We start from the raw sequence: 115,343 nt of genomic DNA on the forward strand, positions 1-115,343 counted from the left end.
GAGTGAAATAGAACCTGAAACCGTGTGCCTACAAGTAGTCAAAGCACATTTATGTGTGATGGCGTGCCTTTTGTAGAATGAACCGGCGAGTTACGATCCCGTGCAAGGTTAAGTTGAAGAGACGGAGCCGCAGCGAAAGCGAGTCTGAATAGGGCGAAATAGTACGTGGTCGTAGACCCGAAACCAGGTGATCTACCCATGTCCAGGGTGAAGTTCAGGTAACACTGAATGGAGGCCCGAACCCACGCACGTTGAAAAGTGCGGGGATGAGGTGTGGGTAGCGGAGAAATTCCAATCGAACTTGGAGATAGCTGGTTCTCTCCGAAATAGCTTTAGGGCTAGCCTCGAGTATAGAGTCTTGGAGGTAGAGCACTGATTGGACTAGGGGCCCTCATCGGGTTACCGAATTCAGTCAAACTCCGAATGCCAAAGACTTGATTCTCGGGAGTCAGACTGCGAGTGATAAGATCCGTAGTCAAGAGGGAAACAGCCCAGACCACCAGCTAAGGTCCCAAAGTATACGTTAAGTGGAAAAGGATGTGGAGTTGCTTAGACAACCAGGATGTTGGCTTAGAAGCAGCCACCATTTAAAGAGTGCGTAATAGCTCACTGGTCGAGTGACTCTGCGCCGAAAATGTACCGGGGCTAAACGTATCACCGAAGCTGTGGATTGTTCTTACGAACAATGGTAGGAGAGCGTTCTAAGTGCCGTGAAGTCAGACCGTGAGGACTGGTGGAGCGCTTAGAAGTGAGAATGCCGGTATGAGTAGCGAAAGATGGGTGAGAATCCCATCCACCGAATGCCTAAGGTTTCCTGAGGAAGGCTCGTCCGCTCAGGGTTAGTCGGGACCTAAGCCGAGGCTGAAAAGCGTAGGCGATGGACAACAGGTTGATATTCCTGTACCACCTCTTTACCGTTTGAGCGATGGAGGGACGCAGGAGGATAGGGTAAGCGCACTGTTGGATATGTGCGTCCAAGCAGTTAGACTGGTAAGTAGGCAAATCCGCTTACCGTAAGGTTGAGCTGTGATGGCGAGGGAAATATAGTACCGAAGTTCCTGATTCCACACTGCCAAGAAAAGCTTCTAGCGAGGTAAATGGTGCCCGTACCGCAAACCGACACAGGTAGGCGAGGAGAGAATCCTAAGGTGATCGAGAGAACTCTCGTTAAGGAACTCGGCAAAATGACCCCGTAACTTCGGGAGAAGGGGTGCTTTTTAGGGTGAATGCCCTGAAGAGCCGCAGTGAATAGGCCCAGGCGACTGTTTAGCAAAAACACAGGTCTCTGCGAAGCCGCAAGGCGAAGTATAGGGGCTGACACCTGCCCGGTGCTGGAAGGTTAAGAGGAGGGGTTAGCGCAAGCGAAGCTCTGAATCGAAGCCCCAGTAAACGGCGGCCGTAACTATAACGGTCCTAAGGTAGCGAAATTCCTTGTCAGGTAAGTTCTGACCCGCACGAAAGGTGTAACGATCTGGGCACTGTCTCAACGAGAGACTCGGTGAAATTATAGTACCTGTGAAGATGCAGGTTACCCGCGACAGGACGGAAAGACCCCGTGGAGCTTTACTGCAGCCTGATATTGAATTTTGGTACAGCTTGTACAGGATAGGTAGGAGCCTTGGAAGCCGGAGCGCCAGCTTCGGTGGAGGCATCGGTGGGATACTACCCTGGCTGTATTGAAATTCTAACCCGAAGGCCTTATCGGCCTTGGAGACAGTGTCAGGTGGGCAGTTTGACTGGGGCGGTCGCCTCCTAAAAAGTAACGGAGGCGCCCAAAGGTTCCCTCAGAATGGTTGGAAATCATTCGTAGAGTGTAAAGGCACAAGGGAGCTTGACTGCGAGACCTACAAGTCGAGCAGGGACGAAAGTCGGGCTTAGTGATCCGGTGGTTCCGCATGGAAGGGCCATCGCTCAACGGATAAAAGCTACCCCGGGGATAACAGGCTTATCTCCCCCAAGAGTCCACATCGACGGGGAGGTTTGGCACCTCGATGTCGGCTCATCGCATCCTGGGGCTGTAGTCGGTCCCAAGGGTTGGGCTGTTCGCCCATTAAAGCGGTACGCGAGCTGGGTTCAGAACGTCGTGAGACAGTTCGGTCCCTATCCGTCGTGGGCGTAGGAAATTTGAGAGGAGCTGTCCTTAGTACGAGAGGACCGGGATGGACACACCGCTGGTGTACCAGTTGTTCTGCCAAGGGCATAGCTGGGTAGCTATGTGTGGAAGGGATAAGTGCTGAAAGCATCTAAGCATGAAGCCCCCCTCAAGATGAGATTTCCCATAGTGTTAAACTAGTAAGATCCCTCGAAGATGACGAGGTTGATAGGTCAGAGGTGGAAGCATGGTGACATGTGCAGCTGACTGATACTAATCGATCGAGGACTTAACCAAAATACTTCGAAGATGAATGCACGTACGTTATCTAGTTTTGAAGGAATGAATCCTTCAACATAGTCTAGTGGCGATAGCGAAGAGGTCACACCCGTTCCCATACCGAACACGGAAGTTAAGTTCTTCAGCGCCAATGGTAGTTGGGACTTTGTCCCTGTGAGAGTAGGACGTCGCTAGGCAATTAAGAGATCAACCGTTATGGTTGGTCTTTTTGTTTTTCAAAAAACCGAAAGGTTTTATGGTGATAAAGGCGCTTTTGACGGGAATAAGAATAAAAAAATAGAATAGGTCGGGTTTCGAGGAGCAAAGAGTTCAAGGAAGCAAGGGAGCGACAACCGGAATGTACTATGTACATGAGGATTGGAGTCGAGTGCAGCTGACGCAGAAATCTGCCGCTCATCGGAAGCCGACCACCGAACACGGAAGTTAAGCTCTTGCGCCAATGGTAGTTGGGACTTTGTCCCTGTGAGAGTAGGACGTCGCTAGGCAATTAAGAGATCAACCGTTATGGTTGGTCTTTTTTTGTTTTTTCAAAACCGAAAGGTTTTGTGGTGTAAAAGAAGGTTTTTACGGGAATAAGACAATAAAATAGAATAGGTCGGGTTTCGAGGAGCAAAGAGTTCAAGGAAGCAAGGGAGCGACAACCGGAATGTACTATGTACATGAGGATTGGAGTCGAGTGCAGCTGACGCAGAAATCTGCCGCTCATAGGAAGCCGACCACTGAACACGGAAGTTAAGCTCTTGCGCCGATGGTAGTTGGGACTTTGTCCCTGTGAGAGTAGGACGTCGCTAGGCAATTAAAAGATCAACCGTTATGGTTGGTCTTTTTTGTTTTTTCAAAACCGTAAGGTTTTGTGGTGTAAAAGAAGGTTTTTACGGGGAAAAGACAATAAAATAGAGTAGGTCGGATTTCGAGGAGCAAAGAGTTCAAGGAAGCGACAACCGGAATGTACTTTGTACATGAGGATTGGAGTCGAGTGCAGCTGACGTAGAAATCTGCCGCTCATAGGAAGCCGACCACCGAACACGGAAGTTAAGCTCTTGCGCCGATGGTAGTTGGGCCTTTGTCCCTGTGAGAGTAGGACGTCGCTTGCGATTGAGAGACCAACCGTTATAGTTGGTCTTTTCTTATTTTAAAAAATAAAATGTTATGTCGTAGTTTATTTTATCTTTCATATCTTACTAAAACTTTTCTACGTAAAATAGCTTTTTAATCAAGATATTAAGAGTGGATGATACGTTCATTCACCTTGGAACAATGGACCCTTCCCTTTGAGTCTATTTTGTTTCAGGTTTATTTTTCGTTTGCTTTTTAGAGTCTTGTTTGTTTTTAATATGCCCCTTCGCATCCACTTTTGAATCCTTTAACATGATTTTTCACCTCCAAATTATAAAAGTCACCTTTAGATGCTGTTATGTTTCCACTTCAGAAAACCTTTATACGTAGCTTCTTTATTGAACGACTGTATAAAAACAATTTGTCTTCAAAAAATAAGGGAACAAATTTATTAGGTGGTGTTCATTTTGGCTGATAAGAAAAAGAAAGGTTGTCTTGGCTGTTTCGGGTTACTCATTCTTATTATCATTATTGGTTCTTGCGCTGCCATATTAGGTGGGGATGAGGAAGATCAAGCTCCTCCGGCACCACAAGAGGAGCAAAATAGTACGGATGATACGGTAGTAGAAAAAGAAGAACCAGTGGAGGAAAATAAAAAAGAAGTTCCGGAAAAAGAAGAGCAGCCTAGTAAAGAACAGACAGCTGAAAAAGAAAAAGTACCTGAAGATTTAAGTGGCTTTGTTGAATACGCAGTTAAGAAGGAAGCAGGCGAAACATCGAATCACGATGAAGAAAAGCTAAAAAGTCGAGTGCAAAAAGTCTCTGTTGATGGAGATGTTGTGTGGGTACAGGCTGTAGCTGACGATAACTTTACAAAAAATACAATTCGCAAAAGTATACAACGAGATAGTACCGATATCCTACAAAAGATTTATACAAGCAGGGATGACGTATCTGAATTTACACTTGATTGGGTGTTTCCATTACAAGATGCGTATGGAAATGCGAAGATTGGACCGATTGTAACAATTATCCTATCGAAGTCCACCGCAGATAAAATAAATTGGGAAAACTTTACCTCTTCCAACCTTCCAAAAGTTGCAGATACCTATATCGAATACCCAGCAATAAAAGATTAATATAGAGTTATTTGAGGATTAGGCTTAGTTAAAGGAGTAAAAGGTATCTTAGCAATGAAAAAGGGACACTGGCTTTTCAGTGTCCCTTTTCACAAAAAATGGTGGGACGATGGACCTGTCCCTCTGACTCACCTATACTCCTGGGAACCAGCCAGGGGTGTGGATGATTGCATTCCATAGTGGATCTGGAATGACTAATTCTTTTTGTTTGGTTTTGTCTATTTTTGTTATGATGTCTTTTTCTTTATCTTCTGCTACTTTTTGTACCCAATCTGGGTCAATGATTAATTCTCTACCTAATGCAAGTAAAGGTACTCCTGTATTAAAGGCTTTTCGAGCTTCATCTGCTGAATAAATAGACCCGACTCCAATCAAAGGAACCCGATTATTAATCGTTTCTAGCAAGTATTCGATACGAGGTTTGTCTGTGTCATCAACACCTCTTCTTGCTGTTGAGAAAAATTCACTTATTGACACATGTAAATAAGTTAAGCCTTTATTCGCTAGTGTATCAACTAGTTTAAGTGTATCACCCATTGTAATTCCCGGTGTTTCAGGTTCTTCTGGTGAAAAACGATAGCCAACTATAAACTCTGGAGTTGCATGTTCTTTTACGACTCTTTGCACTTCATCCACAATTGCGAGGGGGAAGGTCATACGTTTTTCTAAATTGCCTCCATATCGGTCTTCACGACGATTTGAATGAGGAGAGAAGAACTGTTGAATGAGATAGCCGTTAGCTCCATGTATTTCAACTCCATCATAGCCTGCTTCAATTGCACGACGAGTTGTATCTCCGAATGCCTTAATAATATCTTCAACTTCGCCCTCAGTTAATGGTCTTGGTTTTACATCAGGTTCCTCGGTTGATGCTCCGCCACTAACTGCAGGTACATCACTTGCGCTCACAATTTCTCCATTTGGAACTAATTCAGGAGGGCACATTCTTCCGCCATGAAAAATTTGTAAGATCGCTTTTGCACCTTGTTCTTTAATCGCGTTGGCTAATCGAGTTAAACTCGGAATCATCTCATCTTTATCACCAGCAAATTCACCATGGAATCCTTTTCCATTTGGTGTAACATATGTACAAGCCGTGATTACCATACTAACACCACTTGAGCGGCGTGCGTAGTAATTCACTTCTGCATCTGAAACAGTTCCATCTGGGTTAGATGAAAAGTTAGTCATTGGTGCCATGACCAGCCTGTTTTTTAATTCAACTCCATTAGGGAGAGTGTAAGTTGATAGCATAAATTTATTGTCTACATTCATTGTTGAAGCCTCCTTAACAGTTGATTGTTATGAAAAAAACAGTACCATTATATACTTAGCTAATCAGTGGTACTTTATTAGCGTGCAAAAATAATGATACATTCTAAAAGAAACAGTTTAAAGTTTTCTGCTTATATGGGAGAGGGAGAGATAATCGATGGATGGAATTGGTACCACCATGTTAAGTGGTTATATGAAAAAACGAGCTGGTCATATAGATGCCAACTCGTTTTTTGAAATGCCCCTGCCAAGGAATTTTATTTTACCATATGTAGGGGTCACTTTTAAAAGTAAATGCTACTTAAATATTGGTCAAACGCTTGGTTTCATCTTGCTGTGAATCTGTTTTACCAAGTTGAACTTGTCTGGTCATATAAAAATTTTTCTCCAACATTTTGATTAGGCAATTAAAATGCCTATTTCATTATTTACCATTTTTATAAAAGGAAATGGAATGATGTGATTTAGAGAGGTAGATTAGATAGAAATAGTGGGACGCGGGACCTGTCCCTCTGTCCCAAGTTGTGGTAAGATGGACAAGCTAAATTGTACGAAGTAAGGGAGATGATGATTGAATGATGCAGGAGTTTATTGAAGTTATTAATGGACGGGAGAACAATTTGAAAAATGTTCATGTTCAGATTCCGAAGGGGAAAATTACGATTTTTACCGGGGTTTCTGGTTCTGGGAAGTCATCGATTGTATTTGATACGATAGCACAGGAGGCAGGTCGTCAGCTAAATGAGACTTTTAGTAGTTTTGCCCGTCAGTTTCTGCCGAAATACGGCCGGCCTGAGGCGGATGAAATTAATAACCTTTCCACTGCAATTATAGTTGACCAGAAACGTCTTGGTGGTAATGCAAGATCAACTCTTGGGACGGTTACTGACATTCATCCTTTGTTACGACTTCTTTTTTCACGGTTTGCACAACCAAGCATTGGCTGGAGTAATGCATATTCCTTTAATGATCCACTTGGGATGTGCCCACATTGTGAGGGGATTGGTAGAACGATTACATTAAACCTCGAAGCTGCGTTAGATAAAGAAAAGTCCTTAAATGAAGGAGCGATTTTACTTCCGGGGTTTGGTCCAGGGACATGGCAATGGAAAGCATATGCTGAGTCTGGATTCTTCGACAACGATAAGAAAATAAAGGATTATACCAAGGAAGAGTTTGAAAAGCTCGTTTATGCCGGTGAGGAAAAAATCGTCGTTAATTATATGAATGGTGAGATTAACACAACGTATGAGGGCTTGGCCGTTAAATTTATGAGACAAAATGTGAATCGAGATAAAGATACATCGAAAGCTGCTGAGAAAAAGCTGAAAGAATTTACGACAACTGGCAAATGCCCTAGCTGCCAAGGGACACGGTACAATGAGAAGGTCTTGTCTTCAACTTTCAAAGGTTATTCCATTTATGACCTGACATCCATGCAACTCGATGAATTAATGGATGTTCTTCAAAGCTTTGATGTACCAAGTGTGAAACCAATTGTAGACGGGGTTGCAGAACGTGTTAAAAATCTTTGCGACATTGGACTAAGTTATTTGACCTTAACAAGGGAAACACCTACTCTATCTGGTGGAGAGTCTCAGCGTGTAAAAATGGTGAAATATTTGTCCAGTAACCTAACTGGATTAATGTACATATTTGATGAACCAAGTACAGGACTACATCCACGTGATGTCTACCGATTAAATGAATTACTAGTAAAGTTAAGAGATAAGGGAAATACGGTTTTAGTTGTGGAGCATGACCCTGATGTTATTCAAATTGCAGACCATATCATCGATGTTGGTCCAAATGCAGGTACTGGTGGAGGACATATCATGTATAGTGGAAGTTATCAGGGGTTATTATCTTCTGATACACTTACTGCTCAGTTTTTAAACAAGAAAATGGAAATTAAAACAAATCCCAGACCTGTTAATGAGTTTTTGGAAAGTAAAAAAAGTAGCCTCCACAATTTGAAAAATGTGAGCATTCGCGTGCCAATCGGAGTTTTTACTGTTGTTACGGGGGTAGCGGGTTCTGGTAAAAGTACGCTTGTAAACGAGGTTTTTGCAAAGGATTTTCCAGATTCCATTCGTATAGACCAAAGCCAGGTTCATGGTAACATACGATCCAATCCGGCAACCTTCTCCGGTATTATGAATTCGATTCGAAAAGCATTTTCAGAAGCGAACAATGTGGAGAGTGGATTATTCAGCTATAATTCAAAAGGTGCTTGTGAAACATGTGGTGGAACAGGAACGGTAGAGCTTAACTTATCCTTCATGGATAAAATGGAAATGGAATGCAGTGAATGTCACGGAGATCGTTACAAACAGGAGGTCCTTCAATACCTGTACAAAGGAAAAAATATTGTAGAGGTTATGGATATGTCTGTAGCAGAAGCTGTGGAGTTTTTTGAAGCCAAAGATATCAAGCGCCAATTGACAAGTATGGCGACTGTTGGACTTGGATATTTGTCTTTAGGCCAACCACTAAACACATTATCTGGTGGAGAGAGTCAACGACTGAAGCTCGCAAAAGAGATAAATAAAAAGGGGAATATCTATATTTTAGATGAACCGACAACCGGACTGCATCTGTCCGATGTTTCCAATATTCTAGCGATTATCGAAAAATTAGTTGAAAAGGGTAATACAGTTATTGTCATAGAACATAACCTAGACGTCATACGAAATAGTGATTGGATTATTGATTTAGGTCCAGATGGAGGTACAGGTGGTGGAGAAATTTTATATGAAGGGCCACCTGGAGGACTAAAAAATTGTGAACGATCAATAACAGCTAAGTATATTTAAAGAAAAGAAGAGGTGCCTAAACCCTGTATACTTAAGGGTTCATGTGCCTTTTTTAAATGAATAACGAAAGGACGCATCAGTAGCCAAGGTGGATAATGATCCTGTTTCTATACAATTAGATTGAATAAAAGTAAGTTGCACTCATACTCATTTAATGAGGTGATGTTATGGATTATAATAATTTTAAATCAATTAAAGATTATGGCTTCGAAGGTTATATTCCGGTTACTGAATTGATGCAAAATCACTCTATCGTTCCACATAATAAAGGGGTTTATATGGTGCTTTATACCCCTGATGATTCACCAGAGTTTTTAACAGAAGGTACGGGTGGTTATTTTAAAGGGAAAGATCCGAATGTTCCAGTAGAAAAATTAAATGAAAGTTGGATAAAGAATACGAAAGTAATCTATATCGGGAAAGCCGGTGGTGGAAAAAGCTCTGCAACTTTGAATTCAAGAATAAAACAGTTGTTAAAATTTGGTAGTGGGAAAAATGCAAGCCACTACGGTGGTAGGGTTATTTGGCAAATAGAGGATATTAATCATTTGATTGTTTGTTGGAAGGAACTAACCGTTGAGGATCCTAATGATGTAAAAAATCAACTGATTAAGGGTTTTAAAAAAATACATAGAAAGAGGCCATTCGCCAATATGGTTGATTAATCTTAATTTCGTGAGTAATGTTCATTAATATATGGAGTAGTTTAAAAAAAAGGAACCGGGAGGATTATTGTTAATCCTCTCCTTTTTTTGTATCGGTTTTAACAGGAGTGGTAAAAAGTGGATGGAAAAATGAAACTAAATCGAGTTTTATTCGTATATAAGGTATAAGAAAAAACGATCCTTTGCCAAATTAAGATTTCATTAGGCGGTGGTGTATTGAAAAATCTTGTAGACGATATAAAAACAAATTTAAGGAAGCTAAGGAGTAACATAAGTAAAGAACAAGCAAAAAAACTTGATTTAAATAAATGTGAAAGAGTGGTTGAAAAGCTGGATTCTTTATCGACGAATTGTGAGGAATGTCGAGAACATCTAGTTGATTTAAAGAAACATTTTATGGGGTTAGAAGCAAAAATAGATAGTATTGAGCAAGAATGTAAACAGCATAAACAAGTCATTCAAGGAATTGTTTCACATCTTCAGAAGAAGCATAAGTTGGTATCAGAAGGATTTTATCTATCATTATATATGTCCATTGGTATGAGTTTAGGTGTAGTGTTTGGATTAACAATAATTGACAACTTTGCGTTAGGTATATCGTTTGGTATGAGCATGGGTATTGCCATTGGTGCTGGTTTGGATGCAGATGCTAAGAAAAAAGGTAACACAATATAGTCGATCGAACACTTACAAATGTGAGTGTTTTTTGTTTGCATTAGGTGAGGATTGCTTAAAAAAGAATTTGAACTTCCTTAAATGTTACTGGAAAATTTTATGATATACTAGTTTGGTAGAGGAGGCAGTGTAATGAAAAATAAACAGCGTTTACAAATTGTAATAATTATCATAGCATTATTCTCGTTGGTTGCATGTAGTAATTCAACGGATGAGGCAAATGCTAAACCAGAAAATGAAGAATCAGAAACTAGCACCGATCTAAAAACAGAGGAAAAACCGGCTACCGATGAGGAGCCAGGTGAAATAGTTAAATCTGAGAGTCCTGAACATACTCAGATTAAAAACAAAGATGTGACATCTAAAGAACCATCAACGAATGAAAATGAAGAGTCATCGAAGTCTAGTGACAACAAAGAAATAAACCAAGGTATGAAGGATACATATCTCAAAGAATTAAATGAAATGGAAGAAGCAGATAGAAACCCCGAAGATACAACAACAATGGCAGAATTAGAAGAACAAGAGGCGGCAAGGTATAAAAAGTGGGATCAGAAATTGAACGAAATTTATGGTGTATTGAATGAACAGCTTGATTCTGAACAGATGGATCAATTACGAGAAGAACAGCGGAATTGGATTAAATATAGAGATGAAACTGCAAAAGAATCATCACTGAAATATAAAGGTGGCTCGACGGAAACCTTAGAATATGTTGCTACCAAAGCAAGTCTAACTAGGGAAAGATGCTACGCGTTGGTTGCAAAGTATATGAAATGATTGTTTTAATTGCAGGAAGCTCTGAGTAGGACAATCACTCAAGCGGGACAATGGACATGAATAGTTGCCTTTTCATAGCCACTATGATTAACTAGTATCTAGTAACTTAATAATCTAACAATTCGACTAGGGGAGCATTTTTGTGCTGAGAGATAGAAGAAATATCGACCCTTTGAACCTGATCTAGGTAACACTAGCGTAGGGAAGTGGAGTTGGCACGTTATGTTTAGACTGAACGATTTTATATTGCCTAACCCATTCCTAGCAAACTAGTGATGGGTTTTTGTTTTTTTATCTCCCCAAGGTCAAATGGAGAGAGGGGACAAGAAAGTGAGTAGTCTTTTTACAGATCGTTTATGGAATCGAGTGGAGCCTATCTGGAATTCGTATTTGGAGCATCCATTTGTGAAAGGGATTGGCGAGGGTTGGTTGGATAAGGATAAGTTTAAGCATTATATGAAGCAGGATTATGTGTACCTGATTGAATATTGCCGTCTATTTGCATTAGGGAGTGCAAAAGCTCCAGATTTAAAAACGATGTCCATATTTGCAAACCTTTTGCATGGGACATTAGAGATGGAAATGGATCTTCACCGCCAATATGCCGCAAAATTTGGAATATCAGCTGAAGAGCTTGAGGCAACAAAGCCTTCATCAACTACAACTTCTTACACAAGTTACATGTTGAATGTGGCGCAGCTCGGTGGTGTAGATAATGTTGTCGCAGCAGTCCTTGCTTGTGCTTGGAGCTATAACTTTATTGGAAAAGAGCTCGTAATATGGCATGGAGCTGTTGAACATGAATTTTATGGTGAATGGGTGAAAATGTATTCATCCGATGAGTTTACTGCCTTGGCGGAAGATTGTAAGACGCTAATCAATGAAATCGCAAGCGAAAAACCGGAACGAGATTTAGCTGTACTTGAAGAAATCGTCGTCAAAACCAGTTTGTTTGAGTATATGTTCTGGGATATGGCTGAAAACCTTGAGGAGTGGCCAATTAAACTGTAAGGACATGGGGACAGAGGGACAAAGAACCTCTGTCCCCCTATATTATCGACCTTTACTGTTGGAGTTATAGTCAGTTTTTAACCATGCAATTGGGCTCATATTTACCTTGTTTGCACCTGCATATTTTGTAAGTGTTGGAACAACGCTGTCTAAAGGAACCACGGTATACGTATAAGGGAGTTTCTCGTCATAGTTATATTCAAAGGTAAATGGATCAGTAGGTGGATTCATTTTACTCATATTTTCACTTCCAACAATATGAGAAGACCATGCCCAATTTCCGATTGTTGATTTGTCATACCATATAAATCCTGTTGTAAACAGATTTTCACCATTATTGTCCCAGCTGCTTCCTGTATACGTGCCATATTGGTTGGTAATTTTTGAGTTTACAATTAAGTTTCTATTATAAGCTGCTTGGAATAACTCAGCCCATTGGGCGTCCATATTTTTAGTATCTAATCCCTGAATCTCTGCACCAATGATTGGCTCGTTAATGTCATTGAATACAGATGTATCTGCTGCAATCGAGGCTCCATTTCTAGCATTTAGTGCCCGTGAAAGTGTATCTGTTCCGAATTCAGCAATTGCCGAGACATTCTCTAAAATCGCTTGATGAGAGGAATTGTCCAAATACAAGTTGTACGCATGACCAGAACCTTGGCGTATCATAGGAATTCTCTGTCCAACATTGGTATAGGTATTATAAGCGAGTGTTAAACGTATTCTTTGATTGCCATCCTTTATCTCATCGCCACTACTAGACACATAATTCACATAGTCTTTATCACCTGAACCTGATAAATGCACCTTACTGTGATACGCAGCATAGGCCATGATTTGTTCTTTAGTGGCACCTTCATTTCGCATGTTGTAATACACACTATCGGAATTCAGTTCATTTGAAGCATATTTCTCTTCCATAAATTGAATCGTTTGATAAATATCAGTGTCTGTTGAGGGATTTTCATCTGCAGGTAATCCGAATTCAGACCAGGAAATGGTGATGTTGGAGCCACCGTTCTCTGTATCAATTAATCCATCCGCTGCAATTGGAAATTTGCAATGGTCAATCCATACATTGTTGGCACCATTTATTTTAATATAAGTCCAGCCTACTTCCTTGTGTTTTCCTGTATCATCCCATTGCCACATGCCATCAAAGTTCAGATTACGAATGACGATATCGTTCGTAGACCGTTGTAATTTTAACTCGACAGATCTTATCGTTTTTCCTTTTTTTGAAAAAATCGTGAGTCCATCAACATTATCAATATTTAGTTGTGAAACACCAGAAGCTTCTATTTTTGGATTGGTAAATCCGTTCATAGGATCTCGATATTTCGTAATGAAACGAAACTTCTTTGTTTCCTCAGAACTCAGATTTAGATTCTTCCACCCAAAATTTAAGTCCTTAGCGATTTCAATTACTTTCACACTTCCAGCTTGTGCATCCAAGATGGCCTGTAAAAACTCTCTTTCTGTTTTGACCTGTCGATAATAGGGTGTATCAATGTATTCACTTCGGTCATTCACCCCTATTGAGGCATAACCAGAAACAGATAGAAAACTACTGTCATAATCTTTCATATACCTAATAGTGTTGGGAATCGAATCGATTGCTGCAGCGTGAGCCGTACCATTTCCGGTCAAGAAAAATGGCGCAAATAAGGAAAAAACCATAACCAATACCATTGCTTTTCTAAACTTCATAAAATACCACCTTTGCAATTTTTTTAACTAAGTCTCAATGCAAACCAAATACAAACAAGCCTTTATATTACACCTCCAATCAACGTCTAACGGTAAACATTAGATTATTCTTGTAAACCCTTTCGTGTTTGTGAATTCAAAAACTTCTATATTAGTTTAGCAAGCTTCTCATTACATATTTTGTGAGAAGAAGACGTTTCTGTTTACATTTTCGAAGGTGTTTAGGCATGTACACAGGAGAGGGGGTTCCTTTTTCCTAGTTCCTCGTTTGTTAAATAGGAGTAAAGTTGCGATTCCTTAAAAAATGAAGGATATGGGCAGATGAACATGTAATAAAAAGAACATAACTAGAGTACAAGTTTTAAGCGGGTGAAAAATGAGAACACGAATAAAGAATTTTGTTGGCTCATTTGGAGAGGAGTTGAATAGTGGTGCAAAAAATAAGTGTTTCTCTTCGTGAACAGCCTTTTTATATAAATCGTTTTAGTGGATACCATCCGTCAATGGCAACACATCATCTGCACCAAGATTACGAAATTTATTATTTATCCAAAGGGGAACGGATTTACATTATTAATGGGGAAGAGTACCTAGTAAAGAATCAGCATCTCGTTTTTATTGATAAAAATGTGATCCATAAAACGGTCAAGAAAAGCAATCAAGTGTATGAGCGAATGGTTATAAACTTTAGGGAGTGCTTCTTGAGTTTAGGCGAACAACATATCGTGAAGCAGCTCTTTGAAAATGGACCGTACATTATATCGATTCCTCAAAATAAAAGAGAATTAATTAACACTATCATAATGAGGCTATTCGAGGAGTACCAAAAGAATCTAAAGGAAAGGGATATGTACCTTAGATCTTTGCTATCCCAATTATTAATTGAAAGTAATAGACTGATAGAGGATGCGTGTCCTTTAGAAAAGATGAAAGTTTCGGGACAACAAGATAACACTGGTAAAAATGAAATCGAAAAGATTATTACATTTATTAATAACAATTTTACAAGCGATATTTCACTTGGTGTTTTATCCTATCATTTTCATGTAAATGAGCAGTATATAAGTAGACTTTTTAAAAAATACACTGGATGCAGTTTTATTGAATACTTGAACGCAATCCGTATAAATGAAGCAAAAAGATACTTAATACATACAAGCTTGAAAGTGAATCAAATTGCAGGAAAAGTGGGTTATTCCAATCATGTTCATTTTTGGCGAGTGTTTAAGAGGAATACAGGCATGTCCCCGAATCAATTTAGGATTCTAAAAGCAGAACGATAATCATCTTTAATTTCTTGATTTTGTTGAGCTACTAAAAATAAAAGCGTCAATAAGTTGCATAAAATAATTAAAACTAACGATAATATGGAATTGGTGGTATTATACGATAAGATAGAAATTTCATAGTAGAGGTAGTTTATTTAATGTTACATTTTATTAATCGGTTTGAACAAGCTTTTCATTATTCACCTATAGGCATGGCCTTGTTTTCACTAGAAGGGCAGTGTATAAAAACAAATCCAGCACTATCAAAGATTACTGGCTATTTAGAAGAGGAACTATTATCTCTTACCTTTCAACAGATTACACACCCGGATGATTTAGAAGAAGATCTTAGATTTGTGCAAGAACTAATAAAAGGTAAAAAAAGTTCTTATGAAATGGAAAAGAGATACTTTCATAAAAATGGAAATATAGTATGGGTTTTTCTTTCCGTTTCGATTTTTCAACAAGACGATAAAACGTTCTACCTAATTGCTCAAATTCTTGATATAACTGATAAAAAGAATTTACAGCTTAGTTTACTTGAGAGTGAAGAAAGGTTTCGTAACCTCTTAAATTATTCACCGGACCCTATCTTGGTATTTGATGGAGAGATTATCTTATACGCGAATGAGTCTGCAGCTAAACTAGTTGACACGTTTGCTGAAGATATGATTGGGGAGTCAATTATGAGATTTATTGATCCTAGCATGCATGAACTGATTCAAACTCGGAGCCAAGAAATTATCGATCAAAATAAGCAACTTCTTGATTTAGATTTGAAAATACGCAGTAAAAATGGCCGTATTGTTGATGCAGTTATATCGGCGGTTCCAATCTCTTATATGGAAAAAAGGGCTATTTTAGTTAGTTATCGTAATATTACGGAACGAAAAAAAATGGAACAGGCATTGAAAGAAAGTGAGGACCGTTATCGACAATTAGTCGATTATTCCCCATTGGGTATTTTAGTCCATCAAAAAGGTGTTATCCAATATGCCAACCCTGCAGCTTTGCAATTATTAGGAATCACAGATGAAAAATTGATAGAAGGTATTCCAATATATGATATTATTCACCCGGATTTTCGACTTATCGTATCAAGAAGGATTAAGAATATTGAAGACAATGGCATTTATGAACCAACCTTATATGAAAAATTCGTACGCATAGATGGTCAGGAGATTGATGTTGAAGTAAGTGGAATCCCAACTAAATTAAACGGTGAATCAGCTGTCCAAGTCGTGTTCTGGGATGTGACCGAGAAAAAGAAGGAAGAGGACTTAATCAGGTACCGTGCCTACCATGATACCTTAACAGATTTACCTAACCGCCTTAAATTCCATTTAGATTTAATGGAAGAGATTGAAAAGGATTCATTGTTTACCATTATGTATTTAGATTTGCATGGTCTTAAATCGGTTAACGATGAGTTTGGTCATCAAGCTGGTGATATGGTACTAATCAAAGTAACAGCCCGATTAACTGGAGTCCTTGGTTCTGTAGGTCTTGTTTATCGTATAGGTGGAGATGAATTTGCAATCGTACTTCCTGGTCGAAAAAATGATGAAGAAATAAGTGTGACTGCAAACAGTATAGCGAGGGTTATCCAGCAGCCCATCTACGTTTCAAATTCGATTGCTGAAATTTCAACAAGTATTGGAGTTGTCTTCTATCCAGAACATGGAGTAGACATGGAGTTACTTTTGCGTCATGCTGATTTGGCCATGTACCACGCAAAGAAAACAAAAACCTTATATAAAATCTATGATAGATAACAAGGGGGAGTTTTTAATCTCTGTAGTTTATCATTTAGATTGTATCGAAAAACGACATGTATATGTCGTTTTTCTTTGCTCATTATCTATTAAGTTCCGTTAGATATATTTTCGGAATAATTTGATATTTTAGTTGACAACCTCATGTGACTTCATGTACGCTAATATTGTTAAATATTACAAAAATAAAATACGACATCTCTTATCGAGAGTCGGGGGAGGAACCTGGTCCAGTGAACCCGCAGCAACCGTTACAAAGAATGTAACTAGGTGCTAATTCCAGCAAGCATTTGCTTGAAAGATGAGTGTGGGATACATATTGCCTCTTCCTCATCGGAAGGGGCTTTTACATTTTATTCACTGGAAATAAGGATATTTGATTTTAAGGTGAGTAAATTAATGTGAAAAGTTGTATTTTATTTGGTGAAAAAATTGCTAAGGGAGAGATTTACGATGAGTTTGTACAAAAAGGAATATTTCGGAAGACTACCAGAATTGAAAAAATATGCACCTGAAGCATTTCAATCATTTATAAAGTTTGATAGCCAAGCACTAGCTGCAGGCAAGCTTTCCGTAAAGCAAAAGGAATTGATTGCGGTTGCAGTAGCCCATATTACAGGTTGTCCTTATTGCATTGATTTACATGTTGGGAATGCAAAGAAGAATGAGTCTTCTAGAGAAGAAGTAGCAGAGGCTATTTTTGTTGCAACAGCATTAAAGGCAGGTTCCGCTTTAGCACATGGTGTGAATGCACTCAATGCCTATGATGGAAATGGCGATGAAGATCTATATAAAGAGGCTTATTTTGCAAGACTAAAAGAATTTGCTGATTTAAATGGTGAGGCTTTTAAAGCATTTATTGATTTTGACACAAAATCTCTTAAGGCGAAAAACTTAACAGAAAAAGAGAAAGAGTTAATCGCGGTGGCGTGTGCGCACACAACAGGTTGCGCGTATTGCATTAACCTACATACGAAAAATGCCAAAAAAGCGGGTGCTGATTTAGAAGAAATCTCAGAAGCTATTTTCGTGGCAGTAGCATTAAAAGCAGGTTCTGCTTTGGCACACAGTGTAAATGCGCTTAATGCGTATGATGAGAAGTAATTAACCATATAAAACATAATCTTTTAATAGAAGGGGAACACAAACCTAACCAAAGGTCTGTGTTCTCTTTTTATTTTCCACCTATATTTTCATGATAGACTAGGATTTGCATCTCAAAATAATAAGAAAATCTTAAGATTTGCATGCAGTGTTTGTTAAGATTTGATTGATATCCTTTCCTTATAGTAAATTCTAAGGAGTTGATAGAAATGGTGAACACCACAAGTAGGAGTGAACGTTATGAATATATTGGTTTGTGACGATGATCAAGCCATCGTCGATGCGATTGGAATTTACTTAGAGAATGAAGGCTATACGGTTTGTAAAGCTTCTAATGGACTAGAAGCAATCGAGGTCATCAAAAGTCAGGAAATCCATCTTATTATCATGGATCTGATGATGCCCAAAATGGATGGAATGAGAGCAACTATGGAAATTCGGAAAGAAAACAATATTCCTTTAATCATGCTTTCTGCAAAATCAGAGGATCATGACAAAATATTAGGCCTAAATATTGGGGCAGATGATTACATGACGAAGCCTTTTAATCCGTTGGAACTTATTGCAAGAGTTAAATCCCAACTCAGAAGATATACAACTTTCGGTGGCCTTGATACGAGAACCAATATAGTTCAGACTGGGGGATTGATTATCGATGATGAAAGTAAAACGGTCACGGTCGATGGCGAGGAAGTCCATCTTACACCCGTGCAATATAAAATTGTAAGGCTTCTGACAGAAAACGCGGGAAGAGTATTTTCAATCGAGGAGATATATGAAAAGGTATGGAACGAACCCTCCTTTAACCCGGAAAATACCGTTACCGTTCATATACGAAAAATCAGAGAGAAAATCGAAATCAATCCGAAAGAACCAAAATATTTGAAGGTGGTGTGGGGTGTTGGATATAAAGTGGAAAAAATATAGCCACTCGATTATAACGAAAATCATTGTTTTTGTCATTGCGATCTTGTGTTTTACAGGAATAGCTCGAGCCGTTGTTGAAGTGGAGATTGTGAATGATGTTAATTTTAGCAGCGTAACCGAAGAGTATTACATAGAGAGCATGGCCTATGTAAAGGAAAGTGAAAGGTTGATTGGAGACCTCACAAGACTATTAGGGAAATATAAAAGTGAGGAACATATTTTAAGTGGCAATACCCTCACTCAGGAAGAATGGAAGCAAGCAGAAGAAGATTTATATTACACAGAGTTTCAATATTCTAGGTCTTATAATCCTGAGTTAAGTGAAGAGAAGAACTTTGATAAATTTGAAGAAGAGTATGCTGATAAGCTCGCAGAAGCAAAAAATCAGATGATCAAAGAAGATTTAAAAGAGTTTCATATGCTCATTCAAAATCTTGATGATTATGAGCCAATCTTTTATGCAAGTGATGGTACCAATGTGTTTGCAAATAGTTCGAGTACGAATAAAGAGCAGTTTGAAACGTCACCAGCATACATGATATTTGAGGAATACAAACAAGAGTTTTATCCAAAGGAAACAGAGAAAAATGAGCATTTATATCGAATTACCGAGCAAATCGATGAAATTGATATGGAAAACACCGTTATTTTTTTAGGATATTCAAAACAATTTTTAAATGAAAAAGCACAAAAGTGGCAAGAAGTAAAAGCAGTTGCTACTACAAGTTTATATCAAATATTAGGATACTTGGCAGGATTCATTCTTTCATTTATTTATTTAGTGCTAGTAGTTGGTAGAAAATTATTTCACGATCAAGAGTTAACCTTCCGTCCGGTAGAAAGACTATACAATGACATAAATATTGTGATGTGTATTCTTCTCATTCCACTATGGATAATGTTAGTGGATGACGTGTTTGAAAATATGACGAATATGTTCACCATCATCACCATTCCATTTGCGATTTTGGAATTAATATTGCTACTGCTCCTTGTGAAGCATGTAAAAAATAAAACACTTCTTAAGCACACATTGATCTATACAATCATCTACAAACTTGTGAAATTTTTTGGTGATGTCTATAAAAGCGGAAGCATTGCTGTAAAAACCGTATTAGTTGTAATTGGCTATCCACTATTGATCGCTATTACTTTTTTCATGTTTCCAATTACAATTGGGCTTGCCGCTTGGTTTGCTTATAAAAAGGTCAAGGCCTTCCAAAACATTCAAAAAGGAATCGAGATTGTCAAGGATGGTAATCTTCATCATCGAATCGAGGTTGTCGGAAATGGAGAATTTGCAAAACTTTCTTCAAATGTCAACAGCATTACGGATGGGTTGAAAAAAGCGGTAGATAGTGAGTTGAAAAGTGAACGATTAAAAACAGAGCTTATTACCAATGTCTCACATGATATTAGAAATCCGTTAACTTCGATAATCACGTACGTAGATTTATTAAAACATGAAAAAGATCAAGTAAAAGCAAGTGAATATTTAGAAGTACTTGATCAGAAAGCACAAAGGTTAAAACTGCTAACAGATGATTTATTTGAAGCATCGAAAGCATCTAGTGGAAATATTCCAGTACAACTAGATAAAATTGATATTGTGTCATTAATTACCCAAGGTCTTGGGGAAGTGAATGATAAGATAGAAGCAATGGACTTAAATATTAAGCTGAATCATCCAGACTATAAAGTATATGTTACTGCTGATGGGAAATTATTATGGAGGTCCATCGAGAACATCTTATCGAATATTTTTAAATATGCACTTGAACGATCAAGGGTATATATAGATATTGAGGACATGGACAATGAAATCCGAATCAGCTTTAAAAACATCTCAGCCTATGAGTTAAATATCACTGCAGACGAATTAATGGAGCGTTTCAAAAGAGGCGATGAATCCAGAAACAGTCAAGGTAGCGGATTAGGACTCTCGATTGCGAGAAATCTTATTGAACTTCAAAAAGGCAGATTTACCATACACGTTGATGGAGATTTATTTAAGGCGATAATCAATTTACCTAAATTTGAGCCTAATGAATAAACGGTAGTTACAAACAATAGACAAAGTTATTTATGGGTTGATTCTATTACAAAGTGTGCATCATATTGAAGATAGACCTCATTTCAACCATTCTGATAAAAATGTTATGATATATTGGCAACAGGATTCTTTGATTGTTGACAATAACCAAGATTTTTTCATAGGAAATATCGATGGAGGTAAACAGGATGAAAATCATAGTGACTAGTTTATTTGTAGAGGATCAAGATAAGGCACTGAAGTTCTATTCTGAGACTCTGGGGTTTGTAAAAAAGCATGACGTTCCCGTGGGAGAATTTAGATGGATCACAGTTGTATCTCCCGAAGATCAGCAAGGTACTGAGCTTGTGCTCGAACCAAATAACAATCCCACTGCCAAAGAGTATCAACAAAAGTTATTTGCTGAAGGCATCCCAGCTACTATGTTTGGAGTAGAAAATATTCAAACTGAATACGAACGATTAAAGGAGCTTGGTGTGAAGTTTACAAAGGAACCGACAAATGCTGGTCCAGTAACAATAGCTGTCTTCGATGACACTTGCGGAAACCTTATTCAAATCGCTCAGCAGAACAAACTGAATAACTAAAAAGCACCATTTGAACAATGAAGTATATTTTAGATATAGCTAAAGACTAGGAAAAGATAAATTCCTAGTCTTTTTTTTTGAAATTTATTTGGTGAATCGATAATAATATATTAATGATAATTAAATATTTATTGAAAAACAATAAATAATATCTTATAATCAATCTAACGAAGAAACAAAGTTTGAAAGGAATGGAGTACATTGAAAACTAAAACAAAACGTTTACTTATTAGTGGGGTTACAGCAGCCGCTATTTTTAGCTCATTTGCAATTCCTCAAGTTCGAGTAGAAGCTAATGAATTTTTATCATTATTTCGTGTGAATCAACTTGAGATGGTGAAGTTGACGCAAAGTGATATTAGTGAAATTGAGAATTGGGTTCGTGAAAATAAAGAAGGTTCGTTAGACTTGGCGGGAATTGGAAAACTCGAAATGTCAGAGATAGCAGGGGAGCCGAAGTTCTTTGATACGTATCAATCAGCTGTAGAAGCTGGCTACTCTGTGCCTGAATTAGGGGAATATGAGGTTGAAGCAGTATGTGTGACTCCAGCAACAACCATCACCTTTACTTTAAACGTCGAAAAAGCAAATCAACTATTAACTCAATTAGGTTCAGAACAACAATTCGAAGCAGCTTTAGATAAACATTCGTTTTCTGTTTCAACCTTTGATGCAATTGAAACGGATTACACGCAGAACGAGCAACATATCAGATATATGCGCACAAAATCTCCAGAAATCCTAGTTCCTGAGGGAGTATCGGTAGATGAGTTAAAAGCTACACTGCTTTCTCTACCATTTTTACCTGAAAATGTGAAGACACAGCTTGCAGACATCGATCATATTGAGACGACATTACCTATTCCTCATGTAGAAAGAGAAGGTTCTACAATGACTGAAGTTCGTGTAGGAAATGCTCCTGGATTTGTAGTAGAAAGTAAAGAGGATTCCTATATGGTATGGCAGGAAAATAGCAATATCCATGTTATCTATACTCAAAGTAAAATGGGTGCAGAGGAACTAATGGAATTAATTGAAAAAATGAAGTAAATGATTTGAAGAGTTCAGAGTGATTTAGGTTACTCTGAACTTTTCTTAATAAACAACAAGGAGGAAGAGAATGAACGTTATCCAAACGAGTTCTTTAACGAAAACGTACAATGGAAAAGGTGGAATATCTGATGTAACTTTGTCGGTAGGGGAAGGAATGGTATACGGTTTTTTAGGACCGAATGGTTCTGGGAAAAGCACGTTCGTTCGTACACTTCTTGGGTTACTACGCCCTACAAGTGGTGAAGGTTATATTCTTGGAGAACCGATTGGAACGACAAAATCACGGGAACAAGTAGGATATCTACCAGAGTTATTTCGTTACCCAGATTGGTTAACTGGTAGACAATTGTTACAAAGTCATGCTGAATTATGTAGGATACCAGTTCGCGAGCGAAACAAACGAATTGATGAAGTCATCGAGTTAGTTGGAATGACAGGAAGAGAAAATGGTAAGATTAGTGGATTTTCAAAGGGAATGTCCCAACGGATTGGCCTTGCTTGTGCTATATTAAATGATCCAAAGGTAGTCTTTCTTGATGAACCAACATCTGCACTTGACCCAATAGGACGCAAAGATGTCAGAGACCTTATGGTATATCTGCGAGACCAAGGTAAAACAGTGTTCTTAAATAGTCATTTGTTGTATGAAGTAGAGTCAGTGTGTGATCATGTTTCGATTGTTCATCAAGGTGAGATGGTTGCACAGGGACCATGGAGAGAGTTAATGATGACGGAAGCAAAAGTGGAGGTTGTAACGGATAAACCAATAAATGCCTCAATGCCTTCATTTGTGACACGTTATCAGAAAATAAAAGTTGAAGAGGGTCGAACAAGATGGGGTTTGCAACTTGAGCTTGAATCCGATATACCAAGACTCATTCAATTCTTAGCTTCAAACCAAGTTTCAATCTTTGAAGTGAAACCCATAATCCCTCATTTAGAGGATGTTTTCATGTATTGGGTGAACCAGAAAAAGGAGAACGCTTATGTGGACAATCAGTAAATTAACCTTTAAAGAAATGGTATCAAAGCGAATCTTTTTAATTACGATTATTATGACGCTCATATTTCTGGCTCTTTACGGTACGGCTATTTATTTTATTGGTAAGGAAACACCGGGAGCGGGGAATAACGCTGGAACACAAGCCTTCTTAATGCAGCAGTTCGTAGCTTCACAATTTTTGGGTGTCGGACTTTATTTCTCATCATTTATCATTGCTCTTCTTACAATATTGTCTAGTGTTAGTGCTATTTCAGGCGAAGTGGCAAGTCACCAAATTGATACTTGGTTAATGCGCCCAATATCTAGAGCTAGATTTGTTTTGGGCAAATTTATCGGATTAGGTTTACTCTTAATCTCTTACGCTATCGGATTATTTTTTAGTATTATCCTCATTCATCAAGGGATAGGAGCGGAATGGATGGCATTGGATATTGAACCAATGCAGATATTGAAAGCTGTAAGTGTATTTGCCATTCAGCCATTTGTTTTGATCGCTTTTGGGGTATTTTTAAGTACAAGAATGACCACCTTGAATGCAGGCATTGTTTCCATTATCTTATATGGCGCGGCGTTTATAGGAGGTTTTATTGAACAATTTGGAGCCGTAATTGAAAAAACGACTCTCGTAAATATCGGGATCGTGATGAGCCTCGTATTTCCAATTGATTCAATCTATCGAAAAATGACGATTTTATTATTTGATACGTCCGATAACCCATTGTCACTCGCACAAGGTGGGATGTTCACGAGTATTTCAAATCCTAGTAATCTGATGATTTGGTATGCGTTGTTATATGGAGTACTTATTGTGGTACTTTCAATTTATAGTTTTAAAAAGCGGGATGTATAAAAAGTTATAGGTAAAGCTGTCTGACTTATAGACAGCTTTTTTGTTCGGAATTTAATTCTAGATAAACAGAACCAAAACATCTATTCAAATCCTGTCACTTTATGAGTTCCCCAATAGTAAAATAATCCCATACTTATAAGTAAAAATAACTAAATTAATACAAATATTCTAAATATTTATTGATTTTAGACTTAACTGAAATTATAATGGTAAAAAATGAAGTTTATACTTCGTATATTAAAAAGATATGAAGTGTGGGCTTTATTATAAAGGAGGATGCATATGGATAGTAAAGAATCAATTATTGTTGAGGACAGAAGGTTTAAACAGTGCACGAAAGAAATGTGGTTGGTATTAGGGCTATTTGTTATTAACCTCATTGTAGTGGGGATTCCTGCCATTGCTTTGGGATTAAATAAACCATCAGCCGACATTACCTTTATTTTAGGATTTCCTGCTTGGTTCTTTTGGGGTGGTATTGTTGGAAGCCTTATCATTTGTATCCTACCTCTATTCATGGTGAAGTTCTTTTTTAAGGACATGTCTATCGAAGCTGAAGAAGAAGATGGGGAGGTAGATTACTAATGCAATGGGATGTATTGATTCCAATTATTATTTATTTAGTTATCACCTTTCTTATTGGTGGCGCACTTCATAAGCACATCAAAAACCGAAAGACAAGCTTCCAAGAAGAATACTTCATTGGCGGACGTTCACTTGGTCCAATCGTATTAACATTTACCATCCTAGCATCTGCGGCCAGTGCCGGAACGTTTATTGGGTCTCCAGGGGTAGCCTATAATCAAGGGTTTAGCTGGGTATTAATCCTGTTAACTCAAGTAGGTATGGGAATTTATATTCTTGGTATCTTAGGGAAAAAATTTGCTATAGTAGCGAGAAAAATTGGTGCTGTTACGTTAACAGACTTTTTTAAGGAAAGATATCAAAGTACGGCAGTTGTACTAGGAAGTTCCATAGGTATCATCATCTTTATTAGCGCCTACATGGTTGCTCAATTTGTTGGTGGAGCTAGAATACTTGAAGCTATTACGGGACTTCCATATGAGGCAGGGCTTATCTTCTTTGGAGTAGCCGTTGTTGCTTATACAGCCTATGGTGGCTTCAGAGCTGTGGCATTAACCGATGCAATACAAGGAATAATTATGATTCTTGGTGGTGTTATACTTTGGATTGTCTTTATGGTTAAAACAGATGGTTTTTCTGTTTTAATTGGAGAGTTAGTTGCCAAACACCCAGAAATGGTCGAGTTACCTGGACCTGCGAATGCAACGCCGTTAAATTTATTCTCCTATTTTATTCTTTTCGGAATTGCAGCAATCGGTTTACCACATGCTTCTGTTCGAGGAATGACGTTCAAAAATACCGATGCTATGCACAAATCACTTATCTATAGTGGTATCATCATGTTCTTATTCTCCATCGGATTTGCTACACTTGGACCATTTGTAAAAGTTTTATATCCAGATCTTGCCGTGGCGGATTTAGCTTTGCCGACTATGATATTAGATCTTATGCCAGGCTGGCTTGCAGGTTTAGTTCTTGCAGCTCCATTAGCGGCAATTATGTCTACGGTTGATTCGATGTTACTAGTTACAAGTGCATCCGTCGTTAAAGATATATATTTGAACTACATAAATCCCAATGCTAGTGATACTAAGATTGCGAAGCTTTCATATATGACGACACTTATAATTGGGGTAGGAGTTGTTCTATTCGCTCTAACACCTCCTGACTATCTACAGTTTATCGTGATATATGCAATCGGTGGTCTAGAAGCAACATTTTTTGCACCAATTGTATTCGGGCTATATTGGAAGAGAGCAAGTAAATGGGGAGCAATTGTTTCTATGTACACTGGTCTAATTAGTTATATCGTTATTGGTCAATTCTTCCCTAACCCATTTGGAATGCAAACGATTGTTACGGCAACAGCTTTATCTATCTTTACTATGGTAGTGGTGAGTTACTTATCACCTGCACCAACTTCACAAGTCATTAGAAAGTTTTGGGGTACAGACAAGATTGCAGGGTAAGCCCTTTATAATATTTCTTAATAGAAAGAGAATGAATGATGATGGAAGCCATAAATACTTTAATACGTACACATTATAAGACATTATCAAATGGCCAGAAACTTGTAGCAGAGTATATCATTAATTACCCAAGTCGTGTCGCTTTGTCTACTGCCAAAGAAGTGGGCGAACTTACAAAAACGAGCGAAACTACTGTAATACGTTTTTGCTATAAGGTCGGTTATAAAGGGTATAGTCAGCTTCAAAAAGAGGTTCAAAAATCTCTTTTAGAGGATGAAGTTAAGGATCCAATTGTAAAATATCGAGAGGATACAGATGCTTTAAGCAGAGAGGGAAATCTCTTAGCCATTGTTATGGAACAAGATATAAAACATATTGAGGAAACTCTGGGGAGTATAAATAAAGACAAATATCAGAATGCGGTGAATACTCTAGTAAAAGCCAAAAAAAGATTTGTTATTGGATTAAGAAGCTCCCATGCACCGGCCAGTTGGCTGGCCTTTAGCTTAAATATTGTAAGAGGAGAGACGTATCTTTATAGAGGTAATATGGATGATTCAAATTATCTTCTATCGGAATTAAATGAGGAAAGTGTAGTAGTCGCTATCACTTTTCCTCGTTATGTTCAAGAAACTATTTCTTTTGTTCGTGCTGCAAAGAAAAGAGGCGCAACAATTCTAGTAATAACAGACCATGAATTAGCACCTATAAGTGAATATGCTGATTTGTTGTTTACGGTGAAAGCTCCTAAACCAATTGGATTATCAGGGATGCCAACTATATTTTCATTGTTAAACGTATTAGTTACGGGCGTGGCATCTTCTGGTGAAAAGGAAGTTCAGGAACATTTTTTAAATTATGAAAATGCTCGTCAAGACTTCTCTCAAGATGTATGACATTACTATTTAAAATGTATTGGGGAGATTCTATGAAAATTGAAAAAGTTGATTTAAAAAGGCTAAATATGCCTCTAAAAGCTCCGTTCGAAACAAGCTTTGGACGTCTTACTTTTAAAGACTTTTTAGTTGTTAGTGTTCATGGTGATGGGTTTATTGGTTATGGAGAAAGTGTTTCACTGCCATTTCCAGTTTATAACGAGGAAACGACTGGAACGGTGTCGTATATGCTTGAGGAATTCTTGATTCCACAGTTGTTAGACAATGAGATCAATACGCCGGAGGATGTATCTACTTTATTTCATCCTATTCGTCGGAACAACATGGCAAAAGCAGCCATTGAGGGAGCAGTTTGGGATCTTTTTGCAAAGCAAAAGGGCATCACACTTGCCGAAGCCCTAGGTGGCAATAAGCAAGAAATTGATGTAGGTGTCAGTATTGGAATTGAGCCCTCTATTGAAGAAGTATTAAGCAAGGTTGAAAGATTTATATCAGAAGGATATAAGAAGATTAAAATTAAAATTAAACCTGGATTTGATGTTGAGGTCATCAGAGCTATTCGGGAAAAATTTGGGGACGATGTTCCATTAATGGCAGATGCAAACTCTGCTTATACATTAGAAGATATTGAAATTATTAAAGCCTTAGACGAGTTTAATTTGATGATGATTGAGCAGCCACTAGCTCATGATGATATTATTGATCATTCTTTGTTGCAAAGGGAAATTAACACTCCAATATGTCTTGATGAAAGCATTCACTCAGTTGAAGATGCAAGAAAAGCAATTGAACTAGGAAGCTGTAAAATAATTAATATTAAAACAGGTAGGGTCGGTGGATTAACTGAAGCAAAGAAAGTGCATGACCTATGCGCCGATAAGGGGATACCTGTATGGTGTGGTGGAATGTTAGAAGCAGGTATTGGACGTGCTCACAATATTGCTTTAACCTCACTTTCTAACTTCACAATTCCTGGTGATACATCTGCATCAGACCGTTATTGGGAGGTAGATATCGTAGAACCGGAAGTTAAATTGTCTGCTCCTGGAAAGCTAGTTGTACCATCAACGCCGGGTATTGGTTACAACATTAATGAAGAAGTGTTAGAAAGCTTTGTTATTGAAAGCAAAAGCTTTTATTCAAAGCTCACACATAAATAATTATTCATATGCTCATCAAAGTTGTATATTTGAAAAATCTAAGGAGGAATTTACATGTTTGATATTATAATCCGTAACGGTCAACTTTTTGATGGAACTGAAAACCCGTGGACAAAGATGGATCTTGGAATTGTAGACGGAAAGATTACTAGAATTGGTGATTTGAGTCAAGAAAAGGCAGAAACTGAAATTGACGCTAAAGGACTAGCTGTTTCCCCTGGTTTTATTGATACACATGTACATTCTGATTTGCTTTGTACAAAACCAGAGATTCATAAAATTAAAGTTTTGCAAGGTGTGACAACGGAACTGTTTGGTCAAGATGGAATTTCAGTAGCGCCAGTATCAGAAGAGACCAAACCCTTATGGCAGAAGCAATTAAAGGGTCTAAACGGAGATATTGGTGATTGGCCATGGAATACTATTGAAGAATACCTTGAGTTTTTAGATAACTCAACCATTGCAGGTAATGCTACATATTTAGTTCCGCATGGTGCAGTAAGAACGCTTGTAATGGGATTTGACGGAAGAGTATCTACAAAAGAAGAAATGGAGAAAATGAGATTACTAGTCGAAGAGGGGATGCGCCAAGGTGCTGTGGGACTTTCTTCTGGCTTAGTATATCCTCCAAACGTATTCTCCAATAAAGAGGAACTTATAGAACTTTGCAAAGGTGCTGCCAAATATGATGGTTGCTTTGTTGTTCATATTCGTAACGAAAGCAATCAGTCCTTAGAAGCTTTGGACGAAGTGATTGATGTAGCAAGGCAGTCTGGAGTTCGTCTACATGTATCCCATTTTAAGGTTGCGGGGAAAATTAATCGTGATAAGTTTGTCAAAGCCTTAGAGAAAATGGATGAGGGACGTAAAGAGGGAATTGAAATTACTTTTGACCAATATCCGTATACAGCTGGTTCGACAGTATTCCATGCGGTACTTCCACCATGGATGCACTCTGGGGGTACAGCTGAAATGCTTGAAAGATTAAAGGACCCAAGTGTTCGAGAAAAAGTCAAAAAGGATCTAGCTACTAGAGATGATTTTGAGAATTGGTCATTAACCTGTGGTTGGGAAAACATTACAATAACCTCTGTAACGACCGATAACAACCGTGATTTAGAAGGAAAGAATATGGTTGAGATTGCGGAACTTCGAGGAGTTCACCCTACTGATGCTGCGATGGACATTTTAATAGAAGAAAATGCAGGGGTTACCATGGTTATTCACTGGGGTGACGAAGAGGATGTTATTTTCGGTATGCAGCATCCCCTACAAGTTGTAGGATCAGACGGTATCTTTGGAGGAAAGCCACATCCAAGATTATATGGTACATATCCAAGAGTACTAGGGAAATTCGTACGTGAAAAGGGAGCACTTTCATTAGAACAAGCGATTCGTAAAATGACTGGAGCTCCAGCTCAATTATTAAGATTGAGAGATCGAGGCTTGTTACGAGAAGGATATGCAGCTGATGTCGCTGTCTTTGATCCCGAAACGGTCATTGATAAAGCAACGTATTCAAGTCCTTTAGAGGAACCAGAAGGCATTTTGTACGTTATCGTAAATGGAAAACTAACTGTAAGTAATGGTCAATATATTGGAACAACCGCTGGTCAAGTTATTCGTCGGGAGCAAACCAATGAGAGTAAAGTTCAAGTGTGATGTAACGGAAGATATTAGGGAATTACAAGAAACCATTCATCTGCAAAAAATGGTATGGGGTGACGATACAGTCACCTCTTTACCACAAATGGTTGCTGCCATTCACAATGGGGGAGTTGTAGTGGTAGCCAAAAGTATCGATAACCAGAAAATAGTTGGCTTCTGTTATGGGTTTGCAGGCTATGACAACATTACGAAACAAACACATCTTTGCTCTCATATGATGGCGATTGATCCGGAACATCGGAATCATGGAATTGGGAAAGAATTAAAGCTTGTTCAACGTCAATGGGCGATTAAGAATGGCTATAAAAAAATGACCTGGACCTTTGATCCCCTTGAAATTCGTAATGGTTATTTAAATCTTTGTAAGCTTGGTGGATATGTAAACATCTATATTCCTGACTATTATGGAAATCTTGAGGATAAGTTGAATCGAGGATTACCATCAGACCGTTTCCTTATTGAATGGGAACTAGCTTCTGAACGCGCAGAGATTGCAGCAAGTGGAGATTCTATTTTTGATGACGGGTGGGAGGACTATCCTTCACTACTTCATTGGAGGTTAGAGAATAATCAACTAATCCCAGAAGATGTGCAGCCTCTTAGTAACCACAAAGGATTCTTAGTAGCAATTCCAAAAGAAATACAAAGAATTAAAAATGAGAAATTTGATATTGTAAAAAAGTGGAGAGTAAAAACTCGAGACTTATTTACAATTGCCTTTTTTAATGGATATAAGGTAGTCGGAGTTTTACGGAGTGAGGAGCCAGTACACTATTATGTCCTTGAAAAATGATATTTTAGAAGTATTGGAAAGACTTTGAATCAAATTCATAGCTAGTGAGAGTAGGAGAAGGATTTCAATTATGTCTACAATTAAGGAATGGATAGTTGAAAACAAGCAACTAATCGTAAAAACATACAACGACTTACATCAGCTTGCAGAAATAAGTTGGAAGGAATTTAAGACTAAAGAATATTTAATAAATCAACTTGAACAACTGGGGTTTTCTTATCAAACGTTTCCCAATCATACAGCCATTGTAGCGGAATGGGGTGATGATGAGGGACCAACTGTTGCTTTACGAGCCGACATGGATGCATTATGGCAGAATGTGAACGGTGAATGGAAAGCTAATCACTCATGTGGTCACGATGCCCATATGACCATGGTGTTAAATGCTTTGCGCTGCTTAAAGGAAATAGGCTTTTCTCCCAAAGGGAAACTAAAGGTCATTTTTCAACCTGCAGAAGAGTCTGGTAAAGGAGCAGTTGCCTTAGTAGAGGATGGTGTAGTAGACGATGTCACCTACTTGCTAGGCATCCATGTCCGTCCAAAGATTGAAATGTCCTATGGACAGGTTTCAGCTGCGATTTATCATGGAGCGACAACCCTATTAAGAGGTACTGTTAAAGGGGTTCAAGCTCATGGTTCTAGGCCGAATATGGGCATAAATGTAGTGGACTCTATAGCAGCGATTGTGAATGCAGTAAACGCAGTTAAAGTAGACCCAACGATAGCAAGTTCTGTAAAGGTTACACAAATTAACGCGGGAGGGGATAATGTAAATATTATTCCTGACGAAGCTACTTTTGGAATCGATGTAAGAGCACAGACAAATGAAGCAATGAAAGAATTGGTACCAAGAGTTTTAAAAGCTGTAACATCAGCTGGGTCAGCAAACGGTTCAGAGGTAGACGTTCAAATTGCCGCGAGTATGGTCGCGGCTAATCCTAATTTCTATATGGAACAGGTTGTAAAAGAAGCAGTTGTCGAACATCTAGGGGGAGCTGCTTTTGTTTCTCCTCCTATTACTCCTGGTGGAGAGGACTTTCATTTTTACACAAAAGAGAAAAAAGAACTGCAAGCTACGTTGGTCGGACTGGGGACAGACTTAGAACCAGGATTACATCATCCGAATATGACATTTAATCTTAACGCTTTAGAAAACGGAGTTGCCGTATTAGCGGGAGCGGCGGTGAAACTCTTTAAGTAACGTTCTAACGAAAATTGTCTATATGGGGGTGTAAACTTGTATAAATGGAATGAAATGACGAGAGATGATTTTAAAGAAATAACAGAAAAAGCGATTGTCATTCTGCCTATTGGAGCGGTTGAACAGCATGGACCTCATCTTCCTGTTATGACGGACGAAGCGATAGTAAATGAGATTGCAAGAAAAAGTGGAGAAAAAATAGCAAAACAAGTACCAGTTGTACTTGGACCAACAATTCCATTTGGTTTTTCCCATCATCATCTTATATACTCAGGTACTCTCTCTTTAAGTTCTAATACGTTGTTACTCGTATTAAAAGAGCTTCTAGAAAGCGTAGTAAAAAGTGGGTTTCAGAAGATTTTTATCATAAATGGTCATGGTGGTAATGATGAAATTATTCAACTAGCTGCCCGAAATGCCGCAATGGATTATAATGTAACGGTGGGGGCAGCATCTTACTGGTCAATCGCCTCGGATACTATTAAAAACTATTGTGAGAAACATCAATTATCACCTGCTCCGGGTCATGCTGGGCAATTTGAAACATCTCTAATGTTAGTTATTTATCCCGAATTGGTTAAATTAGCGAACCTAGTAAACGCAAATCCAAGGCGCAACCCTTTGGAAATTGATTTACTCTATACTAATGTGAGGATAGAAAAACCTTCTATTTGGAAGGACATCGATGGTTTTACCGATGATCCTAATTCTGCATTTGCGGAGCGAGGTAAAGAACTAATCGAAATTATTACAGATGAAGTGGCTAGATGTCTTATTGAGTTTGGTAAGTAGTAAATACCTCATTTCAACACGATGCCATCTATTTTGAGTTTGGCCTGATTCCCATGGAGTAAGATTACACCTCTGGGGGCAGGCCTATTTATATATGCAAAGTAATTTTTTAATTAAAAATAAATTAGTAAAGTAAATACATTCTGTTACTCTATACATATATAGCTACCAATTTTCAAAGGGGTGTTGAGATGGATATGATATTAGGAAAAACAATAGACGAATGGATACAAACCTATCCATTATTAGAAAACCTCCTGCTAACAGAGGAAGTGTTTTGGAACAATCCGAAGTGCATAGATTTTGAAAGAGCGATTCAACATGTTTCTTTAGGAATCGAGGATGTCCGTGATGCGGAAAAGAGGTTAAAGAGATTTTCATCATATCTTGCAAGTGCTTTTCCAGAAACGAGGGAAATGAATGGAATTATCGAATCACCTTTAAAAGAAATTCCTGTGATGCAGCGTTCCCTTGAGAGTTTGTTTACTGAAAAAATAGAAGGAAAACTGCTCCTAAAATGTGATAGTCATCTACCGATTTCTGGCTCAATTAAAGCAAGGGGCGGTATTTATGAGGTTTTGAAGCATGCAGAAGATTTAGCCTTAGAAAATAATCTTCTATCTACTGATGATGATTATAGCAAACTGGACAGTGATACCTTTACACAGTTCTTCTCCAAGTATACTATCGTTGTGGGTTCTACTGGGAATTTAGGATTAAGTATTGGAATTATAAGTGCAAAGCTAGGTTTTAACGTAACGGTTCATATGTCAGTCGATGCAAAACAATGGAAAAAAGCTCTGCTCCGGAGTAAGGGTGTAACAGTAGTCGAACATGAATTAGACTATAGTGTTGCAGTTGAACAGGGGAGAAAACAGTCTGAGGAAGATCCTAATAGTTATTTTATTGATGATGAAAATTCGACCAATTTATTCTTAGGATATGCCGTTGCAGCATCAAGACTTAAAAAACAATTGGAAACGATGAATATTACCATTGATGAAAATCGTCCATTGTTTGTGTACCTTCCTTGTGGAGTTGGTGGCGGGCCAGGTGGTGTGGCTTTTGGTCTAAAGCTACTTTTCAAAAATCATGTCCACTGTTTTTTTGCCGAACCGACGCATTCACCTTGTATGTTATTAGGCTTATTAACCGAGCAACATGATAAGATTTCAGTCCAAGATTTTGGCATCGATAACAAAACGGCTGCTGATGGCTTAGCTGTTGGCAGGCCTTCGGGCTTTGTTGGCAAAACATTGGAGCAGTTAATTAGTGGGGTCTATACGGTGGAAGACGATCAGTTATTTGCTTATCTCAGTATGTTGACTCAAACAGAAAATATCTACTTGGAACCCTCTGCATTAGCGGGAATAGCTGGCCCAGCTCGATTGTTTGCTGAACCAGAAGGAAGACTTTATATCATGAAAAATAATTTAACAGAAAAAATAAAGGATGCTGTTCATATATCATGGGCAACGGGAGGCAGCATGGTTCCAAAAGAAATCATGGATTCCTATGTAGAAAAAGGGGTAAAGGTACTAAACTCGAAACCTCAAAAAAATAAATGAAATATTTTTTTTAAGCATTTTTTAACGTCCCTTAATATCCACTTATCTATTTGGTAGATAAAGTGAATATTAGGGGGATTTTATTGTGGAATATAAGTAGCCTAAAATGAAAAAGAGGATCAGAAAATGCTAAAGTTTGTAATCCTAAATACGAATTTTTAGGATTGAATATATTCAAATTTCTTAAGCAATCAGTAAACAAATTCTAATTATTAAAGAGCATTACAAAAAAAGTAATGCTTTCTTTTTTTACATAAAATAGTAATATAGTCCCATATATTACCTTTTTATATGAATATAGTAAAAAAGTTATATTTTATATAGTAATTTTGCCTAATTTCTATAGACAAGCACAAAAAGTATAGCTAATATAAAATATGGAATATAAAGAAGATTGAGATTATTTGAGTAACAACACCTAGAACACCCACCTATAATGATCTTGCTCTGGAAAAGGGTGAGGTATATATTGATAGAAATAATAATCCTTTTATCTTCATGGATAATAGGAATCTTATTATTCTGTTTTTTAGTACCAGTTTCGAAACTTCGCTTAGCCATTATTGGCTTTCTTATTATGCAAACAATCACATGGCCATTAGGCTTTCTTGTATCCGAGTTTAATTTGATCAGTTATCCAGTTCGTCTCTTTGATGATGCAGCTCGAACTAGTTTTACATTTGAATACTTTGCGTTCCCAATCGTTAGTGCATTATATAATTTATATCATCCACGAAAATCAAAGTTAAGAGGACTTTTATTTACAAGTATAATCGTTTCTTTATTAACAGGTATAGAAGTGATACTTGAAAGATATACAGATACAATTGAATATATAAATTGGAGATGGTATTGGAGCTCGATTTCCATGTTTATTACATTATATATTTCGTTGGGGATATGGAATTGGTTTAACAAAAAAAGCGCTGACAAGTAGATTTACATAGCATAAGCCCCAAAGGACCTATGCTATTTTTGATTAATGCAAAGCTGTTTTCAATGTTTCTAGATTTTGTCTCATAATGCTAAAATAATCAGCATTGTTTTTAATATCCTCTTCTGTAGCTGATTCCAGGTTATGGAGAGTTAGAGCTTCTGCGTTGATTTCGTTTTTTACCATTTCAGAAACTTTTGAAGTAAGATTTTGCTCAAATAACACAAACTTGATGTTATGTTCTTTTGCTAGGTTAATAATGCGTGTTAAATCCTTTTGGGTAGGCTCATTTGTGGGAGATAATCCGGAAACACTAATTTGCTTTATACCATACCTTGATTCCCAATAACCGTAAGCTGCATGGGATACTACTATTTCTTTCCTAGAAGACTCGTTCACAACTTCCATGAATTCTTGGTCTAATAAATGCAAGTTTTTTACTAGTCCATCAAAATGTTTTTCAAAGTCTTTTTTAGCCTCTGGTTTTAATTCCTCAAGTATATGAAGAATATTTTCAGCCAACTCTCGAGCTAAAAGAGGATCTAACCAAACATGTGGATCAACATCTCCATGATGATGGTGATCTTCCGTACCAGTATCACTGTCAACTTGTACCTCGTGTTCATCATGGCTGTTGCTTTTTTCAATATTTGAGTCAAATTGGTGGTGGTCGTGTTCAGTTTCAGTTATCTCCTCATCATTAAGTAATTCGTATTCTTCTTGTGCTTTCGAAAGTTCCATATTTTGCGTAGCCTTAACCAATTGCACCTTTTCATTTTCGAATGTTTTAATGGCTGCATCAATGAAGCCTTCTACACCTGCACCAACATAAATAAGAGCATCCGCTTCCGCAATCCTTACCATTGTTTTTGGAGTGGGTTCGAATGTGTGAGCGTCAGCACCTGTAGGGAACACACTTAAAACCTCTACATGTTCACCACCAATTTTTTCTGTGAAATCCTGTAATGGAAAGACTGTAGTGTAGATTTTAAGACGTTCAGATGGTGTAGGAGTGTTTTTTGCTTCAATTATACCCGTTTTGTTTTCTTGGACACACCCAAACAAAAATGTGGTTGCTAATAAAACGAAAAATGCAATACCGTGCTTAATTTTCATCAATTTCCCTCTCAATCATAATCATTCCGATTTACTCGGTATATGTAAAATGTATATCGTAATCATTCCGATTAATAAACTAAAAAAAATGAATGTTCATATTACTTGGTGCATTTATTAGGCTCTTTGATTTTAACAAATCGTAATGATTTCGATTTACTTAAATAATATTACGATAGAATTTAAAAACTTTCAAGTAAAATTTTGAAGTGGAAATGATTTATTATTTTTCAAGAATAGGAGATTCTTACTTTTCTATTATTTATAGAGACTGGTGGCCATGCCTTGTAGCAGGTGCTTTCAATTTTGAAGCATTTGTTACCATTTATGAATCTAAAGGAGCATGTTTACATAATCCCCTAGTCAGCAGTCCATAACATGAATAATCCCAATATATCCCGAATTATCCAATAATATGGCATTTGAGCAAGTATTCAAAAAAGATATACAATTTTATATGACGTCATTGTTCGTGGTACTTTCGTTTCAAAAATCAATTTGAACAAGTATTGCCAATCAGAATCTTTTCTAGAATAAAAAACTCAGGGGGTATATAGGTACATGAAAAAAACATTATCAATTTTATTTTTAGTATTTATCATGGGAATGATGACAGCTTGTGGAACCGGTCAGGAAGCAGGTGGATCAACTGAGGGAGGAAAGTCTAGTAGTGATTCTTCAAGTTTACTAGAAGAGCTGAAAGAAAAAGGAACCGTTAGAATTGGTTTTTCAAATGAACCGCCATATGCTTATCAAGATGCTAAAACAGGAGAATTAAAAGGAGCAGCGGTTGAGATTGCTACAAAGGTTTTTCACAATATGGGAATTGAAAATGTAGAAGGTCAAATTGCAGAGTGGAATCAACTCATTCCAGGAGTAAAGGCTGGCAAATTTGATGTCATCACAGCAGGAATGGCAATTTTGCCAGAACGTGCAGAACAAGTGCAATTTGGTGAACCGGAAATTCAATATGGTGAAGGTTTAATTGTTGAAAAAGGAAATCCATTAGATCTTCATAGTTACACGGATATTGCTAATAATCCTGATGTAGTTGTGGCTGTCATGTCTGGGACAACTGAAATAGAGTTTTTAACTGAAATGGGTGTTAGTGAAGACCAGATTCTTGAGGTTGCTGACATTCCAGCTACATTCTCAGCTGTGCAATCAGGTCGTGCTCAAGCGACAACAGGGACAGAAATGACGGTGAAAATGGCCTTAGAATCTTCTGATCAAGATGCTTTAGAATTTGTGGAAGATTTTGAGCAACCTGATATCAAGGGTGTACCAAGTTATGGTGCAGCTGGCTTTGCAAAAGGTAACGATGAACTCGTAGAGGCATACAATGCAGAACTGAAGAAGCTTAAAGAAAGTGGAGAGATTCTTGATCTCATTACCCCATCTGGTTTTGGTGAAGGCAACCTTGTTCCAAACGATTTAACAACGGAACAAGTGATTGAAAGTTTAAAATAACACGGGGAAAAGTCGACAGGTCTCCCAATGGGGGATCTGTTTTTTAGTGGGTTTGGTTTGAATCAAGATTTGGATAGTTATAGCAGGATTGTGCGATATAAAATTCAATTCCGTTGTTATAGCGCAATTGTGAGAAGTAAAACGCAATTCCGAAGATTAACGCGCAATTCCGTGAAATAAAAAACATTTCCGATGCACAAAACGTAATTCCGAAGATTAACGCGCAATTCCATGAAATAAAACGCAATTCCACAGGTTTAATCAAAAACGAGGTGATTCCAATTAGTCAAATAGGTGAGATCTTTTCAATTTTACTTCAAGGTTTGAATATTACGATTACGATATTAGTTACATCTGCATTCTTCTCCTTTCTAGTTGCTTTTTTAGCAGGGTTTGGTCGATTATCGAAGAATATCTTTATCCGAAAATTTTCAGGTTTTTTCGTCGAAGTTTTCCGTGGCACTTCTTTAATCATTCAATTGTTTTGGTTTTTCTATGCATTGCCAATTTTGTTTGGGATTGATTTAGGTTCTGAATTTTGGGCTTGTGTGATTGCCATTTCAATGAATTATGGTGCCTATATGTCAGAAACCGTTCGTGGTTCCATTCTATCCGTTGCACACGGACAAACAGAGGCAGCGATTGCTCTGAATATGTCACGCTTTCAGAGGATGAGAATTGTCATTTTGCCGCAAGCGGTACGGATGATGCTTCCGGAATTCGGCAATTATTTGATACAAATGTTAAAGGCAACCTCTCTCATATCACTCGTAGGCTTGGCTGATATTGTGTATAAAGGCCAACTTTATACAAATACCAATCTTTCTTCTACGCCTACTGTCTACTTACTAATTCTAGTATTCTATTTTATTATCGCCTTACCTTTAATTGGTTTAACGAAGTGGGCGGAAAAACAATCATCGAAGGGAGTGGCAAGTGAATAATGTGGGATTGGAATATGTTTTTTGGATCACTTCCGATGATTTTTAAAGGGTTGTGGGTGACCCTTGGGGTAACAATTGCCTGTTATCTTTTTGCGATGGTGTTTGGTTTTGTTTGGGTTACTCTTAAACGAATCCCATTTAAACCCTTTCAGTGGGTTGTGTCATTTGTGCTTGAGTTTATTCGTTCGACACCGCCACTTGTGCAATTGTTTTTCTTGTTTTTTGGGTTACCGATGGTTCCATATGTAGGCGTGAGTTTAAGTCCATTTACTGTTGCGGTGTTAGGACTAGGGGTTCACTACAGTACATACATCTCTGAAATCTATCGTTCTGGTATTCAATCTGTTGATAAAGGGCAATGGGAAGCCTCAATTGCTTTAAATATGTCTGTGAGGGATAGATGGACAAAGGTCATCCTTCCACAAGCCATTCCTCCGATCATCCCAATGCTGGGGAATTATTTAATCATCATGTTCAAGGAGGTCCCATTGACATCGACAGTTGGGGTTGCAGGCATGTTGCTTATGGCGGATAAATTTGGTGCAAGAAATTGGGCGTATTTAGAACCATATACATTAGTGGCTATTTTCTTCCTGCTATTAAGTTATCCATCAGCAATCTTAATCAAAAAATTAGAAAACAAGATGAACCGACGATTTGATAAGAAAGATCCAACAGGAGCTAAAAATGTAAAAAAGGGAGTGGCTATCGATGGCTGAGCCGATTGTAACCTATAAAAATGTGACGAAATCTTTCGATGAGGTCGATGTCTTAAAAGGAATTAACTTAGATATCGCACCTGCTGAAAAGATTGCACTGATCGGACCGAGCGGGTCTGGTAAAACGACGATTATTCGGTTATTGATGACATTGGAAGAACCAACTTCAGGGGTCATTGAGGTAAATGGCCAAAACCTCTGGCAGATGGAGAAAAAAGGTGAATTAGTTAGAGCTAATGAAAAGCACTTAAGGCAGATTAGAGGAGATATCGGAATGGTATTCCAGCACTTTAATTTGTTTCCGCATATGACAATCTTAGAAAATTGTATGACGGGTCCTATTAATGTGAAGGGAGCATCCAAGGAAGTGGCGAAGAAGAATTCAATCGAAATGTTAGAAAAAGTTGGTCTAGGTGATAAATTGGAAAACTATCCGAATCAGCTATCAGGTGGTCAAAAACAACGGGTAGCGATGGCACGCGCACTCGTCATGCGTCCAAAAGTGATGCTTTTTGATGAAGTAACCTCAGCCCTTGACCCAGAGCTAGTAGGTGAAGTACTGGAAGTGATCCGTGAAATCGCCAAAGAAGGAGAAATGGCAATGGTCTTGGTCACCCATGAAATGGATTTCGCACGTGATGTCGCAGACCGAATTATTTTCTTAGAAAACGGCGTAATCGCCGAACAAGGAACACCCGAAGAAGTCCTAGAAAATACCGAAAGCGAACGCCTTCAACAATTCCTAAGTCGCTTCCGATCTTGAAATGGGTCACGGGGACAGGTCCCTCGTCCCAAACCATATAGGACCAATCTATTAAAAATAATAGGAAAAGAGTTAGAGTTGTAGATCCGAGATGATAGGCAACTCTTTTTCTTATTTGAGTAATTATCGCAGAAGGTGAATTGAAGTTTTATAATAGAAGACTTTAGCTAATAGAATTAGTTGGGAAAAATAAATTGGTGTCACGATTGAATGACATTTGGTAGTTGAAGTTGGACACCATGCGGATATTAATTTTTATAGTTATTAAAAACATTTAATAGTTTATCAAGTTCTTGACTGCATTTAATTGTCTCTGTATTTAAAAGTCCATTTGAACTAGCAAGGCGGATCATTTCATCTCTTTTTCGAACGATTGATATAATAATAGATTCCCTATTAAACTGCGTATTTTCCTGTAACAATTTCTACACCTCTTTATTTATTTAACGCTTCAAAAAAACAAATACAAACACTATTATGCAAATTTTTTTACATAATGAAAAGCCCTTCGACAAAATAAGTCAAAAGAAGATAAAACAGTATGTGACAAAAATGTGAAAAACTCCACTTTACATAATGAATTTTTTCAGGTTGATAGAGTTGTGAAGGGAGTTCATTTTAATTCATTAACTTTCGTGACAATAATGTTAGATTAGTCCGCTTAATTGTAAGATTAATCGATGGTTATTCTCATTTAAGTATATTATATTTAAGAATAGGTCCGATTGCGTCGACCTATTATTTGTTTTATGAGGAGGTAACAATGGGGGATCTGGATATCATATTAATAATCAAAATGATTATTGTTGGGTTAGTACAAGGCTTTACAGAACCAATTCCGGTGTCATCAAGTGGGCACGTCATGATTGCTAGTGAAATTTTGGGGCTTGGTGAACAAGGATTTACTTTTGCTATCTTAACAAATACAGCTTCACTATTTGCGATACTTTTTATTTATCGAAAAGATATCGCAAGACTTGCAGTAAATTCAATTCTTTATGTAAAAACAAAAGATTTTCGTTATAAGAGTGACTTTCGGTTTGTTTTCTTTATTGTAATAGGCACTATCCCGGCAGGTGTTCTTGGGATATTATTAAGTGACTTTATAGCAGAAAATGTTAGTATGACGACGATTGCACTGATGCTTTTCATCACAGGGATTGCCTTGTGGTTAATACGCAATATGAAAGGGAATAAAGGCGAGAGTGATTTAACAATGAAGGATGCATTAATTGTTGGACTGGGGCAGGCTGTCGCATTAACACCAGGTATCAGTCGTTCAGGTGCAACCATTATTTCTGCCGTTGCTGTTGGAATGAAATCAGATACGGCTCTTCGATTTTCATTTATGTTGTATATTCCCGTGAGCCTCGGGGGAGTTATTCTTGGCATTTCTGATTTTTTAAACGAACCAAATAAAGCAGACTTAGCCATTCCGTATTTAGCTGCATTTATCGCAACACTGTTAATGACCTATATTGCGTTGAAGTGGTTTATGGGAATCATGAAAAGTGGGAAACTATCTTATTTTACATATTATTGTTTCTTAGTAGGGGCATTACTTCTCATTTTCTTCTAACGTTTATCTTATTTGAACGAAAGGTGCGATAATCCATTGAAGGGTTATCGCTTTTTTTGTACAAGGAGACCGTTTGGATTGATGCAAACAGTTTTCTTATTCATCTTAAAAAAAAGGAAATTCGCTAAAATAAGTAGAATTAGTAAAGCATAAATCATTTAAGACTAAAAGGGGAATTTCCGAGTCAATTTGTAGGAAGGGGTTTCACTTTACATGGATTATACAAGTTTGGTCGTGATGGCTATTGTATGGGGAGGTTTATTATTTTAATTTTTAGCTCCCATCCAAAGAAAATCGGAAACAGTAGCTCATAGAAAAGGAAAGTTGGCAAATGCGTTAAAACACAGTTTTGTTAACGTAACCTTTCATAAAAAAGCAATTTTAGCATTAATATTAATGGTGATTACTATATTTATCACTTTATGGTCTCAACAACAAAATGAATTGTATAACGAAATACACGGAATTAATTTGCAAACTCACCCCATAAATTTCACATTCGGGATAGTGATATATTCACTAATGATCTATTTGTTACATATTATTGGAAGACCCATAAAGTTCTAAAGAAAGAGGGGTTGAAGTGGATGTATTTCTTGGGATAACGATTTGTATTATAATAATCGGATTTGTTGTCTTGGCAATAATTAAAAGAAATATAGAAATGAGGAAACGCGCTTCTACTCAATCTTAGATTTGGTTGTAGGTGGAACAACAGCTTGGGGGATAGCGAGTATCGTGCTTATTATCTGGTCGTTTGGTTATCATTGAAAGGATATTTCATACTATTATGAGTACGTAACAATGATCCAAAGAAAATAAGATGCCCCAGTTCAAGGACATCTTTACTTATTTTTTGCAATATCTTTTCGATTTGGAGCAAGTGGTGGTTGTTCAATCCATTTATTTTTAGACATGATATTAAACCACTCTTTGGTTATCATTAGATTTTTTAATATGATTTTTTCATAAGTTGCTGCGAGGTCAAATCTCATGGCAGAAGCTAGACCTGCACCGTGATAAGATTGTGCTGATTGCAGTAAGAAACCTATATGAAACATCATTAACTTATCGGAAAAAGGTGAATCTTGAGAGTTCGTGACCTCTGTTTCCCAGGACATGGGAACAGGCAAATTATCATCTTTAAGTAATTTACTCAGTGCTTGAATTTGTTGATCTGATGCCCTTTCTGCTTTCTCCAAAAATTTTCTAACTTCCAGTGATTGGGTTACTTGGCTAAATCCAATAGATAGTGACTTTTCCAGTATTTTCTTTTTTATATTAAGAGATAAAGCAATTATTTCTGTAGCAGCTAATGGCCGTTGATCTCCGAAAAAATCACCTAAGAATTTTTGACCTGAAACATATTCCGGTCCTTTTGCCGGATAAAAATAGGGGTCTCTTTGAAAATGTCCCTTTTCCAATAGTAATTCAATTGTTCTATTGTACATATTCATTCCATCATTACAACATGATTGATAAAAGTGTCTTAGGTCTTTTCTTACGGAAGAACTAAGGGCAGTAGAATGACCTAATATACCATGAAGGGTCATTATATGTAGATAGTGCAAACAGAAGATGTCAGAGAATAATCTTTTGGTCGTCTTATTAAGGTCGGAATCAGTAAATCCTATCGGAACAGGAAATTCTTGATTTTCAATGAATGTTTTTATTTGACTTTTTTGTGATGCAAAAATCTTAATGGCATCTTCGAATACCTCTTTAATTTTCTCATCTTCAATAATGGATAACATATATTTATTTACAGTATCAACAGCAGTTCCGTTTACATATTCTCCCCATAGCGTTCCTATTTCAGCCGACGTGAGTTTTAATTCTTCTTTATCCATTCCAATCACCTCTTGCTAATCTTTCCCTGAGTAAGATGTTTTTATAATGTACATGATTAAAGCGGAATTACTGTTCTGGATTAAAGTCCAATATTTCCAAGAGTTTTTCTGTGTTACCTTCGAAGGTTAAGAAAAATGGTTGGTTCTCGTCATTAAACAGCATTAAATATGGATCCTCTTGACTAGGTAGAATTATGGTTACTTCATCGACAAGGTCATCAAACCATTTATTTCTTATCATAATAGTTGGTTCTAATGGAATTCTTACCATGTATCCGTTAGAGGGAATAGGATTATATTTCGCATATACGCCTGTTATTCCCTTAAGAAATTTCTCTACTTCTTGCTGTACATCTGCGTTGGTTAGTTGTACAGTTTTTATAACTTTGTCTTGATCTATATCGAATATTTGTATTTGCTGCTTTGTTTGAGCAATACCACTTGTTGATAGTAATTGAAAAATAAAGAGGAAAACGAGTACCTTTTTTATCAATTTAACCACCTCTAATGTATTGTTCCCCAAAAAAGAAGGTAAACAACTAAATTTTCGAGAACAGTTAATAGTATGTACAGTAGAATAGGGAGAGGTTCTTTTTTGGAATTAAATTGCATATAAGTGAATCTCTATAATGGAAGGAGGAACTTCACGTGGGGAAACTAACGAGGGTTCAGCAGCTAGCTTTGGACTATATTACTAATTATGCAAAGAACCATAATCGTGAAGCTAATGAATTAATAAACCATATACTAAAAATGTCGAATATCCCAAGCACTGTTTTCAGAACAGCAGTTTTAAATTTGAAAAATTATGCACGAATTGGAATCCATTTTCATCCCGATCGGCCAGATTCAACGATGAAGAATGTTGCTGAAGCACTTCTAGAACAGGGAATATATAAAAGCCAATTCGAAACTCTAATATCAAATGGGAGTGTATCAGCTCTTCCAGGTGGCGAACGTGATCTTTGGGAAAAGCGAATGTTTGGAGGAGCCTATCAAACAGAGGGTACCACCAGTCATCAACGTCCAAAATATGGTGCATTGAATATAATGTTACATTCAGACGGGCCAGCTCCACGTTTTGGCTCATGCTACTTTCTTCTATACCCCAAAGTATCAACTCGTTCTACGTTTACGTACTTAGATTCTCACCAAGAACCTAAGGAGAAGGGGACTTATGAAGAGTTTAATATGATTCTTGCAGCACTCTTAGAGGAGACATTCTCTAGGGAATTTGCAATCGGAGAAAGAGATCTAACACCAACAAAATTAATCGATCATTTATTGGTGAATCTTCAAAAAGGCGTAATAACCGACGAAAAAAAGGAACCAAAACGTAACCTTAATCATTACATAGAAGCCCAAGTCCATGGAGATATTTCACTTAAGGAAGACGTGGAAGTTCTTGTTGCGGACCCTTCTTTTAAAGATACAAATATCGGAACCACCTTAGAAGAACTATGTCTTAAATATTCGATTGAATTATTGTGGCATAGAGGATTTGTACTTCAGGCAGTTGAAGTTCCTTCTAACTTCAGAGGCTCAGCCATGCCTTCACTAGCAGCCCGGATTGCACAAAATAATTGTATCAATGCGGCTATAATTGGTTGTGCCGTCATGGACCTTTACCGTAATCCTCAAAATTGGATTGACCGTGGCAGTTTCAGGGAGGTACTTCAGGAATTAAAACTTTTATGGCATGTGCTAGTTAGGCATGGAAAGCCTTATGAGCAATAGATAATCAGGGAAATTGTTTATTTGAAATGAAAGGACCGAGAACTATGACGAATAACATTAAACAGAGAAGAATCATTCTAGATTTAGCAGTTACATTAGATGGATTTATTGAGGGGAAAAACGGAGAAATAGATTGGTGCATTATGGACCCTGATATGAAATTTACTGATTTCTTAAATCAAATTGATACTATTTTATATGGTAGAAAAAGCTATGATTTATGGGGGCAGTATACTCCGCAAAATGAAGAGTCTGACTCTGAAAAGGAAATTTGGAAATTGGTTCATAGTAAAGAGAAATACGTGTTTTCCCGAACAAAAAAGACGGATGATCAAGCGAAATTTATAAATGAAAAGATTGTTGAAGAAATAAATGAATTGAAGAAAAAACCTGGTAAAGACATCTGGTTATATGGTGGAGCAAGTCTCATTACAACATTTATTAATTTAGGACTTGTTGATGAATTTAGGTTATCGATTCACCCAGTTGTATTGGGAGAAGGAAAACCTTTGTTTACTGATCTAAAACATAGGATAAATTTAAAAATGGTTCATACAAGATCGTTTTCATCTGGGGTTGTGCAAATAATCTATCATTGGAATGGAGAATCATAATATCTCTTATTGAAGAATGTAAGAAACGAAAAATAGATATGATTAGGAAGAAATTTAGGGAAAAAGTATAAAGAGAGCCAATTTAACACACTGCTACAAGGGAGGATCATCGAACGGATGGTCTTTTTATTTTTGGACATTGGATACTATGTAGTAATTATGAATGAATGTAACTCGACCAATCCAACCATAACGAATTCAATAATTTGGAGGATGATTATGTGTAAAAAAATAGGATTGATTCTTGTAATCATGAATTTTCTTTTCGTACCTGTATCAACTCAGGCAGCTCCATCACTTGATACAGCCGATGTTGACGAATACGTTTCAAATTATATAGAAAAAAATGGACTGCCTGGTGCAGCCATCGTAATCGTTAAGGATGGGAAAGTACTATACGAAAAAGGATATGGGCATGATTCTGAAGGCAACCCATTGACAGCAAAGTCCAAAATGGGGATTGCTTCTGGTACTAAGCCATTTACTGCATTTGCTGTTTTACAATTGGTTGATGAAGGGAAAATAAAGCTGGACGACCCAATCGTACAATACCTACCAGAGCTTACATTTGATGACGCAAGATGGAAACAGGTAACAGTACGACAATTATTAAGTCACACCTCTGGGGTGCCGAACCCGACCATTGTAGCCCCGGCGAATACATTAAAAGAGGGAGTAGAACGTTTCCATGATTGGAAGCTACAATCGGAACCAGGAAAGCAATATGCATACAGTAATGCAAACTACTGGACCTTGGCATTTCTAGTAGAAAAAATAAGCGGCATGACATTTAATGATTATTTAAATCAAAATGTATTCTTACCGATCGGAATGAACGATTCAATCTCATTAGTAAATTCAGAAGACATCGAAGAATATGGAATATCTCGTGGATTTGTCACCTTATATGGCAATGCAATACCTTGGACGGAGCTCGAAAAAATGTTTAGTGGTTCGGGAAGCATCTTTACAACAGCTAGTGATATGGGGAAATGGCTCTCAATGCATACGAGTGAAGGGAAAAATGAGAATGGGGAACCATTATTATCGCAAAAGTTACTAAAAGCATCGTATTCACCACAACCTGGAAGTGAAAAATATGGGCTTGGTTGGTCGATTAGCTCACCCAATATTAAACCAGCACGTATATCACATAGTGGATCCATATCTACCTTCCAATCTCAACAAGATATCGTGCCGAGTAGTGGTTACGCAGTTGCTGTATTACTTAATAGTTTCACAACTACTTTCGAACACTCGTATGAGATAAGTTCTGGTATCATACAATTGACGGAAGGATATGCTCCGGAATTAAAAGCCCCAACACCTAAAATCATTGATTATTCACTTGGTGTGTTGACACTGGTTTATTTGTTTTTAGGAATCAGAGGAATTCTAAGAAGTAAAAAATGGTCAGAAAAACGTAAAAAAAATGGAGCATGGCGATTCTATTTCCGATTGATTCCTCAATTGATACCTGTTGTAGGAATTGGCTGGTTATTATTTATTGTCCCGACTTTAAAGAATAACAGTTCCACGATTATTGATGCGTTTGGTCTGTTTCCTTCAGGGATGATTTTTTTGGTAATCACTTTTATCATTGGATTGGTACTCACAATATTGAGAATTTACTATCGATTTAGGATGCTTAATTGATGATAGATATATCACGAACTTGTAAAATGATAAATGATTTATTAGAAAGAGCCTAAACGGATATCACAAAATTTGAGAAATGATAAAAGGTTTACCGCAATACTGATATACATGGAGTATCGAAAATCTTTTTATGAAAGAAGAACTTAAAACAAAGGACGACCCCTGAGGTCGTCTTTTTATGTGGGAATTTTCAATCGTATTTTTGGAATATTATGTTAGTATGGAAGAGTGATTGATTTTTTAAAAGGGGAGAAATAACTTAATGTCAATTCATATTAAACAATGTAACCTAGAAGACTTACAGACACTTCAAGAAATTAGTTGTGAAACATTTAATGAGACGTTTAAGGATCAAAATTCATCCGAAAATATGAGTGCTTATTTGGAAAAGGCATTTAACTTAAAACAATTGGAACAAGAATTATCCAACATGTCATCGCAATTCTATTTTGTCTATTTTCAAAATGAACTCGCTGGATACTTGAAGGTCAATACTAATGATGCTCAGTCGGAAGAAATGGGGAATGACTCACTTGAAATCGAGCGGATTTATATAAAGAACAAATTTCAAAAACACGGTCTGGGTAAATATCTATATAGTAAAGCGATTGAAATTACGCAGGAAACGAATAAAAAGAAAATATGGCTAGGTGTTTGGGAAAAGAATAAAAATGCGATTGCTTTTTATAAGAAATTAGGGTTTGTTCAAACTGGCGCTCACTCTTTTTACATGGGTGATGAGGAACAAACGGACTATATTATGACAAAAACACTCATGTAGTGGGTCAGCGAAGTGAGATACATAAAAAGAAAAATTGGGTAATGAGTATAAAAAACTTTGGGAGTGGGAAAATGGTGACTAATAGAATAGATGGTTCTAAAAATATTCCTTATAGATTAATAGAACAAAGTGATGAAACAGATAGTCTAGTTATTGTCTTACCAGGGGCTGGTTACACAATACAAGCTCCATTGTTACACTTTACAACAGGGGTATTTTACTATAAAGGCTTTGATGTATTACACGTTAACTATCAATTTAGCAGGCAAGAAATGGCTGCTATAAATGAAAAGGATTTCGCAAGTGATGTACTACAAACGATTGAAAACGCAACCAAGGACAAAAAATACTGCAAATATTATGTTGTAGCAAAATCAATAGGAACGATTGCATTGAGCAATTTGCAGGATCATCCAACGTTAAAAGAAGCAAAACTAGTGTGGTTGACGCCATTACTCCAAAGAAGTGACGTATTTAATGCAATGGTTAGAAGTGAAAATAAAGGACTCTGTATGATTGGAGATAAGGACAGTTGTTACATTGAAGAACGCTTTGAAAAATTGAAAAACAACCAAAATCTTATATTAAATGTAGTGGAAGGTGGAAATCACAGTTTAGAGCTTGATAACGAACCAATTAAATCTATTGAAATACTAAAAAATGTCATTTCCGCAATAAATGATTTTTAAAAAATTACTTCATCTTTGCGAGTAATGTGGGTGGATAAACGAAGAAGTAATTAAAATGTCTTGAAATATATTAATCAAACTACAAAAAGATTAAAACGATAAGCTGGTTGTGGGTGGACTTGCTGGCATAGCAATTTGTAGTAGTTTTGACGGGAATGAAGTATTTTCAGCCTATGCTGTAATCTTAGGAATAGTAGTATCATTATTAAGTAAATTTAATACACCTAGATAAAAATTTTACAGATCGGATTTCGATTAAAGAGTTTTCCTACTAGAGAGGGGGGCAAAATGGCATCTATTGTATACTCATTTCTATTAGTTGTTAGTTTTATATTTTTAGTACTGAAAAAGAGTGAAGCAGAATCCTATTTTCCGTTGAAAATAATTGGATACTTTATATTAGGTTCATTTGCTTTTAATTTCAATCAAGTTCCACTTCCTCTAGGGTTTATCGTGTACCTGATATTTTTTCGACCTTCGTTAAACATAGATATAAAACGATTGGCAGCTATATTCGGTGTACTCTCATTTATCCTGGTCCATTGGATATTGCCAATTGCCAATCTAGAATGGCAAAGCCGCCCACTATTTATCGAACATAAACTTGGTTCAGTATATACGATGAACTTTCAAGATGAATATGAACGAATTAAGCAAAAATTAAAGTTAGAGAACCAAAATGTAAGACTGGAGGATTTTGAAGTTGAGTATGTTAAAGATGGTAGAATTACAGACTTAAGCTGGCAGCTACTCGGACAAAATGGCAATAGTTTTAACCTTTATCGAATTCGATACGATTTGAATAAGAGTAGGTATCAAGTGACGAATAGTAAGCTTGATACCTGGCTCCAATACAATCGATTGATTGATGCTGAACATTTCTTTGAAAATTTGGATGTTCTTGATATTAAAGATATTACTCATTTAAAGGGTGACTTTTCCTCCTATGTGATCCGAAGTACAGGAGAACGAACGAATTATGCAGTAGAAAACGGCACTCATTATTTCTTATTAAATGGAGAAATACAAGTATTAGATGATGAAAGGTTACCAGTTGAAGCCTATTATATCTCAACATTTGCAATGAAGAAAACGGGAGAAAAAAGAGATAATCAAGGAAATCTAAGAGAAGAAAGTTTCGAAGGTACCGTCTCATCTGATTATCTATTTGATGTAAAGTTTGGTGAGGAATGATAAAAACTAGAAGAAGCATAAGGGGAGCTATATATGGCAAAAGGGTTACTTCATCATATTGAGATATATGTTTCAGATTTAAGTAGGACAGTAGACTTTTGGGGTTGGTTTCTAGAAGAATTAGGATACGTATCTTTTCAAAAATGGGAGAATGGACGAAGCTGGAAAATGGATGAGACATACATTGTTTTTGTCCAAGCTGAGGACAAATTTTTAGATATTCCGTATCATCGATGCCGAGTAGGTCTTAATCATCTTGCATTTCATGCAAGTTCACGAGAGCACATAGATGAAATGACAAACAAATTAAAAGAAAAAGGAGTAACTATTCTTTATCCTGAAAAACACCCTTTAGCAGGAGGAGAGGATCACTATGCCGTTTATTTTGAAGATCCTGACCGAATTAAAGTAGAACTTGTGGCTCCAAGATAGTTATTTAAGCAAGGATTGTTTCAAGAGGATACACTTTAAAAATGAAATAGTAAGCAGGAATAGTGTAAGCAATGTCGAAGTAGTAATATGACAACATCCGGTAATATACCATAAGGAGGCATAAGACAGTGGATAAATTATGGATCAACTCTTCAAAATAATAAATTTTTGAGGAGGAAAAATGAATGACGATAATTTTTAAGAATAATAAAAATATAAATAGAGAACAAGTAGAACGATTATATAATGATGTAGAATGGTATGCTTATACACAAGATATAGATGTTCTTCAACAGGCAATTGAACAATCGTTAGAAGTAGTATCTGCCTGGGACGGTGATGAATTAGTTGGGTTAATTCGAATAATTGGGGATGGATTAACAATTATCTACATCCAAGATATTCTGGTGTTAAATGCTTATCAAAATCGAGGATTAGCTACTCAATTGGTACAACAGATTCTGGAGAAATATAAAAGTGTTCGTCAAAAAGTATTATTAACCGAAGAAGCTCCAGATGTAAGACATTTTTATGAGAAAAATGGTTTCCAATCTTGCGATAAGGGGTCTTTAGTGGCATTTGCAAAGATGAATTAGGGGATTATTAAAGATAGTTAGCGTTGCATCATAAAATGGTGCAACGTTTTTTAGATTGTTTACCAACAATGAAGGGTTAATTGCATTTTTATGTACTCTCCCTACTTTAATTATAACATTTATAAAACCTTTATTATAGACTTTTTCTTTACATATACTACTGCTACAATCAATAGACATGAAAAGTAAGGAGAGATGTTGTATGAGTTCATTGGTTCTCGATTTTCAGGAAATGAATAAAACACAGTTTATGCTCGTTGGTGGAAAAGGTTTTAATTTAGGTGAATTATCAAAAATGGAAGGAATACAAGTACCAGTAGGGTTTTGTGTCTCCACTGTGGCATATCAACAGATCATTGAGCAAAACAATAAATACCGGGTTTTGTTAGAGCAACTTGCAAAACTTGAAATAGATGATCGAGATCAAATTGATGAAATTAGCAGGAAAATTCGCCAAGTTATCATGGAAATCGAGATTCCACTCAATCTTGTAGAAGATGTTACTCACTATCTCTCTAAGCATGGAGATGAACATCCATATGCAGTACGTTCTAGTGCGACTGCTGAAGATTTACCACATGCCTCTTTTGCAGGTCAACAAGACACTTATTTAAATGTCATTGGCAAAGATGCAATCCTGCATTATATCAGCAAGTGTTGGGCCTCTTTATTTACCACTCGTGCAGTTATCTACCGAATGCAAAACGGATTTGACCACAGCCAGGTGAGACTAGCAGTGATCATACAACGAATGGTTTTCCCTCAAGCATCCGGAATTTTATTTACCGCTGACCCCATAACTTTTAACCGTAAGATACTTTCAATTGATGCCAGTTTTGGCCTTGGAGATGCTCTGGTTTCAGGATTGGTTTCTGCGGATTGTTATAAAGTAAAGGATGAAAAAATCGTTGATAAGATGATTGCAACGAAGAAAGTGTCCTGCAATGTCTTAAACGGAGGCGGAACAGAGATTCAGCAAATCGATCCAGAAAAGCAAAAAGCACAAACACTTACTGATCAACAGATTTTACAACTAGCGCGCATTGGACGAAGGATTGAAGCTTATTTTGGAAGTCCACAAGATATTGAGTGGTGTATAGTTGAGAATACCTTTTATATCTTGCAAAGTCGTCCAATCACTACTTTATATCCGATCCCTAGTTCAAATGATGAGGAAAATCATGTCTATATATCTGTTGGTCATCAACAAATGATGACCGACCCGATTAAACCATTGGGATTGTCTTTTTTTCTATTAACGACTTTTGCCCCAATGCGTGTAGCTGGTGGAAGATTGTTTGTTGATATCACACATCAACTTGCAACTCCTGTAAGTAGAAACAATTTATTAAATGCGATGGGTCAACACGATCCGCTCATGAAAGACGCAATTATGACCATTATTGAGCGTGGCGATTTTATCAAAACGTTGCCAGATGATAATCATGCACCGAGTCCCACTAAAGGCAATTCAGATAGGCCCGAACAAGTTGAAAACAATCCATCCATCGTTTCTGATTTGATTATGCGCAGACAAACATCTATAGAAGCGTTAAAACAAAACATCCAAACGAAATCAGGATCAGATTTATTTGATTTTATTTTAAGTGATATTGATGAATTAAAGAAACTTTTATTCGACCCACAAAGTTCATCTGTATTTATGACTGCTATACATGCATCATCATGGATCAATGCTAAAATGAACGAGTGGTTAGGTGAAAAAAACGTAGCAGACACACTTTCTCAATCGGTACCAAACAACATTACTTCGGAAATGGGTTTGGCATTAATGGATGTTGCAGATGTGATTCGCCCTTATCCAGAAGTAGTTGAATATTTACAACATGTAAAAGATAATCACTTTATGGATGAACTGGAGAGGTTTGATGGTGGACAGAAAGCTAGAGAAGCTATCTATGCTTTTCTCTACAAATACGGTATGCGATGTGCCGGAGAAATTGATATTACGAAGACAAGGTGGACTGAAAAGCCACTTACAATAGTCCCTATGATTCTAAGTAATATCAAAAACTTTGAAGCTAAAGCTGGCAAGCGGAGATTTGAAAAAGGGCAACAGGAAGCCCTAAAAAAAGAACAAGAATTAGTAGAACGATTGAAGCAATTACCGGATGGTGAACAAAAGGTTAAAGAAACAAAACGAATGATCGACCTAATTCGTAATTTTATTGGTTATCGGGAATATCCAAAATATTTTATGGTAAATCGTTATTTCATATATAAGCAAGCTCTAATGAAAGAAGCAAAACAACTTGTGCAAAAGGGTGTCATTTATAAAGAAGAAGATATCTACTACCTCAGTTTTGAAGAACTACAAGAGGTTGTACGCACGAATACACTAGATTACCAAATCATCAGCAAGCGAAAGGTTGAGTACAAATTATATGAAAAGCTAACACCACCTCGCGTTATTACATCTGATGGTGAAATCATAGCAGGGAAGTACAAACGAGAGAATCTGCCAGCTAAGGCAATTATCGGTTTACCAGTATCTGCAGGTGTTATAGAAGGTCGCGCTCGTGTCATTCTTAATATGGAAGATGCCAATTTAGAAGATGGAGATATATTAGTCACAGCTTTTACGGACCCTAGCTGGACACCTTTGTTTGTATCCATCAAAGGCCTAGTAACTGAAGTCGGTGGGTTGATGACACATGGAGCCGTTATTGCACGAGAGTACGGATTACCAGCAGTGGTAGGAGTTGAGAATGCTACTAATAGAATTAAAGATGGGCAACGAATTCGCGTGCATGGAACAGAGGGATATATCGAAATACTATAATCGTTTTAGTTGAATTTTGCAGCACACATACAACTTTATACAATCAAACGGCCGATTTTCCAATGTGGAAATCGGTTTTTTTTTACTATGTTTTCACAAATCTTATTCTAATCCATTCTTAGACCAACCCTTACCCTAACACCTGTTTCCTAGAGAAATAGGAAACGTATCGCAGTACTAGAATGACTTTCAGTAGAATAATTAGAAAAGTTATCCATCCTCATTTAGGTATAAAAAGTTAAAGTATATAACATTCCTTCTCTATTATTATGTAGGATTATCATTTTGTTAAAGCTAAATTATAAAAGGAACAGTTCATCGAAAAAGTAGGAAGCTATTCCTAGTTTAAATATGAAATTAGGAATAAATATAGGAATCATTGGTAGTCGACTCGTTTTTATTACTGAGGTTATAATGTTAATACTTCACATAAGACTTCAATGGAAAAATGCTGATTAATGAATGGTGTTTTTTCTATTGGCCCGACAATCGAAGGGAGTTAATAAATGGAACTGTTTGCTAAAAGGATCATTATAATCTCAATATTAATTATGTTAATTTCAATATTTGATTTTTTGGATAATACAATCATAAGTATATTACATCTTGAAGATGAGGGAATATTTGAATTAATGGTGGATTTTTTCAGCCCTATATTAGAAGTTTCGTTAATGTTTTGGGCTTTGTTAACAGGTAAGAAAATTATTAGTAAAACACAAGAGGAAGAAGAACAGTATAAACGTTTAGTCCAATTATCTCCTGAAGCTATCATAATTCATGATAAAGGGGAAATCCTCTTTATTAATGAAAGTGGTGCAAACTTACTTGGTTCGAATTCAACAAATGAACTAATCCATCGGGACATAAGTGAGTTTGTTCATCAGGATTCAAAAGAACTCATAATAAATCTAAAAAAGCACTTAGATCAATTCCCCAATAGTGAATTTAATGAGCAAGTGAAAATAAAGAGAGTGGATGGGGCCGTAGTGGATTTAGAATTTAAATCGACTATGATTGATTTTAAAGGACATTTGGCACGAGAACTAATAGCAAGAGATATAACGATACAGAAGAGCGAAATTGAAAATGTAACGCGATTAGCATATGAAGATGCATTAACGGGTTTACCTAATCGAAGAGCCTTCATGGATCAACTCACCCGATTGTTAAAGTCTTCTGAAAAAGAGAATAAAATGTTTGGGGTAATGTTTATTGACTTGGATGGCTTTAAGCAAGTGAATGACACCCTTGGTCACGATGGAGGGGATATCCTTCTAAAACAAGTTAGTGATTATTTTAAGAAATGTGTAGCAGATAAAGGTATTGTGGCAAGGTTAGCTGGAGACGAGTTTATGGTCTTGCTGGATAGTGCAAATCAAGAAGAGAGTACATTGGTTGCAAATCGTATCATTGAGAGTTTCAATTCTCCAATCATTATACTTGGAAAAAGAGTTAGAGTCACAACAAGTATAGGAATAGCCCTATATCCACAACACGGTCTAAATGCTACCGAATTAATTAACCGTGCTGATATGGCTATGTACCAGGCAAAACAACAAGGGAAAAATAAATATCAACTATATAATCCATATAGTTTAAATGAGATTGATTTGTATTGAAAAACAAACCATACGCTACATCAGCGTATGGTTTTAATAATGTATATTTCCGAAGAAAAAGAGGTGTTTCTTACGCCTGAAACTTTTTGTTGTCAATTGAAATAATTTGTTCGTTTGCATGTTTTGCGATTTCTTTTGTTTCTTCAACTAGTTGTGAAATATGAAGACAACTTTGCTGCGCCCCTTTGACTAGGAGTGGAACACCTATCGAGTTAATTCCTAGTCCTCTCGAGAAAAACCCGCCCATTGTCATCGCAAAAGGGACAACGGGTGAAGTATTCGAAAAAATAATTTCCTCATTAGTATTATAGCGATTTACGATGATCTCACTGAAGTGATAAAGAGAAGGGAGGACGAGTTTTGATGAACGTCTTCCAAGTGTATACACACGATTCCCCTCATCATCTTCACCATGGAAAATGAATTTTCCTGCATCTTTTTTCTTAAGTTTGTTAAAATAAGGGACTGCTAATATCTCATCTTTTTCTAAAATCCTCGTAGGGTCATTGAAGATTTTAAGATGATAAGCAGCTGCTAGCGATGTGGAATGGGTACCACCGAAATCATGATAAATAAATAGCATATAAAATCACCCTATTTTTCTGTTTGTCTGTAAGCTTTTATTTGGGTTTTTAAAGAGGCATATACCCCGACAGCTGCATTACCATAGAAAAAGCCCATAAATATTCCCTCCAAAAGGTGATGGCGATGAGCGAAAAAAATCGAAATGATTAAGCCGATCACATTTGCAACAGTAGGAATAAAAGCCTTACGAATTGGTAGAAGCCACTTACAAATTTGAGTCAAGATAACGACTAATGGTACTGAAATAAGAGCATCCCAAACGTTTGTATGGATAGTAGGAAAGTTCTCCAATATCTAATTGCACCTCTTTTATAATGAACATTCTTGATACTATTGATAGCGTTGAAAAAATGAGGGGAAAATTCCCCTAGCCTAGTCTACTTCTTTTTTTCCTTTTCTTTCTTATCGTCTTCTTCATCACCCACTTTTAATTTGATATTCTTTTCACTGTTTTTATCATTTTGAGTGTGATTCTTTGATTTATTATCGTCTTCTTCTTTGGGCGGAGCACATCCAATAAGCAATAGAACTGTAATAATCACATTAATAAAAATTAAAAATTTCTTTTTCATGATAATTCCCCCAGAGGATATTAAATAGGTTTAATCAAATCCTATTAAATACAGTATCCAAAAGAAGAATAAATAAACTTCAGTATGAAAAAATCAGGTGTGAAGAAAAAATAAGTTGAATTTTTTAACGTTTATGAAAGAGGGAGGTCGGGTAACCACCGTATTGTATTAAGGAAATATAGATTGCTTTTCCTTTTTTTGGAGTTTGCGAATTGTTTCATACTGCCAATCTATGAAAAAGCATACGCATTTCATTTTTACGTATGTCTTTATCGCATTTTTAATAAAAAACCATACATAAATGGATACTAATTACATTTTTGGCCTCTTTTAATATCATTTTTACCTTTTTTTGGATGTCGCGAATGGAATCATACTGCCAATCTATGAAAAAGCATACGCAATTCTATTATGCGTATGTTTTTGTCGAACTTTTATGAATAAACCATATGCAAATAGATATTAATAACACTTTTGGTCTCTTTTAATATTTTGTAAAAGACATCATACTGCGCATCAATCTAAGCATACGTAAACCATTTTAAGTGAGTGAAAAAAAGAAACTTTTTATTTAGTTATTCGTATAGATAGTAATGAATATTTGAAAGGAGTCTATATGGAATCAATATTATTATTTTCAGTTATTATAGGGTTGGCTTCTACTCTCATCCTCTTTCCATTTTTACGAAATACGAACAAGAAGGAAAAGGAAAAAAAGGCTAAACCCCAAACAGGTCTTCTCCTATTAGGTGCGGTTCTATTTACCGCTCTAATATTTATTTTTTTCTATCTGACGAATCTTGATCGTAATTTTTCTTCCGTTTGGCTATTAGCCATTCTTGTTACGGCTGCTGGCGCATTCTTTGGAACCGGGATTGAAAGAGTTGTAAAGGGAGCATTATTTGTAGGGAGTCTTCTCTTTTGTATTTATTTAGGAACGGCTTTCCTCTTTAATGCGGATGAGAAATATGAAATTGCCAGCATGGCGCAGGAAACGGAGATTGAAGTCTTTGATGAAACAAAAACACCGGCAAGTGTGCCACCACAGTTTGCGCGAAATAAAATGAAAAAGGCCTTTGGTCAAGTTCCAGATACAAGTTATTATGAGTTAGGAAACTTGCAAATCCAAAAGGTAAACAACAAGTATGTGTATATAGCGCCTATCGAATTTTCGGGCTTTTTCAAGTGGTGGAAAGGGGATACGACACCTGGATACTTCACGATTAGTGCTACGGATTCTACTGATAATCCAAAGTTTGTGAAGACAGAAATGTCTTATACGCCATCTTCTTATTTTCATAAGAATCTTGAACGCCATATGCGAATGAAATATCCAAATATGATCTTTTATGGGGAACCTCAATTGGAAATCGACGAGGAAGGGAAACCCTTTTATATTCGCTCATATGGGGAATTTATTTCGGCACGAAATGGTTTTGAAGTAGAAGGAATCGTTCTCGTAGACCCAGCTTCAGGTAAAACAGACATGTATGCTTTAGCTGATGTTCCTTCATTTATTGATGGAGCTGTATCTCCAGAAGTGGTTAGCTTGCAAAATAGTTATTATGGAAATTATGTGAATGGTTTCTGGAACAGCAAGTTTGGAAAATCTGATGTAAAACTTCCATCAGATGAGGGAACGGAAGCAAATGTAAGTCCGATTTTTGATGAAAATGGGGATATGTATTATTTCACTGATTTTACTAGTCCGAAAGAAGGCGTTGACTCGATGCTCGGATACTCCCTCACGAATTCAAGAACGGGAGAGGCAACTTATTATACGGGTAACTTACAAGAATCATATATGGATTCACAAGGTGCTCTTCAAATTATTGAAAAGAAATTCATAGAAAAGAAATGGGACGGCGAAATGCCAATTCTCTATAACTTTTATGGAGAGGCAAGCTGGTTAACACCAGTATTGGATGCGAATGGATTTTTACAGAACTATTTTATCGTTTCAGCTGCTAATCCGGAAATTTCCGTGTACGGTAATACGCCAAATGAAGCGTTAAAGCTGTATAAAACAGCCTTACAACGTGGCGGAGGAACGGTTGACGGAACATCGGAAGCAGCAGAAAAACAAGTGAGCGGGAAAGTTGTCCGGGTTTATAAGGAAAAGGGAGAAAATGCTACGATTGTTTACTTTTTATTAGATAATAACAAAAGTTACGTGATCTCATCTGAAAATAGCCCAAAGGCGATCTATTTACAGGCAGATGATACCGTGAATGTGACATACCTTGATACAGGTGAAGACTTTTTACCAGCAAAAACTCTTGTGATACAAGGATTAAATTAATATTGATGTGAAGATAGTGTCGGTCATTGATGGCCGGCGCTTTTTGTTGTTTGTGCTTCTAGAAGGATTAATGCATATTTTGTTGAAATTATAAAAAGAACGGAGCAATATGACTTAAAAAGGTGAGCACTATTTAAAATTTGATATTAATAGAATTGAGGCACATAAACGAAACCTAGTTTCTGTGAACTTTTGTCTTACTTTATAGTGTTTTACATAATGAGGTTATCTATTGATTCAAAATATAAGACGAAAGATATGAAGTTTAGCAAAACAAATAGCTATAGATGCCAAAATTAAAGGTTTAAAAGTTTGTTGTAGTTGTCTTATTTATATATAAAGGGGAAGATGTAAATAGGTTTGACACGTTATCAGGCAATGCTTTTTGATTTAGATGATACCTTACTTAATAGGGATAAAGCTGTAGATAACATGTTTTTACTGATCTTAGAAAAGTATTATGAGGATGTTAAAAATATTGCCCGAAACGAAATGTTAACAAAATTTAAAGAATATGATAAAAGAAGTTATGGCTATGGTGATTAAACTATTGTTTTTGAATCATTTTTTGATGAATTTACACCAAAATATAGATTACCACGTAACGAAATTCAAGATTTTTGGAATCATCATTTTCCTCAATGTTTTACTTTAAATCAAAATACGATAAATATCATAACGTATAAAAGATTATGTTAACGTTGGAATTATAACTAACGGCTCAACTCAGAGACAAAAAGCTAAAATAATGAACACTCATTTAAATAGTTGTTTTGATATGATCATTATTTCTGAAGAAGTGGGATTGAGTAAACCAGACAAGCGCATATTTGAGTTAGCATTAAATAAGCTTAATGTGCCTCCAGAAGCCGCATGGTGATGATATAAAAAAAGATATTGGTGGTTGTCAAAATGCTCATTTAAAGGGAATATGTTTTAATCCTTTAATGGCTAAAAATGAAACTGAAATAGAACCGTTTGCCGAAATTACTTCTCTTGATAGATTATTAAATTATTTTGTTAAAGGTTTATTTTAATGGATTGTTATGGTAATCAAGGACTTAGCAACTCTGGATTTAAAGAAATAACAAATAAAATGTAAAATTTTGGGATAAACTCTTACTGAGATTAATCATTGAGTGAGGGGTAAAATGCGAAAGAAACGAAAAAATACAAATATGCACGTCATTTTGGTGTTTAGCATAATATTGTTAACTATCTTTAGTAAATCTTGGCGTGATATTCCAAAGTACTATAAAAATATGGTATATGTTAGTTCACTTAATGCACTATATTATTTTCTATGTAGAAGACATCTTGTTTGGGAATTTATTCCTAACGGCATAAACTGGTTCTTAATAAGAATGGTACATATAATTATTGTAACTCCGTTAGTAGTACTTGTATTTTTGAGCAAGATGCCTAGTGGGCGGTTTGAGCAATTAATCTACTATTTACGATGGATTACAGTAAGCTTTGCGGTTGAATACTTTATTCAGAAAAAACATCTAATTCTTTATGGACACGGCTGGAATATTTTTTGGTCAGGATTCTTGTACGTTAAGATGTATTTGTACAGTCATTTATTTACGACACGCCCTTTATTTACGTTATTCCTATCTTTGTTTTCAACTATTTTTTTTATTATTAAATTCAAAGTTCCTTTAAAAATGAAACACCTCTCAAGTTTCTTTGAACCATTAGTTGATCTATTTTACCATACAACTTTACAGGGTTTATTGACAAAGAAAAAACTATTCTAATTGTGCGATGGTTTTGCTTTTTTGTAACAGCACATTTTAACTAGCGGGTACGATCCTTCAAAAGGAAAAGTGCCTTTTTTGTTGAATTTTTAAACTATCGAAGCACCAGTTGAAATAGAGTTGCGTAGACGATACGCAACTTTTATCAATTTTAACCAGAATTACATCCAAGTCAGTCGGGATAATAGATAATTGTATAGAATCGGACCAGTTCTTCTGAAGAATTAATATAAATGTGTTCAGTATTCGCATTAAATTTAATGGTTTCGTCAGGATTTAACTCAAACTTCTCCCCATGAATTTCCAGAGTAAGCGTTCCACGTTGAAGTAGCACATATTCCTCACCTGTATGCTTTTCAGCTACATGTTTAAAACCAGGTTTTAAGTCTACAGCGAATATTTCAAACTTTTTTTCTGGATGAAAAGGGAAGATTGAATACACGAAATAATTTCCATCATCATCAGTGACTGGATTAAGTTCATTCAATTTTATTTTTTTAATTTGTGGTTTTTCATTTTCTTTTAAAAATCCTGAGAAAGAAACTTGCAATCCGTTTGCAATTTTCCAAAGAGTGGTGACAGTTGGATTTGATTTCCCATTTTCAATTTGGGCTAACATTGCTTTGCTAACCCCAGTTAGTTCTGACACGTTATCTAAGCTCAGTCCTCGCTTTTTTCTCAAATTGGCAAGATTATTCGCAATAACCTCTTGAATGAATTCCATTAAAAAACTCCTTGACTCTTTTTTCTATTCATTATAACATACATTTAAACATCATAACAGACGCGTGTTTACTATAGCATACATAAGGTGGTGTAACGTTGAACCAATTAGCAAATGAAATAACGTTTGAAAAAAATCTCCCTTCATTTTCTCAAGGAGTAAAAGACTGCGTTCCAACTTTAATTGGGTACATCAGTATAGGAATTGCGATGGGCATAGTTGGGGCAGCGTCCAATCTAAGTATATTAGAAGTTGCTTTATTATCGATCTTTGTCTACGCTGGTGCAGCACAATTTATCATCTGTGCTCTACTTGTATCAGGAAGCCCTTTTTCAGTCATTGTATTTACAACTTTTATTGTGAATTTACGTCATTTTTTATTAAGTATGACGATAGCACCGAGCTTTAAAAATTATTCTCTTTTAAAAAATTTTGGGATTGGAACCCTTTTAACTGATGAATCATTCGGAGTTGCGGCCAATAAAATTGCAAAAAAAGAAATGATTAATGCAAGTTGGATGAATGGATTGAATCTAACAGCTTATTTTTTCTGGATTTTGTCATGTACATTAGGTGCTGTTTTCGGAAAATGGATTTCAAATCCGGAAGTTTTAGGATTGGATTTTTCATTAACGGCCATGTTTCTAGCATTACTTGTTTTGCAATTAGAAAGTATGAAACGTAGTAAATTGAAGTTTTATCTATTGCTTATTACTTATGTTGTACTTTCGATGTTGGTACTCTGTATGTTTATGCCTTCCTACATTGCGATTCTATTATCGACCATAATTGTTGCGACGATTGGGGTGGTAAAGGACAAATGAGTTTGAATGTATCGATATTATTAATCATATTAGGTAGTGCGATTGTCACTTTTATTCCGAGAGTTGTTCCATTCATTGTTATAAGGAAAATAGGACTTCCCAAAGTTGTAATCAAATGGCTTTCATTTATCCCTATTTGTATTTTTACCGCACTGATCGTTGATAGCTTTATTATTGAAGATGAATCATTACTTTCAATTGACTGGAGAGTTCTTGCAGCAATTATACCAACTCTCATTGTAGCTATATGGACAAAGAGCTTATCAGTTACAGTTATTGTAGGAGTTGTCTGTATGGCTACAATAAGATTTGTGTTTTAATGAAGCTGAGTTTTTTGAATCAGGGTATTGCTATAATTGATAAAACTTATTCTTAATTGTTGCTGCATTTTTTTATCCTTACTGAAAATAATAAGTTCGGAGGTGTTAATATGGCAACTGCTAAAATCGGGGACAATATTTCATTTAATCGTGATGGGCAAAGTTATAAAGGAACAGTTACGGTTGTACGAGAAAATTCTGTTATTGTTGAGTATGGTTACAATGAAGAAAAAGACGAACCAATTTCAACTATAGTCAATCATAAAAATTATAAAATTACGAAGGCAACGTAGTAAACAATTGTATAGAGTAACGGGTAGCGATAGTCCAAAAAGGATTATCGCTTATTTTTTTTCAATTATACTCTTCATTTATCTCCGACGATTGACAAGCGAATAGCGAATAGGTAGGTATTCACCTATGTTTACCCAGATGAATATCTTATTCGTATAGCTTTTTTAGGGGGAATCAAGTGTGGGTTATTACGTTACTGTGGAATCAGGTGTAAAATTATATATTGAAGATATTAATCCTGAAGGCAGCAAGACAATCGTATTTCTGCATGGTTGGCCGTTAAGCCATAGACAGTTTGAGTATCAATTTGATGTTCTGCCTTTCATGGGTTACCGCTGTATCGGAATAGACTGGAGAGGTTTCGGAAAGTCGGATAAGCCAATAAGTGGATACAATTTTGACCGATTGGCCGATGACATACGTAAAGTTGTTGATGTCCTTCAATTAGACAATTTTACTCTTGTTGGTCATTCTACGGGCGGAGCAATTGCGATTCGGTATATATCCCGACATAATGGTAACGGGGTATCTAAGCTTGTCCTAGTTGATGCTGCAGCTCCTGTAGGCTTTACGACAGAAACTGCGACAAAATTCCTTACTCAAGCGTTAAATGACCGTCCTAAGATGATGAGAGAAGTGACAGAAAACTTTTTCTTTCAATATATAACAAGCCCATTCTCTGAGTGGTTTTTTCAAATGGGCTTAGAAGCAGCAGGCTGGTCAACAGCAGCGATCATTATTACACTAAGAGATGAAACACTTTATGCAGACTTACAAAAAATACTTGTCCCAACTTTAATTGTTCATGGTGTTCATGACAAAGTGATTCCATTTGCACAAGCTCAGGAACTAAGTCAAAAAATAAAAAACGCACAGCTTGTTCCGTTTCATTACAGTGGTCATGGTGCTTTCTGGGAAGAACGTGAAAAGTTTAACCAGCTATTGAGGCAATTTATTGGTTGATCCATCCTATTTAACTTACAAATGTAAGTTTTCTTGAAGTCGAATTTTAAACGAATAGGTGCGTTGATCCGAGAAGGATTAAGGCACTATTTTTTTGAAATTTTTGTCGTTCTTTTTTAATAACTGGGGTGAGTTTAGTTGAAAGAAGAAAAATCTGTGATTTAGCAGGTAATTTATGGTACTAGGTGGAATTAATGTTAATGAATAAATAAATCGATAATAAATGGAGGAGTAATGATGAGTCAGGTTTGTGTTATTGGGATTTATGTTCCTAATATTCAGGAGGCAATTGACTTTTACACCATAGTTTTAGGCTTTGAAGTTAATAAAAAATATGGTCCTAAAATTGTAACACTCGTTCAAGGAGATCTACCCATCGTATTAGAAGAATCAGAAGAGGCATCATATATTAATAATCCTAAACCTTCAGGAGTAGTTTTAGGATTAAAAACGGAAGACATTCATCATACAGTTGATCTGTTAAAAGAACATAAAGTTGATTTCATTGTTGAAGAACCAACAAAATGTCCTCCGGGAAAATATATTAGTTTCAGAGACCCATTTGGTAATGTATTAGAGTATCTGCAATTTGATTAATTCAACCAGTCTTTTGGAGGATTATGATATGGAATATTATAAATATCTGAGACTGTATGTAGGCCATAAACCTATTATTTTACCTGGTTCGGTTGTTATCATTATAAATCAACAGAATGAAGTGTTATTGCAAAAAAGAAAAGATGGATATTGGGAATTACCAGGAGGCCTAATGGATTTAGGTGAAAGTTTTGAAGAAGTGGCAAAAAGAGAGGTTTTCGAAGAAACAGGCTTAGTAGTTGAAAACCTAAAATTACTTAATGTTTTCTCTGGTTCTGACCATTATTTTAAAGTGTCAAATGGGGATGAATTATATTCAGTAACAGCTGTTTATTATACGAAAGATAGCAGTGGAGAATTGAAGATAGATTATAGCGAATCTGAAGAAATGCAATATTTTTCACTTAATAATCTACCAAGTAGATTAACAGTTGAGTATAGAGGATATATTGAGCAATACATAAATTGTGTAAAGGTAGATTTTAAGTAAACATAGTGATCATACTAAAGGATTATTGCTTATTTTGAGGTTAATATAACAGTACTTACTATATGTAACATTTATTGAATGGGAAAATAAATTCTGGAGGTACATAATGGAAATTTTTAAGTTTAGTAAAGATAGTGGTATGAAAATATCAAAGTTCAATTCGGATTTTGTGATGTCCCGTATTATTCAAACTGAAAAAGCAACTCATGTAGGTTACATGTACTTAGAAGAAAACGGAATTATAGGCTATCATCAAGCAGTAGTACCTCAACTTCTTTTAATCTTAAATGGGGAAGGGGATGTACGTGGTGAAAAAGAAGAATATATCAAAGTTCAAGCGGGAGACGCTGTTTTTTGGGAGAAAGATGAATGGCATGAAACCAAAACGGATACAGGATTAACCGCTATTGCTATTGAAAGTGAAGAATTAAATCCTTCATTATTTATGCCATTTAAAAAATAAACTAATGGTTGCCATTACTGAATTAGGCAGTCGCTTTTTCTGTTACTTGCGCAGTAAGGTTTTTATAGATTAAGAATATTTGGGTTAATAGAGTTTCAGAATAAATGCGAGAAAATTAACCTTCCCTCAATTGGTAATTCGACACGATCGTATTGTGTCTTTTTTTGTGATTTTTTTAAGGAGAATCAGTTGACAGGTAAAATAAAATTATGATATTATTAAAAATTTGATTAAAAAATCTATGTGTGTTAAGGTTAAGAAGGTTACCATATATGGAGGTGGGTTATTTGTTTCAAATTGGCGATAAAATAGTTTATCCAATGCACGGAGTAGGTATAATTAAAGCCATAGAAGATAAGGAAATCTCAGGGGAAAAACAACAGTATTATGTTATAAAAATGTTAATAGGTAATATGCAAGTCATGATTCCAACAGGTAAGACCTTGAATTTAAAAATACGCCATGTTACTGACATAAATGCATTAACACACATCATACACATTTTTCAGCATGGAGAAACAGACAGATTTCAAATGTGGAAGCAAAGGTATAAAGTGAACACGGACAAAATAAAAACGGGTAAAATAGAAGAATGTGCTGAAGTCGTACGTGATTTAATGCGTATGAAGAAAGAAAAAGAACTAAATGCAAGTGAAAAAAAGATGTTACTAAACGCACGTGAATTTTTGATGAACGAATTGGAATTAATTAAAGGAATTACTGAAAAACAAATAAAAAGTTTCTGTTAATGTTTAATTAAAATAATGTATTACAACTCCCGAAAATATCCTGTTTTTTTGGGAATATGTTTCCTTTTGAAAGTAAATCTTTCAAAGACATTCAACTTCTCCAACTCACCTTTAGAGCATTAACCTCTTTTTTTATTTCTGCAATTTAATCCATTTTTATTATTTAAATTACTTTTACGAACTATAATGCTACAAATAACTCGATAATACTGCACTCGATTTTTTTGCGATCCTGATTCACACTGGCACGGACAAGGAGCCGTAAGGATGAAAGAGAGGTAGGGCTTTCATTGTTTTAGGTAAGCAAATAATATTGCTTCTCTTCTTTTCATAAAAGAGAAAAACGATTTGGTAACACAATATGGTCAACTACAAAAATGGTTTCCTAGTTTGGAAATCATTTTTTTATTTATTTTACATCACAAAAGGAATTAGGTATTTTCTCTCCCAAATCATTCATTATAAAGATTTTTAATTATATTTAAAGAGTATTGAATATTGCCACCCAGTAGACCCTCCTTTGCCATGTTTTTATCCCATTAATGACAAGTTTTAGACCCACCTCTGCCAAACTGAGGACCACCCTCCTATATAATGGAATTGCACTATGCTGTGCAAATCTATTATATAGGAGGTTTTTTTGTGGTTAAATACCGAGAAATCCTTAGGCTACATGCCCAAGGAGTAAGTCAAAGGGGGATCGCTTCTAGTTGTGCCAACTCGAGAAATACAATTAGAGAGGTAGTTAAAAGGGCTCAAAAGTTAAATATTTCTTGGCCATTCGAGGAGGATATGACAGATAGCGATCTTCAAGAACTTCTGTTTCCAGAAAAGCATGAAGCATCTAATTTCAGGAGAAAACCAGATTGTGAACACATCCATAAGGAATTAGCTAAGCCGGGAGTGAACTTAGCTCTCCTGTGGGATGAGTATTGTTTAAGTTGTAGGGCGAGTGATGAAATCCCCTATAGCTATAGGCAGTTTTGCCGTTTCTATCATGATTACGCTAGGAAAACAAAAGCAACTATGCGTATTAAACGTAAGCCAGGCGAACAGCTGGAAGTGGATTGGGCTGGTCAAACTATGAGTCTAACAGATAATTTGACTGGCGAAGATATTCCTGTCTATATATTCGTCTCTGCCCTATCGTGTAGTCAGTACGCTTATGTAGAGGGTTTCTTATCTATGGACACCGAAAATTGGATTACAGCCCATATTCACGCCCTACAATTTTTTGGTGGTGTACCTCGGATTATTGTTCCTGATAATTTAAAGACTGGGGTAATCAAAGCCTCTCGATCTGAGCCTATCATTAATCCAACCTATCAAGAGATGGCTGAACATTATCAAACAACGATTATTCCAGCACGTGTACGTCATCCAAAGGATAAACCGAGTGCTGAAGGGGCAGTTGGAGATATATCAACTTGGATTATTGCTTCACTACGAAACCAGAAATTTTTCTCTCTGGCGGAACTAAATGAAGCTATTAAAGAAAAGCTTCAAGAATTTAATACAAAACCATTTCAAAAGAAAAAGGGGAACAGGCATACAGCCTTTACAGAAGAAGAAAAGTTTGCGCTAATGCCGTTGCCTGTTTCCCCGTACGAGATGGCCACTTGGCTAAAGGCGACCGTACAATATGATTATCACATAAATGTAGACAATATGTCTTATTCTGTTCCTTATGATTATATCCAACGTCGTGTAGATGTTCGTGTAACGAGAACCATTGTGGAGGTTTTTTATAAAAATTTTCGAATTGCATCCCATAAAAAACTCACTGGTAAACTCGGACAGTCAATTACTATTCCAGATCATATGCCAAAGGAACACAAACAATTTCTTGAATTCAATAAAGAGTATGTTTTGGATTGGGCAACCTCTGCAGGTGAAAGTACACTAGCCACGGTTAAGAGTATACTAGCTTCTTATAAAGTGGAAAAACAAGCCCTGAAATCCTGTCTTGGATTAATAAAACTGTCAGATAGGCATTCTATAGAGCGTGTTGAAAAAGCGTGTGAAAGAGCTCTATCTTATACTCCAAGACCTACACTTAAAAGTATACAAACGATATTAAAGACTGGACAAGATAAACTATCTGAATCGAAAGAAACAAAAGATCCAAAAAAGGAAAAGCAGACAAATGATTATGGATTCACTCGTGGATCCGAATATTATGGAGGTAAGAACAATGACAAATGAAAGCACATTAACTAAATTAAACGAAATGAGAATGTCTGCCATGGCAGAGATGTATGTAGAGCAGTTAAAAAACCCTGATTATCAAGACCTATCTTTTGAAGACCGTTTTGGAATACTTGTTGATTTGGAATGGACCCGCAGACAAAATAGTAAACTAGAACGATTGATTAAAAGTGCGGAATTGCGTGACACGCAGGCTTCTATTGAAGATATCGAATATCACCCAGATAGAAAGCTAGATAAGTCACAAATTCTTCGCCTAGCCTCTGGACAATATATTGAGGACCACCACAATATCATTCTTAAAGGGGCTTCAGGAAATGGAAAGACATATCTAGCTTGTGCATTTGGCATTGCAGCTTGTCGCCAATTCTACAAAGTTCAATATACTAGATTGCCAGATTTATTAGATGAACTCTCTATCGCAAGAGGAGAAGGTGTTTACCGCAAGGTAGTGAAAAAATATAAAAAAGTCGATTTACTCATCCTTGATGAATGGCTTCTTACACCATTAAGGGAAAGTGAAGCTAGGGATCTCTTGGAGATTGTAGAAGCTAGACACCAACAAGGTTCTACAATATTTTGTTCCCAATTTGACCCTAGAGGGTGGCATGAAAAGATTGGAGAAGGTACTCTAGCTGACGCAATTTTAGATCGCATTGTCCATGACTCTTATCAAATTTTGATAGATGGTGAAATATCCATGCGAGAGCGTCATGGATTAGGTGGACAAGCTTGATATGACTAATATAACGAGAGATGACCTAATGAAAATAGAGGATTATTATTATAAGACTGGATACAAGCACTGGTGCCGATTCCCTGAGGAACTAAAGACAAATCTATTAGATAACCATTCCCCCAGATCTGGACTGAGCAGGATATTTATAAGGGCTCAAGAAAAATAATTATGGGGTATTTCAATAAAAGGTTTAATTAAGGTTTTATTAAGAAAGGCCCTGCAGATATAAAATTGGCCCTGTAGGGCTTTTTCTAGGCAATGGTACTCTTTATGTCAGTAGTGGGTCATTTTTATGGCAGAGGTGGCTCAAAAAGATGGCAACACTGGAACTATCCCATGACAATATTCAAGTATTGATTTAAAAAGGATTAAGGGCTTTGTTATAGAAGTTATCAAACAATTACAGATATTTCAAATAACGATTAGAGCATTCATCAATTATTAGTAAAAGAACCGATATTTTTTCATGCAATGTCTAATAAAATAAATAAGGAGGGATTAAATGAACAGCAATAATTACCTTAAAGCAATAAACTGGACGATTTTCATACTTGTAGTTTTGACAGGAATTATTACTGCATCTTTCTCAATGTATAAGCTTCTAAATATACCTGCATTTGGTGAGGAGGCGCAGTCTCGTGTAGAATTCCGATGGGGATCCATACAAATGTTCACCGTAATTGCTTTACTAATCAGTTCTGTATTATTAGCAAAAGGGTGGAAGCGTTTGTTTCCATTTAACGTTCCTATTGCCATCATCCTGCTAGGTTTTTGTTATGTATTATTTTTTCTGACATTTACAACTGGTTGGGTTGGTTTTCAAGGCATATTTGGTTTCTTTATCGCTTTCCTAATAGGTATGATTTTAGGTATTTCTTATTCAATTTTTAATCGGATTGAACGACGAAGGTAATAAATAAAGGCTGTTTTCGCAAAGTTTGTTGTTTCTAAAAGGTATATTATAAATCGTATAAACTGGAAATGGAGGTAGAAGATGAAAAATAGTTCATCCATAATTATTGGTTTAGCAATTATAGTAGGTTTCACAATATTAGGCTTATTTTTTATGTCTGCATTTGGTAAGGAAACTTCAAATGTAGATAGTACTAACAATGAATATAGATATGAACTTGTGCCTGCAAACGAGAATAATATCATCATTTTCGATAAGAAGACTGGTGAATATTGGAAAAAATATTTACCAAGTGGTGAAGGTCCTACAAATTGGGAGAAAGTCGAGTCTCCAATAAAAAATAGCGGTAAATAGATTAAGAGTATTAGCCACCTTTAAGAAATTAAGGTGGTTTTTATATTACTTTCAACATCTCTACTGTTATGTCGTTATATTTTTAACACGCCGAAACAAGCAAGAAGGGATTGATTATCCCTTGTTTTTAGAAGTTATTAAAATATCATATTTTTGACTTCTATGTACTAATTATCTATAATTAGTAATGTAATTTAAAGTTTAGGAGGATTATTAAAAAATGACACATTATATGAGACTTCGATTCCCATCTTTGAACCAGTAATTTAATACGTTCAAAGGCTCTGTTTGTGAAACCAGAGTACACGGGATAAGTCTGTCCTTTTTTAATAATCTTCATTTTATAAGTAAATACATGTTTTGCTGATATCGATGTATTTACTTTTACTTTAGCCTATGTAGGGCTGGAATAGATATTATGTAATGGAGAAAGGCGGATTGTTCTGCCTTTCTTTATTTATGTCTAATTATCTATCTTCTTTAGGATTAAAGAGGTTTATTTAGCGACGACTTCTTATTGACCTAAGACAAATAAGGATCGGTTTCTTCCGTTTACTCTGAATCACAGGCAGATTGCCTGTGATTTTTATTTTTGAAAGGAAGAGTAACATGAATAACAAAACAAAAAGTGTAAACCGGTTTCGTGATATGATTGAAGTATTTAGATGCCCGCATTGTAAAGGTTCGTTAAAAGTGGTTGATGAAAAAAGCCTAAAATGTGCAAATAAGCATACTTTCGACTTTGCTAAACAAGGATATGTTAACTTTATGACGCGTTCCACAAATAGTCATTATGATCAGAGTTTATTTGAAGCAAGGCAGAACATCATTATGGAAAGTGAGTTGTACACACCAATTCATAAAGAAATCTCAAAAGTGATAAACACATACATGAATTCTACAATTTATCCATTATTACTTTTTGATGCCGGATGTGGTGAAGGATCTCATTTACAAAAGATTTTAAATGAATGTAATACTTCAGCTTTAAAAGGGGTGGGTCTGGATATTTCAAAGGAAGGTATAATAATGGCCGCTAAGAAATATAAAGAACAAAGCTGGATTGTTGGTGATTTAGCAAATTCACCAATAGCAGCTCAAACTTTTCATGTAGTTCTTAATATCTTATCCCCTTCAAATTATAAAGAGTTTAAAAGAATATTGGTTCCTGACGGTCTTGTCATTAAAGTGGTCCCTCGTCCAAATTATCTAAAAGAACTAAGGAAAGCACTTTACGGTGACACAGAAAATAATTCTAATAAAAATGTAGAGATAGTCGAGCTATTTAAGAAACACTTTTATTTAAAAGAAGTTATTAATCTAAGTTATCAACAAACGTTGGACCAAAAAGAAGTAAATAATGTAATGCATATGACACCACTTTCATGGAATTCGAAAAAAACAGATGTTGGGGCATCTATAAATAGCATTTCAGAGATTACGGTTGATTTAGATATACTAGTGGGATTTAAGAAATAATCAAAAGTTAATCCATATCTAATAGGACCCTATTTTATTTAGGAAAATGAAAAGGTCCTCACCAAAGGTTGTGGGGACTTAATTCGTGTAATCAACTATAATGTTTAGTTTAAGGAACAGTTTTGATCTGCTTTGTGTAGAAAAAGCGGAAGATTGAAAAGTACAGGACTTGGATGAATAAAAATACACCAATACCGTTAGGGATACGATGGTTAAGTCATAAAAGAAAAGGTGAGACAATGCGCTTAGAGCTACTTTGCTCCGTGAATGAGTGCCACAAAAATCGGTGTGAAGAATAGAAGGGCAGTTTGTCTCGTTAGTCCCTTTTTCAATTCTTTCTCGGTTAAGCCCATTTTTGCAATCGATTTGAATTTAATAAACAATAGAGGTTCATCTTGTTTGTAGGATCGTTTATTGGGATTGTGTTCTTTGTTTCGGTTGGAAGTTTCCTCTAATTCAGACTTTATGCGAATTTAGAGGAAGACAAACAAAAATTCTATTGATATTCAAAATGGATAAGTAAAGGGTGTTGAATGAATTGGGAATGAGTTTGGACAAACGGAAGAACTACTACAGCAGTTCCTTTTTGAACGAGCGAAGTTGGAAACGAGCCTTTAGTTGTTGATTTTGCTATAATGCCACTAAGTAGCTAGCACTTTATAATAGAGGAGTCGAATATGGAAAATAACGTTTTTGAAGAAATGGCAAAAAGATATGATACAGAGGAAAGAATGGAATTAGCGAAAGTAATTGTGAAGGAAGTAATACCGCAATTACTAAGTGCTCAAGATAAATCACTAATTGACTATGGAAGCGGGACGGGGCTAGTTAGCTTAGAACTATCAGAATTAGTGGAATCGATATTGTTGGTAGATTCATCAAAACAAATGTTGGACGTGGCTGAAGTTAAAATAGCTAAGCGTGGTCTATCGAATGCAAAAGTATTGTATGCGGATTTAACTCAAGAAACGCCTGAACTTAAGGCGGACATCGTGTTGATACGAAAAAAATCTTACAAGAATTGTTCACTATTTTAAACAAGGGCGGCAAGCTCATTATCATCGATTTTGACAAAAACGATCAGATATCTCACCCGAAAGTACATAACGGCTTTTTGCATGATGAACTGAAAAGATTATTATCCGAAGTTGGATTTACTTCATCTGAAATGAAGACATTCTACCACGGACATCGTATTTTTATGAGGCAAGACGCCTCAATGTTTATTACTAGTAGTATAAAGTAAGGGTCACAGATCTGAATACAATATTTACACCCGTCATTTCTTGTAGAGGATGACGGGTGTTTTGTATGTTCTTTGAAAAAATGCACCAATATATTAAATTAGAGGTGGAATAAACGAATATAAATAGAAAAATACTATCAAAAACAGGAGGCCTCTTTGTGAACAAAAACCAATTTGAATTGATAGAGAAAATAAGAAAAGCAGAAGTTCAACAAAGTGAAAGATGGGTCAATTATTGGAACGATTACTCCAATTTTCATACATGGCAGTTTTGGGTTGTTTTGGCAATGTTAATTATTCCACTCATTGCTTTACTTCTTTTTATAGACCGAAGAAAAATCTTTCAACTAGGTTTTTACGGATATGGGGTACATATCTTTTTTGCATTCACGGATGTAATTGGAGTATCAAGAGGGTGGTGGATCTACCCATATAAATTATTACCTGGGCTTCCGGCAAACTTTGCTCTAGATGCATCTTTCGTACCAGTATCGTATATCCTACTGTACCAATATACGCTTAATAAAAATATAAATTATTATATTTGGCTACTTCTTCTTTGTCTTGTATTTGGATTTTTCATAAAACCTATCTTACAGGGGATTGGTTTGTTTCGTTTTGGTGGAAAGGAGAATTTTTTCCTATTATTTATTCTATATATAGCCGTTGGGCTTATCTCAAAATGGATAACAGATGTATTTTTATTTTTAAGTAAATCAAATAAATGGAGCCTCTTGCATAGAAAAACAAGGATGTAACAAAAAAATTTTAGCGTAAGTTGAAGTGGCTTATGCTAACTAACACTAGTGTGAAGTTATGTTATAAAATCTTTTTAGCAATCAATTCAGTTGCTTTTTTCGGATTAAGGCGGTATAAAATGTCCATGATTTTCGAATCGTTTCCGGCTAAAACACGGTATTTTCTAGTTTCCATTCCTTCAATAATGACGGCAGCTGCGACGATGGGGCTTAGTAGTTTATAGGTAGAACTTTCGGCACCTTCTTTTTCCACTTTGGCTTTTTCCACGAGGTCTGTATCAACCGCGCCAGGAATCACAAGGGTCACACCAACATTGGTTTTACGAAGCTCCGAGTGAAGGGATTCGGTTAACATCTTAACAGCTGCTTTTGAAGCGCAATAGATTGTTTGTTGCGGAATCGGTAGGGATCCACCCATACTCGCTACATTTGCAATATGGGCTTCGGGCCTAGTTAACAGATGTGGTAAAAACGATTTACACATATAGAGCGTTCCATAAAAATTGACATCCATTACCCATTGGATTTGTTCATACTCAAGATCATGCACACTCATGAATGGTTGAATGATGCCTGCATTATTAATTATCGCGTCTACGCAACCGTGACTTGCAATGCCTTCATCGAGAAGCTTTTGTACATCCTCTCTGTTTGCGATATTTGCTGTGTGAATTGAAATTCTGTCTCCATACATATCCTTATATGCCTGTATTTTCTCGAGCCCATTTCTGTGGATGATTGCTGCGACATTTGCGCCTTTTTCTAACAGCTGGCGAACAAGCTCACGTCCAATCCCACCCCCTGCACCTGTAACAACAATGACCTTATCAGATACTTTCATCTAAAAACCCCCTTCGTATAAAAATAAACACTCCATATCATATGTAGATTGCAATTCTTAATGACAAAGTGAAACAATAATAATTTGGATAGTTTACTTGGGTGGTTAATGAAAAATTTCAAGAATGGTATACAATAAATGTAAGAATCTTCAATGGAGGAGAGGGGAAACAAACAAGATGTTTACTATGAGAAATGTGCAGGCTACAGATTTAGAACAGTTGTTACATATTGAGAATGAAGGCTTTTCTGTTGAGGAGGCAGCAACAAGAGAAGCATTTATAGAGAGAATTCGGTTGATAGCGGATAGCTTTATTGTGGCAGAACAGGAAGGAGAGATACTTGGCTATATTAATGGACCTGTTATTGACCAACCGTATATAACTGATGATCTTTTTACCGAAATCAGGCCGAACCCAGAAAGTGGAGGATATCAGAGTGTTCTCGGATTAGCAGTATCCAGAAAGAATAGAAATCAAGGAATTGCAAAGAGTTTACTAGAAAAAATGCAAGAGTTAGTAAAAAAGAACGAAAGAGAAGGTATTACTTTGACCTGTAAACAGGAATTAGTTTCGTTTTATGAAAAACTAGGACTTGTTAACCATGGCTTGTCCGAATCAAAACATGGTGGAGTGAACTGGTATAACATGGTGAAATTAAGCAAGGACGCTTAGAACTTGTACTAGGTCTCATGTTAGAAAAATATTCTTGAACATTTAGGAGGAACCAAGTACAAGGTATTATATTGGTATGAAATGATTTAAGAAATGAAAAAACAATCAATGTTGAGCCCACAGATTGAATTTTTCCTACGGTGGGCTCATATTTGTATTAAAAATAATGAACCTCTACCATCGATTGACCGTCGGACTGGGAGGAGGGACCTGTCCCTGCGACCCTATTCCACGATAGTGATGATGGGTGGTTTGTGTAGGTATTGGAAGAAGTTTGCACCGTCTTGTTCGGCTAGTTTTGCTTCTGGGCTGTTAAAGGCTTCCATTAATTTTTCCATGTTTTCAAATTCTAGTATGGTAACCAGATAGAGATTTAAATCACTCCCTTGTGAATTCATTACACGATGCACGGAATCTTTAATGATATTTGGTATTTTCCTGCCTAATGGAACATGAACATCAAAATAATGTTTATCAAATTTCTCTTTATCCTTTGGTTCCTCATACATAATGATCATCTTTGCCACAATTCATCACTCCTCCATTCTAGTAGACTATATTCATTTTTACATTCTTATATACCATACGACCTAAAGTGATTAATTACAGTATCCAACACAATCATTTGTAGGCATTTCATTGGATAATAGGAAAATAGTTGAGTAGGAGTCGGATATGTATATATAAGTTTGTACTGGATAATCTAATAAAAAATAAAAAAGGAAAAAATGTATGTTTTTACTTTTTATTTCGATTCTCACCTTTAATTATGCTGCCTATAAAAAAAATAAAATTCCGTTGCACCGAAGTATTAGTATATGGTCATTTACAATTGCCTTTCAGGTTACCTTTGATGTGATTATTGAATTTAAGTACAAAGGGTACTGGTATTTTGATAAAGGTGTAGATTGGTTAGGAGTTCTTCCTCATATTGTATTAATTCCTCCAATAAACATATTGCTTCTAAGTTGGTTTCCATTTAACTCTAATCTTTTCAAAAAGGTTATTTATATAACTTGTTGGACAATAGGTGTTCTCATTTACGAAGGACTTACACTACTTCCGGAACCTTGGGGATATTTCCATCTTGGATGGTGGAAGTTGTGGTATGATTCCATTGTTGTTCCTATACTAATCTTTGTTTTATTGGGATATTATAAGTTAATTTGTAAATTAGAAAATGTATCGGTTAAATAATAGATTACAATGGAAAACTGAATGTATTTAGTGATGTAGGATATTATTTATAGCGTTTAGAAAAAACACTGGACTAATGGTTAAAATCAATCATCCAGTGTTTTTTTTATATGTAGGATGTATACATACGACTAGTAATTTATGGGGAAGTTAGTGTTTAGTATAACTTTTTTGGAGGTTACTTATGGAGGGAAAGGGAAGTCAGATCAGGCTAACAGCAGGTGAAATTGCTCAAATATGGATTCAGTATTTAAATGATAGCGCAAGCGTGTGTGTTCTATCGCATTTTTTAGAAAAAGCAGAAGATGATGAAATTAAGCCTCTTATTAAATTTGCTCTAGAGTTATCTCAAGCACATATTCAAAAAATCACCGCCATTTTAACGGAAGAAAAAAATGCTGTACCATATGGTTTTAGTATAAAAGAGGATGTGGACTTAACTGCTCCTAGACTTTATTCAGATAGTTTTGTACTTAATTTTATAAACCAAATGTCAAAGGTTGGACTTACATCCTATGCCGGTAGTTTGGCAGCATCTGTAAGAGATGACATTAAAACCTACTATATGGATTGCTTAAGTGAAACGATGCAATTATATAAAAGGTCAACTGATCTATTATTGTCAAAAGGATTGATGGTCAGGCCTCCAAGCTTGCCTAATTTGGAGAAGGTTGAATTTGTGAAAAAGCAATGGTTTATGTTAGATGTGGTTGGCGAGAAAAGACCATTAACCGCTGCTGAAGTAGCCAATTTATTCTCGAATCTTCAAAGAAACGCTTTGGGAGTTGCAACACTTACTGGATTTAGTCAAGTTGCAGAAAATAAGGACGTCAAACAATTCTTTCTAAAAGGATTAGAAATTGGGAATAAACATATTAAATTATTTAGAAGTAAGTTAGAGGAAAGTAAGCTTCCTGCACCAATGGGATGGGATTCAGAAATAACAAATAGTACTGCACATACATTTTCTGATAAATTAATGATGTTTTTAACATCCGGATTAATTACTTTGAGTGTAGGCTATTACGGTACAGCTATAAGTCAAAGCCCTAGAGGTGATCTTAGCACCATGTATAACAGGCTTTCCTTAGAAGTTCAATTATATGCTGAGGATGGAGCTAATATCATGATTAAAAATGGATGGTTAGAACAGCCCCCAATGGCTTCAGATAGAGATGAATTAATAAGAAGAAAGAAATAATGATAAAAACATTTAAAGTCCCAAGAGGCATAAGGACATTTTTTATATCATTGAATTAGTTGGTCCATGTGTTAACTATGAAAGCATAGGTGAAAAATACAAAATCACTTCATTTATCAAAAAAGAATAAGTCATAGAGCAATTACATGAGAGAAAGTGTGTGACATTACGGAAAAAACAGTTGAAAGGGAGAAATTAAGTGGATTATCTATCTCGTGAAAAAATAATAAACGAATTACAGCAATCCTTCCAACCATATTTAGATAAGTATGAAATTGAAAATATAGGTATTTTCGAAGAAGAAGGACAAGATAATCGCTACTATCTTGGATATACAACTCGAAAAGCTGGTAAAACCTATCATGTTCACCTGCCTTTTCAAAAAAATAATGAGGGTGAGTTAGCTCCAGTAGATAATAAGTGGACGGTAGAATCAGACAATCCACAAGAATCAGATCTTAAAGAATTTAACAATCTTGATCATGTATTCAGTGAACTTTATTAACGAAAACTGATTTCTCAATCTAGAAAATTTGAGAATAATAAAGTGACTCTAGGATTAGCTGATTCGTAAATATTCCAGCTAAGCAAGCGTTTCTTCAAAATTGAAGGACGCTTTTTTTCAAGATGTGGTCCATATTTAAAACTAATAAGCCTTCAAAGGTAAAGGCTCTTTTCTAAAAGATTGTCGCTTTCTGATAATAAAGGCAAAACTAGTTGATTGGAGAGTAAGGTGGCGACTCCTCGAAAATGTATTCACATTTTCTTCGTGCGTGGGTTATTTCAATGAAGCAAATTCAATGTCCAGCGGGAAAAGCGTGAGACTTGAGACCCCGCAGGAGCGGCAGCGACTTTTCCAGTTTCAGCGGCTAGAAACTCGAGAAATTTCAACTCCTCCTTCAGAGGCAAATTACGCCTCTTTGTCGGAGTGGCCAAATTTTCTCGTTTCTGTGCAAGCCGCCTCCACATTTCGTTGAGGAGGCTCAAGCCACGCCCGCGGAAAGCGTCCACCTGAAGCGGAAGTCAACGATATAAAAAACAACAAAGTTTGCGAAAACAACCAAGGTAAAAGACTAAAAAGGAGAAAAAAGGAACCAGCATGGTTCCTTTAAAATTTAATGATTATTTGGGTTTTTAAGTTGAGATTTACTTCCACGTTTGGAGTTATATTCAGTTCCTTTATTATTGTCTCCGCTAGCCATATCTTGACCAAATTCTGTGTCTAAATTCCCACCGTTTCTCGGTGAATTTTGATTTTGACTACCTTTATTAACACGCTTTGTCATCATTTACACCTCCATTTCAAATGCATTATTATCATGCCAAGCTTTTTATTTTTCATGTAATAATCGGTAAGATCTCATTAAATTAAGCCTCTGCAAAAAATGCTCAGACTTTTGAGGGTTTCTCATTTCCTAAATAACGTTCAAACCTAAAGTGAAATACAACTACTTCCTAAACTCCTTTTGTAAGTTTTTTGGTGATACATTATATTCCTTTTTAAAAAGTCGATAAAAGCTAGAGTAGTCTTGAAAACCGCATTTGGTAGCAATTTCTTCGATTGAGAGCTCATTTTGTTTAATTAAGGCAACAGCGGTAGCAAGTCGTTTCAATAATACATAACGATAAAACGGTACTTTCATGTTTTCTTTAAAATAATGGGAAAAATAATACTTGTTTAAATGAAAATGACTTGAGACGTTGTCTAAATTCAGTTCTGTATCCGTCAAATGTTCCTCTATGTATTTAATTATGGAGGTTATACGTTGATCCTCACCACCGTCTAAACTATTCGTAGGCTTACTACTAGCTGGATTTAAGATAATTTCCATCGCTCGGAATATTAAATAATGTGATGCAAATGAATAAGATTCACGATTGTGTTTTATACGATCACTAATCTCTTGGAAAAGCGAGAGTATTTCCTTCAAACTTTTGGTGTGGAAATGGACAACATAAGAACCCTGCGTTTTATGATGGATAATGCTATCACTCATGAAAGGAGAAACCGATAAGAAATCAGCCAATAATGATTTGCTGATGGTCGATACAATTCTTTCATAGTTGTCGAAATCACTTACTTCTGCTTTATGCACAGCGTAAGGGGGAATGATGACAACATCCCCTTTGGTTAGTGAATAAGTTTGTCCTTCACAAAAAAATTTACATTCACCACCTAAGAAAACAAGAATCTCCATGGAGTCATGACTATGCAAGCGGAATAAAGGTTCTATTTCAGAATAATTCTCTAATGACTTATCAGGCTTTCTCCCCCAATCATGGGATTTATATTTTTTACTCCAATAATAAACCTCAAAATTCTCATTCAATACTGGCATAAATGTCGATTCTCTCATAATTTGCTCCTTTTATAACAGCAAGATATACAATATTATCAGCAAAATAACCAATTTATTTCATATAATTCCTTGATATTATATCACTATAATCTAAGAAACAAGAAGTCTTAGAGGAAATGAAAGCCTTATCTAAGCACAAAATTTTTGTAAATGAAAGCCCTGTCTTTGGAGATTTTAATAGGGGTATTTGACATCTTATGAAGTTAGTCTGAATCTACGTCTTTTTTTCCTCTATGATGAATTTTAAATCAAAGTACTACCCAGTAATGAAATCACACTAGGAGGACATAACCTTGAAAAACAATGATACTACTGCAGAGAGTAAGGAAACAGTTGTGAATAAACTATTAGGGGCAATAAGTGGAAGTTTTGCACCCATTTTAGGTGTGCTAGCCGGTTCGGGTTTAATCTCGGCTTTATTGTCTATTTTAAAGTCATTAGGTTGGGTTTCCGCTGAAAGCGGTACCTACGCAATTCTTTCTGCTGCTGGACATGCTGTTTTTTACTTTTTTCCTATATTCCTCGGATTTACAATGGCAAACAAACTCGGGGCGAATGGATTTGTGGGAGCAGCAATTGGGGCAGCATTATTGGAACCCAATTATGTGAGTTTAGTCACTTCACAGGCACAGGATGTTTCATTTTTAGGGATTCCGGTTTTATTGGCCAGTTATTCTTCAACCGTGTTTCCCATTTTAATCGCTGCATCGATATATGCGTTTTTAGATAAGCTTTTGAAAGAAGTGATTTATAAAGACTTACAGATGTTTATCAATCCGATGATTTCTTTACTGATTATCGTACCATTAACGATCCTTATTTTTGGTCCATTTGGGACATATGTTGGTCAGGGCTTAGCATTCATTATTCAATTTTTAAGTGGTCAAAGTGGATTAGTTACAGGAGCTGTGTTAGGAGCAGCATGGTCTTTCCTTACGATATTGGGGCTTCATTGGGCAGTGATTCCAATTGCCATTGCTAATCTTGGTGCATCAGGTCTTGATCCAATTATCGCGATGGCAGCAGCGGCACCATTTGCCCAAATCGGTATGGGGCTTGGCGTATTCTTTAAAACGAAAGATAAAAAATTGAAAACACTTGCTGGGTCAGGGCTTTTGCCAAGTGCTTTAGCAGGGACAACAGAAATTATCACATATGGCATTCTCGTCCGTTATAAACGAACCATGTTATACGTTGGGATAGCTGGGGCAGTTGGTGGGGCAATCAACGGAGCACTAGGCGTATCTGCAACGGCATTTGCACTCCCAAGTTTTTTATCCATTCCTGTATTTTCGCCAATCGGGATTTTCACAATAGGTGTGTTCGCTTCCTTATTGATCGCAATGATGCTAACTCTTGTATTTGGTTATGAAGGCAAGCATGACTTAGCAGTTGCTGAAAAGACAAATAAAGTATTTGGACTAAGCGATGTAAAAAAAGAAATCATTGCAAGTCCATTAACAGGTAGAATCGTTCCATTAAATCAATTAGCGGATCCACTTTTTTCAACAGAAGTTGTAGGAAAAGGGATTGCCATTGAACCAACAAAAGGGGCAATCATTTCTCCAGTGGATGGAGTTGTAACCACATTATTCGCAAGCAAACATGCGATTGGAATTACATCGAATGATGGGGCTGAGATCTTAATCTATATTGGTGTAAATACGGTCCAGCTGAAAGGCAAGTATTTTACTTCCCATGTAAAGCAGTGGGATGAAGTGAAAAAAGGAGACATACTTATTGAATTTGACATCGAACAGATCAAAGCAGCTGGATATGATTTGAAAACACCTATCGTGATTACCAACACACAGGAGTATGTAGAAGTGAAACCAATCAAAACGGGGAATGTTGAGGCAAATGATGATGCTGTTATGAAACTAGATGCATAGCAAAAAAATCGATTGACCCCTATGAGGAGGAATTTACATGCAAAAACAACCTGAATTACAAGTTAGAACGAAGAAACTAATTGAACATGAGGGTTTGAAATTTAAAGATTTAAATAATAATGGCAAGCTTGATCCATATGAAGATTGGCGTTTAACCCCTAAAGAGCGTGCGGAAAATCTTGTTTCGTTGATGAACATCGATGAAAAAATCGGTATGATGCTGATCAATTCTAGGAAAATGGGACTTGCCCAGGAGGATAAAAGCAAGACTAGTCATGATGGCGTTCTAGATGAAAGTATTATCGAAAGAGGAGAAACGATTTTCGCTACGAGCAAGGTATACGGAACGACTCATACGATCGAAAACAGACATCTAAGACATTTCATTTTAAGAGATAACTTCAGTCCAGCAGAAATGGCAGAATGGGTTAACTCGATGAATGAAGTAGCAGAAGGAACACGCTTAGGGATTCCTGTACTTGTTGCATCGAACTCAAGAAATGAGAATGGTGAAGCCGTCTTCGGTATGAATGATGCGATTGGTATCTTTTCTACATGGCCCGGAACATTAGGATTGGCAGCAGCCGCAAAGGGCGATATTGAAAATGGTGGAGATGCTTCCCTTATTAGTGAATTTGCGAGTATAGCCCGAAAAGAATGGAATGCCACTGGCTTAAGAAAAGGCTATATGTATATGGCAGATGTGGTGACCGATCCGAGATGGCAACGTACGTATGGAACGTTTGGAGAAGATCCAGAGTTTATTGCTGATGTAATTGGGCGTATCCTTGACGAGTTCCAAGGAGAAACGTTAGGAAAAGATAGTATAGCAATGACAACTAAGCATTTCCCTGGCGGGGGAGCGAGAGAAAATGGCTTTGACCCTCACTATGAGGAAGGGAAATGGAATCTATACCCAACTCCGGGCAGTTTAGAAAAATACCATCTTCCGCCATTTAGAGCAGCAGCAGAACATGGAACATCATCCATTATGCCGTATTACTCGATTCCGAGTATAAAGAAGAGTGTGGTTCAGGAGTTTGAAGGGGAGGAAATCCCATTCGAAGAAGTTGGATTTACGTTTAATCGTTATTTCATTGACCATATCCTTCGTGGAAAGCTTGGATTTAAGGGCTATGTGAATAGTGATAGTGGAATTATTAATAACATGAGTTGGGGAATGGAAAAGAGCAGTGAAGGAGAGCGCTTTGCTAAAGCGATCAATGCAGGTACCGATTTGATTGCTGATACGAACGATATTGAAAATCTGAAATTAGCGATTAGTAAGGGTTGGATCAGTGAAAAACGAATCAATGAGTCAAATGAACGTCTCTTAACAGAAATGTTTGCTTTAGGTCTATTTGATGACCGCACATACAATGACCCAGCAATTGCAACTAAGGTTGTCAGCACAAAAGCACATTGGGATACTGCATACGAAGCGCATAAAAAATCAGTAACCGTACTGAAAAATTCTAACGAAACCTTGCCACTCACAACGGACAAGCTGGAAGGTAAAAAAGTGTATATTGAAGTGTTCCATAAAGAGCAAGAAAGAGCAACTTCTTATACCGAAAAAGCGAGAAAAGAAGCGAATGATTTTGGACTATTTACGCTAACAAACAGCTATGAAGAAGCTGACACAGCCATTCTGTTCTTACAACCAAAATCCGGTTCCTATTTTAATGCAACACCTGGCTTACTAGAGCTTGAGATATGTGAGGATAAAGTAAACTCTGCGATTGATGGTACATTATATCAGGAAACTACTTTAAGTGGATTAGACCATCTAAAAGAAGTAGTTGACAGTGTGCATCGCCGCGGCGGTAAAGTAGTGATGAGCGTAAATATTATTCTTCCTTGGATTTTAGGAAATGTAGAACCAATGGCAGACGCACTAGTTGCTGGATACGATACATTCTACAATGCACAACTTGAAGTGATTGCAGGCAATCATAAGCCATCTGGTATCTTACCATTAACGTTACCGGCAAGTGAGGAAGTCATTGCTGTTTACCAAAATGGCGAATGTGTTTCCCCTAATGACGTACCAGGATATGACAAAGACAAATACATGCCAGCCGGAATGACTTACGCATATAAAGACAGTGACGGTAATGTTTACAAGCTAGGGCATGGGTTGAAGTATTAATTTTTAGATTGAACATCACAGGTGAGATGGAAGCCTGTGATTTTTTTTGTTGAGTGGATTAGAGTGATGGTTACAATGAAAACGTGAAAAGCACAGTTACTGGTTAGTGTTGATTTTTCAAAGTACGAGGAATAGCCTGGAGTATCAACAATCTCCTGAAAACAGGAAAGTGTAGATGTTCCAAAGCGCCTGGAGTACTATCAACCTCCTAATATCAAGAAAGTGGTGTAATTCCAAAGCATCTGGAGTACCCCCAACCAACTAATAACAGCCAAGTGATGTTATTCCAAAGCGCGTGCAATATCCCCGACCTTCCAAGAATCAGACAAGTGATATAAATCAGTATAAACTCCTTACTTCAATGCAGGAAGTAAGGAGTTTTTATTGAATATGTAAAATTAGGATAATCTGGAATTTAACCAGGGATAGGAGAGATTACAATGTCGTTTACGATGGTTAGGAAGGAATTTAAGCTTGTTGGATTAAAAGGTTGTGGGGAGTTTATTAACTTTGGAAACGAAGTACCTTTACTTGCAAAAAAACTATTAAATCGCTCAAACGAAATTCAAAATCTAACGGAGACAGAAATTGCTTTATTTGAGCCTAAAAAGGACGAGGATCATAAGATTGGCCATTATTATGTAGGATTAATAGTACGTGAGAAATCAGATGAAATACCAACAGGAATGGAATATATTGAGACAAATAATCGGTACATAACCACACGGGGGAATATCACAAAATTGGGAGAACTGCATTTGAATTTATTGAATTGGGCAGCAGAACAAGGTTATCAAAGAGACAGCCATTCTTATATAATCGAGACTTATCACCCTATGGGTGAAGGTGAAGAAGAAGTACAGATTTATTTACCAATCAACGATTAAAAGTACAAATCAAGGATCTACTAATTTTATAAGGTATAGATAAAAAAAGAAATTTATACGGAGGTAACAATGAGATTGGAAAACTTCGATGGTTTTATGATAAAAATGGCTACAAATGACGATAGTAGTGAGATTATTAAAATGTTAAAACAGGTAGCTCAGTGGATGAAAGATAATGAAATAAACCAATGGAGGTATCTATTAGATGGTGGTGATGATGAAGAGATTATACAAGCTATTCATAATCAAGAAACATACATTGTATTGAAAGATAAGGAAATTGTGGCTACCTTCACATTATTAGCTAAACAAAGTGAATGGGATAGACATATTTGGGGAAGTGATCATTCTTCAGAATCTCTTTATCTACATAGAATTGCAGTTATTCCAGAATATATGAAGAAAGGTGTAGGTAAAAGTATATTGACTTGGATACAAGACAATGCAATTGATAAAGAACACCTTAAGTTAGATTGTGTTGCAGAAAATAGTAGACTTAATTACTTTTACAAGAACAATGGTTTTGAACTAATTGGTATTACCGATGGACATAGTAAATATCAAAAGAAAATAAATCAGTACTAAATGACTTAACTACTGGAGGAGGGAATAGTGAAAAAATGAATAGCTGTATAGGACTTTCAGGAAGTGTCATTATGACAGAAACGGATAAATTCCCTCAATTATTTAAAAATAAGAATATTAGTCATATTGAAATTGGTGAGTTTCCGAGCGAAGAGTCTTTACATCATTTCTTAGAACTCTTACATAAGAATAATGTTACATTTGGGCTTCATTCTCCTTTGTATAGAAATCAAAGTAAATATGATTTGCTGGAAAAAGTACATTATGAACCGGAAAATGCCTGGGAACAGTTTGAATCCGAAGTTAAATATATGTCCCAATTAGGAGCTGAATATATATTAGTTCACTTTCCTTATTTTAAAGAAGAAAAAGACCTAGATACGACTGAGATTATTGAAAATGGATTAAAAAGATTACATTTCCTGCAGGAAAAGTATTCTATAACGATCGTATGCGAACCAAAACTAGGTTTTAATCGGTCTGCGTTTGGGATAAAAGCTCTTGATCATTTTCCAATTGAGGTTTGGGAAAAGTATGGAATCAAACTTTGCATAGATATTGGGGATTACTTATTAGCCACTGGTGATAAGGTGTTAGATTATATAGGGAAGTGGAAAAAGCATATAAAGGTCGTTCATTTACATAATGTAGAGTTTCATTATCATAAATACATATGGGTACCCGTTCATCCATCTCATGAAATAGACAATACACATTTTAAAGTAAGTGATTTAATTTATAAGCTGTCAAAAAGCTCGGGTGTGTATTTTATATTTGAACATACGCCCCATTCAAATCCAACAGAAGCATTTGTTAATGAGGGAATAAGCTGGGTGAAGGAAATAATTCGAGGCTAAACCTAAGTGAACTTAATTCCATCTCTTGCGACATTCACTGCTGTTTTGCGTGATCCAGACGAGCAGAGACTGGAAGAGCAAGCACTTGCAAACTATCTTAAAGAGCTAGCAGCATCTAAAGGAGTTTCTAGTACAACAGAACGACTAGTACGTGTTCAGCCAGTCACTTTCGATGAAACAATCGTTACACTCATAGAAAAAGCTACGAAAGGTCGTGGACTCCAATCAAAACGAATGACATCTGGAGCGGGACCTGATGCTCAAATGATGGCAGTGTGTACCCTACTGCAATGTTTTTCGTTTCAAGTATCGATGGGATTAGTCACAATCCAAAGAATTTACACAAGATACAGACTTGGCAGCGGGAGCCAATGTATTACTTGATGTAGTTAGTAAACTAGCAGGCACCACGTTGAAAGGAGATTAAAAATGACTAATGTAACAGATAGCAAATCCGAAATTCAATATTTAGTAAATGATAATACAAGAAAAACAGATTCAGAGAAAGCATCTGCAACATTTATGAGTCGGGAAGTCATTGAAAAGGTACGAAATTTTCATAAGAGCTTTCCAGAATATCAAGTAACTCCGCTTCACAGCTTAGATGGGTTGTCTAAACAATTTGGAGTACGTCATATTTGGGTTAAAGATGAATCTTACCGATTTGGATTGAATGCTTTTAAAGTATTAGGTGGTTCCTATGCGGTTGGTAACTATCTAGCAGAACAATTAAACATAGATATCTCAGAGCTATCTTTTGAACAATTAAGAAGTAAAAAAGTAAAAGAAAAATTGGGTGATATTACTTTTGTAACAGCAACAGATGGAAATCATGGTAGAGGAATTGCATGGGCTGCAAACCAGCTAGGTCAAAAATCTGTTGTATATATGCCAAAAGGTTCTTCGGAAATCAGGCTCACTAATATTCGCAAAGAAGGAGCAGATGCTTTTATTACAGATTTAAACTATGATGATACGGTCAGATTGGCAAACCAACAGGCTAAAGAAAATGGCTGGGTCTTGGTACAGGATACAGCCTGGGATGGATATGAAGAAATTCCTGCGTGGATTATGCAAGGCTATTTAACAATCATAGATGAAGCAATGGAGCAGATTGCTGAAGCTTATGCTGATCGACCAACACATGTATTTTTACAAGCTGGTGTAGGTTCTTTTGCAGGTAGCATGCTCGGATATCTCGTAGAGAAATTTGGAGATGAGCGCCCTATGACAGTTATCCTGGAGCCAGATAAAGCGGATTGTTTATACCAATCGATGAGAGTGGGAGACGGGAAGCCTCATGCCGTAACAGGTGCATTGGATACGATTATGGCGGGTTTAGCATGTGGAGAACCAAGTAAAACGTCTTGGGGTATTTTAAAAGATTATGCAGAAGTGTTTGTTTCTTGCCCAGACTATGCCGCATCACGAGGAATGCGAATTCTTGCAACCCCACTAGGTAATGACCCACGTATTGTATCGGGTGAATCCGGTGCAGCAGTGGGTATAGGATTCGTTAGTTTAGTAGTACAAAATAGTAGGCTCATTGATATGAAAAATGCATTGAATCTAAATCAAGATTCAAAAATTTTAATTATCAGCACGGAAGGTGACACGGATCCCGATCATTATCGAAAAGTAGTATGGGATGGGGCATATCCATCTTTCTAATTATTTTTGAAAAGGAGTGCGGTTACGTTGAAAAGCGAAGATTTTGAAAAACAGCTTATTGAGTGGAGGCACTATCTTCATTCTCATCCTGAAAGTGCATTTGAAGAAAAAAACACGTCTGATTTTCTTGCTAAAGTCCTAACAGAAATGGGATTAGAGGTTCACAGGAATATTGGAGGTACTGGGATCGTTGCTAATCTTACAGTTGGTGCTGGGAAAGGAATCATTGGGATTCGATCAGATATAGATGCGATTAATCTAACAGAGGTAGGACAACATCCATACTCCTCTAAAAATCCAGGCAAAATGCATGCGTGTGGTCATGATGGACATATGGCAACAGTTTTGGGTGCTGCCAAGCTATTAACGGAGCGCAAAAATTTCAATGGGACCGTTCGATTTATTTTTCAACCCGCAGAAGAAACGGGTAAAGGTGCTTTTGCCATGATGAAAGATGGATTATTCGATCGTTTTCCAGTAGATGAGATCTATGGCATGCACAATATGCCAGGAATGCCAGCTGGTTCCATCTCAACTCGAGCTGGAGGAATAATGGCAAGCGAAGATAACTTTGTGATCCGTATTAAAGGTCAAGGCTCACATGCATCAAGTCCTCATATGGGGAAAGATCCAATCGTGATTGCATCTGAAATTGTTCTTGCTTTGCAAACCATTATTTCTCGTAATATGAATCCAAATGTTCCAGCGGTCATTTCGTGTACTGAATTCATCACAGATGGAATTCGCAATGCGATTCCAACAAATGTTGTGATTAAAGGGGATACGAGAAGTTATACGCCAGAGGTTCAAAAGTTACTTGAGGAACGAATGCGAACGATCAGTGAAGGAATTTGCAAACTAAATGGAGCGGAGTGTCAATTTGAATATACGCATGAATTCGCACCAACCGTTAACTGGGAAAAATGTGTTGAGATTGCGGTACAAGCAGCCAAAAATGTAGTTGATGAAAAGAATGTGGATGGAAATTGTCAACCGTGGATGGTTTCTGAAGACTTCGGTGCATTTTTAGAAAAGATTCCTGGGTGTTTTGTATTTATAGGGAATGGTGATGATGCCGATGGAGTCGGCAATATTCCACTTCATAATTCACGCTATGACTTTAATGATAAGATCTTATCGATTGGAGCCGAATATTTTGCAGAATTAGTTAAGGTCCGTTTACCAAAGGATTCCTCTGTTTTAGATGCAAGGTATAACCAAAATGTATAAGCACAAATGAAAGAATGATTCTTAAAAAACATATCATCGAATCGATTTATGGCCGATAATCCAAAAATATGGCTGATAAACCAAAAATACGGCTAATAAATAATATTCATGGCCGATAATTCAAATTTATGGCCGATAACTAAAATTTGGTTGCAACTTTGTCCACACAAGTAGGAGAGGCAAAACCAATTTGTCTATACCCCATAGCCGAAGTCTAGGTTTTAGCGCACAACCTGTTTAGAATTGGACTGCAAGACTCTTTTTGTAAGTTTAATTTCCCATTAATCCATTGTTGTTAACGGGATTTTATTATGCCTATTGGAAGTGGTAGGATTATTCAAGAAGAATTAATTCACCAGTATGTTGAAACTAACTGATAAAAGAAATAGGTTATGGAAGGGAGCAATTTTATTATGATGATAAAGGGTTTCGGGGGAATCTTTTGGAGAACTAAAAATGTAGATGCAATCAAAAAGTGGTACAGTGAGGTCTTGAATTTAGATTTTGAAGGTTGGAATGGGACAATAATTAAACCGGAACCAGGTAATGAAACGATTTTTTCTTTCTTTACTGAAGATGACGCTTACTTTCCACTAGAACAGCAAGTAATGTTAAATTTCCAAGTCGATAATTTAGACGAGGCGATTAAGCATCTTAATCAAATGGGTGTACCACTTGAAAAGGAAAAAGAGACGAGTGATTATGGTGCGTTTATTTGGATTAAAGATCCTGAAGGCAGACTGATTGAGCTTTGGGAAAAATAAAGGGTTGATTGAACAAACGGAGGGTTAAAACCTCAAGTAATGATTTTATGGTTATTGAAAAATCTGCACATTATCCGCAATTCGAAGAGGAGACTGTTTTGGCAGATTGGCTCATTCAAACTTGGAGACGCTTAGAGAAATAGTAAACAAAATAAAAGTCGAAAGGAAGATGGCTATGGTTTATATCGCTCTTCTTCGTGGAATTAATGTGGGTGGAAACAATAAAATTGATATGAAGTTGCTTAAACAAACCTTCGAACAAGTCGGGATGAAGGATGTAGTAACCTACATCAATACTGGTAATATTATTTTTTCATCTAATGACTCATCCAAAACAATTCTATCACGTATTTTGGAAGAAGCAATCCATGATGATTTTGGATTACGTATAAAGGTAGTAGTTCGAAGTATCGATGATGTCAGAGGAATCATTCATGCAATCCCTGACACATGGAAAAATGACAAAGACATGAAAAGTGATGTTATGTTTTTATGGGATGAAATTGATGATGAAACTGTCCTTGAGAATTTGGTGATTAAACCAACGATTGACACGGTGAAATATGTCCCCGGTGCGATTCTATGGTCTATTGAAAAGAAAAATGCAAACAAAAGTGGAATGTCAAAGATCATTGGAACAAAGATATACAAGCAAATAACAGTAAGAAATGTCAACACAACTCGTAAGATATATGAACTCATGGAAGCCCAAAACCTGTAGGATACCGATGAAATTTTTATAATAGATTACGATCTAACGGGCGATTTGTAAGAATAATATTGTAACATTCTATTATAAATAGGTAAACGCAAATGGTAGAAAAACAAGGGATGATCATATTGAAAATAATGGAAACGAAGCGATTGTACTTAAGAGAACTGGTCTTAAAAGATATTGATGAGTTATCGAAGGTTCTTACTGACCCAGAATCTATGAAATACTATCCAGAGCCTTTTAGCTTAGAAAAGGTGGAAAAGTGGATTCAATGGAATATGGATAACTATGAAAAGTATAACCATGGATTATGGGCCGTAATTTTAAAAGATGGAGAAAAGTTTATTGGAGATTGTGGAATCACCATGCAAAAAATTGACAACGAAACGGTTCCAGAGATTGGATTTCATATTATTAAGGACTATTGGAATAAAGGGTATGCAACAGAAGCCGCACTTGCATGCAAGGATTATGCATTTAGGGTTTTACATTATCCCAAGGTTTTTTCGTATACCACAGTTAAAAATATACCCTCACAAAAGGTAGCTGAGAAAATTGGGATGAAGGAATATAAGGTATTTGAAAAAAATGGCGAAAAACAGATTGCGCAAGTCGCCTATACTCCAGATGATCCGATAAATGTCTAATAAAATTCTATTAAAAAACCAGGGGAGAGTGTTAATATTAAATATGATTTGTGAGGATATACATAAATAAAAAGGGGATTGATAGATGAATATTTTTGTTCTGTTACCCGTAATAATTTCTATGATAGGTTTATATTTTATTACAATAGGATTGTGGGAATTAAGAGAGGGTGTAGATAGAAAGAAATATGTTACATATATGTTTACTGGTTTAGTGCTACTATTGATTGTTGCAACATTATTTCCTTCTGTCTTGATGATGTTTTTTAGCTAACAAAAACTTATATCATTCCGAAGGCTAGAATATGACGCAATATAGATTAGTTAAAATAAATGTGAAAGAGCAACTATTTAGAAGTTGCTCTTTTAATAAAAGGTACTTTTTGTATTAAATCTCATAGTTTCCTTAAATCTTCATTTAATTTCCGCGCTTGGTTTTTGAAGTAAAGGTAAAATGCAATCCAGAAAATTGTATAGACGACAATGGCAATTAAGACTGCTAGTAAGATATTTTCAATAGTAAATGGGATCCATCCGATTGTGAGAGCTAAGATGAGGTATAGGATCGTGACGGTTAAGAAATGAAGAATGGTCTGTTGGAAAAGCTTCAAATACCTATTTTCAAAGTACATGGAACTCACTGTAAATAACCACCCACAGAGTACAGAACCTACTGAGTTTTTAAGAAATAACGTTCCATCTATCGTTTCGTTTCCTCCAAAAAGGATAAAAAGATCGGTGGTTAATACCGCTATAAATCCTCCGAAGAAAATACCGATGAAACTACGGATTATAAAAGTTTTCATACTACTTCCTCCTATTCAATTGTAGAACTTCCTTAATCGTGGGGACATAGGTGCGAGACACATATTCTTTCTTTCCTGATTTGAAGTAAACACAGAGTGTACCGTTGAACGATGCTTCAAAACGACTCAATTGATTCAGATTAGCGATTACCGATTTTGATATGCGGATAAACTTTTTAGTAGGTAGCATGGCCTCGAGTTCATATAATTTTTCTTTTAATATAAAAGAATCTGCTTGTGTGACAGCGATAACATTTTCATTTACAGTATGAAAATAGTGAACGTCATCCGGTTTGAGAATATGCTGCATGTCTCCCTTTTTTCCTACAAGAAATTGTTGCTCCCTTCCAGAGATGAAATCAATCAGTTCCTGAATATTTTCATCTAACTCTGGCCCTTCAATGGTAATTCTTGTTTCTTCAAATGCTTTATCAATATTTAGAATAAGTTTCAAATTTCAGACACCTCTTTTCACTTAAAGTATATTCGATTCAGCTCTTGATGTCTGTCAATATATGTTTTATTACCTCCTCCCTGTGACTTTCTTAACTAATTGTATGTTGAATTTCCTTTCCAGTCTGTAAAATTACAGTAAGTGGAAGGAAATGAAGGGTAACTTGTGGAAATTAGTTGGTGACATACATTCAGAAGGATTAACGATATTTGTAGAATTACAATGACTGTTCCTCTGGTGCCCGATTCTAGGATAGGGAAAAGAGGAACGCAAGCGTATGAATCGTACCCGATTCTGGGAAGATGCAGGTAAAAGGGAAACGCAAGCGTTCGAATCGTGCCCGATTCTGGGGAGATGCAGGTAAAAGGGGAACGCAAGCGTACTTAATCGTACCCGACTCCCGGAAAAGGCAGGTGAAAGGGAACGCTAGAAATAGAATTATGACGGATGTTATGCCCAAAAAGGAGGCATTAAACAATGAAAATCGGACTAATAGGTGATAGTTTAACAGAAGGTCGTCCAGGTGTGTCTTTTGTGAATAGTTTAAAAGAAAACTATCCAAGTATTTCTTTTGATAATCTTGGTAAACCAGGGGAAACAGTTAAAAGTTTGCATACACGTCTAACCAAATTAAATTTAGATACAAATTATGATCTTATTTTCCTTTGGATTGGAGTCAATGATGTTTATTCTAAATTGTTGAAGTTCCAAGCACAGCCTGTTGAAAAAGATCCTGAGGAATTTAGAGAGTATTACAGTAAAGTATTAGACATGGTTATTTCATTTTCAAAACGCGTAATTACGGTTTCGCCAGCTTTAGTGGGTGAAACTTCACAAAATGATAAAGAAATAAAAAGTTTAACCTCCATCATCCAATCCCTCTCAAGAGATCGTTCAAATGTAAATTTCTTAGATTTTCATTCCGTATTCTCGAAACACCTTTCTAATGTTACTAGTTCAGATTACCTCAGTATCAACGTTATGAGAGTGATGATGGATGTTCTCTTTTATAAAAATCCAACTAGCATCGACCGGTTATCAAAAAAACGAGGACTTCACCTAACGTTAGACGGCGTTCATTTAAATAGTACGGGTTCATCCCTCGTTGCGGCCCAATATTCAAACATGATAGATCAACATTTATTCAACGACCATAAATCCATTCAGTAATCTTTATACTTATTGAATAGGAAGTATTATTTGTAAGGCATAAATTTCCAAAAGGAGAAGATGTTTGATGGAATCGACTGATAAATTCACTGATAAAGCTGAGATATATGCGAGATATCGTCCCAGCTACCCACGTGAGTATATTGAATATTTAGTCTCTGAAGCTGGCTTGAATGAGGAAAGTATAATTGCAGATATTGGATCGGGAACTGGAATATTAAGCAGGCAGTTACTCGGAAGGGGATACACGGTAATCGGAGTGGAACCCAATGATGACATGAGAAAAGTGGCGGAACAAATGGTAGAGCCTACTTCCCGTTTTACTTCGGTTAAAGCCACGGCTGAAAACACAACTTTAGATGAGAAGAGTGTAGATTTAGTGACGGTCGCACAGGCTTTTCACTGGTTTCAGTTTGAGCAGTTCAGATTGGAGTGTCAGCGGATTTTGAAAGAGGGCGCTAAAGTGGCCCTTGTTTGGAATAGCCGGGATGGGTCAAGTGATATAAACAAGGAATGCGCTGATGTTTGTAAAAAGTATTGTCCGAATTTTAATGGATTTAGTGGTGGTACGGAAGAAGCTCCGATTCCTTTTCATCAATTTTTTAAAGATGGTAATTATGATCTTAACTACTTTCACAATGACTTACACATTACTTTAGATGGGTTTCTGGGTAGGTACTTATCTGCTTCCTATTCTCCAAAGAGGTCTGACAAGGAGTATGATCCTTTCATTACGGCATTAACGAAACTATTTGAAAAACATAGCAAAAACGGTACCATCATTATGCCGAACATAACAAGGAGCTATTTGGGGCATGTGTAATCATTAATCATATAGGAAAGTGGAACCTAAGTAAGAATTTAAGAGCAGAAAGGATGATTTTTATGTACAATGTATTATATTTATACCCAGTTCTGAACCTTAAAAAGGATAGATTTATAGAAATTAACAAAAAAGCAGCTCTTATTTACAAGGAATATGGAGCTCTTGAAGATGATACGTTCCAGAGCACTTTTATTGATGGTATCTATGGTTGTAAAGGGATGGAGGCATCGGTGGAGTTGCATGAAAATGAAACCTTGATGTGCTCAGTTTCTACTTTTAATAATAAACATCACCACGATACAGTTATGAGAAAAGTTGACTCGGATATGCGAATTGAAGAATTATATCATGAAATGATTAAAGTTATTGATATGAGCCGGGTTGTTCGTGGTGAATTTGAAAAAGTTTAATATAAATATTTTGTATTTCATTAATAGATGCTTTACTTAACAAAGGAAGGAGCTGCGGCACTTCCTATTTTTTTTGAACAAACCGGGTTAATTAAACTTTAGAATCCATAAACATATTTAATTGTCTGGTATAAAATTAGTATCTATAATCGTCAGAAATCAGACTCTGACGTGAAGGAATGACTTTCCAGGAGGAAACAAATAATAAGCTGGATTATATTTTGTAAAAAGGAGTGCTGTTCATGCGTGCGGTTGTCATAAATGAATATGGTAGTAAAGATGTGCTAGTAGAGCAGGAGCTACCGAAACCAGAAATAAAACCAAACCAAGTACTTGTTGAGGCTTATGCAACTTCCATTAATCCAATTGATTGGAAGCTACGTGCAGGTTATTTGAAGGAGATGCTTGATTGGCCATTCCCTATAATTCTTGGCTGGGATGTGGCTGGTAAGATAGTTGAAGTTGGAGATGAAGTGAAGGTATTTCAAGTCGGGGATGAAGTGTTCGCGAGACCGGATACAACCCCTAGAGGTACATATGCGGAATATACAATTGTGGATGAAGAATTGCTTGCCAAAAAGCCAGGTAACTTGACATTTGAAGAAGCTGCCTCTATTCCATTAGCTGGCCTAACCGCTTGGCAGTGTTTAGTGGATAAAACAAAAGTCAAGCAAGGAGATAAAGTACTCATACACGCTGGAGCTGGTGGTGTAGGCAGTTTGGCCATTCAAATGGCAAAACATTTAGGTGCTTATGTTGCTACAACAGCGAGTGAAAAAAACGAGGAATATGTAAAAAAGCTAGGTGCAGATGAATTCATTAATTACCGTACACAACAATTTGAAGAAGTATTAAGTGATTATGATGTAGTTATTGATACAATGGGTGGCGAGATTTTGAATAAAAGCTTCAAAATATTAAAACCTGGTGGCAGACTAGTAACGATTGCCGGACAACCCGATTCAGCATTAATAGAAAAGCACCAAGTAACGGCAAGCTCTTATTGGTTAACTCCAAATGGTAAACAGCTAAGTGAAATAGGTGAATTACTTGAGAAAGGAATACTTAAGCCTCAAGTGGGTAGTGTATTTGGTTTTTCCGCAGAAGAGCTACAAAAAGCACATGAGTTAAGTGAAACAAACCATGCCAAAGGAAAAATTGTAATTAAATTTAAATAATTGGTGGTCAGTTCCCACTCGTGTAACAGGTAGTATGATTAACAATAATAATATGGAACTAATTTTAAAAAAAGAAAAAAGACTGAATTACATGTTAAGAATCAGTACTATATACTTCAGAAAAAATATATCGGGTGCGTTGATCCAATAAGGATTAAGGCCCTTTTTTTTAAGCAACCGAGAAGTTTAGTTGAATAAAGTGATAGAATCCTTGCTTCTTCTTAAACTACAAAGGTTGATTATTAGAGCTGTCACGAAGGCAGCTTTTTCTTGTTGTACTAAAGAAGGAGTTTCATGAATAACAAAATATAGGGTGAAAATATTCTTAATAATCAAGTAATATAAGATGGAAGACATGATAGAGGAGTGATTGATTGAGTGCTTTAAAACTGATTGAAACATATAAAAGCGATCTACAAAATTATACACTTGAGCAACTAAGATATATATCGGCTAAAGGGGTTTGGTCCATTGGTCAAATGTACGATCATGTGATTCTAGTTGCAATAGAGTACCTTGACAATGTGGAAGCTTGTGCAAAATCAAAGGAAGAGCAAATGCTTGGAAAAACGGATTTTGGTGAAGAATTATATAAAATTGGAGGGTTTCCACCCATTAAAATCAAGTTGCCGGACGAACTAAATACTCCACCAAACAATTCAGATAGTAAAGAAGAACTTATGAGTCGGTTAGATCAGGTGATGGAAAGGTTGAGGCAATCGGAATCTAGAGTAGATGATATTAATCCCAATTACAAAGTAAAACATGAAGGTTTTGGCTGGCTGAACGCGAGGGAGTGGTTCGAACTTGTCGGTATGCATTTTCGCCATCACTTACGCCAAAAGTGTGAACTAGAAATGGAAGTTATTCATTTATAAATTTTCCTAGTTACTAATATAGAACAATTTAAAATAGCCATGTTCCTATTAATAATTAATATCATTTGGATCGTACTTTATTTTGGCATTCTTGATTGGTGGAACAAATGAACCATACCGAGGTTTATTACTACAATTGTGGTGGTTCACTTTGTTATGTGGAAGACTAATAACTATAACAAGAACGAAGTGAAAAAAGACAAATAAAGGGCTGCTACAGCATAACGAACACGCTATTAAAAAAAGAAGATGAACACTCCATAGTTGTAGAGATTCATCTTCTTGTGTGTCTGAAGGGGGATACTACAGCCCTTTTAGTTATTATGTGTAACCTTTAAATCTTAATTTCAATCTTTGCATTTTTCTTTAACTCTTCTACATGCTGAGCGAGTTTTTCTTGCTGTTTTTGCTGTTGCAGGGATTGTTCAATTTGCGGTTTTACTTCTTCAAACTTTGGAATTTCTTGTCCAGTTGTTTTTCCCTGTTCCGCATATTGATCATACGTTTTTTGAATTTCTTCATCGGTAATTTTACCAACAGAAATTTCTTTCTCAACGTACTGGTTAAGTTTAAGTCCGTCGGCTATTTGAGTTTCAAGGGTTTTCATATCCATGCCAGTTTTTTTAAGAGCGGATTCGAATTCTTTTTCTGTTTTAAACTGTTTTTTTACTTCGTCCAGTCGCTTTTTAATATCTGCCTCTGAAACTTTATAGCTTTTTTTATCTGCTTCTTGAAGGAGAAGAGTTTGTCCGACTAAACTGTCAATGGTTTGGTTTTTTACTTGCTCTGCCGCTTCTTTAGAAGTCGGATCTTGTCCCATTTGCTGCATTTGTCCTTGTATAGATGATAAAATGCCATTATAGTCGCTTCCTAAAATTTTTGTATCATTTACGATGGCAACGGTTTTCTTTTCATCTATTTTCTGTCTTTCTAGTTTCTTTTGCATTTCTTCCATTGCTTTCTGCTGTTCCTTTTGCTGTTCATTTTCCTCTGTTTTCGTTTTATCATTATTTTTAGCTTCTGTACTTTCGTCATTTCCTCCGCATGCTGCTAAAACAACAATCATTAGACCGGTTATTAATGTAAACATCAATTTTTTCATAATAAAACTCCTTCCGAAAGCTACAAGAATAATTTTTTTCTAAAAAAACATCTTGTCCGCCATTATAAAGTTAATCCAACGGAAAAGAAACCCATGTACACTTTCTTAATATTTATAACAAGATTGAAACATTTGGTAATGAGTCATTAAATTCTGAAAAAGAATATCATAAAAGGGGTAAATTTTATGGTCCTAGAATGGGGTGCCTCTATTTATTGGAGTCATTGAAAGTTTTAATGGGATTCTTAAATACCATGTTGTAAAATGTAATTAATGGGAATTTTGTTAAAAATAAGGGTGTGAAATATGAATAGAAAACGAATCATTTACTTTACTTTAGCTATTATTCTATTTTTTTTAATTCTACCATTATCAAAACCCTCAACAGAGACATTTAATAAGTGGTTAGCGAGTAAATACGATACAGAGTGTGTTGGAGATAATTGCCTATATAATAATTCGCAGGAAAAAGTCGTTAATAGAACGAGAGACGATTATTTTTTCATAAATAAGATGGGCGTAATCCTTGAAGATGAAAGAGGTACTAGAACATTAATTGAAGGTATAGGGATATTTGGTACCTTTGTTCCCTTTACATTCAATCCAGGTTATAGTCCGGTAGTAGATATATACAAATATTAGATTAATGAATCTAATTTATTGCTTAGTAGGCAGTTTCTTTCAATAGGGTATAGAAAAAAAGAGAGTAATAGAGGAGTATTACTATGGTTCTTAAAAAGGTTAAAAGAAAGTTATATAAAAAAGTATTTATCATCATTGGATTATTAGTTATTTCATTAGTTGGGTATGGGGTGTATTGGGCATTTTTTGATATGAATCGGTTACCCACAGGAGAGTATCTTACGGAAAAGACCTCTCCGGAAGGTACTTACACGTTAAAGACATATCTTGTAGACGGTGGAGCTACTACCTCGTACTCGATACGAGGAGAACTAGTATTTAACAACAAAGATAAAAAAACAAAAAATATATACTGGAATTATCGAGAGGAAACAGCAGATATTGAATGGATTAATAACGACACAGTGATTATTAACGGACATTCTCTCGATGTACCTAAAGATAAATTCGACTTTAGAAATCAATAATTGTTTATACATGTTTTTACAAATAGGGGTGCCCCGTTTTTGACCGAATCAACTTGACATTCAACTCAGACTAATATGTTAAAAATATCAATGCACATTATGCTAAAATAGTAACATGAAAATCATGAATAATAACAAATTGACAAGTCAGCAAGGAGAATCACATGTTAACACTTTTACAAGAAGACCAATTTGAAAACCTTTATCAATTATTTGAAGATTCTTTCCCTAGTGATGAATATAGGCCTTACCACATGCAACGTTCTTTACTTTCTGCCCCTCATTATCAAATATATGTGTATGAAAAAGATCATGAGCTTGCTGCTTTTTTTGCCACATGGGAGGGACCTGATTTTATCTTCTTAGAGCATTTTGCCGTTAAATCAAGATTCCGCAATGGAGGCTTAGGGTCGAAACTCCTTCAAGCCTTTCTCGAGCAGCAGGTAAAACCTGTTGTGATTGAAATTGAACCACCTGAGGGAGAAATCGAAAAAAGAAGAGCTGATTTTTATAAACGAAATGGCTTTACCCTTAGTGAGTGGGGGTATGTTCAACCTCCATTAGCAAAAGGGCAAAGCGCCGTCTCACTTGTTTTAATGTCTTACCCGAAGCCACTACAAGAACAAGCATATAAATCCTTTAAAAACTGGGTATTTAACCACGTCTATTCATAATATTGAGTTTTTGTAGGAATTAGCTTGGTAGATTAGTATTAAAAAATCTAACCAACCCGAAAAAATCCTCCATCCGATAAGGATGAAGGATTCATAGAAGGAGATTTACATCTATCGGGAGGATTGGTCATCGACCTTCCATTGCTAGAGAGGGTAATCGGTAACAGGTAAATATGTAAATGGTAATTGGATTATTGGTTTGCCGATTGCCATTACAATTGTACGTGAGTTCACAAGAACATCTCCTTCTATGCCTTGAAGAGGAGTCTCACCACTTCAAGGTTTAGAAATACTTTTCACTATCAAAATTTAATTGTATGGAGTAGTTTTTGGCATTAATTAGATTAGATAGTCGATTAGCTTGACGATCAATTTCTAAACCTTTTAACCGGTATACTTCTGGATCAAACATCGCAACTTTAACTAGAGGTACACCCTCACTATAAGAATAAGAAAACTCCTCTTTAGGCGCTGTGCCATATACCTTATATTTACGAGCTTTTGCACGTAACTGGGTAGCGAGTTCTATTGCTTCAACAATTGTTAATTCTTCATCATTAAAAATGATTTCGTTTTCAATATTCGCTTTATATATGAGTTTGTCAAGTAATCGAACGTCTTTTCGAACTTCTTCAATATCTTGTTCGACATCAGTTAATGTACGGACTTGTTTTGGAATCTTATTTCCTTTTTCAATGTCAATAAAAGCTAGACGATCCATTTCTTCTTCTAATTCATGTATTCTTTTGGATAGTACGCTCTTTAATTTCACAGCTTCAGCAAGAGAAATTTTAGGCATGGCATTAGCCCCTTATAAAATATACATATACTTTGCTTTGAGATTAACATTCTATCAAAGATCTTTCAACAATAATAAGTAGCGCTTTACCGTTTGGGAAGGTGGGAATGAATCCTATGTTAATTACGCTTTTGGTTGTCATACCGTTATTAGGTGTTTTGTGGTTTATTAATTTTACTACTTTTTTAAAAAATTTAAAGTCCGGAAAAAGTACCCATAGACAAGATGTATTAGGACCAGTATTAACATTTATTTTTATCTTTGCACTCATGTACTGTTTTCTCGGAGCTCTCTAAATAATAAAATAGAAGAAGGAGTTATGAATGGAACAGTTTAACGTATACTTTATGAAATTATATTCTTGAGGTAACGAGCAGTAATGAGAATGAATAATTACTTTATTTAATAAAATATGAAATGACTGCTTTAAAGAGTGAGGGGATACACAGAGATGAATAAAATGATGTTACACATTGAAGGGCTAGCAGTTTTCGTGTTAAGTATATATCTTTATTCGTATAATGAGTACAGTTGGTGGATGTTTTTAATTTTATTGTTTGCACCTGATATTTCAATGATCGGCTATATGTTTAACAATAATGTTGGTGCAAAATGTTATAATATTTTTCATACTTATAGTGTGTCGATTATGATGGTAATAGTAGGTTTACTCCTAACGAATCAATTCGTGTTGGCAGTGGGGTTAATTTGGTCAGCTCATATAGGGATGGATAGAGCACTTGGGTACGGCTTGAAATATTCAACTAATTTCAAAGATACACATTTAAATAGAGTTTAAGTGTTATATAAACTGGCAGCTTTAGTACAATCATTTCATAAAAAAGGGTTTAGAGAGGAAGTTCTCTCTAAGCCCTTTTTGCAGGGTGAAGTTTGTTTACGTGGTTCACTTTGTTAACGAATATCTTGAATGACTTTTTCTAAGAATTCACCCATTCGTTTAACTGCCGGCTCTGAAAAGTCAAAATTGACTCCAGTTTCTTTATAAATAGCTGCGATTGATTGATTGTAGTCCGCACTTGCACCTTTTTTGAAGGCTTCAACCGTTTGATTAGGGTCTTTCTGATAATTCTCAAGTAATTCTAAAGCACCTAACATCGAGATAGAGTATTCAATATTATAGAAAGGTACTTCGAAATAATGAAGGGTGCCAATCCAACTCATCCCAATTTCTTCCTCTAGTCCAGAAGTATCAACAGGGTTTAAGCCATAACGTTTTGAGATTTCAAAGTATTTTTCGTCACGCTCTTTGGCTGTGTGGGTAGGGTTCGTATACATCCAATGCTGGAAGAGGTCCCCTGATAATGGTCCATATAACATTGTAAATGCGCGTCTTAACTCTTCACGCTGTGCACTGTGAAAATCCTCTTCATCTGGATAAAAACGATCTAGCTTATCCAATAAGAGCAATTCCATCCCATGAGAATACAGTTCAGCTACTTCCATTCGCTGTTGGTAGTCTTCAGTAGGTCCATGTTCAGAAAATTGAAGGTACCCATTCACCGCATGTCCCATTTCATGGATTAATGCAATTAAAGAGAAAAAGGACGGGCTAAAGTTCGCAAATACAAAGGTATCTCCTGAAACAGGTAAGGAGGTACAAAAACCACCTGGACTTTTTCCTTTTCGATCTCCAAGATCTAATAATCCATTTTCTCTCATGTAATCGAAACGTTCTGAAAAATAGGGATCTGTCTTTCCTAACATTTCAGAAACACCATCCATAAGAGTCGATACCTCAGCGTATGGTGGTTTTTTCATCAATTTCGCGGTGTTATCCCAAGGGCGATAAGTATCGACACCAAGCTTTGATTTAAATACATTGGCAAGTCGATTCCAAGCTGGGATAATGTGTTTTTCTACATTTTCATGAAAGTCATAACAATCTTGGACACTATACTCACGATTCTTGGCTACAAACATATAATCACGATAATTTTCATAACCGGCATTTAATGCGATTTGATGGCGCAATTGAATGAGTTCGTCCATGATGGCATCCATATCCGGTTTAATTTGACGAAATGCAGAACCTATCTTGTAATACGCTTTTTCTCGAATGCTTCTGTCAAGAGAGTCGAGCTGGGATTGGATAAATGGAAAAGGCTTTTCTTCACCCTCCCATTCAACTGTTAATCCTCCCATAATTTCACTGTACTTTGTACAGAGTTCTTGTTCTCTTACCATTAATGGAATATTTTCTTCTCTGAACAGTTTCACTTTGGATTCGCGAACTCGTCGCATTAAGCCGTAGCGCTTATCATCTAATTGATTAAAGAATGGAGACTCACAGACCTTCTCATTTAATTTTGCTTCATATTTCATGAAAAGTGGATGAATGACTTGCTGATCGTGAAGATACGTTGCTTTAATTTCTTCATCCTCGGTGTTTCGGTAGAAGTCTACTTGGTGACCTGTTATTGCCTCTGCAATCTTAATTGTTAAATTCTTTTCATCTTCTAACCACTTTACAAGGTCAGAAACAGAATTGATTGAAACATCAAGTAAACTTTGAAATTGTGCTTCTATCAATTCTACATCTTTTAAATCAATTAATTCTTTATAATAACTATGACGAATATCTTGTGTCATGGTTAATTCACCTTCCCTTTATATGTATATCTATAAGTATATTCTATAAATATAGTATCGAATCCTTGTTCTTACCTTGTTTTTTATAAAAAAAATATATTCAAGGGGAAAGTATTTACAATAAGGAAAATGGAGCAACCAGTACTTAAACCAGTTGCCCCGTTGAATTCATTTTATTTTAAAGCTTCTACTACGATTTTCGTAGCCTCCGCAATTAGGGTATCATCATATGTTGCGTCCTCTGAACTACGGTCAGATAGAATGGCGATAAGAATTGGATCACGTTCAGGTGGCCAAACAATGGCAATATCATTACGTGTTCCGTAACTTGCTGCCCCGCTTTTATCACCAACGACCCAGCCTTCAGGTACACCAGCACGGATTAATGTATCTCCAGTGGTGTTCCCGACTAGCCAATCGGTCATGAGTGCTCGCTTCTCTGAGGGAAGAATGTCACTAACCACGAATGTTTGTAGACTTTGTGCAAGTGCTCTCGGTGTACTTGTGTCACGAGAGTTTCCCGGAACTGTAAAGTTCAAATCAGGCTCAAAACGGTCAGACTCTGTAACCATATCGCCAATCTCCCTTAGCGCTGTTTCAAATCCTACAGGACCTCCGATTTCATTGAATAGTAGATTCCCAGCTGTATTGTCGCTGTAACGGATAGCAGCCTCCGCAATATCCTTCAATGACATTCCTGTATCCACATGTTTTTCTGTGACTGGTGAATAAGTGACTAATTCATCTTTTGTGTAAGTGATAATTTCGTCAAGTTCGTTTATCGATTTCTGTTGAAGCATTGCACCTGCAGCAAGCGCCTTGTAAGTGGAAGCGAAAGCAAACTTCTCATCTTCTCGATAGACGACACTCTTTTCTGTTTCAGTATCATATGCATAAACCCCGAGGCGGGCGTCGAACTTGCTTTCAAGTTGTGTGAACTCCTCATCTGTAGTAGTTTCTTTCTCTTTATTTGTTTCCGATGGGGAGGCTGTAGAAGTTGCTGAATCGGAGCAACCAGCTAACATGACTAGAATAAACAGAGATAGAAGTAGAGTGCCTTTAAATGTATGTAGTTTGAATAATGTATTCGTTATTTTCTTCAAAATGAATAACCTCTTTCCTAATAAATGATAAATCTAAAGAATTAATAGAGTTGATTCGAAGGAGCATCCACCTTTCTGTGATTTTGATTACACGTGTAATACAATACTACAATTGTAATCAAATGTGGTCAACCCATTTTTTAAAAGAATAAAAATTCCCAAGAAGTAGAACATTTAACTAGAAGGAGGAGATTGATAAACTTCAACTAGCGTGATATCATTTGAATATTACAGTTGTAATTCTGGGAAAAGGGATATAGTTATGAAAGATTTTGCCCTTTAGGTAGAAAGCAACGGGCAGAGATAGGGAGATGAAAATAAGATGTTTTTTACATACTTTATCATCTGTTTAACTGTATCTTCCTTAACGGTTATCGGCATCTTGTTTGTGCGGAGCATATTCAAAAAGCAATTATCTGCAAAAGGGCAATATTGTATATGGTTTTTATTGTTGATTGCATTGTTACTGCCTTTTATTCCGTTTCAATTATTACCTTTTGAACTTTCCAATATGGCTTTGGAGGTCAACGAGAGTAACGGAAGAATCCCTTCGATTGTGATTACGGAGGAAGTTCAAAACTCAAATTGGAAACAGGACTATTCCGTATCAGTTAACCGGACGAACTTTGAATATCTTAATATCATGACAGCCAGCATATGGATCGCAGGGATGCTAGTCATGACATTTTTTGCAGTAAAAGCATGGCTTGATGTAAGGAAGATTAAGAGAACAACAGACTCTTTGAAAAATAAAGATGTGCAGTTTTTGTTTGAACAGTGCAAAAAACAATTAAATATAACGGGACTTGTAGTTGTAGGAGAATCAAGGCATGTCAAATCCCCGATGACATTTGGTCTTTTTAGAAATTATGTCGTAATGCCTGCTAATTTTAACGAATGGCTGACTTTAGACGAAATCAAGTATATATTTTTGCATGAGCTTAACCACTATAAATCAAAAGATATCGCAACGAATTACTTGATTGTCATTTTTCAAATCATTTACTGGTTCAATCCAATCATTTGGATTGCGTTTCGAAAAATGAGATTAGATCGTGAGATTGCTTGTGACCATGCAGTTTTAAGTTCCTTAGATGAAAAGTGTCATAGACAATATGGGCTAACAATCATCAATTTTATCGATAAAGTTTCAAGTCAGAGAACCGTTAAGTTAGCCAATCAATTTAATGGCTCCAAAAAACAAATCAAAAGTCGCATAAAGCGAATTGCTTCATTTACAAAAGAATCAAAGATTTTGAAGCTGAAAAGCACAGTGATTATTACGATTTTAGGAGTATTGGTTATTAGTCAGGTTCCATTCATTTCTGCAATGGCTCAAGATAACAATCATTATGATTTTGAAAATGAAAATACCCTTTATATGGATCTTAGTGAGCATTTTACTGGCTATGATGGAAGCTTTGTCTTATATGATCTCCAGGCTGATCAATATCAAATATATAATAAAGACAAAAGCACCTTGAGAGTATCACCGAATTCTACTTACAAGATTTATAGTGCATTAATTGGACTGGAGTCTAATCTGATTTCTGATGAAAATTCTACGATAAAATGGGATGGCACAAAGTATCCCTTTGATTCTTGGAATTCAGAACAAACTGTAACAACGGCCATGAAAAATTCAGTGACATGGTATTTTCAGGAGTTGGATCAAAGAAATCAGGCAGAGAGTATCTATTCATATCTTAAGCAGATCAATTATGGGAATGCTGACATGTCTGGGGGAATCAATCAATACTGGCTAGAATCATCATTAAAAATTTCTCCAGTGGAACAGGTCCAGCTATTAAAAGATTTGTATACAAATCAACTAGGGTTTAAGGAAAAAAACTTCCAGACTGTTAAAGATGCAATTAAGCTTGAGGAAAAAAATAAGGAGATTCTTTCTGGTAAAACGGGAACAGGAACTGTTAATGGCAATGAAATAAACGGTTGGTTCATCGGATATGTAGAGAAAGGGCAAAATACGTATTTCTTTGCAACCAATATACAACATGAAGATAATGCCACCGGAAAAAAGGCGGCAGAAATAACGTTATCCATTTTGCACGAAAAGGGAATCTATTAAGTAAAACTTGATTAAAAGATGTTAGTATCATCTTTTGAACGACAAAGGAGGTGGAACTGAGTGTCTAAAAAAATACCTACTATCTCAGAGTCTGAATGGGAAATTATGACGGTACTTTGGGAAAAGACGCCACTAACAGCCAATGAAGTGATTTCTAGCCTTCAAGAACGGACAGATTGGAAACCAAAAACCATACGTACCCTGCTTGATCGACTTGTCAAAAAAAGTGTAGTAGGTGTAAATAAAGAAAAAAGAATTTATACCTTTTTCCCACTTTATTCGCAAGATGAATGCCAGCATGCGGAGGCGGAATCTTTTGTTAAACGAATTTATGGTGGGGCACTGAAATCAATGTTGGTCCAGTTTATAAAGGAAGACTCATTATCAGAAGAGGATATACAGGAATTACGTTCCATTTTGGATCCTAAGAAGAAAAAGCAAACCAATTAAAGAATGCCATTTTATAGTGGTATTCTTTTTTTATGCATTTTTTGTCAAAATCGTATAGAAATTTACTATTATTTTATTTTTATAATTGGAATATATTAAAATGTGGTTATGACTAAATAGGAATTTCCAACTTGATAATAGGTGTAGATAAGGATGTGTACATATGAATAGTGTAATTAGAAAATTAGACTTTACTGAGATTCCAGCTTTTGTTGATATCGTTGTAAATGCTTATCCTGGAACGATGCAGAATACGGCCGAGTTCAAAGAGCGATATTCCACCATGCTCATTTCTCAACAGGAAAAAGTAAGTTCGATTGAATTTTATGGAATTTTTCGTGAGTGTAAATTAGTAGGTGGCATGAGAATTCATTATTTTAAGATGAATGTACACTCCAGAACAATAGATATAGGCGGAGTAGGATTAGTGGCCGTTGACTTACTTCATAAGAAAGAAAAAGTTGCTAAAGAATTAATTCAATATTTTATAAAGCACTTTGTTCAGCGAGATGTTGCACTCGTTGCACTTTATCCATTTAGACCCGATTTTTATAGAAAAATGGGCTTTGGCTATGGAACGAAGATGAATCAATACCATATTAAGCCATCTAGTTTTCCAGCAAGTGGGACAAAAGAAGGTCTTATTAACCTTGATGTGACACATAAAGAGTTAATAGAAGATTGCTATAATCAATATGCAAGCGAAACACACGGAATGATATTGAAAACTGCAAATGAAATCGAAGGGATATTCAAAAATCCAGATAATAAATTGATTGGTTATATGAATGGAGATAAACTGGAAGGCTATACCGTATTTTCATTTAAAAAAATGAGTGAAACGAATTTTGTTCATAATAATATGGTGATAAAAGAACTGATTTACCAAAGTTCACAAGCATTATTATGCTTATCTGCGTTCTTTAATAGCCAGAGCGATCAAATTCATCGAATTGAGCTAACTACGCAAGATGATGACATAGAATACCTAGTCGAAGATCCTAGAAATGGATCCGATCGTTTGATTCCAAGTGTATATCATGAAACGAATCGGGCTGGGGTAGGTTTAATGTACCGAATTATTAATATCGAAAAGTTCATCGAAAATTTAGGTGCATATCCTTTTAATAATGAAACGATAACAGTAGGGTTAAACATTATTGATAGTTTTATAAAAGAGAATAGTAGACGAGTGGTAATAAAATTCAGAGAAGGAAAAGCAACTCTATCTCCTAAAGAAAAGGCAGAAGTTGACCTATCTATTGAAATATCAGATTTGTCCTCATTATTAATGGGGGCTGTTTCTTTTAAGAAACTATTCAACTTTGGCCGTGTAATTGTGAATCATACGGACCAGGTAAAGCGACTTGATCATTTATTTGCAAATATGCAAAAACCTCTATGTATCACGGCTTTTTGATCGGAAGTGCCCCAAGTAGTTTATAAAATAAATGTAATTTAGTCTGAATCTAAGAGTGTTTCTTTCAATTAGAATACCCATGATATATGGATGGTGGTGGAACTGTAGGGAGTCAAACACTCGAATTTGATATTTTATTATAGGATGAAATTGGGGACGCCTAAATTAGGCGTTCCCGTCCTTATTCCATTAGAGCCGCCGCTGTAATGCAAATGGAAATTTTAAAAACTGCGTTTGTCAGCCCATGCTCCTTGTAATTTACTTAGGAATACTATTTGCCCAATATGATAGGCGTCGTGCATAGCTAAACTCTTAAGTTCAATGACTAATGAATGATCTTCTCTTGGAATCTCTCTATACAAATCTTCTTGTTCTGATGTTGCTAGGATTTTTTCAAGCTCACGATGAACGGAAAAATATTCTTGTTTTGTTTCATTCCAATTGTCTAACGTTTCGGTTGGTAATCGAAAGGTTGATTCATTATTTTCAGCCTGTGGTTCATTCTCTGTTTCATCCAGAAATCGCAACAGAATTCTCTTTTCATAGAAAAGTATATGACTAAGTAATTCCCAAATGGAATGTGCCCCTTCTACTGGCTTCCAAATTGCCTGTTCGAAAGAAATATTCTCAAGCACTTTTTCAAGTGGTGGAAACCAGTCCTCTTTATCCAGACAGCTTGCCCATTGTTGTTGTAAAAGCGTCCGTACATCCATATTGTATTCCCTCCAATTTAATCTCATTATTGATGATCCTTGTGTTCAGAATTCTAATTCGTAAAACCTTAAACCAATTTTAATATATGTTGTGTTAACAGGGAAAGAACAACTGTTTAGAGATTGGGTTGCCACGGCAGCCTTTTGTTAAGGAAGCAGTTCAGTTTAAGAGTAATGTTGCAGGAAGATAGGAACTTTTTGTTGAATTCCAAGAAGGAGTAAGGCACTTTTTAAGCATATCCAATTGATTTAATAAAATTTTACAAAACTTCACAACTTTTTAAAGTATTAAACGTCTAAACATTGAGTCAATTTTTATAAAGAAGTAGAAAGGAAGAGAACAGTGCATGATTACAGAGAAAATGAAATTGTGGAATGGTACACGCAATTCAATCAAACGATCTTCAAATTTATCCTATTAATGGTGAAGGACTATCAACAAGCGGAGGACCTTACTCATGAAACGTTTGTGAAAGCATATAAGTATCACCACACATTCAAAAGGGACTCCAGCGTAAAAACATGGCTGTTTAGTGTAGCCCACAATGTAACAATCGATTATATCAGAAAACAGAAACCAATTCGATTATTTAAGGAAGTATTTACTTCTAAAAAGGATCCAAATCCCTTACCAGAACAAATTGTCCAAATGAAGGAGAGTTCACTTGAACTTTACGAAGCTTTGGCTAACCTGAAGGAATCCTATCGAGAGGTTATCATTTTACGAAAGATTAAGGGTTTTTCAATTGAGGAAACGTCTAAGATTCTTGACTGGACTGAAAGTAAAGTAAAGTCTACGCTTAATCGAGCACTCCCAGCACTGGAAAAACAACTTTCTAAGGAGGGGTTTGTGTATGAACAAACAAAATGAAACGATTTCTTTAGACCGCTCACTGCAAAAGCTAGAGTATGAGATGGAATGGAAGATGGAGCGTACTCTAAAAATCCGTCAAAGGATAATCAAGGATATAAAAAAGGGAAAAAGAAGGTCACAGCTTCAAAAGGGATTTGTTCTATTCACTACTTTTGCTTTGATATCAATGTTTGTATTTCTTTTGGCCGGGCAGTTAACTGGGAAGTTAAATACTATGGATTTATCTACTTTACCTGCAGGCGAAGAATTACATACAATTGCTGATGAAGAAATACCCGAACTCCAAAGTCAATTAGAGCAATTACATCAAGTTCAGTTTAAAACTCCGAGTGGGAGAGAAATAACAATACACACACAAGAAAATGAGTGGGGTTCTGTAGATAACGCGATAGCAGTCTTTATGAATCATCCGAAATATCCTTCACTCTCTTATACTACAAAAGAAATCACTATCTCAAATCAGCGGGCTGTATTACAAGAGCCAGTACCTGATGCAAAAGTTGGAAGCTACAAGTTATATGTATTAACCGAAAGTTATGTTTATTATGTTCAATTTGTTGCAGGTCACAACGACAAAGGCGATAGGGATGAACTACTCAAAATAGCTGAACAATTTAATTATGAAAGTTTATAGTTAAGCATTGGTTCTTATCGAAAAAAAGATCGACGAGGAAAATGAAACAAAAAAATGGGGGCAAGTTCTTGGTCCGCAGTTTTGTTTCTTCAACTTCGAAGCAGGAATGAGATAAAAAGTCATGCATAAATATGAGTAGAAGCAGTGAGGAGCAGTTATGGGGAAGGGGGGATACTGTGTTAACAGCATGGATTGGAAGTATTGCTTTTCTGGCAGCGGCTATTTTGTACGTATTATTAGCTTTGGGGTTGCCTTATGGAGATCTTGCAATGGGCGGAAAATATAAAATAATGCCAAAGCAAATGCGAATTGCTTGTTTAATTTCTGTTCTTATTCAATTGATTGCAATCATGTTTATCCTACAAGTTGGTCAAATAATTTCGATAAGTTTAATAGCACCCTTTGCAAAAGGAGTCTGTTATTTTTTTGCATTTTATTTATTCCTAAATACAGTCATGAATGCTTTTTCAAAGAGTAAAAAAGAAAGGCTTGTAATGACACCATTATCTTTAATTACGGGTCTCTGTTTTTTGATAACTGCGATGAATGGTTAAGTAGACCATTAACGAATCCAATGTTCAATATCGAAGATTTCTCAATGTTAAGATTGGTAGTGAACAGAAATAGCTACAAGATAGAAGGAGGATAAAACTAAGAAATTATCGAACTTTATATAAAATAAAAAAATTGGAGGATAAATTTCATTATGAAAAGATTAGATATTCATGAATGGGATGATATTTTTTATAATATGACAGTCAAGGAAGGTCTTTCTAAATGGGATTACATTAAAGTTGTATGGGTAGATAATTCAAATCAATGGTGTATCTGTTATCGTGATGAAATACTTGAAAATGGCTTTAAAACAGAAATGCAAGCGCTTGATAGATGTGAATATTTGGAAACGATATTATAACTTAAAAGATTCTGGATATAAGAATGTTATATGAAGTACAAATATATTGCTTATAAGCAATATCTACTTGTGCTATCTTTGTAAAAATGTACGTAAAGGAACGGCTGCTTTACTTTGATAAGGGTATAGCATTTTTTGTGTGCCAGGCATGTTCATTAACTTGGCGGTGAGAGTCCGCTATGGGCGTTGGGATATGCGAACCATTAGCCAAAGGCAAGGGTGTCCGTGGCGACGCGGAATCTGAAGGAAGCCCAAGGCAAATCCTCGGTCTGAGGTACACGAATCACATTTGAGGTTTACGTTTCAGGACGAGTTTGCAAAACAAAACAAAGTCCAAAATATCCCCAGATGAACCGTAAATAAATGTGGCAGATATATGAGGAGAAAGTGAATGAACTTACCCTGGGAGGTCTCTTGGTATCCTGGAAAGGAACCCACTTAGTGATAAGTAGCTGAATCAAGAGAAGTCAGCTGATGTCATAGTATCAACCTTGCGGTTGAGAAGGACGGAACGAAAGGAGTGGCCATGTTAGACTACTTTACAAAGGAACGAAGACACAGCCAATCGTAAGACTACATTAGAGCTAGAAGGGCGGAAACCGACGAACTCTATTGTAGAGTGGAGTTCTCTTTGTGCAAAGTCAAGAACATGGGAACGATATGGAATATAATAACGAATTAATTGAGAGAATCATAAGCCGAGAGAACATGAATCGAGCCTTTCAGAAGGTAAAGAGAAACAAAGGAGCAGCAGGAGTCGATGAGAAAGATATAGAAGCTACTCGCCTTTATTTGAAAGAACACGGACAAGAAATCATTCGACTTATACGGGATGGGCAATACAAACCTCGAGCAGTTAGAAGGGTAGAAATCCCAAAACCTAACGGTGGTAAGCGTAATTTAGGAATCCCTACAGTAACCGATCGAGTTATCCAGCAAGGAATTATTCAGGTGCTGACCCCAATTTTCGAGAAACAATTTAGCCCTCATAGCTATGGATTTAGGCCTAATAAGAGTGCTCATCAGGCTATTGAGCAAGCTAGATTATACATCGAAGATGGGTACCAATATGTTGTAGATATGGACCTAGAAAAATTCTTTGATAAAGTACAACACGATAAATTAATGTCTATCGTAGCTAAGACCATTACTGATAAACCGACATTAAAACTTATACGTCGGTACTTACAAGCAGGAGTCTTGGAACATGGTGTTGTGTCTGTAAATAAAGAAGGTACTCCACAAGGAGGACCACTTAGTCCACTACTTAGCAATGTCATCTTAAATGAGTTGGATAAAGAACTTGAAAAACGAGGGCATAAATTTGTCCGTTACGCCGATGACTGCAACATATACGTGAAGAGTCAAAAAGCTGGTGAACGAGTTAAAAGCGGAATAACCGACTTCATAGAAAAGAAGCTAAAACTCAAGGTGAATGAAGAGAAAAGTGCGGTGGGAAAGCCCTTAGCACGTATATTCTTAGGGATGAGTTTCTACCGAAGTAAGGGAAAAGTCAGGGTGTACGTGCCAAAGAAATCTAAACAAAGGTTTGAAGGTAAGCTAAAGAAACTTACAAACCGCAATTGGGGAGTAAGTATGGAGTATCGCATTCAAAAGATAAACCGACTAATTCAAGGGTGGGGAAACTATTTCAAAATCGCTGATATAAAGAGATATACATATCTATTAGACGCACATATCAGAAGAAGATTGAGAGCCTGCCGATGGAAAGAATGGAAGAAAACGAGAACCAAATACCGAAACCTAAAGAAATTAGGCATCTACTCAAGAACTGCTTGGAAATGTGCAAACTCCCGAAAGGGATATTGGAGAACGTCTAATAATCCTGTCTTGGATTCAGCTATGAATAAAGAATACTGGTTGAAACAAGGACTGAAACAATTGAATCAAATTATTACATAAACTTTCGAACCGCCGTATACCGAACGGTACGTACGGTGGTGTGAGAGGTCGGCGCGGTAACGCGCCTCCTACTCGATTTGAAAGAATGGGAATGTTTGAAGAGATATCACATAGCAAATGGAAGTTTCAAATTGTTGTGAAGGAGGAGTTATATGCATTTTAACATGAAAGAAGCTATTGAGGTGTTAGAACGAACACCACAAACACTGGCGTATTTTTTATCTGGTTTATCAGAAGGATGGCTGCAGTGTAATGAAGGTGAAGGAACTTGGAATGCCGTTGAAGTGATCGAGCACCTTATTGAGGGTGAGAAAAATAATTGGATACCGAGACTAGAGTTTATTCTTCAAGAAGGCTGCAATAAACCTTTTCCTCCATTTGATCGATATTCGCACTTAGAGGAAAAATCTCAAAAGTCAATTAATGAAAAGCTGCAGGAGTTTAAAGCTATAAGAATGCAAAATATAACTAAACTTAGGTCTCATATTGAATCTGATCTTCATCTTGAGTTGAAGGGCTCACACCCTGCATTTGGTACAGTTAAGATAAGAGAGTTGCTATCAACTTGGGTAGTTCATGATCTAACACACATTGCCCAAATTGTAAGGGTAATGGCTGAGAGATACAGGACCGACGTGGGTCCTTGGATAGAATATTTAGGTATTTTAAAAGAGCAGGAAAATAAACAATAGTGGTTATTCATCTTGGTTAAAAGAAAGATTGTAAGGGAAGAGTTTTTCATTTTCTTCAAGGCTCTTCTCGTAAAGTGTATGGTTGATTGATAGAGAGGAGAAATTTGCAACTTTTCCCAACACCTTTCGACTTATCATAAAAAGGGGAAAATGCCTTGAAGAAAATGATGTGTTTAATCGCTTTAATAGGATTCGTTTCAATCTATATAGCGGGTTGTTCAAATCAAGAACAGAGCATTGAAGTTCAAAAGCGTATTGGTATTGAAAATATATATGAAGAATTCAAAATGATTACGAATAATCAACAAGTTCAAAACGTGTGGGAGATCATCAATAATGTTGATTGGGAAACAGCAAAGGTACAAATGGCACTTCCTCCTGATTACCGATTTGCCTTTCAATTTCATAATGAAGCAAAAGCCGTGTTGTATGAACTTTGGATAAGCCCTAATAAAGATAAGGTAGAGATCATAAAAGCTGGAAACAAGTATGTTCAATTAGACAGGAATAAGTCAGCAGAACTATTTGAAGCCCTTACTGGCGAAAAATTAGCTGACCAAGAATAGGTTGATGTAAGAAGTAATCTCTGACAGGAGGGGGGAGAAAAGTTGGATATAAGACTTGCTGAACTAAAAGATATTTCTCAATTAATCAGAATGAGATGGGATTTTACAGTTGAGCATGATGAAAGTAAAAAAGACTCATCATTCGAGGATTTTAAACAG

The 115,343-nt window shown here is 36.2% G+C and carries 114 protein-coding genes, 2 rRNA genes, 3 pseudogenes and 2 riboswitches (2 of these 121 cut by a window edge); of the genes and pseudogenes, 97 read left to right on the plus strand and 22 right to left on the minus strand.

Features of this window, described 5'->3' with window-relative positions; translation table 11 throughout:
• The 3 genes from NST91_RS11185 to NST91_RS11195 form a co-directional block, all read left to right on the plus strand.
• A 23S ribosomal RNA gene (locus NST91_RS11185) occupies nucleotides 1-2,389 on the plus strand (it extends 542 nt beyond the left edge of the window).
• Between the two features lie 63 nt (nucleotides 2,390-2,452).
• Nucleotides 2,453-2,568: ribosomal RNA gene (gene rrf, locus NST91_RS11190) — 5S ribosomal RNA — on the plus strand.
• Between the two features lie 1,347 nt (nucleotides 2,569-3,915).
• Entirely contained in the window at nucleotides 3,916-4,587 is a 672-nt protein-coding gene (locus NST91_RS11195) for a hypothetical protein (RefSeq protein ID WP_341331185.1), read from the plus strand.
• Nucleotides 4,588-4,719: 132 nt separating this feature from the next.
• Here the strand turns inward: NST91_RS11195 and NST91_RS11200 are convergent, their stop codons facing one another.
• Nucleotides 4,720-5,862: an NADH-dependent flavin oxidoreductase gene (locus NST91_RS11200; protein ID WP_341331186.1), complete on the minus strand. Its 1,143-nt coding sequence runs from the start codon at nucleotides 5,860-5,862 to the stop codon at nucleotides 4,720-4,722.
• Between the two features lie 157 nt (nucleotides 5,863-6,019).
• On the opposite strand from NST91_RS11200, the gene NST91_RS11205 reads away from it, so the two are divergent.
• The 6 genes from NST91_RS11205 to tenA all read left to right on the plus strand — a co-directional run bounded on the left by NST91_RS11205 (nucleotide 6,020) and on the right by tenA (nucleotide 11,809).
• The gene (locus tag NST91_RS11205) at nucleotides 6,020-6,202 is read left to right on the plus strand and encodes a hypothetical protein (RefSeq protein ID WP_341331187.1); all 183 of its coding nucleotides are present in this window, start codon (nucleotides 6,020-6,022) and stop codon (nucleotides 6,200-6,202) included.
• 235 nt (nucleotides 6,203-6,437) lie between these two features.
• On the plus strand, nucleotides 6,438-8,678 hold the full coding sequence (locus NST91_RS11210) for an ATP-binding cassette domain-containing protein (RefSeq protein ID WP_341331188.1): 2,241 nt from the start codon (nucleotides 6,438-6,440) through the stop codon (nucleotides 8,676-8,678).
• Nucleotides 8,679-8,845: 167 nt separating this feature from the next.
• Complete coding sequence (locus NST91_RS11215; RefSeq protein WP_341331189.1) at nucleotides 8,846-9,343, plus strand: hypothetical protein; 498 nt, start codon at nucleotides 8,846-8,848, stop codon at nucleotides 9,341-9,343.
• A 216-nt stretch (nucleotides 9,344-9,559) separates the two neighbouring features.
• Nucleotides 9,560-10,018: a glycine zipper domain-containing protein gene (locus NST91_RS11220; RefSeq protein ID WP_341331190.1), complete on the plus strand. Its 459-nt coding sequence runs from the start codon at nucleotides 9,560-9,562 to the stop codon at nucleotides 10,016-10,018.
• 132 nt (nucleotides 10,019-10,150) lie between these two features.
• Nucleotides 10,151-10,798 (plus strand): lysozyme inhibitor LprI family protein, encoded by a 648-nt coding sequence (locus tag NST91_RS11225; RefSeq protein WP_341331191.1) that lies wholly within the window; start codon nucleotides 10,151-10,153, stop codon nucleotides 10,796-10,798.
• A 118-nt stretch (nucleotides 10,799-10,916) separates the two neighbouring features.
• A riboswitch (TPP riboswitch) is annotated at nucleotides 10,917-11,020 on the plus strand.
• 108 nt (nucleotides 11,021-11,128) lie between these two features.
• Nucleotides 11,129-11,809: a thiaminase II gene (gene tenA, locus NST91_RS11230; RefSeq protein ID WP_341331192.1), complete on the plus strand. Its 681-nt coding sequence runs from the start codon at nucleotides 11,129-11,131 to the stop codon at nucleotides 11,807-11,809.
• A 42-nt stretch (nucleotides 11,810-11,851) separates the two neighbouring features.
• On the opposite strand, the gene NST91_RS11235 is transcribed toward tenA, so the two are convergent.
• A complete protein-coding gene (locus NST91_RS11235) occupies nucleotides 11,852-13,522 on the minus strand; it encodes a pectate lyase family protein (RefSeq protein WP_341331193.1) in 1,671 nt (556 codons plus the stop codon).
• A 431-nt stretch (nucleotides 13,523-13,953) separates the two neighbouring features.
• On the opposite strand from NST91_RS11235, the gene NST91_RS11240 reads away from it, so the two are divergent.
• From NST91_RS11240 to NST91_RS11330, 19 genes are all read left to right on the plus strand, one after another.
• Nucleotides 13,954-14,805: an AraC family transcriptional regulator gene (locus tag NST91_RS11240; RefSeq protein WP_341331194.1), complete on the plus strand. Its 852-nt coding sequence runs from the start codon at nucleotides 13,954-13,956 to the stop codon at nucleotides 14,803-14,805.
• A gap of 143 nt (nucleotides 14,806-14,948) precedes the next feature.
• Complete coding sequence (locus NST91_RS11245) at nucleotides 14,949-16,565, plus strand: PAS domain S-box protein (protein ID WP_341331195.1); 1,617 nt, start codon at nucleotides 14,949-14,951, stop codon at nucleotides 16,563-16,565.
• Between the two features lie 199 nt (nucleotides 16,566-16,764).
• Nucleotides 16,765-16,873, plus strand: a riboswitch (SAM riboswitch).
• Nucleotides 16,874-17,018: 145 nt separating this feature from the next.
• The gene (locus NST91_RS11250; RefSeq protein ID WP_341331196.1) at nucleotides 17,019-17,669 is read left to right on the plus strand and encodes a carboxymuconolactone decarboxylase family protein; all 651 of its coding nucleotides are present in this window, start codon (nucleotides 17,019-17,021) and stop codon (nucleotides 17,667-17,669) included.
• Nucleotides 17,670-17,909: 240 nt separating this feature from the next.
• The gene (locus NST91_RS11255) at nucleotides 17,910-18,596 is read left to right on the plus strand and encodes a response regulator transcription factor (protein WP_341331197.1); all 687 of its coding nucleotides are present in this window, start codon (nucleotides 17,910-17,912) and stop codon (nucleotides 18,594-18,596) included.
• Nucleotides 18,571-20,649 (plus strand): HAMP domain-containing sensor histidine kinase, encoded by a 2,079-nt coding sequence (locus tag NST91_RS11260; protein ID WP_341331198.1) that lies wholly within the window; start codon nucleotides 18,571-18,573, stop codon nucleotides 20,647-20,649. Before NST91_RS11255 ends, NST91_RS11260 begins: the two co-directional genes overlap by 26 nt.
• A 188-nt stretch (nucleotides 20,650-20,837) precedes the next feature.
• Complete coding sequence (glxB, locus tag NST91_RS11265) at nucleotides 20,838-21,236, plus strand: methylglyoxalase (RefSeq protein ID WP_341331199.1); 399 nt, start codon at nucleotides 20,838-20,840, stop codon at nucleotides 21,234-21,236.
• 201 nt (nucleotides 21,237-21,437) lie between these two features.
• On the plus strand, nucleotides 21,438-22,286 hold the full coding sequence (locus NST91_RS11270; protein ID WP_341331200.1) for a hypothetical protein: 849 nt from the start codon (nucleotides 21,438-21,440) through the stop codon (nucleotides 22,284-22,286).
• A gap of 70 nt (nucleotides 22,287-22,356) precedes the next feature.
• The gene (locus NST91_RS11275) at nucleotides 22,357-23,292 is read left to right on the plus strand and encodes an ABC transporter ATP-binding protein (protein WP_341331201.1); all 936 of its coding nucleotides are present in this window, start codon (nucleotides 22,357-22,359) and stop codon (nucleotides 23,290-23,292) included.
• The gene (locus tag NST91_RS11280) at nucleotides 23,276-24,142 is read left to right on the plus strand and encodes an ABC transporter permease subunit (RefSeq protein WP_341331202.1); all 867 of its coding nucleotides are present in this window, start codon (nucleotides 23,276-23,278) and stop codon (nucleotides 24,140-24,142) included. Before NST91_RS11275 ends, NST91_RS11280 begins: the two co-directional genes overlap by 17 nt.
• A gap of 282 nt (nucleotides 24,143-24,424) precedes the next feature.
• Nucleotides 24,425-24,727, plus strand: a complete 303-nt coding sequence (locus tag NST91_RS11285) for a DUF997 family protein (RefSeq protein WP_341331203.1) — start codon at nucleotides 24,425-24,427, stop codon at nucleotides 24,725-24,727.
• Nucleotides 24,727-26,196: a sodium/pantothenate symporter gene (gene panF / locus NST91_RS11290; protein ID WP_341331204.1), complete on the plus strand. Its 1,470-nt coding sequence runs from the start codon at nucleotides 24,727-24,729 to the stop codon at nucleotides 26,194-26,196. Before NST91_RS11285 ends, panF begins: the two co-directional genes overlap by 1 nt.
• Nucleotides 26,197-26,234: 38 nt before the next feature.
• A complete protein-coding gene (locus tag NST91_RS11295) occupies nucleotides 26,235-27,092 on the plus strand; it encodes a MurR/RpiR family transcriptional regulator (protein ID WP_341331205.1) in 858 nt (285 codons plus the stop codon).
• Between the two features lie 32 nt (nucleotides 27,093-27,124).
• On the plus strand, nucleotides 27,125-28,252 hold the full coding sequence (gene menC, locus NST91_RS11300) for an o-succinylbenzoate synthase (RefSeq protein WP_341331206.1): 1,128 nt from the start codon (nucleotides 27,125-27,127) through the stop codon (nucleotides 28,250-28,252).
• 54 nt (nucleotides 28,253-28,306) lie between these two features.
• Nucleotides 28,307-29,914, plus strand: coding sequence for an N-acyl-D-amino-acid deacylase family protein (locus NST91_RS11305; RefSeq protein WP_341331207.1), 1,608 nt, complete (start codon nucleotides 28,307-28,309; stop codon nucleotides 29,912-29,914).
• Nucleotides 29,892-30,713: a GNAT family N-acetyltransferase gene (locus tag NST91_RS11310; protein ID WP_341331208.1), complete on the plus strand. Its 822-nt coding sequence runs from the start codon at nucleotides 29,892-29,894 to the stop codon at nucleotides 30,711-30,713. The genes NST91_RS11305 and NST91_RS11310 overlap by 23 nt, the downstream gene beginning before the upstream one ends.
• A 70-nt stretch (nucleotides 30,714-30,783) precedes the next feature.
• Nucleotides 30,784-31,914 carry a M20 peptidase aminoacylase family protein gene (locus NST91_RS11315; protein ID WP_341331209.1) on the plus strand — a complete coding sequence of 377 codons (1,131 nt, stop codon included), beginning with the start codon at nucleotides 30,784-30,786 and terminating at the stop codon, nucleotides 31,912-31,914.
• A gap of 36 nt (nucleotides 31,915-31,950) precedes the next feature.
• The gene (locus NST91_RS11320; RefSeq protein ID WP_341331210.1) at nucleotides 31,951-32,706 is read left to right on the plus strand and encodes a creatininase family protein; all 756 of its coding nucleotides are present in this window, start codon (nucleotides 31,951-31,953) and stop codon (nucleotides 32,704-32,706) included.
• A 197-nt stretch (nucleotides 32,707-32,903) separates the two neighbouring features.
• Nucleotides 32,904-34,274, plus strand: a complete 1,371-nt coding sequence (dsdA, locus tag NST91_RS11325) for a D-serine ammonia-lyase (protein ID WP_341333529.1) — start codon at nucleotides 32,904-32,906, stop codon at nucleotides 34,272-34,274.
• Nucleotides 34,275-34,743: 469 nt separating this feature from the next.
• On the plus strand, nucleotides 34,744-35,211 hold the full coding sequence (locus tag NST91_RS11330) for a CBO0543 family protein (RefSeq protein ID WP_341331211.1): 468 nt from the start codon (nucleotides 34,744-34,746) through the stop codon (nucleotides 35,209-35,211).
• A gap of 42 nt (nucleotides 35,212-35,253) precedes the next feature.
• Here the strand turns inward: NST91_RS11330 and NST91_RS11335 are convergent, their stop codons facing one another.
• Nucleotides 35,254-36,324, minus strand: coding sequence for a metal ABC transporter solute-binding protein, Zn/Mn family (locus NST91_RS11335; RefSeq protein ID WP_341331212.1), 1,071 nt, complete (start codon nucleotides 36,322-36,324; stop codon nucleotides 35,254-35,256).
• A gap of 561 nt (nucleotides 36,325-36,885) precedes the next feature.
• On the opposite strand from NST91_RS11335, the gene ehuB reads away from it, so the two are divergent.
• From ehuB to ehuA, 4 genes are all read left to right on the plus strand, one after another.
• Nucleotides 36,886-37,794: an ectoine/hydroxyectoine ABC transporter substrate-binding protein EhuB gene (gene ehuB, locus NST91_RS11340; protein ID WP_341331213.1), complete on the plus strand. Its 909-nt coding sequence runs from the start codon at nucleotides 36,886-36,888 to the stop codon at nucleotides 37,792-37,794.
• A gap of 281 nt (nucleotides 37,795-38,075) precedes the next feature.
• A complete protein-coding gene (locus NST91_RS11345; protein ID WP_341333530.1) occupies nucleotides 38,076-38,738 on the plus strand; it encodes an amino acid ABC transporter permease in 663 nt (220 codons plus the stop codon).
• Nucleotides 38,738-39,457, plus strand: a complete 720-nt coding sequence (gene ehuD / locus NST91_RS11350) for an ectoine/hydroxyectoine ABC transporter permease subunit EhuD (protein ID WP_341331214.1) — start codon at nucleotides 38,738-38,740, stop codon at nucleotides 39,455-39,457. The genes NST91_RS11345 and ehuD overlap by 1 nt, the downstream gene beginning before the upstream one ends.
• Nucleotides 39,450-40,220 (plus strand): ectoine/hydroxyectoine ABC transporter ATP-binding protein EhuA, encoded by a 771-nt coding sequence (gene ehuA, locus NST91_RS11355; RefSeq protein ID WP_341331215.1) that lies wholly within the window; start codon nucleotides 39,450-39,452, stop codon nucleotides 40,218-40,220. Before ehuD ends, ehuA begins: the two co-directional genes overlap by 8 nt.
• Nucleotides 40,221-40,468: 248 nt before the next feature.
• Here the strand turns inward: ehuA and NST91_RS11360 are convergent, their stop codons facing one another.
• Nucleotides 40,469-40,642, minus strand: a complete 174-nt coding sequence (locus tag NST91_RS11360; protein ID WP_341331216.1) for an aspartyl-phosphate phosphatase Spo0E family protein — start codon at nucleotides 40,640-40,642, stop codon at nucleotides 40,469-40,471.
• 341 nt (nucleotides 40,643-40,983) lie between these two features.
• Between NST91_RS11360 and NST91_RS11365 the strand changes: the two genes are divergently transcribed.
• Nucleotides 40,984-41,799 (plus strand): undecaprenyl-diphosphate phosphatase, encoded by an 816-nt coding sequence (locus NST91_RS11365; RefSeq protein ID WP_341331217.1) that lies wholly within the window; start codon nucleotides 40,984-40,986, stop codon nucleotides 41,797-41,799.
• A gap of 845 nt (nucleotides 41,800-42,644) precedes the next feature.
• On the opposite strand, the gene NST91_RS11370 is transcribed toward NST91_RS11365, so the two are convergent.
• A complete protein-coding gene (locus tag NST91_RS11370) occupies nucleotides 42,645-43,649 on the minus strand; it encodes a DUF3231 family protein (protein ID WP_341331218.1) in 1,005 nt (334 codons plus the stop codon).
• 67 nt (nucleotides 43,650-43,716) lie between these two features.
• The gene (locus NST91_RS11375; protein WP_341331219.1) at nucleotides 43,717-44,142 is read right to left on the minus strand and encodes a hypothetical protein; all 426 of its coding nucleotides are present in this window, start codon (nucleotides 44,140-44,142) and stop codon (nucleotides 43,717-43,719) included.
• Between the two features lie 155 nt (nucleotides 44,143-44,297).
• On the opposite strand from NST91_RS11375, the gene NST91_RS11380 reads away from it, so the two are divergent.
• The 10 genes from NST91_RS11380 to NST91_RS11425 all read left to right on the plus strand — a co-directional run bounded on the left by NST91_RS11380 (nucleotide 44,298) and on the right by NST91_RS11425 (nucleotide 55,773).
• Nucleotides 44,298-45,386, plus strand: coding sequence for a DUF3626 domain-containing protein (locus NST91_RS11380; RefSeq protein WP_341331220.1), 1,089 nt, complete (start codon nucleotides 44,298-44,300; stop codon nucleotides 45,384-45,386).
• Nucleotides 45,387-45,430: 44 nt separating this feature from the next.
• Nucleotides 45,431-46,000 (plus strand): dihydrofolate reductase family protein, encoded by a 570-nt coding sequence (locus NST91_RS11385; RefSeq protein ID WP_341331221.1) that lies wholly within the window; start codon nucleotides 45,431-45,433, stop codon nucleotides 45,998-46,000.
• A gap of 219 nt (nucleotides 46,001-46,219) precedes the next feature.
• Nucleotides 46,220-47,656 carry a serine hydrolase domain-containing protein gene (locus tag NST91_RS11390; protein ID WP_341331222.1) on the plus strand — a complete coding sequence of 479 codons (1,437 nt, stop codon included), beginning with the start codon at nucleotides 46,220-46,222 and terminating at the stop codon, nucleotides 47,654-47,656.
• 265 nt (nucleotides 47,657-47,921) lie between these two features.
• Entirely contained in the window at nucleotides 47,922-48,440 is a 519-nt protein-coding gene (paiA, locus tag NST91_RS11395) for a spermidine/spermine N(1)-acetyltransferase (protein ID WP_341331223.1), read from the plus strand.
• Nucleotides 48,441-48,511: 71 nt separating this feature from the next.
• Entirely contained in the window at nucleotides 48,512-49,129 is a 618-nt protein-coding gene (locus tag NST91_RS11400) for an alpha/beta hydrolase (RefSeq protein WP_341331224.1), read from the plus strand.
• Nucleotides 49,130-49,417: 288 nt separating this feature from the next.
• Nucleotides 49,418-50,323: a hypothetical protein gene (locus NST91_RS11405; RefSeq protein ID WP_341331225.1), complete on the plus strand. Its 906-nt coding sequence runs from the start codon at nucleotides 49,418-49,420 to the stop codon at nucleotides 50,321-50,323.
• A 33-nt stretch (nucleotides 50,324-50,356) separates the two neighbouring features.
• Complete coding sequence (locus NST91_RS11410; protein ID WP_341331226.1) at nucleotides 50,357-50,755, plus strand: VOC family protein; 399 nt, start codon at nucleotides 50,357-50,359, stop codon at nucleotides 50,753-50,755.
• 185 nt (nucleotides 50,756-50,940) lie between these two features.
• Nucleotides 50,941-51,351, plus strand: a complete 411-nt coding sequence (locus NST91_RS11415; RefSeq protein ID WP_341331227.1) for a GNAT family N-acetyltransferase — start codon at nucleotides 50,941-50,943, stop codon at nucleotides 51,349-51,351.
• A 202-nt stretch (nucleotides 51,352-51,553) separates the two neighbouring features.
• Nucleotides 51,554-54,154, plus strand: a complete 2,601-nt coding sequence (ppsA, locus tag NST91_RS11420) for a phosphoenolpyruvate synthase (protein WP_341331228.1) — start codon at nucleotides 51,554-51,556, stop codon at nucleotides 54,152-54,154.
• Between the two features lie 506 nt (nucleotides 54,155-54,660).
• On the plus strand, nucleotides 54,661-55,773 hold the full coding sequence (locus tag NST91_RS11425) for a diguanylate cyclase domain-containing protein (protein WP_341331229.1): 1,113 nt from the start codon (nucleotides 54,661-54,663) through the stop codon (nucleotides 55,771-55,773).
• 70 nt (nucleotides 55,774-55,843) lie between these two features.
• Here NST91_RS11425 and NST91_RS11430 read toward each other — a convergent pair whose 3' ends face one another.
• The 3 genes from NST91_RS11430 to NST91_RS11440 form a co-directional block, all read right to left on the minus strand.
• Nucleotides 55,844-56,356 (minus strand): DUF3189 family protein, encoded by a 513-nt coding sequence (locus NST91_RS11430; protein WP_341331230.1) that lies wholly within the window; start codon nucleotides 56,354-56,356, stop codon nucleotides 55,844-55,846.
• Nucleotides 56,357-56,367: 11 nt separating this feature from the next.
• Entirely contained in the window at nucleotides 56,368-56,649 is a 282-nt protein-coding gene (locus tag NST91_RS11435; protein ID WP_341331231.1) for a hypothetical protein, read from the minus strand.
• A gap of 86 nt (nucleotides 56,650-56,735) precedes the next feature.
• Nucleotides 56,736-56,930 (minus strand): hypothetical protein, encoded by a 195-nt coding sequence (locus tag NST91_RS11440; protein WP_341331232.1) that lies wholly within the window; start codon nucleotides 56,928-56,930, stop codon nucleotides 56,736-56,738.
• Between the two features lie 616 nt (nucleotides 56,931-57,546).
• Here NST91_RS11440 and NST91_RS11445 point away from each other — a divergent pair.
• Entirely contained in the window at nucleotides 57,547-59,232 is a 1,686-nt protein-coding gene (locus NST91_RS11445) for a hypothetical protein (RefSeq protein WP_341331233.1), read from the plus strand.
• 378 nt (nucleotides 59,233-59,610) lie between these two features.
• Nucleotides 59,611-60,269, plus strand: a pseudogene (locus NST91_RS11450) (HAD family hydrolase).
• An 898-nt stretch (nucleotides 60,270-61,167) separates the two neighbouring features.
• On the opposite strand, the gene NST91_RS11455 reads toward NST91_RS11450, so the two are convergent.
• Entirely contained in the window at nucleotides 61,168-61,719 is a 552-nt protein-coding gene (locus NST91_RS11455; protein ID WP_341331234.1) for a helix-turn-helix domain-containing protein, read from the minus strand.
• Nucleotides 61,720-61,817: 98 nt separating this feature from the next.
• On the opposite strand from NST91_RS11455, the gene NST91_RS11460 reads away from it, so the two are divergent.
• From NST91_RS11460 to NST91_RS11520, 14 genes are all read left to right on the plus strand, one after another.
• A complete protein-coding gene (locus NST91_RS11460) occupies nucleotides 61,818-62,543 on the plus strand; it encodes an AzlC family ABC transporter permease (RefSeq protein WP_341331235.1) in 726 nt (241 codons plus the stop codon).
• Entirely contained in the window at nucleotides 62,540-62,863 is a 324-nt protein-coding gene (locus tag NST91_RS11465; protein ID WP_121448075.1) for an AzlD domain-containing protein, read from the plus strand. Before NST91_RS11460 ends, NST91_RS11465 begins: the two co-directional genes overlap by 4 nt.
• Nucleotides 62,864-62,973: 110 nt before the next feature.
• The gene (locus tag NST91_RS11470) at nucleotides 62,974-63,156 is read left to right on the plus strand and encodes a DUF2187 family protein (protein WP_121448074.1); all 183 of its coding nucleotides are present in this window, start codon (nucleotides 62,974-62,976) and stop codon (nucleotides 63,154-63,156) included.
• Between the two features lie 181 nt (nucleotides 63,157-63,337).
• On the plus strand, nucleotides 63,338-64,120 hold the full coding sequence (locus NST91_RS11475; RefSeq protein ID WP_121448073.1) for an alpha/beta fold hydrolase: 783 nt from the start codon (nucleotides 63,338-63,340) through the stop codon (nucleotides 64,118-64,120).
• 237 nt (nucleotides 64,121-64,357) lie between these two features.
• Nucleotides 64,358-64,717, plus strand: coding sequence for a VOC family protein (locus NST91_RS11480; RefSeq protein ID WP_341331236.1), 360 nt, complete (start codon nucleotides 64,358-64,360; stop codon nucleotides 64,715-64,717).
• Between the two features lie 28 nt (nucleotides 64,718-64,745).
• Entirely contained in the window at nucleotides 64,746-65,207 is a 462-nt protein-coding gene (locus NST91_RS11485) for an NUDIX hydrolase (RefSeq protein ID WP_341331237.1), read from the plus strand.
• Nucleotides 65,208-65,313: 106 nt separating this feature from the next.
• Nucleotides 65,314-65,670, plus strand: a complete 357-nt coding sequence (locus NST91_RS11490; protein WP_341331238.1) for a cupin domain-containing protein — start codon at nucleotides 65,314-65,316, stop codon at nucleotides 65,668-65,670.
• 272 nt (nucleotides 65,671-65,942) lie between these two features.
• Nucleotides 65,943-66,419: a CarD family transcriptional regulator gene (locus NST91_RS11495; protein ID WP_341331239.1), complete on the plus strand. Its 477-nt coding sequence runs from the start codon at nucleotides 65,943-65,945 to the stop codon at nucleotides 66,417-66,419.
• 642 nt (nucleotides 66,420-67,061) lie between these two features.
• The gene (istA, locus tag NST91_RS11500; protein ID WP_341330073.1) at nucleotides 67,062-68,624 is read left to right on the plus strand and encodes an IS21 family transposase; all 1,563 of its coding nucleotides are present in this window, start codon (nucleotides 67,062-67,064) and stop codon (nucleotides 68,622-68,624) included.
• The gene (gene istB, locus NST91_RS11505; protein WP_341330072.1) at nucleotides 68,614-69,363 is read left to right on the plus strand and encodes an IS21-like element helper ATPase IstB; all 750 of its coding nucleotides are present in this window, start codon (nucleotides 68,614-68,616) and stop codon (nucleotides 69,361-69,363) included. Before istA ends, istB begins: the two co-directional genes overlap by 11 nt.
• A gap of 505 nt (nucleotides 69,364-69,868) precedes the next feature.
• Entirely contained in the window at nucleotides 69,869-70,279 is a 411-nt protein-coding gene (locus tag NST91_RS11510) for an RND transporter (RefSeq protein WP_341331240.1), read from the plus strand.
• Nucleotides 70,280-70,360: 81 nt separating this feature from the next.
• Nucleotides 70,361-70,633, plus strand: a complete 273-nt coding sequence (locus NST91_RS11515; protein WP_121448068.1) for a hypothetical protein — start codon at nucleotides 70,361-70,363, stop codon at nucleotides 70,631-70,633.
• Nucleotides 70,634-70,853: 220 nt separating this feature from the next.
• Nucleotides 70,854-70,898, plus strand: coding sequence for an erythromycin resistance leader peptide (locus NST91_RS26300; RefSeq protein WP_121448126.1), 45 nt, complete (start codon nucleotides 70,854-70,856; stop codon nucleotides 70,896-70,898).
• Between the two features lie 344 nt (nucleotides 70,899-71,242).
• A complete protein-coding gene (locus NST91_RS11520) occupies nucleotides 71,243-72,112 on the plus strand; it encodes a putative RNA methyltransferase (protein WP_341331241.1) in 870 nt (289 codons plus the stop codon).
• 109 nt (nucleotides 72,113-72,221) lie between these two features.
• Here NST91_RS11520 and NST91_RS11525 read toward each other — a convergent pair.
• Nucleotides 72,222-72,486: pseudogene (locus NST91_RS11525) on the minus strand (ABC transporter permease); the annotation flags it as partial.
• A gap of 303 nt (nucleotides 72,487-72,789) precedes the next feature.
• Here NST91_RS11525 and NST91_RS11530 point away from each other — a divergent pair.
• Nucleotides 72,790-73,358 (plus strand): annotated as a pseudogene (locus NST91_RS11530) (class I SAM-dependent methyltransferase).
• Between the two features lie 158 nt (nucleotides 73,359-73,516).
• Nucleotides 73,517-74,116, plus strand: coding sequence for a CBO0543 family protein (locus NST91_RS11535; protein WP_341331242.1), 600 nt, complete (start codon nucleotides 73,517-73,519; stop codon nucleotides 74,114-74,116).
• Nucleotides 74,117-74,177: 61 nt separating this feature from the next.
• Here NST91_RS11535 and NST91_RS11540 read toward each other — a convergent pair whose 3' ends face one another.
• A complete protein-coding gene (locus NST91_RS11540) occupies nucleotides 74,178-74,957 on the minus strand; it encodes an SDR family NAD(P)-dependent oxidoreductase (RefSeq protein ID WP_341331243.1) in 780 nt (259 codons plus the stop codon).
• Nucleotides 74,958-75,135: 178 nt separating this feature from the next.
• On the opposite strand from NST91_RS11540, the gene NST91_RS11545 reads away from it, so the two are divergent.
• Entirely contained in the window at nucleotides 75,136-75,630 is a 495-nt protein-coding gene (locus NST91_RS11545; RefSeq protein ID WP_341331244.1) for a GNAT family N-acetyltransferase, read from the plus strand.
• Between the two features lie 224 nt (nucleotides 75,631-75,854).
• On the opposite strand, the gene NST91_RS11550 is transcribed toward NST91_RS11545, so the two are convergent.
• Nucleotides 75,855-76,148 carry an EthD family reductase gene (locus NST91_RS11550; protein WP_246006479.1) on the minus strand — a complete coding sequence of 98 codons (294 nt, stop codon included), beginning with the start codon at nucleotides 76,146-76,148 and terminating at the stop codon, nucleotides 75,855-75,857.
• Nucleotides 76,149-76,362: 214 nt separating this feature from the next.
• Here NST91_RS11550 and NST91_RS11555 point away from each other — a divergent pair, with 214 nt between their 5' ends.
• The 3 genes from NST91_RS11555 to NST91_RS11565 all read left to right on the plus strand — a co-directional run bounded on the left by NST91_RS11555 (nucleotide 76,363) and on the right by NST91_RS11565 (nucleotide 78,533).
• Complete coding sequence (locus tag NST91_RS11555; protein ID WP_341331245.1) at nucleotides 76,363-76,827, plus strand: hypothetical protein; 465 nt, start codon at nucleotides 76,363-76,365, stop codon at nucleotides 76,825-76,827.
• 184 nt (nucleotides 76,828-77,011) lie between these two features.
• Nucleotides 77,012-78,028 (plus strand): DUF3231 family protein, encoded by a 1,017-nt coding sequence (locus NST91_RS11560; protein WP_341331246.1) that lies wholly within the window; start codon nucleotides 77,012-77,014, stop codon nucleotides 78,026-78,028.
• A 199-nt stretch (nucleotides 78,029-78,227) separates the two neighbouring features.
• On the plus strand, nucleotides 78,228-78,533 hold the full coding sequence (locus tag NST91_RS11565; RefSeq protein ID WP_341331247.1) for a DUF5634 family protein: 306 nt from the start codon (nucleotides 78,228-78,230) through the stop codon (nucleotides 78,531-78,533).
• Nucleotides 78,534-79,143: 610 nt separating this feature from the next.
• Here the strand turns inward: NST91_RS11565 and NST91_RS11570 are convergent.
• On the minus strand, nucleotides 79,144-79,314 hold the full coding sequence (locus tag NST91_RS11570; protein WP_341331248.1) for a hypothetical protein: 171 nt from the start codon (nucleotides 79,312-79,314) through the stop codon (nucleotides 79,144-79,146).
• A gap of 162 nt (nucleotides 79,315-79,476) precedes the next feature.
• The gene (locus NST91_RS11575; RefSeq protein ID WP_341331249.1) at nucleotides 79,477-80,385 is read right to left on the minus strand and encodes a helix-turn-helix domain-containing protein; all 909 of its coding nucleotides are present in this window, start codon (nucleotides 80,383-80,385) and stop codon (nucleotides 79,477-79,479) included.
• A gap of 296 nt (nucleotides 80,386-80,681) precedes the next feature.
• Here NST91_RS11575 and NST91_RS11580 point away from each other — a divergent pair, with 296 nt between their 5' ends.
• From NST91_RS11580 to NST91_RS11635, 12 genes are all read left to right on the plus strand, one after another.
• Nucleotides 80,682-82,280, plus strand: coding sequence for a glucose PTS transporter subunit IIA (locus NST91_RS11580; RefSeq protein WP_341331250.1), 1,599 nt, complete (start codon nucleotides 80,682-80,684; stop codon nucleotides 82,278-82,280).
• A 37-nt stretch (nucleotides 82,281-82,317) separates the two neighbouring features.
• Nucleotides 82,318-84,432 carry a glycoside hydrolase family 3 protein gene (locus NST91_RS11585; RefSeq protein WP_341331251.1) on the plus strand — a complete coding sequence of 705 codons (2,115 nt, stop codon included), beginning with the start codon at nucleotides 82,318-82,320 and terminating at the stop codon, nucleotides 84,430-84,432.
• A gap of 440 nt (nucleotides 84,433-84,872) precedes the next feature.
• Nucleotides 84,873-85,319, plus strand: a complete 447-nt coding sequence (locus NST91_RS11590) for a GyrI-like domain-containing protein (protein ID WP_341331252.1) — start codon at nucleotides 84,873-84,875, stop codon at nucleotides 85,317-85,319.
• Between the two features lie 69 nt (nucleotides 85,320-85,388).
• Nucleotides 85,389-85,904 carry a GNAT family N-acetyltransferase gene (locus tag NST91_RS11595; protein ID WP_341331253.1) on the plus strand — a complete coding sequence of 172 codons (516 nt, stop codon included), beginning with the start codon at nucleotides 85,389-85,391 and terminating at the stop codon, nucleotides 85,902-85,904.
• Nucleotides 85,905-85,939: 35 nt separating this feature from the next.
• On the plus strand, nucleotides 85,940-86,761 hold the full coding sequence (locus tag NST91_RS11600; RefSeq protein ID WP_341331254.1) for a sugar phosphate isomerase/epimerase family protein: 822 nt from the start codon (nucleotides 85,940-85,942) through the stop codon (nucleotides 86,759-86,761).
• A gap of 6 nt (nucleotides 86,762-86,767) precedes the next feature.
• Nucleotides 86,768-87,145, plus strand: a complete 378-nt coding sequence (locus NST91_RS11605; protein ID WP_341331255.1) for a hypothetical protein — start codon at nucleotides 86,768-86,770, stop codon at nucleotides 87,143-87,145.
• A 45-nt stretch (nucleotides 87,146-87,190) separates the two neighbouring features.
• Entirely contained in the window at nucleotides 87,191-88,432 is a 1,242-nt protein-coding gene (dpaL, locus tag NST91_RS11610; protein ID WP_341331256.1) for a diaminopropionate ammonia-lyase, read from the plus strand.
• Between the two features lie 27 nt (nucleotides 88,433-88,459).
• Nucleotides 88,460-89,662 carry a M20 aminoacylase family protein gene (locus NST91_RS11615; RefSeq protein ID WP_341331257.1) on the plus strand — a complete coding sequence of 401 codons (1,203 nt, stop codon included), beginning with the start codon at nucleotides 88,460-88,462 and terminating at the stop codon, nucleotides 89,660-89,662.
• Nucleotides 89,663-90,078: 416 nt separating this feature from the next.
• Nucleotides 90,079-90,426 carry a VOC family protein gene (locus NST91_RS11620; protein ID WP_341333531.1) on the plus strand — a complete coding sequence of 116 codons (348 nt, stop codon included), beginning with the start codon at nucleotides 90,079-90,081 and terminating at the stop codon, nucleotides 90,424-90,426.
• A gap of 175 nt (nucleotides 90,427-90,601) precedes the next feature.
• Nucleotides 90,602-91,147 carry a DUF1697 domain-containing protein gene (locus NST91_RS11625; RefSeq protein ID WP_341331258.1) on the plus strand — a complete coding sequence of 182 codons (546 nt, stop codon included), beginning with the start codon at nucleotides 90,602-90,604 and terminating at the stop codon, nucleotides 91,145-91,147.
• Between the two features lie 119 nt (nucleotides 91,148-91,266).
• A complete protein-coding gene (locus NST91_RS11630) occupies nucleotides 91,267-91,788 on the plus strand; it encodes a GNAT family N-acetyltransferase (protein WP_440272504.1) in 522 nt (173 codons plus the stop codon).
• An 85-nt stretch (nucleotides 91,789-91,873) separates the two neighbouring features.
• The gene (locus NST91_RS11635; protein ID WP_341331260.1) at nucleotides 91,874-92,062 is read left to right on the plus strand and encodes a hypothetical protein; all 189 of its coding nucleotides are present in this window, start codon (nucleotides 91,874-91,876) and stop codon (nucleotides 92,060-92,062) included.
• A gap of 121 nt (nucleotides 92,063-92,183) precedes the next feature.
• Here the strand turns inward: NST91_RS11635 and NST91_RS11640 are convergent, their stop codons facing one another.
• A complete protein-coding gene (locus tag NST91_RS11640; protein WP_341331261.1) occupies nucleotides 92,184-92,594 on the minus strand; it encodes a DUF3021 domain-containing protein in 411 nt (136 codons plus the stop codon).
• A gap of 1 nt (nucleotide 92,595) precedes the next feature.
• Nucleotides 92,596-93,048, minus strand: a complete 453-nt coding sequence (locus tag NST91_RS11645) for a LytTR family DNA-binding domain-containing protein (protein ID WP_341331262.1) — start codon at nucleotides 93,046-93,048, stop codon at nucleotides 92,596-92,598.
• 477 nt (nucleotides 93,049-93,525) lie between these two features.
• On the opposite strand from NST91_RS11645, the gene NST91_RS11650 reads away from it, so the two are divergent.
• The 5 genes from NST91_RS11650 to NST91_RS11670 all read left to right on the plus strand — a co-directional run bounded on the left by NST91_RS11650 (nucleotide 93,526) and on the right by NST91_RS11670 (nucleotide 97,510).
• Entirely contained in the window at nucleotides 93,526-94,218 is a 693-nt protein-coding gene (locus tag NST91_RS11650; protein ID WP_341331263.1) for an SGNH/GDSL hydrolase family protein, read from the plus strand.
• A 67-nt stretch (nucleotides 94,219-94,285) separates the two neighbouring features.
• The gene (locus NST91_RS11655) at nucleotides 94,286-95,041 is read left to right on the plus strand and encodes a class I SAM-dependent methyltransferase (protein ID WP_341331264.1); all 756 of its coding nucleotides are present in this window, start codon (nucleotides 94,286-94,288) and stop codon (nucleotides 95,039-95,041) included.
• 62 nt (nucleotides 95,042-95,103) lie between these two features.
• Complete coding sequence (locus NST91_RS11660; protein ID WP_341331265.1) at nucleotides 95,104-95,454, plus strand: DUF1428 family protein; 351 nt, start codon at nucleotides 95,104-95,106, stop codon at nucleotides 95,452-95,454.
• A 242-nt stretch (nucleotides 95,455-95,696) separates the two neighbouring features.
• Nucleotides 95,697-96,632, plus strand: coding sequence for an NADP-dependent oxidoreductase (locus NST91_RS11665; protein ID WP_341331266.1), 936 nt, complete (start codon nucleotides 95,697-95,699; stop codon nucleotides 96,630-96,632).
• Nucleotides 96,633-97,006: 374 nt separating this feature from the next.
• On the plus strand, nucleotides 97,007-97,510 hold the full coding sequence (locus NST91_RS11670) for a DinB family protein (RefSeq protein WP_341331267.1): 504 nt from the start codon (nucleotides 97,007-97,009) through the stop codon (nucleotides 97,508-97,510).
• A gap of 334 nt (nucleotides 97,511-97,844) precedes the next feature.
• Here the strand turns inward: NST91_RS11670 and NST91_RS11675 are convergent, their stop codons facing one another.
• The gene (locus tag NST91_RS11675) at nucleotides 97,845-98,612 is read right to left on the minus strand and encodes a SurA N-terminal domain-containing protein (RefSeq protein ID WP_341331268.1); all 768 of its coding nucleotides are present in this window, start codon (nucleotides 98,610-98,612) and stop codon (nucleotides 97,845-97,847) included.
• A 306-nt stretch (nucleotides 98,613-98,918) separates the two neighbouring features.
• Here NST91_RS11675 and NST91_RS11680 point away from each other — a divergent pair, with 306 nt between their 5' ends.
• The 3 genes from NST91_RS11680 (at nucleotide 98,919) to NST91_RS11690 (ending at nucleotide 100,395) form a co-directional block, all read left to right on the plus strand.
• Nucleotides 98,919-99,254 (plus strand): hypothetical protein, encoded by a 336-nt coding sequence (locus tag NST91_RS11680; protein ID WP_341331269.1) that lies wholly within the window; start codon nucleotides 98,919-98,921, stop codon nucleotides 99,252-99,254.
• An 83-nt stretch (nucleotides 99,255-99,337) separates the two neighbouring features.
• Nucleotides 99,338-99,721: a DUF5412 domain-containing protein gene (locus NST91_RS11685; RefSeq protein WP_341331270.1), complete on the plus strand. Its 384-nt coding sequence runs from the start codon at nucleotides 99,338-99,340 to the stop codon at nucleotides 99,719-99,721.
• A 164-nt stretch (nucleotides 99,722-99,885) separates the two neighbouring features.
• Nucleotides 99,886-100,395 (plus strand): GNAT family N-acetyltransferase, encoded by a 510-nt coding sequence (locus tag NST91_RS11690; RefSeq protein ID WP_341331271.1) that lies wholly within the window; start codon nucleotides 99,886-99,888, stop codon nucleotides 100,393-100,395.
• Nucleotides 100,396-100,678: 283 nt separating this feature from the next.
• Here the strand turns inward: NST91_RS11690 and NST91_RS11695 are convergent, their stop codons facing one another.
• Nucleotides 100,679-101,194 (minus strand): hypothetical protein, encoded by a 516-nt coding sequence (locus NST91_RS11695; RefSeq protein WP_341331272.1) that lies wholly within the window; start codon nucleotides 101,192-101,194, stop codon nucleotides 100,679-100,681.
• Between the two features lie 451 nt (nucleotides 101,195-101,645).
• Here NST91_RS11695 and NST91_RS11700 point away from each other — a divergent pair, with 451 nt between their 5' ends.
• The gene (locus tag NST91_RS11700; RefSeq protein ID WP_341331273.1) at nucleotides 101,646-101,993 is read left to right on the plus strand and encodes a DUF4260 domain-containing protein; all 348 of its coding nucleotides are present in this window, start codon (nucleotides 101,646-101,648) and stop codon (nucleotides 101,991-101,993) included.
• A 113-nt stretch (nucleotides 101,994-102,106) separates the two neighbouring features.
• Here NST91_RS11700 and NST91_RS11705 read toward each other — a convergent pair whose 3' ends face one another.
• Nucleotides 102,107-103,804 (minus strand): M3 family oligoendopeptidase, encoded by a 1,698-nt coding sequence (locus tag NST91_RS11705; protein WP_341331274.1) that lies wholly within the window; start codon nucleotides 103,802-103,804, stop codon nucleotides 102,107-102,109.
• Between the two features lie 173 nt (nucleotides 103,805-103,977).
• Nucleotides 103,978-104,829, minus strand: a complete 852-nt coding sequence (gene bla, locus NST91_RS11710) for a class A beta-lactamase (protein WP_440272505.1) — start codon at nucleotides 104,827-104,829, stop codon at nucleotides 103,978-103,980.
• A gap of 400 nt (nucleotides 104,830-105,229) precedes the next feature.
• On the opposite strand from bla, the gene NST91_RS11715 reads away from it, so the two are divergent.
• The 3 genes from NST91_RS11715 (at nucleotide 105,230) to NST91_RS11725 (ending at nucleotide 108,866) form a co-directional block, all read left to right on the plus strand.
• Entirely contained in the window at nucleotides 105,230-106,996 is a 1,767-nt protein-coding gene (locus NST91_RS11715; protein WP_341331276.1) for a BlaR1 family beta-lactam sensor/signal transducer, read from the plus strand.
• Nucleotides 106,997-107,056: 60 nt separating this feature from the next.
• The gene (gene blaI, locus NST91_RS11720) at nucleotides 107,057-107,446 is read left to right on the plus strand and encodes a penicillinase repressor BlaI (protein WP_121448035.1); all 390 of its coding nucleotides are present in this window, start codon (nucleotides 107,057-107,059) and stop codon (nucleotides 107,444-107,446) included.
• A gap of 163 nt (nucleotides 107,447-107,609) precedes the next feature.
• Nucleotides 107,610-108,866 (plus strand): GNAT family N-acetyltransferase, encoded by a 1,257-nt coding sequence (locus NST91_RS11725; protein ID WP_341331277.1) that lies wholly within the window; start codon nucleotides 107,610-107,612, stop codon nucleotides 108,864-108,866.
• Nucleotides 108,867-109,087: 221 nt separating this feature from the next.
• Here the strand turns inward: NST91_RS11725 and NST91_RS11730 are convergent, their stop codons facing one another.
• Nucleotides 109,088-109,579 carry a DinB family protein gene (locus NST91_RS11730; RefSeq protein ID WP_341331278.1) on the minus strand — a complete coding sequence of 164 codons (492 nt, stop codon included), beginning with the start codon at nucleotides 109,577-109,579 and terminating at the stop codon, nucleotides 109,088-109,090.
• Nucleotides 109,580-109,922: 343 nt separating this feature from the next.
• On the opposite strand from NST91_RS11730, the gene NST91_RS11735 reads away from it, so the two are divergent.
• From NST91_RS11735 to NST91_RS11770, 8 genes are all read left to right on the plus strand, one after another.
• Nucleotides 109,923-110,450 (plus strand): RNA polymerase sigma factor, encoded by a 528-nt coding sequence (locus NST91_RS11735; protein WP_341331279.1) that lies wholly within the window; start codon nucleotides 109,923-109,925, stop codon nucleotides 110,448-110,450.
• A complete protein-coding gene (locus NST91_RS11740) occupies nucleotides 110,434-111,087 on the plus strand; it encodes a hypothetical protein (RefSeq protein ID WP_341331280.1) in 654 nt (217 codons plus the stop codon). Before NST91_RS11735 ends, NST91_RS11740 begins: the two co-directional genes overlap by 17 nt.
• 176 nt (nucleotides 111,088-111,263) lie before the next feature.
• A complete protein-coding gene (locus NST91_RS11745) occupies nucleotides 111,264-111,641 on the plus strand; it encodes a hypothetical protein (RefSeq protein WP_341331281.1) in 378 nt (125 codons plus the stop codon).
• Nucleotides 111,642-111,793: 152 nt separating this feature from the next.
• Nucleotides 111,794-112,003: a hypothetical protein gene (locus NST91_RS11750; protein ID WP_341331282.1), complete on the plus strand. Its 210-nt coding sequence runs from the start codon at nucleotides 111,794-111,796 to the stop codon at nucleotides 112,001-112,003.
• A 660-nt stretch (nucleotides 112,004-112,663) separates the two neighbouring features.
• On the plus strand, nucleotides 112,664-113,926 hold the full coding sequence (gene ltrA / locus NST91_RS11755) for a group II intron reverse transcriptase/maturase (protein WP_341333456.1): 1,263 nt from the start codon (nucleotides 112,664-112,666) through the stop codon (nucleotides 113,924-113,926).
• 152 nt (nucleotides 113,927-114,078) lie between these two features.
• Entirely contained in the window at nucleotides 114,079-114,618 is a 540-nt protein-coding gene (locus NST91_RS11760) for a DinB family protein (RefSeq protein WP_341331283.1), read from the plus strand.
• Nucleotides 114,619-114,782: 164 nt separating this feature from the next.
• Nucleotides 114,783-115,184 (plus strand): YhfM domain-containing protein, encoded by a 402-nt coding sequence (locus NST91_RS11765; protein WP_341333532.1) that lies wholly within the window; start codon nucleotides 114,783-114,785, stop codon nucleotides 115,182-115,184.
• 42 nt (nucleotides 115,185-115,226) lie between these two features.
• Nucleotides 115,227-115,343, plus strand: the beginning of a protein-coding gene (locus tag NST91_RS11770; RefSeq protein WP_341331284.1) for a GNAT family N-acetyltransferase. 351 nt of this gene lie beyond the right edge of the window; only the first 117 of its 468 coding nucleotides appear in the window; it begins with the start codon at nucleotides 115,227-115,229; its stop codon lies off the right edge, out of view.

Source organism: Ferdinandcohnia sp. FSL W7-1320, assembly GCF_038050315.1.
In the GTDB taxonomy this organism is placed as follows: domain Bacteria; phylum Bacillota; class Bacilli; order Bacillales; family Bacillaceae_L; genus Ferdinandcohnia; species Ferdinandcohnia aciditolerans.

Bases quoted from the DNA above. Each gene is read 5' to 3' on its own strand.
- NST91_RS11200 (WP_341331186.1), bottom strand. From the start codon at position 5,862: ATGAATGTAGACAATAAATTTATGCTATCAACTTACACTCTCCCTAAT.
- NST91_RS11205 (WP_341331187.1), top strand. From the start codon at position 6,020: ATGGATGGAATTGGTACCACCATGTTAAGTGGTTATATGAAAAAACGA.
- NST91_RS11210 (WP_341331188.1), top strand. From the start codon at position 6,438: ATGATGCAGGAGTTTATTGAAGTTATTAATGGACGGGAGAACAATTTG.
- NST91_RS11215 (WP_341331189.1), top strand. From the start codon at position 8,846: ATGGATTATAATAATTTTAAATCAATTAAAGATTATGGCTTCGAAGGT.
- NST91_RS11225 (WP_341331191.1), top strand. From the start codon at position 10,151: ATGAAAAATAAACAGCGTTTACAAATTGTAATAATTATCATAGCATTA.
- NST91_RS11235 (WP_341331193.1), bottom strand. From the start codon at position 13,522: ATGAAGTTTAGAAAAGCAATGGTATTGGTTATGGTTTTTTCCTTATTT.
- NST91_RS11245 (WP_341331195.1), top strand. From the start codon at position 14,949: ATGTTACATTTTATTAATCGGTTTGAACAAGCTTTTCATTATTCACCT.
- NST91_RS11250 (WP_341331196.1), top strand. From the start codon at position 17,019: ATGAGTTTGTACAAAAAGGAATATTTCGGAAGACTACCAGAATTGAAA.
- NST91_RS11255 (WP_341331197.1), top strand. From the start codon at position 17,910: ATGAATATATTGGTTTGTGACGATGATCAAGCCATCGTCGATGCGATT.
- glxB (WP_341331199.1), top strand. From the start codon at position 20,838: ATGAAAATCATAGTGACTAGTTTATTTGTAGAGGATCAAGATAAGGCA.
- NST91_RS11275 (WP_341331201.1), top strand. From the start codon at position 22,357: ATGAACGTTATCCAAACGAGTTCTTTAACGAAAACGTACAATGGAAAA.
- NST91_RS11280 (WP_341331202.1), top strand. From the start codon at position 23,276: ATGTGGACAATCAGTAAATTAACCTTTAAAGAAATGGTATCAAAGCGA.
- NST91_RS11285 (WP_341331203.1), top strand. From the start codon at position 24,425: ATGGATAGTAAAGAATCAATTATTGTTGAGGACAGAAGGTTTAAACAG.
- panF (WP_341331204.1), top strand. From the start codon at position 24,727: ATGCAATGGGATGTATTGATTCCAATTATTATTTATTTAGTTATCACC.
- NST91_RS11295 (WP_341331205.1), top strand. From the start codon at position 26,235: ATGATGGAAGCCATAAATACTTTAATACGTACACATTATAAGACATTA.
- menC (WP_341331206.1), top strand. From the start codon at position 27,125: ATGAAAATTGAAAAAGTTGATTTAAAAAGGCTAAATATGCCTCTAAAA.
- NST91_RS11305 (WP_341331207.1), top strand. From the start codon at position 28,307: ATGTTTGATATTATAATCCGTAACGGTCAACTTTTTGATGGAACTGAA.
- NST91_RS11310 (WP_341331208.1), top strand. From the start codon at position 29,892: ATGAGAGTAAAGTTCAAGTGTGATGTAACGGAAGATATTAGGGAATTA.
- NST91_RS11315 (WP_341331209.1), top strand. From the start codon at position 30,784: ATGTCTACAATTAAGGAATGGATAGTTGAAAACAAGCAACTAATCGTA.
- dsdA (WP_341333529.1), top strand. From the start codon at position 32,904: ATGATATTAGGAAAAACAATAGACGAATGGATACAAACCTATCCATTA.
- NST91_RS11335 (WP_341331212.1), bottom strand. From the start codon at position 36,324: ATGAAAATTAAGCACGGTATTGCATTTTTCGTTTTATTAGCAACCACA.
- ehuB (WP_341331213.1), top strand. From the start codon at position 36,886: ATGAAAAAAACATTATCAATTTTATTTTTAGTATTTATCATGGGAATG.
- ehuD (WP_341331214.1), top strand. From the start codon at position 38,738: ATGTGGGATTGGAATATGTTTTTTGGATCACTTCCGATGATTTTTAAA.
- ehuA (WP_341331215.1), top strand. From the start codon at position 39,450: ATGGCTGAGCCGATTGTAACCTATAAAAATGTGACGAAATCTTTCGAT.
- NST91_RS11365 (WP_341331217.1), top strand. From the start codon at position 40,984: ATGGGGGATCTGGATATCATATTAATAATCAAAATGATTATTGTTGGG.
- NST91_RS11370 (WP_341331218.1), bottom strand. From the start codon at position 43,649: ATGGATAAAGAAGAATTAAAACTCACGTCGGCTGAAATAGGAACGCTA.
- NST91_RS11385 (WP_341331221.1), top strand. From the start codon at position 45,431: ATGACGAATAACATTAAACAGAGAAGAATCATTCTAGATTTAGCAGTT.
- NST91_RS11390 (WP_341331222.1), top strand. From the start codon at position 46,220: ATGTGTAAAAAAATAGGATTGATTCTTGTAATCATGAATTTTCTTTTC.
- paiA (WP_341331223.1), top strand. From the start codon at position 47,922: ATGTCAATTCATATTAAACAATGTAACCTAGAAGACTTACAGACACTT.
- NST91_RS11400 (WP_341331224.1), top strand. From the start codon at position 48,512: ATGGTGACTAATAGAATAGATGGTTCTAAAAATATTCCTTATAGATTA.
- NST91_RS11405 (WP_341331225.1), top strand. From the start codon at position 49,418: ATGGCATCTATTGTATACTCATTTCTATTAGTTGTTAGTTTTATATTT.
- NST91_RS11410 (WP_341331226.1), top strand. From the start codon at position 50,357: ATGGCAAAAGGGTTACTTCATCATATTGAGATATATGTTTCAGATTTA.
- NST91_RS11415 (WP_341331227.1), top strand. From the start codon at position 50,941: ATGACGATAATTTTTAAGAATAATAAAAATATAAATAGAGAACAAGTA.
- ppsA (WP_341331228.1), top strand. From the start codon at position 51,554: ATGAGTTCATTGGTTCTCGATTTTCAGGAAATGAATAAAACACAGTTT.
- NST91_RS11425 (WP_341331229.1), top strand. From the start codon at position 54,661: ATGGAACTGTTTGCTAAAAGGATCATTATAATCTCAATATTAATTATG.
- NST91_RS11430 (WP_341331230.1), bottom strand. From the start codon at position 56,356: ATGCTATTTATTTATCATGATTTCGGTGGTACCCATTCCACATCGCTA.
- NST91_RS11440 (WP_341331232.1), bottom strand. From the start codon at position 56,930: ATGAAAAAGAAATTTTTAATTTTTATTAATGTGATTATTACAGTTCTA.
- NST91_RS11445 (WP_341331233.1), top strand. From the start codon at position 57,547: ATGGAATCAATATTATTATTTTCAGTTATTATAGGGTTGGCTTCTACT.
- NST91_RS11455 (WP_341331234.1), bottom strand. From the start codon at position 61,719: ATGGAATTCATTCAAGAGGTTATTGCGAATAATCTTGCCAATTTGAGA.
- NST91_RS11465 (WP_121448075.1), top strand. From the start codon at position 62,540: ATGAGTTTGAATGTATCGATATTATTAATCATATTAGGTAGTGCGATT.
- NST91_RS11470 (WP_121448074.1), top strand. From the start codon at position 62,974: ATGGCAACTGCTAAAATCGGGGACAATATTTCATTTAATCGTGATGGG.
- NST91_RS11480 (WP_341331236.1), top strand. From the start codon at position 64,358: ATGAGTCAGGTTTGTGTTATTGGGATTTATGTTCCTAATATTCAGGAG.
- NST91_RS11485 (WP_341331237.1), top strand. From the start codon at position 64,746: ATGGAATATTATAAATATCTGAGACTGTATGTAGGCCATAAACCTATT.
- NST91_RS11490 (WP_341331238.1), top strand. From the start codon at position 65,314: ATGGAAATTTTTAAGTTTAGTAAAGATAGTGGTATGAAAATATCAAAG.
- NST91_RS11495 (WP_341331239.1), top strand. From the start codon at position 65,943: ATGGAGGTGGGTTATTTGTTTCAAATTGGCGATAAAATAGTTTATCCA.
- istB (WP_341330072.1), top strand. From the start codon at position 68,614: ATGACAAATGAAAGCACATTAACTAAATTAAACGAAATGAGAATGTCT.
- NST91_RS11510 (WP_341331240.1), top strand. From the start codon at position 69,869: ATGAACAGCAATAATTACCTTAAAGCAATAAACTGGACGATTTTCATA.
- NST91_RS11515 (WP_121448068.1), top strand. From the start codon at position 70,361: ATGAAAAATAGTTCATCCATAATTATTGGTTTAGCAATTATAGTAGGT.
- NST91_RS11520 (WP_341331241.1), top strand. From the start codon at position 71,243: ATGAATAACAAAACAAAAAGTGTAAACCGGTTTCGTGATATGATTGAA.
- NST91_RS11540 (WP_341331243.1), bottom strand. From the start codon at position 74,957: ATGAAAGTATCTGATAAGGTCATTGTTGTTACAGGTGCAGGGGGTGGG.
- NST91_RS11545 (WP_341331244.1), top strand. From the start codon at position 75,136: ATGTTTACTATGAGAAATGTGCAGGCTACAGATTTAGAACAGTTGTTA.
- NST91_RS11550 (WP_246006479.1), bottom strand. From the start codon at position 76,148: ATGATCATTATGTATGAGGAACCAAAGGATAAAGAGAAATTTGATAAA.
- NST91_RS11555 (WP_341331245.1), top strand. From the start codon at position 76,363: ATGTTTTTACTTTTTATTTCGATTCTCACCTTTAATTATGCTGCCTAT.
- NST91_RS11560 (WP_341331246.1), top strand. From the start codon at position 77,012: ATGGAGGGAAAGGGAAGTCAGATCAGGCTAACAGCAGGTGAAATTGCT.
- NST91_RS11570 (WP_341331248.1), bottom strand. From the start codon at position 79,314: ATGACAAAGCGTGTTAATAAAGGTAGTCAAAATCAAAATTCACCGAGA.
- NST91_RS11575 (WP_341331249.1), bottom strand. From the start codon at position 80,385: ATGAGAGAATCGACATTTATGCCAGTATTGAATGAGAATTTTGAGGTT.
- NST91_RS11585 (WP_341331251.1), top strand. From the start codon at position 82,318: ATGCAAAAACAACCTGAATTACAAGTTAGAACGAAGAAACTAATTGAA.
- NST91_RS11590 (WP_341331252.1), top strand. From the start codon at position 84,873: ATGTCGTTTACGATGGTTAGGAAGGAATTTAAGCTTGTTGGATTAAAA.
- NST91_RS11595 (WP_341331253.1), top strand. From the start codon at position 85,389: ATGAGATTGGAAAACTTCGATGGTTTTATGATAAAAATGGCTACAAAT.
- NST91_RS11600 (WP_341331254.1), top strand. From the start codon at position 85,940: ATGAATAGCTGTATAGGACTTTCAGGAAGTGTCATTATGACAGAAACG.
- dpaL (WP_341331256.1), top strand. From the start codon at position 87,191: ATGACTAATGTAACAGATAGCAAATCCGAAATTCAATATTTAGTAAAT.
- NST91_RS11620 (WP_341333531.1), top strand. From the start codon at position 90,079: ATGATAAAGGGTTTCGGGGGAATCTTTTGGAGAACTAAAAATGTAGAT.
- NST91_RS11625 (WP_341331258.1), top strand. From the start codon at position 90,602: ATGGTTTATATCGCTCTTCTTCGTGGAATTAATGTGGGTGGAAACAAT.
- NST91_RS11635 (WP_341331260.1), top strand. From the start codon at position 91,874: ATGAATATTTTTGTTCTGTTACCCGTAATAATTTCTATGATAGGTTTA.
- NST91_RS11640 (WP_341331261.1), bottom strand. From the start codon at position 92,594: ATGAAAACTTTTATAATCCGTAGTTTCATCGGTATTTTCTTCGGAGGA.
- NST91_RS11650 (WP_341331263.1), top strand. From the start codon at position 93,526: ATGAAAATCGGACTAATAGGTGATAGTTTAACAGAAGGTCGTCCAGGT.
- NST91_RS11655 (WP_341331264.1), top strand. From the start codon at position 94,286: ATGGAATCGACTGATAAATTCACTGATAAAGCTGAGATATATGCGAGA.
- NST91_RS11660 (WP_341331265.1), top strand. From the start codon at position 95,104: ATGTACAATGTATTATATTTATACCCAGTTCTGAACCTTAAAAAGGAT.
- NST91_RS11665 (WP_341331266.1), top strand. From the start codon at position 95,697: ATGCGTGCGGTTGTCATAAATGAATATGGTAGTAAAGATGTGCTAGTA.
- NST91_RS11675 (WP_341331268.1), bottom strand. From the start codon at position 98,612: ATGAAAAAATTGATGTTTACATTAATAACCGGTCTAATGATTGTTGTT.
- NST91_RS11680 (WP_341331269.1), top strand. From the start codon at position 98,919: ATGAATAGAAAACGAATCATTTACTTTACTTTAGCTATTATTCTATTT.
- NST91_RS11685 (WP_341331270.1), top strand. From the start codon at position 99,338: ATGGTTCTTAAAAAGGTTAAAAGAAAGTTATATAAAAAAGTATTTATC.
- NST91_RS11690 (WP_341331271.1), top strand. From the start codon at position 99,886: ATGTTAACACTTTTACAAGAAGACCAATTTGAAAACCTTTATCAATTA.
- NST91_RS11695 (WP_341331272.1), bottom strand. From the start codon at position 101,194: ATGCCTAAAATTTCTCTTGCTGAAGCTGTGAAATTAAAGAGCGTACTA.
- NST91_RS11700 (WP_341331273.1), top strand. From the start codon at position 101,646: ATGAATAAAATGATGTTACACATTGAAGGGCTAGCAGTTTTCGTGTTA.
- NST91_RS11705 (WP_341331274.1), bottom strand. From the start codon at position 103,804: ATGACACAAGATATTCGTCATAGTTATTATAAAGAATTAATTGATTTA.
- bla (WP_440272505.1), bottom strand. From the start codon at position 104,829: ATGTTAGCTGGTTGCTCCGATTCAGCAACTTCTACAGCCTCCCCATCG.
- NST91_RS11715 (WP_341331276.1), top strand. From the start codon at position 105,230: ATGTTTTTTACATACTTTATCATCTGTTTAACTGTATCTTCCTTAACG.
- NST91_RS11725 (WP_341331277.1), top strand. From the start codon at position 107,610: ATGAATAGTGTAATTAGAAAATTAGACTTTACTGAGATTCCAGCTTTT.
- NST91_RS11730 (WP_341331278.1), bottom strand. From the start codon at position 109,579: ATGGATGTACGGACGCTTTTACAACAACAATGGGCAAGCTGTCTGGAT.
- NST91_RS11740 (WP_341331280.1), top strand. From the start codon at position 110,434: ATGAACAAACAAAATGAAACGATTTCTTTAGACCGCTCACTGCAAAAG.
- NST91_RS11750 (WP_341331282.1), top strand. From the start codon at position 111,794: ATGAAAAGATTAGATATTCATGAATGGGATGATATTTTTTATAATATG.
- ltrA (WP_341333456.1), top strand. From the start codon at position 112,664: ATGGAATATAATAACGAATTAATTGAGAGAATCATAAGCCGAGAGAAC.
- NST91_RS11760 (WP_341331283.1), top strand. From the start codon at position 114,079: ATGCATTTTAACATGAAAGAAGCTATTGAGGTGTTAGAACGAACACCA.
- NST91_RS11765 (WP_341333532.1), top strand. From the start codon at position 114,783: ATGATGTGTTTAATCGCTTTAATAGGATTCGTTTCAATCTATATAGCG.